The organism is Xanthomonas sp. DAR 35659 (assembly GCF_041242975.1).
Lineage (GTDB): Bacteria > Pseudomonadota > Gammaproteobacteria > Xanthomonadales > Xanthomonadaceae > Xanthomonas_A > Xanthomonas_A medicagonis.
Window position 1 is genome coordinate 3,056,821 of record NZ_CP162488.1, and the last position, 113,258, is coordinate 3,170,078.

Consider the following 113,258-nt stretch of genomic DNA (forward strand, 5'->3'; position numbering starts at 1 on the left):
TCCGCGCGCCGGATGCGCCCGAAGGCGGCACCGGCCTGGGCCTGGCGATCGTCGCCAGCATCGCCGCGCGCCATCACGCCAGCCTGCGCTACCAACGCTCGGCGCTGGGCGGGCTGCGGGTGGAAGTGGACATCCCGGCCAGCGCGGCGGCCCCGGCATGAGCGGGCAGCGCGCACTGCGCCTAGCCGCTGTCGCCCTGCTCGGCGCCACCGTGCTGTGCGGCTGCGTCAGCACCCCGCTGCCCGACCTGGCGCAGCCGTTGCCGCCGCAGTGGAGCGCGCTGCCGGCGGCGGCGCCGCGTCCGCCCGGCAGCACCTGGTGGCAGGACTTCCACGACCCGCAACTGGATGCGCTGATCGCGCAGGCGCTGCAGCAGGACCTGGACGTGGCGCAGGCGCTGGCGCGGTTGCGCGCGGCACGGCGCCTGGATCGCGTCGCCGACGCCAAGCTGAAGCCGCAACTGCACGCCCGCACCGAAGACCCGATCGATCCCGACGCCAGCGCCTCGTTCCTGGTCGCCGGCTTCGACGCGGAGTGGGAGCTGCCCTTGTTCGGCCGCGGCGAAGCGACCCGGCGCCTGGCCGACGGCGACCTGCGCACGGCGCAGGCCAACCTGGCGCAGGTGCGCACCGCCACCATCGCCGACGTGGCCCGCAACTGGGTCGAACTGCGCCACGCGCAGCAGGCCGAACGGCTGTTGCAAGACATCGCCCAGGCGCGCCAGCGGCAGGCCGACCTGAGCGCGTCGCTGGTCGGCCTGCGCCTGGCCGCGCCGGCCACCGCGGCGCAGGCGCAGGCCGCGCAGTGGCAGGCGCAGGCCGCGCTGGGCGAGCCGCGCAGCGCCGCGGCCGCCGCCGCGCAACGGCTGGCGGTGCTGCTGGCGCGCAGCGCGCCGGACCCGGCCTGGAGCGCCGCCGCGGCGCCGGCGGGGGCCGCGGCTCCGGAACTGCGCATCGGCGCGGTCGACGCGGTGCCCGCCAACCTGCTGCGGCGGCGCCCGGACATCGCCGCCCGCGAAGCCGAGGTGCTCAGCGCCGCCGGCGAACTGGGCATCGCCCGCGCCGACCGCTACCCCAGCATCGGCCTGGGCGGCGCCATTCGCTGGTCCACCAACCTGCTCTCGCACCGCCGCACCGCCACCCCGCACGCGATCGCCTCGCTGGGACCGCTGGTGGACATTCCGCTGTTCGACTGGGGCCTGCGCCAGGCCCAGGCGCAGGCCCGCGGCGAGTTGCTGCAGGCGGCGGCGCTGGCCTACCGCCAATGCGTGCTGCAGGCCGCCGCCGAAGTGCAGGACGCGCTGACCGCGCTGGAACAGCAGCGCCAGCGCGAACAGGCGCAACGGCAGGCCGTGCAGGCGCTGCAGCAGGCCACCGACGCGGCGCAGGCGCGGCGCCGGCTGGGCCTGGGCAACGACCTGGAGGTGGCCGCGCAGCAGGCCGCGCGCGACCAGGCCGCGCTGGACCTGCTGGACGCGCAGCGCCAGCGCGACCTGGACTACATCGCACTGCAGACCGCGCTGGGCAGCGCGGCGACCCAGGCCGACGGCCGCGATGCCGACGCCGCGGGCGCAGGGACCTGATGGTCGCGCTGGCCCGCCAGACCCTGCGCCACGAATGGCGCCGCTTCCTGCCGGTGGTGGTCTCGGTCGGCTTCGCCAGCCTGTTGCTGCTGCTGCAGACCGCGCTGGTGCTGGGCATCTTCGGCAGCGCCAGCGTCTACGTCTCCGGGTCGGCGGCCGACCTGTGGCTGGGCTATCCGGGCACGCAGAGCGTGGACCAGGGCCGTCCGATCGACCCGGATGCGACGACCGCCCTGTACCTGGATCCGCGCGTGCAGCAGGTCGAACCGTTCCTGTGGTTCGACGGCGACTGGCGCGGCCCCGACGACACCGGCGCGGTGTCGATCTATGTGTCCGGCATCGACACCCGCGCCGACGGGCTGATGTTCGCGCGGCTGCTGGACCCGGCGTTGCGCGCCGCGCTGCGCGAGCCGGACACGGTGGTGGTGGACCGCGCCGAACTGGACAAGCTCGGCGTCGGCATCGGCCGCAGCGCGCGCATCAACGGCCACCGGGTGCGGGTGATCGGCGTCGGCCGCGGCCTGCGCGCGCTGGGCGGGGTCAACGTGCTGGCCTCGCTGGAGACCGCGCGCGTGCTGAACACCGACGCCACGCATCCGGACTGGCCGACCTACATGGTCGCGCGGCTGCGCCCCGGCAGCGACGCCGCGGCGGTGGCGCGCAGCCTCGCCGGCCAGGGCGCGCCGGCGCGCATCGAGGCCTGGAGCGCGGCCGACTTCGCCCGCCGCAGCATCCTGTTCTGGATGTTCGACACCGGCGCCGGCTCCGGCGTGCTGTTCCTGGGCGGCATCGTGCTGCTGGTCGGCGTGGCGATCACCAGCCAGACCCTGCTGGCCACGGTGCTCGGCGCCGCCCGCGAGTACGCCACGCTCAACGCCCTGGGCGTGAGCATGCGCGCGCTGCGCTGGGTGGTGCTGGAACAGGCGGCCTGGGTCGGCGCGCTCGGCCTGCTCGGCGCCAGCGCGCTCGGCGCCACGCTGGTCGCGCTGGCGCGCGCACACGACGTGCCGGTGGCCTTCGACGGCAGCGGCTGGGCCGCGTGCGTGGTCGCGGTGATGCTGCTGACCCTGCTGTCGGCGCTGGCCGCGCTGCGCGGGCTGCGTCGCGCCGATCCGGCGCTGCTGCTGCGATGAACCAGGCCACGATCCCCGCCCCGCCGCCGCACGCGGCCACCCTGCTCGGCGGCGGCCTGTGCAAGAGCTTCGTCTCCGGCAAGCTGCGCACCGAGGTGTTGCGCGAGGTGGCGCTGCAGGTGTGGCCGGGCGAACTGACCCTGATTTCCGGGCCGTCGGGCTGCGGCAAGAGCACCCTGCTGTCGATCCTCAGCGGCCTGCAACGTGCCGACCGCGGGCGGGTGACGGCGCTGGGCGAGGACCTCGGCACGCTCGACGCGACCGCGCTGGAACGCTTCCGCCTGCGCCACACCGGTTTCATCTTCCAGGGCTTCAACCTGTTCCCCGCGCTGAACGCGCTGGACCAGGTGCGACTGCCGCTGCAGTACATGGGCCTGGCTGCGGCCGAGGTGCGCGCGCGCGCCGAGGCGGCGCTGGCCGAGGTCGGCATCGCCCATCGCCAGCGGCTGCGCCCGGCCGAACTGTCCGGCGGCGAGAAGCAGCGCGTGGCGATCGCGCGCGCTCTGGCCAAGCATCCGGCGCTGCTGTTCGCCGACGAGCCGACCAGCGCGCTGGACGCCGGCAACGGCCAGATCGTGATCGACCTGCTGCACCGCATCGCGCGCAGCCACAACACCCTGGTGCTGTGCGTCAGCCACGACCCGCGCCTGATCCGCCACGCCGACCGCGTGCTGTCGATGGAGGACGGCCGCATCCTCGACGACCGCCGCCTGGCGCCGCCGCCCTCGCCCCTTCCTCCCGATTCGTCCCGGATGTCCGCCCCATGAAAGCGTTCCTCGCCGCTCCGTTGCTGGGCCTGCTGCTGGTCGCCTGCGCGCCGCAACCGCAGCAGGCCGTGCCCGCGCCCGGCGCGACGCCCGCCTACCTGGCGGTGGCGCGCGGCCGCATCGACGTGGAAGGCGGGGTGCTGCGGTTGAGCCTGCCGATGGCGGCGACGCTGCAGCGGGTCGCGGTGCACGAAGGCGACACGGTGCGCCGCGGCGCTTTGCTGATCGAAGCCGACGACCGCGCCGCGGCGCTGGACCTGCAGGTCGCGCAGACCCGCGCGCAGGCCGCCACGGCGCACGTGGCGCAGCTGCAGCAACGCCTGGCGCATGCGCAGCAACGCCAGCGGCGGCTGGCCGAAGCGGCGCGGATCGGCGCCGGCGACGGCCAGAGCGCCGACGACGCCGGCGACGCCAGCCAGACCCTGGCCGACGCGCTGCAGACCGCGCGCAGCGACGCCGCGCTGGCCGCCGAACAGGTGCGCCAGGCGCAACTGCAGCGCGACCAGTACCGCCTGTACGCGCCGGCCGACGGCCGCGTGCTGCAGCTCTCGGCCGCGGCCGGCACCCGCAGCGACGGCGGCGCCACGCCGCTGCTGACCCTGCTGCCGGACGCGCCGCGCCTGGTCCGCGCCGAGCTCAACGAAAGCTATGCCGGCGCGATCGCGCCCGGCATGCGGGCCGAGGTGATCAGCGACGACGGCCGGCAGACCGCGCTGGGCAGCGCGGTGGTGCGCTGGCTGGCGCCGGCGTTCGGCCCGACCCAACTGCACGACGACGCCGGCGGCGCCGGCAACGATCGCAGCGTGGCCTGCGTGCTGGCGTTCCAGAAGCCGTCGGCGCTGCGCCTGGGCCAGCGCGTGCTGGTGCGCTTCGGGAATCCCGCCGCGGCGGCGCACTGACGAAAGGCTGCAGAAACGCGCCGCCGTCAGGCTGCGCGCGTGCCCTCCCCCCGCAGCGCCGCGCCGACATGATCCAATCCGCCGAATTCCACTTCGAGGGCGGCCGCCACGGCGTGCTGCTGATCCACGGCCTGACCGGCACCCCCAGCGAGATGCGCCTGCTCGGCAAGTCGCTGCACCGCGAGGGTTTCAGCGTGCACGGCGTGCAACTGGCCGGGCATTGCGGCGACGAGGACGACCTGATCGCCACCGGCTGGCGCGACTGGGCGGCCAGCGTCGAACAGGCCGCGGCGCGGATGCGCCCGCAGGTGGACCGGTTGTTCGTGGCCGGGCTGTCGATGGGCGCGTTGCTGGCGCTGCAGTTGGCCGAGGAACACCCGGACTGGGTGGACGGCGTCGGCGTGCTCGGCGCCACCTTCCGCTACGACGGCTGGAACATCCCGCGCCGCGCGCGCCTGGCGTTCCTGCTGCCGTGGTTCAAGCGCCTGGGCATCGGCCGCCGCCGCATGTTCCTGGAGGAGCCGCCGTACGGCCTGCGCGACGAGCGCATCCGCGCCCAGGTCAGCGGGGCCATGCTCGGCGGCGACAGCAGCGCCGCCGGCCTGCCCGGCAATCCCTGGCATGCGCTGGCCGAGATGCACCTGCTGTCGCGGCGGGTGCGCCGCAACCTGGCCAAGGTCACCGCGCCGTGCCTGGTCGCGCACGCCGCCGAGGACGACATCGCGCATCTGCGCAACGCGAAGCTGGTGCTGGCCGGCGTGTCCGGGCCGACCGAACTGCTGTTGCTGCACGACAGCTACCACATGATCACCCTGGACCGCGAACGCCGCGTGCTCGGCGCGCGGCTGGCGCAGTTCTTCGCCGCGCAGGCCGCGGCGCCGCGCCAGGCCGCATGATGGCGATGCAGGCGCCGGTGGTCGGCATGTGGCTGGCGACGGTGGCGATGGACACGGTCGGCCAGTTGGCCTTCAAGCACGTCGCCAGCGATCCGCTGGCCAGCGGCGCGGCGCGCTGGCGGCGCATGGCGCGGCAACCGTGGCTGTGGCTGGGCATGGGCTGCTACGCGTTCGAGTTCCTGGCCTGGACCGCGTTCCTGTCGCTGGTGCCGCTGGGCCGCGGCGTGTTGCTGGGCTCGATCAACATCGTGGCGATCATGCTCGCCGGACGCTGGCTGTTCGGCGAGCGGCTGGGGCGCCTGCAGGTGGCCGGGATCTGCCTGGTCAGCGCCGGCGTGGCCGTGGTCGGGCTCGGCACATGAGCGGCACCTCGCTGCGGCGCTACGCCATCGGCTTCGGCCTGCTGCTGGGCTTCGACACGCTGGCCCAGTTCGGCTTCAAGCTGGGCGGCGCGCAGGCGTTCCCGCCGCAGGCCGACTGGGCCTGGGTGTTGCGCCTGCTCGCCAGCCCGTGGCTGTACGCCGCGCTGCTAGGCTACGTCGGCGCCTTCTTCACCTGGATGAAGCTGCTCGAGCACGCGCCGATCGGGCCGGCCTTCGCCGCCTCGCACCTGGAGGTGGTCAGCGTGCTGCTGCTGTCGGCGTGGTGGTTCGGCGAACCGATCGGCGCGCTGCAGGCGCTCGGCGCGGCGCTGATCGTGGCCGGCATCGTCTGCCTGGCGCTGGGCGAACGCGCCGCCGCGACCGATGCGCACTGAGATCCCGCCCACCGCCGGCCTGCCGTTGCGCTGGCGCGACCTGTGGCCGGCGCGCGCGCCGCAGCGCCTGGCCGCGCAACTCGGCCTGCCCGGCGCGCTGCTGACCTGCTCGGGCACCGCCGCGCTGGTCATCGCGCTGCGCACCCTGGCCGCGAGCTGCCGGCGCCGCCAGGTGGTGGTGGCCGCGTACACGTGTCCACTGGTGGCGCTGGCGGTGGCCCATTGCGGCCTGCACCTGGTGCTGTGCGATCTGCTGCCCGATTCGCTCGACCCGGACCCGGCGCAACTGGCGCAGCGCTGCGGCAACGACACCCTGGCGATCATCGCCACCCATCTCGGCGGCCGCCTCAGCGATCTGGCGCCGCTGCGCCAGGCCGCCGCGGCCTGCGGCGCGATGCTGATCGAGGACGCCGCGCAGGCGTTGGGCGGCGTGCATGCCGACGGCACCCCGGCCGGCCTGGGCGGCGACATCGGCTTCTGCAGCCTCGCCGTCGGCAAGGGCCCGACCCTGTACGAAGGCGGCCTGCTGCTGTCGCGGCATGCGCCGCTGCGGCACAGCCTGGCCGACACCGCCGCGCGCCTGGCCCTGCCGGACTGGCGCTGGGAACTGCGCCGCAGCGTGCAGTTGCTGGGCTATGCCGCGCTGTACCGGCCGCGCGCGCTGCGCTGGGCCTACGGCGCGCCGCTGCGCCGCGCGTTGCGCCGCGGCGATCGCCTCGGCGCCGCCGGCGACCACTTCGACCGGGAGATTCCGCAACACGCGGTCGGCGCCTGGCGCGAAGCCGTCGGCGTGCGCGCCAGCGCGCGCTGGCCGGCGTTCCTGGCGCAGCTGCGCGACCAGGGCCGGCGCCGCAGCGCGCGCCTGTCCACCCTTCCCGGCCTGACGGTGATCGCCGACACCCCGGGCGCGCAGGGAAGCTGGCCGATCCTGATGGTGTTGCTGCCCGACGCCGCCACCCGCGAACGCGCCCTGGCCGCGCTGTGGCCGCGCGGGCTGGGCGTGGCGGTGCCGTTCGTGCATGCACTGCCCGACTATGCCTATCTGCGCGGCATCGTCGATCCGGCGCCGATGCCCAACGCGCGCGACTTCGCCGAGCGCTGCCTGAGCATCAGCAACAGCCCGTGGCTGGACGAGGACGGATTCGAGGCGATCGTCGCGGTGCTGCGGCAGGTGTGTGCGGAGCGGATCGGCGAGGCCGACCATCACCAAGCACGCATCGCTGCCGCAGCCCACATTCCCTTGTAGGAGCGGCTTCAGCCGCGACAGGATCCATCGGTAACGCCCGTCGCGGCTGAAGCCGCTCCTACACGGGCCACGCTAGCCCGCCGTCCCCGCCTCGGCCAGCGCCTGCAGCAGGCGCAGGTTCAGCGCGTGCTGCTGCGCCTGCCACGTAGGCAACGCCTGCGGCGAGGGCGGCGGCTGCGCATCCAGCGCGGCCAGCCGCCGCTTCCACCACTGCGGATACCGGACCAGCGACACCTCGCCGGTGATGTCGCTGCCGATCAATTGCCCATGCAGGAGCGCGATCGCGGCGAGCAGGTGCGGCACCCGCAGTTCGCCCTGGTCCCAGTTGGTGCGCGCGTCCTGCGGATCCAGCACGTCCTTGTCCAGCGACAGATAGGTCGGCATCGGCGTGGCATGCAACTGTTGCAGGAACGCGTCGATCAGCTCCCTGCCCGACGCGAAGCCGCGCACCGCGGCGCCCAGGCCGATGCGCCGCGCCCAGCCGACGTCCACGCCGCTGCACCAGTAGCGCAGCTTGCCGCGGTACAGCGGGCGCAGATGGTTTTCCCAGGCGTGCGCGGCGCCGACGTCGCCGGAGGTGATGCCGACCACCTCCACCCGCGCCACCTGCGGCAACGCGGCCACCCGCCACACCCACGAACCGCAATGCACGGCGAACGGGAACCGCATGTTGTCCGGGTGATTGTCGAACACCACCACCCGCAGCGGCGCCTGCGCGCGTCGCGCCGCGCGCGCGATCAGCGGCAGGCTCAGATGATGGAAGTCGCCGCTGCCCAGCAGCACGGTGCCGTGCCGCGCCGGCAGCGCGGCATCCAGCGTCGCGCCGAAGCGCCGCAACCGGCGCAGCGAACAGGCGAAGCGCAGCCCGTCATGCCAGTCCTGCAGCGGCAGGCGCAGCGCGCCCGGCACCGCGCCCAGCGATCCGTCCAGGTCCAGCGCGACCGGCGCGCTCATGGCGCGGACTCCGCCGCGTCGGTATCCGGGTCGGCGCTGCCGACGTCGTCGCTCTCGAACAGCGGGCGCAGCCGGCGCAACGCGAGCCGCAGCAGCGGATTGCGCAGGTACACCGCGTGCCAGGTGTAGGTGAAGCTGGCGCCGAGTTGCGCCTTCACTTCCGGATCGGTCCAGCCGGCGACATAGGCGCGCAGGCCGTGGCGGCAGGCGTACTCCAGATTGTGCATCCAGCTCAGCGCGTACAGGTTGTGCTCGCGCGCGTCGGGATAGTGCAGGCCGATGTACTTGTCCACCAGCCGCCCCTCGTGCACGTAGCACAGGTTCCAGCCGATCAGCCGGCCCTGGTGGCGATAGGTGAAGACCAGCCCGCCGGACGCGGCGTCGGTCAGCAGCGCATCGAAGAACGCGGCGGTCAGCAGGTCGAAATGCACCTCGCTCTGCGCGTAGACCTCCAGGTACAGCGCATAGCACTGCGCGCGCAGCGCCGGGTCGGCGAAGGCGGCGCCGGTCGGCAGCACGTCGATCTCCAGGTCGGCGCGCGAGCGCAGCTTGCGGCGGATGTTGCGACGGCGCCCGCGCGACAGCCGCGCCAGGTACTCGTCGGTGGAGGCGAAATCGATCGGCACCCAGGCCAGCGCCTGTCCGCGCAGCAGCACGTAGCCGCTGCGCGCGCAGGCCTCCAGGAACACCTGCGCCCAGGCGTTGTCGGTGGCATCCAGCAGCGGCGAGGCCTGCGGGATGTCCTTGACGATCAGCAGCGAGCGCGTCCGTCCGAGCTGCGCGCGCCACTGCGCCGGCAACCGCGCCGGATCGGCGGCGCGCGGCAGCCAGGCGTACTCGCTGACCGTGCTGCCGACGAAGCTGGTGCGCGGCCGCAGCAGGCGCCGCCACAGCCGCGGCAACGGCCAGCGCCCGACGCGCGCGCGCAGCGCCGGATCGGCAGTGGTCAGCAGGTCGAAGTCGGCTTCGAACGCCGGCACGCCATGCTCCAGCGTGCGCGCCACGAAGGCCTGCGGGGGATGCTCGAGGAACCGCTGCTGCAGGGCGCGCGGTTCGAGCTGGCTCACGAAAGGCATCTGCAAGATTGGCCGGCTAGCGTGGAGGATGGACGCCGCAGCCGTGGGCCGCGGCACGCTTCCACCGCCGGCACGCGCCGCACGGTGGCCTTTCATTTCGCGGAGGACCGCCATGACCCCGTCTATCGAAACCCAGATCCACAGCATCGTCGCCAAGCACGCCGAGATCGACCTGGCCGGCCTCAACGCCGAGACCAGACTCCAGGACCTGGGCGTGGATTCGCTCGAGGCGATCGAGATCCTGTTCGACATCGAGGAACACTTCGACATCACCTTCCCGCAGCGCGATCCGAACCTGGACGACGGCTCGCTGGGCAAGCTCGCCGAAGCGGTACGGCAGGCGCTGGCCGCCAAGGCCGCCGCCGCGCCGCTGGCCGCGGCGCACTGAGCGGCGATGGGCCGCCCGGCGCCGGAGCATCGCGTCGTCGTCACCGGGATGGGCGCGGTCAGCGCGCTCGGCCTGGGTGCCGATGCCCTGTGGCGCGGCATGCGCGAGGGCCGCAGCGGCATCGCCGCGCTGGCCTCGCCCGATCCGCAGTCCACGCTGAAGATGCGCGTCGCCGCCAGCGTGCCCGGCTTCGCGCCGCAGGCGGCGCAGTTGGGCGGCATCGCGCCCGGCCAGCTGGATCGCATGACCCAGATGGCCCTGGTCGCGGCGCACGAAGCCGTGGCCCAGGCCGGCCTGGCGCCGCACGCCGCGGGCGCGCGCGGCGCGGTGGTGCTCGGCACCGGCGTCGGCGCCGAACTCAGCCGCGACGAGCAGTCGCGGCGGCTGTACCGCGAGCAGGCCGAGCGCCTGCACCCGCTGACCATCGTGCGCAGCATGAACAACGCCGCGGTCAGCCAGATCAGCCTCGTCTTCGGCCTGCGCGGCCCGGCCTTCACCGTGTCCAGCGCCTGCGCCTCGGCCAACCATGCGCTGGCGCAGGCGGCGCTGCTGATCCGCCACGGCCTGGCCGACGTCGCCATCGCCGGCGGCAGCGAAGCCTGCCTGAGCCTGCCGCTGATCCGCGCCTGGGAAGCCATGCGCGTGGTCAGCGACGACACCTGCCGGCCGTTCTGCGCGCAGCGCAGCGGCCTGGTGCTGGGCGAAGGCGCCGGCGTGTTCGTGCTGGAAAGCGCGGCGCATGCCGCGGCGCGCGGCGCCGCGCCGCTGGCGGAACTGGCCGGCTTCGGCCTCAATGCGGATGCCCACGACATCGTCGCGCCCAGCGCCGAGGGCGCCGCCGCGGCGATGCGCCTGGCCCTGCACGACGCCGGCCTGGAGCCGCGACAGATCGACTACATCAACGCCCACGGCACCGGCACGCTGGCCAACGACCGCACCGAAACGCAGGCGATCCATCAGGTGTTCGGCGTCCATGCCGAGGCGCTGGCGGTGAGTTCGACCAAGGCCGTGCACGGCCACGCGCTCGGCGCCGCCGGCGCGCTGGAACTGGTCGCGGCGATCGGCGCGCTGCGCGAGCAGATCGTGCCGCCCACCGCCAACTTCCTCGATGCCGATCCGGACTGCGACCTGGATTACGTGCCGCACCAGGCACGCGCCCGCCCGGTGCGGGCGGTGCTGAGCAATTCGTTCGCCTTCGGCGGACTCAACGCGGTGCTGGCGCTGCGCGCGGCGGGCTGATCCGCCCGCCGCGGCAAGAAACGGGAGGCAACGCGGCGCCAACGCGCTGTCTCCCGCCATTTCACGCCACCCGCTTGGCGCGGGTCAGCAACTGGTCCAGCAGCGACAGCCCCAGGTCGATCTCGTCGTGGCTGATGTGCAGCGACGGCGCCAGCGTGATCACGTTCTTGTAGTAGCCGCCCACGTCCAGCACCAGGCCGATGCGCTTGCCGTTGTGGCGCAGCTCGCCTTCCAGCCCCATGTCGACCATCGTGTCGAGCAGCTTGCGGTTCGGGGTGAAGCCGTCCGCCTGGCAGATCTCCGCGCGCAGCGCCAGGCCTAGGCCGTCGACGTCGCCGATTTCCGGGTGGCGCGTCTGCAGATCGCGCAAGCCATCGAGGAAATGCGCGCCCTTGGCCATCACCATCGACTCGTAGTCGGTCTCGGCCAGCATGCGCATGGTTTCCAGACCGACCGCCGTGCCCAGCGGATTGGAAGCGAAGGTGGAATGGGTCGAACCCGGCGGGAACACGGTCGGGTTGATCAGTTCCTCGCGCGCCCAGATGCCGGCCAGCGGATTGAGGCCGTTGGTCAGCGCCTTGCCGAACACCAGCACGTCCGGGGTCACCCCGAAATGCTCGATCGCCCACAGCTTGCCGGTGCGGAAGAAGCCCATCTGGATTTCGTCGACCACCAGCAGGATGCCGTACTTGTCCAGCACCCGCTTCAGGCCGGTGAAGAAGTTCGGCGGCGGGATCACGTAGCCGCCGGTGCCCTGGATCGGCTCGACATAGAACGCCGCGTACTCGCACTGCCCGGCCTTGGGATCCCACACGCCGTTGTACTCGGTCTCGAACAGGCGCTCGAACTTGGCCACGCATTGCTCGCCGTACTCCTCCTTTGACATGCCCTTGGGGCCGCGGAAGTGGTACGGGAATTCGATGAACTGGGCGCGGTCGAAATGGCCGAAGCGGCGCCGGTAGCGGTACGACGAAGTGATCGCCGAAGCGCCCAGGGTACGTCCGTGATAGCCGCCCTCGAACGCGAACACCAGGCTCTTGCCGGCGCTGGCGTTGCGCACCAGCTTCAGCGAGTCTTCCACCGACTGCGCGCCGCCGACGTTGAAGTGCACGCGGCCCTTGCGGCCCCACTTGCGTTCGGCGTCCTGGGCGATGGTCTTGGCCAGCTCGATCTTGGTCGGATGCAGGTACTGGCTGGCGACCTGCGGCAGGCTGTCGATCTGCCGCTTCAACGCGCCGTTCAAGCGCGGATTGGCGTAGCCGAAATTGACCGCCGAGTACCACATCTGCAGATCCAGGTACGGCACGTCCTCGGTGTCGTAGAGGTAGCTGCCATCGCAGTGGGCGAAGATCCGCGGCGGTTCGCTGTAGTGCACGGTATCGCCGAAGGAGCAGTATTCGGCTTCGTCGGCCAGCAACTGCGCGTCGCCGAGCGCGGCGTGGTAGGCCGGACCGCCGCGCAGCAGCGCATCCGGATCCGGCGCCGCCAGCGCCAGGCTGTCGTCGAGCGTGGCGAGATCGCCGTGGAGCGGCGCGAGCGCCGTGGGGAACTGAACAGTCCGGTTCATGAGGTCAGGCTCGTTGGGGAACGGGAAGAGGCAGGCGCGCGGCAACCGCTGCCGGCGCGGCGAGGTCGTGCAGCAATGCGATGGCGTCGTCGAAGCCGCCGATCGCGCGGTGGGCGATGCCGTTGGCGCGGCAATGGCGCAACAGGCCGTCCTTGGCGAAGACCAGGTCGGCCTCGCCGGCCACGCAGAAATCGGAGTGGCCGTCGCCGATCAGCAAGGTGGCGTGCGCCGCCGGCGGCCGCGCCATCACCGCGCACTTGCAGGTGCCGCTGGGGCAGTCCGGGCGCGCGTGCGGCGACGCCATGCGCCATGCGCCAGCGTCGGTGCGCAGCAGGCGATTGGCGACGATCGGCAACTGGTGCAGGCCGTGCCGCGCCAGGATCCGCGCGATCGGATAGTCCAGGCCGTCGCTGACGATGCTCAGCGGCATGCCGAGATCGCGCGCCAGGTCCACGAAGCGCACGAACGCCGGATCGATGCGGACCTCGTCGAGCACGCGATGCAGCGCGTCCACGTCGCCGTCGAGCAGCGCCACCTGGCCGCTCATGCAGGCGCGCGCGCCGATGCGGCCGGCGACCCAATCGTCTTCCAGCGCACGCCAGCCCGGGCGGCCGAGGCGTTCAAGCAAGGTGTCGGTGACATCCTGCAACGACACGGTGCCGTCGAAATCGCAAAGAATCTTCCACTGGACGCGCAAGGCAGCTCTCCGGCTCATTCGGGCAGAGCCTAGGCGGGCTGTCTTTCGTGCTCCTTTCCTGTTGTCGGCCGCGCGCCGGGACGCGCGCGTGCTCTGTCGCCGGCGCGTCGGGCACCTGCAGGCGGGCGCGCGGCGCCGCACCACGGTTCACAATCGGCGGCCGATCAGGCACGCTAGCGGCACCAGGCCCGGATGGCGAAACTGGTAGACGCATCGGACTTAAAATCCGCCGGGGGCGACCCCATGCCGGTTCGATTCCGGCTCCGGGCACCACCTTCTCGCAGTTCCCTTTGCGCAAGCGGCACGCATGCTGGCCAGCGTGGCTTCATCGCTGCGCCAAGACAGCGCTGCCATTGGAATTTTGATGGCGCGCCACGCCTGAAAGCTCTGGACACGTGAGCTTCCTGCGCGCGTCATCGTCCGGCGCGCCGGCGCGTAACCGGGGCCGGAAAGAGCCCCGGCGACGCCGCCACGACGGCGCCGGGGATGCCATTCGGCAACGGTGAACCTGAAGTCCTGCGGCGCTCAGATCGCGCGCGAATACCGCGCCGGTTGGGCCGGCTGGCGCAGATACCGGTCGAAGCACATCGCGATCAGGCGCAGCAGCGGGCGCCCGCGCGCGGTGGCCTGGATCGTGCCGTCGCGATACTCGGCCAGGCCGTCGGCGCACAGCGGCGCCAGCGCCTGCAGTTCGTCGCGGAAGTAGCTGGCGAAGTCGATGCCGTGCCGCTGCGCCAGCGCGGCGACGTCGGCGCGGCCCTGGCACATCAACTGCTGGATCAGGTCAGCGCGCAGCGCATCGTCGGCGCTGAGCTGCAGGCCGCGCAGCACCGGGCTGTCGCCCGCGTCCACCGCCGCTTCCCACGCCGGCAGTTCGCGCTGGTTCTGGCTGTAGCTGTCGCCGATGCGGCTGATCGCGCTGACGCCCAGACCGAGCAGGTCGGTCTCGGCGTGGGTGGTATAGCCCATGAAATTGCGGTGCAGGCCACCCTGGCGCTGCGCCCGCGCCAGGTCCTCGTGCGGCAGCGCGAAATGGTCCATGCCGATGTACTGGTAGCCGGCCGCCGACAACTTGCGCACCGCCAGCCCCAGCAGCGCGAGCTTCTGCTCGGCGTCTGGCAGGTCGGCATCGGCGATGCGCCGCTGCGCCTTGAACAGCTGCGGCATGTGCGCATAGCCGTACACCGCCAGGCGATCGGGGCGCGCCGCGATCACCGTGTCCAGGGTGCGCTCGAAGCCGGCCAGGGTCTGCCTGGGCAGGCCATAGATCAGGTCGACGTTGACCGAGCGCATGCCCTGCACGCGGCAGGCGCGCAGGATGTCGAGCGTCTCCTGCACCCCTTGGGTGCGATTGATCGCCTGCTGCACCAGCGGATCGAAGTCCTGGATGCCCAGGCTGGCGCGATTGAAGCCCAGCGCGGCCAGCGCGGCGATGTCCTGCGGCGTGACCGTGCGCGGATCCAGTTCGATGGAGATGTCGCGGTCCGGCGCCTCGCTGAAACGAAACAGCGCGCGCAGGCCCTGCAGCAGTTCGCCCAGCAGTTCCGGCGCCAGGAAGTTCGGCGTGCCGCCGCCCAGGTGCAGTTGCACCACTTCGCGTTCGGTGTCCAGGCACGCGGCCATCATCGCCGCCTCGCGCAGCACGCGCTGCACGTAGGCGCGGCCCTTGCCGGCGTCGCGGGTGATGACCCGGTTGCAGCCGCAGTAGAAGCAGGGATTGCGGCAGAACGGCACGTGCACGTACAGCGACAGCGGCCGCGCCGGATCGCTGGCCTGCACCGCCGCGAACAGCTGCGCGGGCCCGAAACCGGCCTGAAAATGCGGCGCGGTCGGATACGAGGTGTAGCGGGGCCCGGGACGGTCGTAGCGGCGCAGCAGCTCGGCGTCGAAGGTCCAGGTCGCGGCGGGATCGGGGGCGATGAGGATGTCCATGGCCACAGCATGCGCGGCCCGGCGCTGGGCCGCCTTGACTTGGATCAATCCGCGCGCAGCGGCATGGCCGGCTCGAACGGCTGCCAGCTCATCTGGTGGCGGCGCCAGAAGGTGTCGGCGATGCGCGCGGCGATATCGTCGGCCAGCACCCGCATCGGCGCGTTGTCCAGCTCGGCGGTGGTGGCGCGGAACAGTTCCAGCCAGCGCTGGAACAGGGCCGCGCTGAGTTCGCGCATGGCCACGTGCTTGGGCATCGGCGCGCCGCGGAAGCGCCGGGTGCCGCGCAGCATCGCCGACCAGAAGTCGCCCAGCTGCAGCAGGTGCGCGTCCCAGTCCTCGATGTGCGCGGCGAACACCGCGGCCAGCTCGGCATCGGCGCGCACGCGGCGGTAGAACGCCTGCACCAGCGCGGTCACGTCGTCCTCGCTGCACAGCTCGGGTCCGGGCAACGGCAAGGCATCGATGGGGTCGTGCATGGCGGGATTCCTGCGCAATGCATCCAGTATCCGTGTCGGTCGCGGCGCGGCCTTGATCAAGATCAATGTGGCCACGCGCCGCGCTGCCTAGTCTGCATCGGCGGCATGCGCCTGCGCCGCCGTCGACGGGGGATCGGCGGCGCGGCCGCGGGCGGGCGCGCCGGCCCGCGCGCGGCACCACCCCGGCGCATGCCGCCCTTCTTCCCTTCCGCAACGGAGTTCGCCCGCCATGACCCCCAGCGACGATCCCCTGCTCGACCCGCTACTCGATCCGGCCGCGCCGCGCCCGCTGGTGCAGCGGCTGGGCGTGATCCTGTGGCCCAGTTTCCTCGTCGCCGGCGCGATGAGCGTGCTGTTCTTCGCCGTGGTCGATCCGCTGGCGCTGCGCGACATCAGCTTCCCGGGTCGCCAGCTCAGCCGCGGGCTCGGCTACACGGTGGGCTTCTTCATGTTCTGGCTGGCGACGCTGGCGTCCAGCGGCCTGACCGGCTTCCTGTCGCGACCGGCCCCGCGCGCGGTCGGCGACGACGACGCCGACGAGCCGCTGCCGTGAGCCGCGCGCCCGGGCTGCGCGTCATTCCCTCGCGCCTGGTCGGCGCATCGGCCAGCGGCGACGCGGGTGCCGCGCTGCCGCGCAGCGGCTACACCCGCCTGCGCCGCAACGTGCTGTGGGCGCTGTTCGCCGCGTTCTACCTGCTGCCCTGGCTGCAATGGGACGGTCGCCAGGCGCTGCTGCTGGACCTGCCGGCGCGGCGCCTGCAGGTGTTCGGCTGGACCCTGTGGCCGCACGACGTCGGCTGGCTGCTGCTGGCGCTGCTCGCCGCGGCCGCGGCGCTGGCGGTGACGACCACGCTGGCGGGACGGGTCTGGTGCGGCTTCGCCTGCCCGCAGACGGTCTGGAGCCACGCCTTCGGCTGGCTGGAACGGCGCTTCGCGGCCTGGCCGGCGGCCGCGCGCCACGTGGCGTGGGCGACGCTGGCGCTGTGGACCGGGATCAGCTTCGTCGGCTATTTCGCGCCGATCGGCGACCTGGTGACGCGGCTGCGGCCCTTCGCCTGGAGCGGCTGGGAGACGTTCTGGGTGCTGTTCTACGCCCTGGCCACCTGGGGCAACGCCGGCTTCCTGCGCAGCCAGACCTGCCGCTACCTGTGCCCCTACGCGCGGCTGCAGCCACTGCTGTGCGACCGCCAGACGCCGCTGATCGGCTACGACGCGATGCGCGGCGAGCCGCGCGGCGCGCGCGCCTGCGGCCAGGGCAGCGTGGACCAGCGCGGCCGGCGCCTGCTCAACGCCGTCACCGCCCGCGACTACGCCTTGCGCGCCAGCATCGCCCAACTCGCCCGCCAGGGCGGCAGCCGCGGCGATGCCCTCGCCGCCTACGCCGGCACCCTGCCCAAGTTCAGCGCCGACCAGCTCGGCGACTGCGTGAACTGCGACGCCTGCCTGCACGCCTGCCCGGCCGGCATCGACCCGCGCAACGGTGCGCACTACGCGTGCACGGCCTGCGGCGCCTGCGTCGATGCCTGCGATCGCAGCATGGACCGCTACGGCTTCGCCCACGGCCTGCTGCGCCGCGTCGGCGCCAACGCCATCGATCGGCAACCGCGGCGCAGGTGGTGGCGGCGGCCGCGGCTGTTGAGCGGCGCCACCGCGCTGCTGGCGGCGCTGCTGGCCTGGTGGGCGCTGGCCTGAGCCGGCACGAACCCGTCACGTCATCGGGCGCGCGCGCCGCCATCTGGCAGCGGACATTTTTTTGCAAGAAAGGGCTAGCGCGCCTCCCGGGAGGCATGTAGAATGCGCGGCTCCCAAGCGGGAATAGCTCAGTTGGTAGAGCGCAACCTTGCCAAGGTTGAGGTCGCGAGTTCGAGTCTCGTTTCCCGCTCCAAATTGCTTCACCCACGTCCTCGACGCGAGTGGAAACCAGAAAAAAGGAGCTTCGGCTCCTTTTTTCGTTTCTGCGTTACTGCATCGCCGCTCTGCACCGCACCCGGCAGTGCCCGCGAACGATTTCCGGCATGACAGGGACGCGAGCTCCCTGCCCCATCCTTCCAGGCAGTGATGATGCGGCTCGACGGAGCGCACGCATCATGTCCTGGCGCACGGAGCACGGTGTTGCTGCCGGCGCCGGAATCAACGCCCGCAGCGAAAGCGCGCAAACGCTCAATCGTGGTGGCGCTGCCACCGCGGCACGCAGGCAAAAGCCACCAAGCGCTTTCGGGAGTCACTACAGAAACGGGCGCCGTCCGCCTTGCTGGCTGGCAAACGGTCGCTCGCCGCATCCGTCACCAACACCGCACCCTGCACGATCGGGAAAAGCCACGCATCGGCGACAGCTCCTTACTTCAGCGGATTCTCCGGCTCCTTGCCCTGCAGCGCCTTGTCCTGCCGGCAGGTCTTCAACGGCTGCGCATGGGCGGAGACGATGGCCGTCACTTCCTGCGTCTCGGCGCGCGCGCTCACTTTGAGGCAGGCGCAACCATAGCCGGCACTGCCCGCGCCGGTGGCTACCCAACGCGTCTTGGGAAACATCGGCCATTCCCCCTCGGCCTGGTGCCCGCCCTGCTGGCCGATCGTCCACTCGCCGTCCTTGTCCACCAGCGTGGCGTTGCCGGGCGAAGGGTTATCGAACCAGCCGCAGCGCGTGGCGGTGTCCGGCGGCGTTGCCGCCCGCGCCGCGCCGCACAGGCCGGTCGCCACGGCCAGGACCGCGACGACGACACTCGCGCGACGCGCGACGGCAGACAAGGAATTGACCATGGCATCGGGATCCGGTGAGTAGGTGCGCATCATCGCAAAATGCGTGGGCGATGCGCGCCAGGTACCTAGTGCGCGCCGGTCCAGCGGCTGCTCCCTTCTCCCCTCGGGACCATGCCCCCCTTTTCGGGGGAAGGTGCCCCGCAGGGTTGGATGAGGGGACGGGCGCAGCCTCGCGCACCCAAGCTACGCGAGTCGCTTTCGCGCCGGACCCTCACCCCAACCCCTCTCCCGATGGGAGAGGGGCTAGCGCTGGGCATCCACATGCGGCGCGCCGTCCAGCGCCGTGCAGCGCCATCCGGCACGACGATGTGCCGATGGCCGCTTTCATCCACCGCGACGGATTACTTGCCCTTCCCCTGCTCCTCGTAATCGGTCAGGTAGTGCTCCGGATTGCTCTGCGCCGACAGGTCGGCGCTGTAGCTCACCCAGGTCGGCTTCGGCGCGCCCGGCACGTACAGTTCGCCTGCGGCCTCGCTGACGATCAGCAGCACATAGGGGCGACCGTTGAGTTGCACGGTGTAGCGGGTGTCCTTGTCGGTGGTGCGGGTGCTGGCGAGCATGATCTTGCCGTCGATGGCGTTGTCCACGTCGATCACCTGGATCAGCGCCTGCTCGCGCTCGCGCGGGCCGTAGCGCAGCGTCGACACCTTGACGCCATCGGCCGAGGCATAGGCCTTGACCTGCTTGGCCACCTCCGCGCGCGCCGGTTCGGCATGCGCGACGACGGCGGCACCGGCCAGCGGCAACGCGCTCAGCAGGAGGACGAGGGAATGGCGGCGCAAACGGGACAGCAGGTGCATTGGTCGGGTCCTTGATGGGAAACTAGATGGAATCGCCGGACCGATCGCATCGGCCCGTACTGGAATAGACGAAGCAGACCTCCGCTTCCCCCATGGCAGCGGATCGAGGAGAAAGCGCGTGACAGGACGCACCCTGCTTTGCCGCCGCGGCGGCCCCCTTGCGCAACCGGCACCGACACGGCGACGTGGCGACGCGCACGCCCCGCGTCCGGCATGCGGCGCATGGCATCGTTGCGAGGAGCAGCGCCATGGCCAATGAACTGGACCGCTGGTTCGCCCAGCACATCCTCGTCCACGAATCGGGGCTGGTCGCGTACCTGATGCGCTGCTGGCCGCATCCGCAGGAGATCCACGACCTGCGCCAGGAGGTCTACACGCGCGTCTACGAGGCGGCGCGGCGCGCGCTGCCGGACGCGCCGCAGGCCTTCCTGTTCACCACCGCGCGCAATCTGATGGCCGACAAGGTGCGGCGCAGCCGGATCGTGTCGATCGAGGCGGTGGGGAATCCGGACGACTTGAACGTCTTGATAGACGAACGCTCGCCGGAGCGCTGGCTCGGCGGCCGCCAGGTGCTGGCGCGGCTGGCCCACGCGCTGGACCGGCTGCCGGACCGTTGCCGCGAGGTGATCTGGTTGCGCCGGGTGGAGGAACTTTCGCAGAAAGAGGTGGCGGTGCGGCTGGGGATCAGCGAGAAGACGGTCGAGAAGCACATGGCCAAGGGCGTGCGTCTGCTCGCCGATTATTTCCATGGCGCGGTGGTGAACGCCGCGCCGATGTCCGTGGTGATGCAGGAACCGCAAGATGGAAAGCTGGGCGATTGAAGCGCTGGCCGCGCAGTGGCTGACACGGCGCGAGAGCGGGTCCTGGAGCGAGGCCGATCAGGCCGAGCTCGATGCGTGGCTGGACGCGTCCACCGCGCACCGGGTGGCGTTCCTGCGCCTGGACGTGGCCTGGAGCGAGGCGGCACGCCTGCGCGCGCTGGGCGCCGGCATCCCCGCAGGACAACCGGCGCCGCGCGGCCTGAGCACCGGACTGACGGTGACGCCGGGGCCGTCGATGCCATCGCCGCAGCACCCACCGGCCACGCCGCAACACGCGCCGCCGCCGCGGCGTTCCAGCGCATTGCGCCGCGGCTGGCTGGCGGCCGCGCTCGGCGCCGCGGCCAGCGTCGCGGTCGCCGCCGGCCTGTACACGGTGCTGATGCCCTCGGCCCCCGCGGCCCAGGCCTTCCGCACCGACATCGGCGAGTTGCGCACGGTCGCCCTTGCCGACGGCTCGCAGGCCACGCTGAGCAGCGACAGCCTGATCGAGACGCGCGTCGGCGCGCGCACGCGCGAGGTGGTGTTGCAGCGTGGCGAGGCGTTCTTCGCGGTCCACAAGGACCCGGCGCGGCCGTTCGTGGTGCACGGCGGCGCGCGCCGCGTGGTCGCCGTCGGGACCCGCTTCGCGGTGCGCCAGGACCACGACACGCTGCGCGTGGTGGTCACCGAGGGCATGGTGCGGATGGAGGATCCCGATGCCGCGCAGCGCCCGGCCACGACGCTGCTGCCCGCCGGCAGCATCGCCACGACCGGCCCGCAGGGCGCGCGCGTCCACCGCGGCAGCATCGCCGAGGCGGAGCGGCAACTGGACTGGCGCGAGGGCTATCTGAGTTTCGACGATGTGGCGCTGCCGCAGGCGGTGGCCGAGATCAACCGCTACAACCGGCGGCCGCTGGTGCTGGCCGATGCGGCCCTGCATCCGCTGCGGATCAGCGGCAGCATCCGCTGGAACGATCCGGAGGGCTTCGCGCGCCTGCTGGAACGGGAGTATCCGGTGCGCATGGAGACGCATGCCGAAGCCGTGATCCTGCATCGGCGCTGAGCCGCCGCGGCCACGCCGCACGCCGTGTCCGTCCCTGCCCGTTCCGTCGCGTCACCAGGAGACCCGTATGCCGCAGCGGTCGATCCACCGGAAGCTGACCTGGGGCGCGCTGCTCGCCACCGCGGCGGCCGCGGCGATCGCGCAACCGGCCGGCCTCGACATCCCCGCCGGGCCGTTGGCGCCGGCGCTGAACGCGTTGGCGCGGCAGGCCGGGTTGCAGTTGCTGTATCGGCCCGAACTGGTCCGCGACCTGTCCACGGCGGGCGTGCGCGACGCCAGCGATCCGCTGCGCGCGCTGGACGCGCTGTTGCAGGGCACCGGCCTGGAAGCCCAGCGCGAGGGCAAGGACATCGTGCTGCGGCGGTTAGCGGCGGCGCCCGCGCCCGTCGTGCCGGCGACGCCGCCGCTTGTACCGCCCGCCGCCGCGGCGCCAGCGCAACTGGCGACGCTGCAAGTGACCGGCTCGCGGATCCCGCGCGCGCAGTCGGAAGGCGCGGCGCCGGTGACGGTGATAGACGCCGCGCAGATCCGCACCAGCGGTTTCACCCGGCTGCCGGACGTGCTGCGCGCGCTGACCCAGAACGTCGGCGAGACCCAGAGCCAGCAATCGGCCAGCGGCGCCGACTACACGCCGGGCGCTGAGCAGGTGAACCTGCGCGGGCTCGGCCCCAACCACACCCTGGTGCTGATCAACGGCCGCCGCGTGGCCGACTTCCCGCTGCCGTTCAACGGCCGCAGCAACTTCGTCGATATCGCCAGCGTGCCGCTGGGCATGGTCGAGCGCATCGAGGTGCTGACCGGCAGCGCGTCGGCGGTGTACGGGTCCGACGCGATCGCCGGGGTGATCAACATCCTGCTCAAGCGCGATGCCGACGGCACCAGCGTGGACGCCCGCTACGGGCAGAGCAGCCGCGGCGATGCGCGTTCGCTGCGGGCCAGCCTCACCCACGGCTTTTCCGGCGACGCGCTGTCCGGCCTGGTCGCCGTCGAGGCGAACCTGCAGCAACCGCTGTGGGGCTATCAGCGCGACCGCCAGGACTCCAGCGACGACGCCCCCAGCGCACGCGCGGCCGCGCCGCGCCGCGTGTTCCTGCGCACCGACGGCGACGACGTCTATCTCGACCCGGGCGCGGCCACCTGCGCGCCGTTGGCGGCCCTCAACGGGCACGACACCGGCTACAGCGCGCGGGAGGGTGCCGGCGCGGCCGGCCAGCCCGGCTACTACTGCGGCAGCCGCCGCGCCATCGCCTATGGCACCCTGCTGCACCGCCGGCGCAGCCTGGATGCGTATGCCACGCTGCACCGCGCGCTGGGCGATCGCGCCGAATGGTTCGCCGACGTGCAGGTGGGGCTGCAGGACGTCGCGCTGATGGACAGCGTGCAGAACTGGTCGTACATGCGCGCGGACGGCAACGAGGAAGGCTATTTCTACAACCAGCGCACCGCGCAGGTGGAGTCCTGGCGCAGGCAGTTCGCGCCGGAGGAGATGGGCGGCCTGGAGGCCAACATGATCCGCAACCGGCAGCAGCGCCTCGGCGTGAGCACCGGCATCGACGGCACGCTCGGCACCGGCGACTGGGCGTACGAGGCCGCACTGAGCCATTCCCAGGCGACGCTGCGCACCACCTGGCCGCAGATCGTCGCCGCGCGCGCCAACGCGTGGTTCCTGGGCGAGCAACACGGGGTGGACCCGAACTCCGGCTATCCGCGCTTCGATGCCGATCCGGCGCGCCTGTACACCGCGCTGACCCCGGCCGAGTACGCCGCCATCGCGGCGCGCACCACCTACCGCCCGCGTTCGCGCAGCGACGCGGCCACGCTGACCCTGCGCAACCCCGCACTGTTCGGTCTGCGCGGAGGCGACGCCGGCATCGCGCTCACCGCCGAGGCCGGCGAGCAGGCCTATGCGCTGCATCCGGACCCCTTGGCGACCCAGTCCTACTACTACAGCTGGCGCGACGCCGACGGCGCCGGCCAGCGCCGACGCTGGGCACTGGCGGCGGAACTGCGCCTGCCGCTGCTGGAACAGCTCACCGTCGACGGCGCGGCGCGCTACGACCGCTACGCCTATTCCGGCCGGCAGGTCGGCCGCCTCACCTGGAGCACGGGCCTGGAGTGGCGCCCGAGCGAGCACCTGTTGCTGCGCGCCTCGCAAGGCCTGGCGTTCCGCGCCCCGGACCTGCACTACCTGTACGCGGGCGAAGGCATCGACGAAGACCAGGTCACGGATTATTTCCGCTGCCAGACCGAAGACGCCGCGGCCAGCGCAGCAACGTGCCGCTTCGACAACGAACCGCTGCTGCGCCGCCGCCGTGGCAATCTGGCGCTGAAGCCGGAGACCAGCCGCTCCTGGACCGCCGGCGCGGTCTGGTCGCCGCTGGCGGGCCTGGATCTCACCGTGGACTATTTCTCCATCGACCTGCGCAATCAGGTGCAGGATCTCAGCGCCGATCGCGCCCTGCGCGACGAGGCCGACTGCCGTCTCGGCCGCCGTCCGCTGGACGCGGCCGCCTGCCAGCAGAGCATCGCGCGGGTAGTGCGCACCCCCGAGGGTCGGCTCTATGCGGTGGCGCTGGCGCCGATGAATCTGGCCCGCACCAGCACCAGTGGCGTGGACGCGCAACTGCACGCGCAATCGGACACCCGCATCGGCAGCTTCGAGGCCGCGCTCGGTTACACCTGGGTGCGCCAGTACCGCGTCCAGCTCTACGCCGGCGAACCGATGCGCGACGCGTTCGCGCCCAACAGCGGCGACGACATGCCGCGCACCAAGGCCAACGCCCGCCTGACCTGGTCGCACCAGGCCTGGTCGGCGACCCTGCACGCGCAACGGCTGGGGCGTCTCCCCAGTTGGGCCTCCACCGCCGGCACCTACGACGCGGCCAGCGGCCTGCGGCCGTGGATCGGCGCCAGCTATCGCTTCAATGCCAACCTGGCGTACCGGATCGACGCGCGCAGCGAAGTGGCGCTGGCCGCCACCAACCTGTTCGATGCGATGCCGCCGCGCGATCCCAGCGCCACCGTGTATCCGTACTACGACGTGTCCTGGTTCGACACTGTCGGCCGGCAGGTGTTCGTGCAGTACACCCGGCGCTTGGGCACGGCGTCGCGCTAGACGCTGCGCGGGGCCTGGCGCAGGCGGCATGTGGTGGTGGATAGCCACTGCAGGCCACCCGATCGACACCCACGCACGCCGTCCTGGCCCCCCGGGCACACGGCGCGCAGGGCGCATACATCGCGGGGCAGCGGCGCCCCCCGCGCCTGCTCAGGCCAGACGCATCCGCTGCCCGTTCGGCTCCTCGCGCATCGCCTGCGCCTGCTCCACCACCTTGGCCACGCGCTCGGGATCCGACGGAAACAGCAGCTCGACGCGGTCGCACGGGAACCCCAGCACCGTCACGCCGCGCGCCGTGAGCCGCAGGCACAGCCGGTCCGCGTGCAGCACCGCCTCCTCCAGCAGGCCGGTGCCGCCCTGCGCCTGATCCTTGCGCTCCAGGTACAGGCCCTCGATCGCCGCCTCCTCGTCGTCATGGAAGCCGCAGACCAGATGCAACCGATCCTCGGGATCGTGCGCCGAACGGAAGCCGGTGCTGATCCAGATCTCCCAATCGGTGGTCCCGGCATCCAGGAAGTCGCACTGGTACTGCAGCGGCGTGGCCGCGGCGGAGGAAGAAACGGGATCCAAGACAGTCGCTCGCCATCGAAAACGCCATGATAGCGGCCCGCCCGCCTGCTCCGGCGGATGCGGGCCGCGCCCGCAATGGCGCATGCCGGCGTCCGCCGCCCGGTAGGGAAAGCCGCGGCTGGCTCGTCTATCTACCGACGTTCCCGCTGGAGCCGCCGCCGCGCCGCCTCGGCTCCCGCACCACTTTTTTCCCGGAGCATCCGCTGCATGCAAACCCTGATCCAGCGCGGCATGGCCGCCCTACGCCAGGACGACTTCGCAGGCCTGTACCGGCTGTGGTCCGGCTCGACCGTCTTCGGCCACCTGCAGGAGCACGACCTCCATCGCCTGATGCAGCGCTGCGACGAACGCATCCAGGCCGCGCCCACCGATGCCTGGCCCTGGCTGCTGCAATGCATGCTCTACCTGGACCGCAGCGAGCACTTCGACCGCGACCGCGCGCGGGCGCTGCGCCGTGTCGCCGAGTGGGCCAATCACGCGATCGGCCTGGACCCGGACAACGCCGCCGCGCACCGCCTGCTCGGCAGCGCGCACTACTGGCTGGACGAACCGGACGCGGCGATCCCCGCCTACCGCGCATCGCACGCGCTGCAGCCGCAGGTGGACCTGCAGGTTCGCCTGTTCGAGATGGAAGCGCTGCCGGCCGGCCAGTCGCCGCAGCAGCTGCAACTGGATTTCCGCGACAGCGACGCCTGCGGCTACTACGGCGCCGGCGTCTCCATCGGCAAATGGAAGCACGCGCGGATGGATCCGGCCGACGCCGGCTACATCGATGCGATGCAGTTCGCACTCTACGAGCACTGCACCACGCTGTTCCGGCAGGCCCTGGAACGGGGCGATGCCGCCACCTGCAACACCGACACGCACACCTTCGCGATGTGCTGCAACAACCTGGGCACCCTGTACATGGACCGGGGCCTGCACGCGCAGGCCCAGGCCATCCTCGAAGAGGGACTGCGCCACAGCCAGTTCCAGTTCCTGCACCAGAACCTGCGCCAGGCCTACCGCAACCAGGGCATGCGGGCCGAAGCGGCGGAACTGTCGCTGACCCTGATGATGGACTACGACCTGGACACCGCGCTGTTCCTGGATTGCGCGCAGACGGCGTGCAGCCACCTCAACCGCGTCGGCCGCTACGCCGATGTGCTGGAGATCGCCGATGCGGCGCAGGAGGAGTTCGAGGCGCTCGGCGCGACCGCCCAGGCCGATCCGGAGCTGCTGCGGATGTACGCGCTGGTGCAGGCGCACCACCGCCTCACCGCGGCGCGGGCACTGGGCCGGCTGCAGCCGGAGCAGGTCGACATCGCCCTGGCGCAGGCGGCGGCGCAGGCCAACCCGCACGACCTGGACACGCTGTTCGTGCAGGCCAGCGCACTCGGCGAGGCGCAGGCGTACGCCGCCGCGGTCGAGGCCTACGCCGCCCTGATCGCGCAGGCCGCGCAGCAGCGGGATCTGCAGGCGCTCCAGCGCGCACGGCACGGCCGCGGCTATCTGCTGCTGTACTATCTGCCGGACGCCAAGGCGGCGTTGCAGGATTTCCTCGCCGTGCAACGCGACGGCACCGACGACTTCTACACGCACTACTACCAGGCCAACTGCCATTACGTGCTCAAGGACTACCGCAGCGCGCTGTCGGCCTGCGACGCGGCACGCGCGCTGCTCGACGAGGCCTTGCTGCAGGCGGACTCCGGCTCGGCCGCGCAGCTGTACATGATGGAAGCCAATTGCCACATGAACCTCGGCGCCTATCCCGCGTCGGTCGCCGCCTTCGAGCGCTCGCTGGCGCTGCACGACCGAGAGGACGTCCGCGAGACCTACGAACTGGCCCGGCAACTGGCGGCCAAGCCGAAGAAGGGCCTGTTCGGACGACTGTTCTCGTGAGCGCGCGCGCATGAGCCGCATTCGGCCCGCTGCCTGCGCCGCTGTGCGTTCCGCGGTGGCGCCGTTCGCCCCCTGTGGCGCCGCGCGACCGCGCGCGTCCTGATTCGACGGCAAGATGCTGCGCCGTCTGCTCCTCGGCCTGAGTCTGCTGCTCGGTGGCTGTACAGCGTCGGCGCCGGCACCGGCGCCGCTGGAGCAGCAGGTCTACGTCTGGCAGCGGCAGTGGAGCGGCGCGCACGCCGCCGTGCTGGCGCAGACCCGCACGGATTTCTCGGCGCTGCGCGTGCTGGCGCTGCAGGCGCACCCGCGCGCCGGCTGGGGCCGCGCCGCCCCGGATCTGCGGCAGCTCGCCGCCGATGGCCGCCCGGTGATCGCGGTGGTGCGGCTGGATGGGCAATTGCCGGCGCTGGACACGGCGCGGATCGACACCGAGGTCCTGCACCTGGTCCGCGACTGGCGCGGTGCCGGCGTCGCACTGCGCGGCGTGGAGATCGACCACGACTGCGGCACCGCACGCCTGCCCGCCTATGCGCGGTTGCTGCGGCAGTTGCGCCGTGCGCTGCCGGCGGAACTGGCGCTGAGCATCACTGCCCTGCCGGCCTGGCTGGACAGCCCGGTGCTGCCCACGCTGTTGCGCACGGTCGATAGCTCCGTGCTGCAGGTGCACGCGGTGAGTGCGCCCGCCACCGGCCTGTTCGACCCGGCACAGGCGCGGCGCTGGGTCGACCGCTATGCCGGGCGCAGCGACAGGCCATTCTGGCTGGCCCTGCCGGCCTACGGCGTGGCCGTGGTCGAGAGTGCGGATGCCACGCCGCTGATCGAAAGCGAAGCGCCGCTGCCGGTCGCCGGCGCGCGCCGCGAACTGCGCGTGTCGCCGCAGCAAGTGGCCGCCTTCCTGGGCGAGCTGCGCACGCGCCGCCCGCCGCACCTGGCCGGCGTGGTCTGGTTCCGCCTGCCGCTGCCGGGCGATCGCCGCGCCTGGCCGCTGGCGACCCTGCAAGCGGTGGTGCACGGCCGGCCACTGCAGGCGGCGTTGCAGGTGCAGGCCAGCGGCAACGGCGCGCTGTACGACCTGACCCTGGTCAACCGCGGCAACGCCGCGGCCCCGCCGCCACGCCGCATCGTCCTGCGCGGCGGCGACTGCGAGGCCGGCGACGCGCTCGGCGACTACCGCTTGCAACTTTCGGCGCCGGCGCCGAGCTTCGTCCGCGCGCCGCACTCCCCGCCCCTGGCCGCCGGAGAACGCCGTGCGCTAGGCTGGATCCGTTGCCGCACCCTGCCTACAGGTTCCTTCGATGTCCTGCCCTGAGTTCCGGCGCGCGAGCGTGTTCGCCGCCGTGTTGGTCCTGCTGCCGCTGGGCGGCGCCCGCGCCTGCGGCCCGGATTTTCCGTACCGCCTGCTCGACGACCGCGCCGGCGCGCTGGCGACCTTGCCGGAAGGCAGCTTCGCCCAGGAGGCGCAGCGCCTCGGCGCGCCGATCGCCGGCCTCGGCCGTGCCAGCGACGCGACGCTGCGGCGCTACTGGGACGCCGGCACGCAGTTCCCGCAACAGCGCGTCGATGTCGAACGCACGCAACTGGGCGCCGCGCGCGCCGCCCGCATCGAGCAGTTGCGGGCGCTGCACGACGCGCAGCGCGCCGAGCGCGACGGCGCCGACCTGCCGCCGGAACTGCGCCTGTACACCGCCGGCGCGGTGGCGTTCGCGCAGGGCGAGTATCCGCTGGCGGCGGACTACTTCCGCCAGGTGCTGGCCCTGCCCGCGGCGCAGCGCCGCGCGCGCAGCACCTGGGCCGCCTATTCGCTGGGACGCAGCCTGGCGCTGGCCGCCGACGGCGCGCTCGCCGGCGACGCCGCGGCGCAGCGGCAGGCGTACCGGCAGCAGGCGCGCGAGGCATGGCAGCAGACGCGCGCTTTGCGCATCGCCGGATTCGACGATCCGCTGGAACTGGGCATCGCCAGCCTCGGCGAGGAAGCGCGCCTGCTGCTGGGCACGGGCGACTGGACCGGCGCGATCGACCTGTATGCCATCCAGGCGGCGCAGGGCTCGGACACCGGCATGAGTTCGCTGAAACAGTTGGCCGCCCAGCTCGCCAGCCTTGGCGATGCGCAACTGGCGCCGCTTTTGCGGCAGCAGGCGGTGCGCCGGCTGCTGATCGCCAAGCTGCTCAGCAACACCACCGCCTTCGACACCGATGACGCCGCCGGCAACACCCTCACTTCGGCGCGCTTCCTGCGCCTGCTGCACGACGCCGGTATCGACCCGGTCGAGGACGCCGACCGCCTGGCGGCGCTGGCCTATCGCCAGGGCGACTACGCCGGCGCCGGGCGCCTGCTCGCGCACGCCGGCGACAGCGGCCTGGCCTGGTGGCTGCGCGCCAAGATGGCGGTGCGCGACGGCGATGCCGCGCGCGCCGGGCAGGCTTATGCGCAGGCGGCGCGGCGCTTCCCTCGGGACGAGGAATGGGGCATGCGCCACGACGACGACGACGAACACGAGGCCTTCAAGCCGCAGTGCCGCATCGAAGGCGAAGCGGCGATCCTGGCCTTGCAGCGCGGCAGCTACCTGGAAGCGTTCGCGCAGCTGTACCGCAGTGGCGAGGTGTACTGGGAAGACGCCGCCGCCGTCGCCGAGCGCGTGCTCACGGTGCAGGAACTGCAGGACTACGTGGATCGCAACGTCCCGGCCGCGCCGCCGACCGCCGCCGGCGTGACGCTGGAGTACTGGGAGCGGCCGCCGGCATTGAAGCTGCGCGAACTGCTGGCGCGCCGGCTGATGCGCGCCGGCCGCTACGACGATGCATTGCCTTACTTCGCCCAGGCCGAACTGCGCGAAGCGGCGCGACGCTACGGCGACGCACGGCGCGACGCCGCCTCGGCCTGGACCGGCATCGGCCGTGCCGAGGCCAACTATCGCGCCGCGCTGATCGCACGCCGCAACGGCATGGAAGTGCTGGGCTACGAACTGGGGCCGGACAATCGCGTCTACGCCGGCAACTACGGCGAAAGGACGCCGCATGCGCAACTGCGCCCCGGCGGCCTGATCTCCGCCGCCGAAGCGCAACGCTGGGATGCCACCGCCGCACAGCCCTATCAGCGCTATCACTACCGCTGGATCGCCGCCGCCCTGGCCGACCGCGCCGCCGACGACCTGCCCACGCGCAGTCAGGCCTACGCCGCGGTCCTGTGCCTGTCCACCGATTGGATGATCAATCTCGACCCGGCGCAGGCGCGCCGTTCCTACCAGCGCTACATCGCGCACGGCGCGCTCAATCCGCTGACAGGCCAAGCCTATCCGTTCGGCGTGGGCGCCTGCGAGACGCCGAATTTCGAAGGCGCGCGGCGGCGCCTGTGGAGCGACCGCTGGCAGGCACTACGCAACGCCGTGCACACGCACCGTCTCGCCCTGGGCGCGGCGTGCCTGGCGCTGCTGGCTGCGACGATCTGGTACGTGCGTCGGCGCAAGCGACGCAACGGCGACGCCGCCGCGCCGCAGGCCTGAGGCGCACGCCGCGTCCTGAACGCACTCCGGTGCGCGGCAGAAGACGCTGCGCCGCATCGGCGGCCCCATCGCCGCCTTGAGCGTGGCGCGTGGCGCGCCGCGGTAGGGATCGCCCACGGTCGCTCGTCTTTTCAACAGACCTTCTTCCGCGAGCCGGACCCGTGTTCAGCGCACGCGGCGCCGGCCGCCTCGTCGTTCTGGACCGACCGTTCTCCCGATGCAGCATCCCACTACGCGCGACAAGGACGTCACCGCCCGCGGCCAGCGCCGCGCGCACGCGCGTCCGCCTCACGCGTGCGCAGGCGCCGCCTGCGCGCCGCGCTCAATTCCAGCAGCCCCAGGCGATGCAGGCCAGCACCATCGACCCCAGGCAGCACAGGCGCACGCTGCGACGGCGACTGCACAACGCATGCAGCGCCTGCAGCAGCAACAGCGCGCCCAGAATGCACAGGCCGACCAGGCGCCCGTTGCCGCTGTCCTGAAAGCCAGCCGAGGAAACGTCCGGATCGGTGCCGTCCACCCAGGCGTACGGGCTACCGGAAACGGCATACAGCAGCAGCATGCCGATCGCGTAGGCGCTCCAGGCCAGCGCTTGCGCGGCGATCGCCACGGCGCGACGCGACAGTCTCATTGCCCGCCCTCACTCGCACTCGAACGCGACACCGGCCACGCCGGCGGCGGCGGCCTTGGCATCGCGCAGCGTCGTGGACCGGCAGCGCGCGACGTCATCGGGAACCCGCTGCGACAGCACGACATGGCCTTGCGGGCCGTAGGTGCACGCCAGATAGATCCCGCGCGGATCGGGGGTTTCGAATTCCCAGACGGACACGCCCGAGTCGACGGGACGCTGGCTGTCCGCATTGCGCTCCATCAGCACCGCTTCTTCCCGCGGAGGACCGGAGTACACGCCAGCCGAGTAGAGCTTCAACACGTCGGCGGCCAGTTCCAGTTGCGCGCCGGCCGGCAGCGCCGGACTGCGCAAGGCAGCGGACTCCACGGACAGCCCTCCCGGACACCGCAATGCCTTCGCGGCCGCGACGGGCGCCGCCGGCTCCGCGGCGGCGGCGGGCAGGCACATGCCGGCGATCCACAGCGACAGCGCCCAACGCACCATCGCACCACATGCCACTGCCGTCATTGCCTGCTCCTTCGTCGCGTCCTTGTGCCTGCCGACAAGGACGCGCGTCCGCGTCGGCTGTTCCCGTGCGCGCATGCCGCAGAACAGGCATCGCGCGGCGTCGGTTGGCGCATACGGTGCACGCGCGACAGCGAAAGGTCAACGCGGCGCAACGCAATGCCGGCCGTGCGCGCGACACGCTGACGGCGCCTTCGGCTTCCCGATCCATTCCACCCGCAGAGCAGACCACGACGATGCAAAACACCACCCACGATTACAGCCAGTACAGCCCGAAGTGGCAGTTCCGCTTCAACTTCTACGACACCCATGGCGAGCCCAAGTCGCCGACCTTCAAGGAGGCGATGAAAGCGCTGCCGTTCCAGGAGAAACTGCGCCTCAACATGAACTGGTTCGCCTTCTTCTTCGGCTTCATCTACATGTTCGTGCTCGGCCTGTGGCGCAAGGCGCTGGTGCTGCTCGGCATCGGGCTGGGTTTGGGCATCGTGACCTTCTTCCTTCCGGAAGCGGCCGGCCGCGCCTTCGGCCTCGCCTACTCGCTGCTGGTCGGCATGACCGCCAACTACGCTTATTATCTGGACAAGGTGAAGGGCAGCACCAGTTGGAACCCGTTCGAAGGCATCCGCTGGTAACCGGCCCTCGCGCCAGCGCCTTGCATGCGCATCGATCCGCCGCCAACGGCGGCGGATCCCCATCCTCCCCTCGCCACCCAGGCCCGCGCCCAGGCAGCCCTTCCTCCGCCCGCGCGCACTCGTTCGTCGCGCAGGCATCGCCACGAAGGAGTCGCCTGATGTCGTCCACCGTTCCACCACCGCCGTTCCCGCGTCGCGCCGGCCGCCTCGCACCGCTCGCCGCCGCCCTGGCCGTCCTCGCCAGCACCGGCCCGCGCCCCGCGCACGCGCAAGCCGATCCCACCACCCTGCCCACGCTGCTGGTCAGCGAACGCAGCGCGCCCGTCGCGCGCGGCAACACCGCCACCAAGACCGACACCAGCCTGCTGGAAACGCCGCAATCGCTGTCGGTGATCGACGACGCGCGCATGCAAACCCAGGGCGCACTGAATCTCAAGGACGCGCTGAGCTACACGCCCGGCGTGATCCCCACCCGCTACGGCACCGACTCGCGCTACGACTGGATCTCGCTGCGCGGCTTCGACGCCTACGCGCCCGGCTTCTATCTGGATGGGATGGCGCTGCGCAACAACGGCAACTGGGGCATCTGGCCGATCGAGCGCTACGGCGCCGAGCGCATCGAGGTGCTGCGCGGACCGGCCTCGGTGCTGTACGGGCAGAGCGGCCCGGGTGGGCTGGTCAACGCGATCAGCAAGCGCCCCACCGCCGCGCCGCTGCGCGAGGTGCAACTGCAGTTCGGCGATCACCAGCGTCGGCAACTGGCCGGCGACCTGTCCGGGCCGCTGAACGCGGACGGCACCGTGCTGTACCGGCTCACCGCGCTGGCGCGCGACGCCGAACTGCCGGCCGGCGGCATGCGCGACGACCGCCGCTTCCTGGCCCCGGCACTGACCTGGGCGCCCAGCGACGCCACCCGCCTCACCCTGCTCTCGCAGTTCGGCCGCACGCGCGCCGGCGTGTACCTGCGTATGCGCCCGGCGGTGGGGTCGCTGGTGCCGACCGCGATCGGCACCTACCTGCCCAGCCGCCTGTTCGAGAGCGATCCGCACTACAACCGCTTCGACCTGGACACGGCGATGGTCGCCGCGCTGTTCGAACACCGCGTCAACGACAACCTCAGCATTCGCCAGAACGCGCGCTACGGCCGGCTCAAGGTCGACTACCGCAGCGTGCAGGGCCGCGGCTTCGTGATCGCCGATCCCGCCGACCCGCTGGATCCGGCCAATTTCGCGAAACTGCGGCGCACCGCCTCGGACAGCAGGGAAACGGTGCAGGCGCTGAACCTGGACAACCAGGTCGAGCTGCGCCTGCACGCCGGCAGCGTGCAGCATACGTTGCTAGCCGGACTGGACTACCAACGCACGCGCATCGACCAGGTCAGCCACAGCGGCGGCACCACCACGCCGCTGGACATTCGCCACCCGGTCTACGGCGATCCGGTGCAGATGCCCGCGCCCTGGTACGACGGCATCGCCACGCTGAGCCAGACCGGGCTGTACGTGCAGGACCAGATCCGCTGGCGCGAGCGTTGGCTGCTCACCGTCGGCGCGCGCTACGACCGTGCCGAAAGCCGCGTGGACAACCGCCTGGACGGCAGCCGCGGCAGCATCGTCGAACGCAAGGCGAGCAAGCGCGCCGGCCTGACCTACGTGGCCGAGAACGGCTGGGCGCCGTATCTGAGCTACAGCGAATCGTTCGTGCCGACCGCGATGCGCGACCCGCGCAGCGGCCGCGCGTTCCGCGCGGAAACCGGCCGCCAGTACGAAGCCGGCCTGCGCTTCCAGCCCGACGGCGGCACGCAGACGTACAGCGCCGCCGTGTTCGATCTGCGCCGGCGCAATTACCTGACCTACGATCCGGACTTCATCCCGCGCCAGACCGGCGAAACCCTGGTACGCGGCCTGGAACTGGAGACGTCGCTGCAGCCACTGCCGCACTTGCACGTCGTCGGCTCCTACACCTACACCCCGACGGTCGAAGTCACCGCCAGCAGCAATCCGCGCGAACTGGGCAAGCCGCTGTCGGCGGTGTCACGCCACGCCGCCGCGTTGTGGGCGGACTACCGCTTCGACAACGGCATCCGCGTCGGCCTCGGCGCCCGTTACACCGGCGCCAACCGCGGCGACCTGGATGCCGCACGCGCCGAGGTGCCGGCGTTCACCGTGTTCGATGCGCTGCTCGGCTACGACCTCGATCGCTGGAACCTGGCCTTGAACGTGCACAACCTCGGCGACAGGACCTACCTCAGCAACTGCGACGCCTACGACAACTGCTACTACGGCGAGCAGCGGCGCGTGACGGCCACGGCCACCTATCGCTGGTGAAGCGGCGCGGGCGCGATGGCGATGCGTGCCGTGCGTCCACGGCATGCGCCGCGAGGCCAACGCCGCGCTGCGCATACCACCCTGCGGCGCCGGACGTCTTGTTTGGCGCCACGGGCTCCATGGATGCCCACGCCGACGCAATGGCGGTGCCGGCACGCACGTACCACGATTGCGGAACACCGCGGCGAATTCCGGAACGGAAAAGGGCCGCGAAAAGCGGCCCAAGTCGTTGTTTCTAGATGGAGGCCTGGGTCGGAATTGAACCGGCGTACGCGGATTTGCAGTCCGCTGCATAACCACTCTGCCACCAGGCCGGTGGACTGACGTCTTGCCGCGGCGCCTGAGGGCGCCCGACAAAAACAAAGCCCCGCTGCCGGGGCCTGGCGACGGACGTGGACGATGCCTGACGGCTCCTATCCAACACATTGATTCAAAAGGTCTTTTTGAACCAGCCCGACGCATGACGGACTGCATTGTGTACCAAGCCCCGCGGCTTGGCAAGCCTGCTCCGCGCATGTGCATGCGCGCGTGCGCGGCGCGATGCGGGCGCGGCACCTGCGCTGAACCAGCGGCGCGACTGGAATGCCGACCACAGCGCGGCAGCGGCGGCGGTAGACAAGCGCCGCAGCGCGCGAGTCCGCACGCTCGTGCGCTCTAGCATGCCTCCACACACACGAAACGAGACATCGCCATGAACCGATGGACACGCTGGAGCGCGGTCGCCCTGTGCCTGGCCGCGAGCGCGAGCGCCACCGCCGCCGCGCAGACCTGCGCGCTGCGCGCGCAGACCGTGGACCTGCCGCTGGCCTCCAAGGCCACGCCGAAATTCGCTTACCAGGTGCGCGTGCAGCTCGGCAGCGATGCCGACGGCGACAGCGGCGGCAGCCAGGTGCTGGAGGTGGATACCGGCTCCACCGGCGTGGTGGTGCCGCTGAGCGACGCGCTACGCAGCGCCTGGGACGCCTCGACCACGCCCGGCCACATCTTCTACTCCAGCGACAGCAAGTATCACCCGGGCAAGTACGTGGACGTGCCGATGCGGCTCGGCGTCTCCCCCGATGGCACGACCGCGGCGGCGCGCGTCGACCACATCACCGTGCTCGCCGCGCAGTGCACCTGCGATGTCGCCGGCGTCGCGCGGCAGCCCAAGCCGCTGGCGCAGGTGCCGGCCACGTGCGCTGGCTACAACGGCAGCCCCGCGCTGAGCAGCAGTACGCAGGTGCTGCGCAACTGCGCCACGATCTCCTCCAGCTTCGGCATGATGGGCGTGGGCTACGATCGCGGCGTCGACCCCGCGCGCAATCCCTTCCTCAACATCGCACCGATGCGCGCGAAGGCCATGAGCCCCGGCTACATCTTCGGCGCCAAGCGCATCACTCTGGGCGTCAGCGCGGATGCGCTGAAGCACTTCGCCCTGGTCCCGTTGCAGCGCGGTCCGTCCAGCGCCGGCGTGCCGGGCGACTGGCAGGCGCCCACCGCCTGCGCCAGCTTCCCGGACAGCGGCAGCGACTACCGTGTCTGCGGCAAGCTGCTGCCGGACACCGGCGTGTCCTACATGATGCTCAACCCGGTGGTGCCGCCGCAGGTCCCCGCCGCCTTGCAGCAGACCGTGGCGGACGCCACCGACCCGCCGCGGACCTCGCGCGTCGTGCCCGACAAGACCCAGCTTCGGCTCGACGTCGTGGACGCCGGCGGACGCGCGGTGTTCGGTTACGGCTTCGCGGTCGGCGACGGCCAGCCGGCAACGCCGGACAGCGTGCAGTGGCGCGGACCGCTGCAGGCGCCGCCGGCGCACATCAACAGCGGCCGGCACCTGCTCGCCGCGGGCGACTATGCCTACGACGCGGACTGCGGCCGCGCGGGGTTCCACGCCACCGCGAAACAACACTGAGCGGTGCGCCCGTCCCGCGTGGACGGGCCGCGCCATCGTGCTGCTGACGATCCCACGCCCCCATCCACGCGATGCGGCGCGGATGGGCGGCCCCGCGTACCTTCCGCTACAACGCCGAATACGATGCCCGGCGCAACGATCCGCGCAACGATCGCGCCTTCAACGGGGAGCCGCGAACGGATCGCGCGCCCACCCACTGGCTTCCCATCACTCCAAGGCGAGCGTTTCGCCATCCCGTGGCTGGCCTTGCGCCGCAATCGTCAGCAATAATCGATCCAAGGACGACGGACACGGAACAAAAGGATGCATCTACAGCTCGGCACCTCCGGCGACGCAGGCCATGCGCAGCCATCGCAACCACTGCGCGAACACCTGAGTTCAGTCAGGACGTTGCGCCACGGCCATGCGCGCCCGAATCCGCCGCAGCGCAAAACGCGCAGCCACGACGACGGCATCGCCTCCGCGCGCGATGTCGCGCCGGGCCACCGCCGTCGACAGTGCCGTCCATGAGCGCGCTGTCCGGGTTCGAGGCCCTGTCGCGTGAGACCGGCATCGCGCTGCCGCCATTGCTGCACGCGCTGCTCGCCAGCGGCAACACCACCTATTTCCCGCAGTGGTTCGATGCGTGGAAGGACCCCGAGCAGCCACGCGTGGTGCCCTTCCTCAGTTGGTGGGACTACGAGTGGATCGATGCCGAAGAAAGCGCACACGGGATCGCCAGGTGGCTGCACCCCGAAGCACAGGAAGGCCGCCGCTTCCTGCCGTTCGCCCAATCCGGCGCCGGCGATCTCTACTGTCTGGTGCCCGACGACGCCGGCAACGTCGGGGTCGCCCTGGCATGGCACGACAACGACCGCTGCAAGATCGGGCACCGCACGTTCGACGATTTCGTGTATGCGCGGTATCTGGAGACGCTGGGCGATGCCAGTCACCTGACCGACGACTACGGCGACCTGACCGCCGCGGCGATCGCCGCCGACATCCGCAGCGTGAGCGGCTTGATGGACCCGCAGCGCGGCGAACGGCTGCGCCAGTTGTGCCAACGCCCGCTGGTACTGCACGATCTGCGTCGCGGCCCCAGAGCCTGCGTCGAGCAGGTTCCCGCCTTCATCTCGCAGCAGGAACTGGAAGGGTATCTCGCGGAACTCGCCGAAGCGCTGCCGCCTTTCACCATCACGATGCGCTATGAGATGGCGGCACGCGACCATGGCAGCGCCGCATCGCCTCCACCGCCACCGCCGCCACCGCCACCGCCCGATTGGCTCGAACTGGCGAAACAGCCAGGCACCAAGATGCAGGCGATCCGCGCCTACCAGCAGGAATGCGCCTGCACGCTGGCGGAGGCGAAACAGGCGATCGACGACTTCCTCGCCTCGGCGCGGGAGAACCGACTACCCTGATGCTTCAGCACGTAGCGCGCGCGCCCGGCGACGCTCCCTGCCAAGGCCTTGGCACCCCGCCACACTTTCCGGCGCAAGCTGCTCGATGGCCGGTGTCATCTGTTGCGTGCTCAACTCAAGCGCAACAAACCCGAAGCGTCCGATGGCTGACTGAGGCAGGACGCTCTCTGGCCGATCAGCAAGGCCCTATCGGGCAAGATGCGGGCGCATCTGCAGTCCCAAGGCATGGATGGCATCCCGATGAGTCGCAGATCGTGACGAGCCATCGGCCATCGATTGCCACAGGCTAGCAAATGGCCTCACAGGTCATCGTTTGACCTGGCAGAAGTCTCCGACCTCGATGAAAGGCAGACTGGAGCACTTCGCCTGCGCCGCAATGCACTCGCCGCGGCGACGGCAAGACACTCATTCGCACTCGAAATGAATGTCGATCGGATGATGGTTGCGGTCCTCGCGCGTTCTTGCCATGCAGGACCGGATGTCGTCGCTGGCGCGCTTGTAGACTTGCACCGCGCCAGCGGCACCGTATTCGCACACCAGATAGATTCCGTAAGGATCCTTGCGGTCGAATTTCCAGAAGGCCACCGAGACCCCGGATGATGCCTGCTCCTCGCCACTGTCGGAGATCAGCGAGGCCAAATCGCGCGGGTGCCCCGAAAAGACCGCCATGGAGAAGAATGGCAGCGACGTGGCGCCCTTGAGAATGACCTGGGTCCCTTCGGGTACATCCTGGGCATGCAGTACGGTCTCTGAAACGGTGAGCGATGTCGGGCAGTCCAGGGTGTCCTTGGCCAACGCCACGTCGCAGAGGAACAGCCCAGCCAGCGACAATGCCGCCATCACCGTGGCGGAAAAATGCTTGAATGACACGCGAATGCTCCTGGATGTCACTGGGTTTATTGTTTGGAGTGCAACGGTGGCAACAGGTGCACGAGCGCAATAGGCTGCGCGACGCCATCCGGGTGGCACTGGCGAAGGCGCTCGGTCTCCGCAAGCGCCTCGGCCTGCTCCCAGGTCACCCGGATCAATGCATACCGATGACGCGACACCGACTGGGTCGGCCCGGTATCGATCGCGCTGTACCCCGAAAGGCAGTCCGAGGCGGCCCTGGCCAGCCGTGCCGCGCTCAGGGTGCGGTAGAAGCCCGCGACGACGGCCTGCACCTGCGGCGGCGCGGGCTCTTCGGAAAACACCCGATCACGGGCATCCCACGTCAGTTGGCGAGCGGACACGGTATCCGCCGCATCGTCATAGGGAGAAAAAAACAGCGAGACGTAGACAGGCGCGTGGCGTTTGGGGAGCGCGACCCAGGACACATAGGGCCCCTGCGGTTCTGCCTTGGACCACGCCACCTTCAACTCTCCAGACACCGCCGCCAACAGGACATGGTGACGCTTCGGATGCTCGAATCCCGCGGTCTGCGTCACGAGCAGCGCGTGGGCACCTGTCTGCTCGCCCCGCCCCAGCGGCACCACATCGGCAGACACGGCGACCTGATCCTCCTCCTCGCCTGTCATCCATACACGCGGCAGAGCAGCCCCAAAAAAAGCGATGGGGTCAGCGGTGTACGCTCGGGCATCGGCTCCCCAAGCCGGCGCGCTCGGCGCGTTCCACATCAACCTGACTGCAGGCTTGTCACTGCCGCCCTTTGCGCTTCTTCCCGCTGTTTCTCCTTCCGATGGTCTTGCGAGCAGGCGCACTTCAAAAGGGCATGCGGCACCGTCACATGGAATCAGGGAGAGCTCGTAGGTCAGCAGGCGCCGACCGTCGGGCGCAACATCTGCGGGAAGAGATTCGAGCACTTGCCGGACCGGCGCGTCGGCCATGACGTGGTCAGCCGGCGCCGAAATCCGTTCCGCGTCGGCGACATGCCCCACACCGACCACATCATCGGCGGCGAAAGCGGGACTGGCGGCGTGCAGGCCGCACATCATCGCGGCCGCGGCAAAGGCGACCGCTTGTGCGATGCGAAGCACTTGCGCTAGCAGCACGTGGAGCACTCCTGGTTCATCCGCGGCTCGGCGCGATGCCTGAGCCAGCAGGGATGCAAGTTGTCCTTCGGCCAGCCCCATGGTGCCTCTTCCCTATGTCTTCCGATGCCAAGCCGTTCCACTGGGCGATCCCCTGCCGAGGAATCGGCCCCATCGGCATGACGACTCCATCCAGATTTCGGGAGAGTGAAGGTTACCCAGACCGGATCGAGGCTGAAGTTCGCCAGGCCCCGCACCTCGATCTCGCGCGCGACGTCGACACGACGGCCATCGCCCGGGAACCCGATCGTATCGCCGAGCTCATGGTGCCTGGCTGAGGGATGAAATGACATTCCATGAAGATGGATTTTCAAGGCATGAACTTGCTTTTCCGATGGAGGAGCGGCTGTAAAACCCAATGATTGCGACATCGGACTCTTCTGATTTCCATTTGGAAGACGAACGAGAGGCCGGCTTCCCCACCCGCAACAGTCGACATGGGGCCGTCATCTAGTGCCCCTTCCAATCAAGCGCCGGATCGTGAAAACCACCGCACCTTTCTCGACACAGATGTCGTCCCGACCGACGAGGACATCGAGACCAGTACGTATCTCGTCAGCCGCCCTTGGGTGGAGCACATGCTTGCGTAGTGCCGGCGCATAGTCATCCGGGTGAGCGTTGCTGCATTCAACCCACACGCCCTTGAAGAGAGCAGTCAGGGCCGGGACCGCCTGCCCGCCGCCTCACGCCGAGCTCGCCACCAGCACCGACGCCAGCCCGCTCCGGTCAAGGGTGTAGTCCCTGCCGACTGTCCTGGTCCGCCGCACGGCAGTAGCTGTCGACGCCATCGACATTTCGCCCGGGCCGCTGGGCACCAACCTGGCCGAGACATCAACAACAAGATCAGAGCCATCAAACGCACGACCCACGGCTACCGCGATGACACCTACGTCTTCCTGAAGATCAGGGCCGCTTCCCAGGACTTGGGTGGAACCAAGAAAAAAAGGCCCTTCATCTGCCGATGAAAGGCCTTTCGTTTCAAAACTGATTCAGGGCCGGAGTGTATTTCTCCCAGTCCTCCCTCAGCTCCCGGGCCACAGCCTGGCGAAGTCGAACGAGGTCAGCAGCAAGCGCTTGCCTGGGTCAGCGGGCGAAACCGGTCAAGGTGTGTAGCCCCACGCCGCGATGATGGATTGCAACATCGCTTGATTCGTCGGGTTCGTGGTCACGCCCGGACATGTCATCAGATAGGTCCGGCGTGCCGCGGCCGTGGCCGGCGGGTTGAAAGCCGGGCTCCATACCTGGATGGCGTGGAAGACCGCGATCGGCGCTGTACATTGGGGACTCGGAGCACCTGCGCCAGTCACGCTGGCCATGCAAAGAAAGACCGAGCAAGGATCGGGCGCCTGGGCGCGAGCAGGAGTGCTCAAGCCAAGGCCTAAAGCCGCAGCCAGCGCGAGAGTAGCGGAAACGGTGCGTAGCTTCATGATGAATACCTCCATGGTAGTGGTTGAAACGACGTGCTTGTCTTTGGGCGACTTGTGATCAGCGTGGCTCCGCGGGACAACGCCGGCGCCGCTTGCCATCTATGACGTCAGCTGGATTAGGCAATGCGTGATTCTCGGCATGGCGGGCAGCTTTAGTCGGTTCGTGGAAGCGGACGGCGCGGCCCAAGGGATGCGGTGCAGTTGTATCAAGTCTTCCGCTCGAAGGTGGGTATAGCGCTCCAGCATCTGCATAGCAGCCATGAGTGCTCCACAATACGGCCCGCGCCGCATTACTTTACCGAAACTATAGCTGACCACAACTTCAGAAAACCTTCCGGGGGCGAAACCGGGCAGGCCAGCGATTCAAATATTTGATTTTATTAAATATTTTCGATTCTCCCGCCTTGCCGCAGCAACTGCCGTGGCGGACACCGGTCACCGTGAACGAAGGCAGGCGCTCGGTCGCCGGTGCATTTGCAATGCCCAGCGTGACGCCCGGACACGCACCCCATGCCATCTGATGATGTCAGCGACATGCGAGGCAAGCATTGATCTTCGAGGTTGCGGCGCAACTCCCGCTGCGGGACATGGCCGGCTCGCACAGCATGCATTCGCGAGCGACCACCGCGCTGTCCGGAGGCGAGTGCTTCCACCCCACCACCCCCATCCCGGGGTTGCGTGCTTTCCCCTGACGGCTCTGGCCCGGCTCTCGGATCAGGGGCTACGCCACGCGTTCCTTGCGCGATCTGCCAGGGTGCCGGTCAGCCCGGTCAGCGGTAGCGTCGAGTGTCGGACTTGCACAACGAACGCCTTGCGGCAGACAGGGAATCGCCGCAGCGGGGGTCAGACTCTCCCACCCTACTGCCACATCGCTCACCGGCAAAGCGGCAGGCGGTGACCGCACAGTCCGGACTTAGGCACGATGCCGCCGGTCATCCCGATCCAACCCCAGCAACGCCCGCAACCGGCACAGCCACATTCCTTGGCCTGAGTTTGGCCTCAAGAACGTCAATTACCCATGGGTTTGCGTGGCGTTTGCTGAAACGCAAAAAGGAGCCGAAGCTCCTTTTTGTGTACGGCCTACAGACGTCACTGCAGGTCTGTAGATCACTATTTGGAGCGGGAAACGAGACTCGAACTCGCGACCTCAACCTTGGCAAGGTTGCGCTCTACCAACTGAGCTATTCCCGCTTGAGGCCGCGAATTCTACCGGGTACGCGCAGGCTGTCAACCGTTGCCTTCGATTTTCTTCGCGTTCTTTTCCGCCACCGCCGCGCGCTCGTCGGCGCGCAGGCTGGGCCAGGCCGCATGCAGGTACTGGATGCCCGACAACAGGGTCAGGATCGACGCGATCGCCAGGGTCCAGTCGCCCACGTGGAAGATGAACGCACCCATCCACACGCTCTCCGGCGGCGCGCCGTCGGGCATCACCGAGTACAGCAGGCACAGCAGCGCCACCATCTGCGCGGTGGTCTTGATCTTGCCGATCATCGCCACCCGCACCTTGGCGCGCTGGCCGATCTCGGCCATCCATTCGCGCAGCGCCGACACCGCGATCTCGCGGCCGACGATCACCGCCGCCCAGAACGCCATCCACGGCGTCGGGTGGCCCTGCACGATCAGGAACAGCGCCACCGCCACCATCAGCTTGTCCGCCACCGGATCCAGGAACGCGCCGAACGCGGAGTACTGGTGATAGCGCCGCGCCACCCAGCCGTCCAGCCAGTCGGTGAAGGCGGCCAAGCCGAAGATCGCCGCCGAGGCGAAGTTGGTCCAGGTGTACGGCAGATAGAACACCAGCACCAGCACGGGGATCATCAGGATCCGCAGCAGCGTGAGCCAGGTGGGGATGGTCAACTTCATTGCGCTGCTCTACTCGCCTGCCGAATCGGGTACCGGCAGTCCGTGCAGGTTAGCGTAGATTCGCGCGGCCAGTGCGTCGTTGATGCCCTCCACGCGCGCGATCTCCGCTTCGCCGGCGGCTTTCAGCCCGGCCAACCCGCCGAAATGCTTCAACAGGCTGGCGCGGCGGCGCGGGCCGATGCCGGGAATGTCCTCCAGCTTGCTGGTCATGCGCGCCTTCTGGCGCCGTCCGCGGTGGCCGGTGATGGCGAAACGGTGCGCCTCGTCACGCACCTGCTGAATGAACTGCAGCGCCGGCGAAGCCGCGCCGGGACGCAGTTCGCGCCCGTCCGGCATCACCAGCGTCTCGTGGCCGGCGCGGCGTTCGGCGCCCTTGGCCACGCCGATCACCAGGATGCCCTCCACGCCCAGGTCGGCGAGCGCGGCGTTGGCCTGCGCCAACTGCCCGGCGCCGCCGTCGATCAGCAGCACGTCGGGCAGCACCACGTCGGCCTTGTCGCCTTCGGCGGCGCGGCGGAAGCGGCGTTCGATCGCCTGCCGCATCGCCGCGTAGTCGTCGCCCGGCTCGATGCCGCTGATGTTGTAGCGCCGGTACTGGCTGCGCACCGGGCCGCTGGCGTCGAACACCACGCAAGAAGCCACAGTGGCCTCGCCCATGGTGTGGCTGATGTCGAAACATTCGGCGCGCTTGACCGGCTCGGCCAGCCCCAGCATCTCGCGCAGCGCTTCGCTGCGCGCATGCTGCGCGTTGCGGCTGGTCAACTCGTTGGCCAGCGTGGCCTGCGCGTTGCGGCTGGCCAGTTCCAGGTAACCGGCGCGCTCGCCGCGCACGTTCCATTTCAACTGCACCTTGCGCTCGGCGGCCGAGGCCAGCGCCGCCTCGATCAGCTCGGCGTCGGGGATCTCGCGGTCCAGCAGCACCTCGCGCGGCGGCGGCTGCTCGGCGTAGTACTGCGACACGAAGGCGCCCAGCACTTCGGCGGCGCTGTCCTCGCCGTTGGTCTTGGGGAAGAACGCGCGGGTACCGAGATTGCGGCCGTCGCGGAACGCCAGCAGCAGCACGCAGGCGTTGGCGCCCTGCATCGCGCAGGCCAGCACGTCCAGGTCGGCGGCGCGGCCGTCCACGTACTGTCGGCTCTGCATGCTGCGCAGCGAGCCAAGCAGGTCGCGCAGGCGCGCGGCGCGTTCGAACTCCAGTTGTTCGCTGGCCGCCTGCATCGCCTGCACCAGCTCCTCGCCGAGCTGGTCGCTGCGCCCGTCCAGGAACATCGTCGCGCGGCGCACCGATTCGGCGTAGTCGTCGGCCGCCACCAGCGCCACGCACGGCGCGCTGCAGCGGCCGATCTGGTACTGCAGGCACGGCCGCGAGCGGTTGCGGAACACGCTGTCCTCGCAACTGCGCAGCTTGAACAGCTTGTGCATCAGGTTCAGCGTCTCGCGTACCGCGGTCACGCCCGGATACGGACCGAAGTAGCGACCGGGTACCGCGCGCGGGCCGCGGTGCAGCGCGATGCGCGGCCACTCCTCGCGGGTCAGCAGCACGAACGGATAGCTCTTGTCGTCGCGCAGCGACACGTTGTAGCGCGGCGCCAGCGACTTGATCAGCTGGTTTTCCAGCAGCAGCGCCTCGCCCTCGCTGCGGGTCACGGTCACGTCCATGCGCGCGACCTGGGCCAGCATCGCCATGGTCCGCGCGTTCTTCGGCGAGGCGCTGAAATAGCTGGACACGCGCTTGCGCAGCGCGCCGGCCTTGCCGACGTACAGCAAGGTATCGTCGGCCGCGTACATGCGGTAGACGCCGGGTGCGGTGCTGAGGTTGGCGGCGAAGGCCTTGCCGTCGAACGCGGGGTGCGGGGTCGCGGTCATTCGTTGATCGGCACGTCGCTCAGTTCGCCGCTGGCGATGTCGTAGCGCAACACCGCGTGGGCGTCGGTCTCGGCGATCCATACCGCGCCGGCGCTCACCGCCAGCCCGGCCGGGCCGTGCAGGCGCCGCGGCAGGACCGTGGTCGACAGGTCGCCGCCACCCAGGCGCAGGCTGCGCAGGCTGCCGTTGCCGCTGTCGGCGATCCACAGCAGCGGCGCGTCCGGACTCAGCGCGATCGCCTGCGGGAACTGCAGCCGCGCGCGACTGCGCGGGCCGTCCTCGTTGCCGAAATCCCACGGGCCCTGCCCGCCGAGCAGGGTCTGCACCAGGTCGCCGCGCAGTTGCAGCGAGCGCACCGCCGAGCCCAGCGCATCGCACACGTACAGCGCCTGCTGCACCGCGGCCAGGCTGCACGGCTGCGCGAACGCGGCCAGGTGGCCGCTGCCGTCGCGTAGCTCCAGCACGCCCGCACCGGCACGCCAGCGCAGGCTGCGCGTACCCAGTTCGTAGCTCCAGATGCGGTTGTCGCCAGCCATCGCGATATGCACCTGGTTGTCGGCCACCACCACGTCCTGCGGGTGGTTCAACGGCGCCTGTTGCGGCAGTTGCACCGGCCCCTCGACCGGCTCGCCGGCGCGGCCGTTGCCGCACAGGGTATCGACGTGGCCGTTGAGCAGGTTGATCCGGCGCAGCGCGTGGTTGCCGGTGTCGGCGACGTACAGCACGCCGCGCTCCAGTGCCAGGCCGCGCGGGCGGTGGAAGGCGGCTTCGCCGACGCCGCCATCGATGAAATCGGCGGTGCCCAGCCCGAACTGACGCAGCACGCGGCCGCCGGTGGTGCATTCGAGGATCCGGTGATGGCCGCTGTCGGCGACGTACAGGCGATCCTCGGCCACGGCCAGGCCGACCGGGAAGCGCAGGGTCAGGCGCGGCTCGGGCTGGGTCTCGCGCGGCTGGCGCAGTTCCTCGTCCGGCGGCAACGTTTGCCCGGCGCACAGCGCGGCGAGCGCCCGGTCCAGATCGGCGCCGCCGGTGCCGACCAGCCGCTCGCGTTCCTGGCCGCCGGCGTCGATCAGCAGCAGCGTCGGCCAGGCCTGCACACCGAAACGCTGCCAGGCGGCCCAGTCGGCGTCGAGCAGGATCGGGGCCGACACGCCCTGGCTGCGCAGCAGCTTCAGCGCCCGCTGCGGTTCGCGCTCGCAGTCGAAGCGCGGCACCTGCACCACGATCAATTGCAGGCGTCCGGGATTGCGTGCCTGCCACTGGCCGAGTTCGGCCAGGCGCTGCGCGCACCACGCCGAGGCGGCGTTGACGAAGGCTAGCACCAGCGCCCGGCCCTGCTGCTCGCGCAGCGTGGACGGCGCCGCGTTGAGCCAGAGACCGGACTGCGGCAGTTCCAGGGCGGCGATCGAGTTCATCGCTCGATTATGCCGGAGCCGCCGTCTAGGGAGAGTCGCGTCACGCTGCGCGCCGCGGCCTCGTCCACGAGGGCCCAGACCTCCTCGAATTGCGCGCTGCCGCCGGTGTAGGGATCGGGGATCTCGCGACGGCCCTCCATCCCGGCCCAGGGCAGCCACAGCGCGATCCGTTCGCGCGCGGCATCCGGCGCGCGCTGGCGCACATCGCGCAGGTTGGCCGCGTCGGCGCACAGGATCCAGTCGAACCCGGCGAAGTCGGCATCGCGCAGTTGCCGCGCGCGCAGCCCGGCGATGTCTACGCCATGGCCGCGGGCGCAGGCGATGGCGCGCCGGTCCGGCGGCTCGCCGCGATGCCAGCCGCCGGTGCCGGCCGAATCCACCTGCACCTGGCCAGCCAGCGGCGAGCGCTCCAGATGATGGCGCAGCGCGCCCTCGGCCATCGGCGAGCGGCAGATGTTGCCCAGGCAGACGAGCAGCAGCTTCATGCCAGGCTGCGCAGGTGCGCCTCGGCGCGGGCCAGGTCCTCGGGGGTGTCGACCCCGGGCGGGAACGGCGCCGGCGACAGCGCCACGGCGATGCGGAAGCCGGCTTCCAGCACCCGCAGTTGCTCCAGCGCCTCCACCTGTTCCAGACCGCCCGGCGGCATCGCCGCGAAGCGGCGCAGGAAGCCGGCGCGGTAGGCGTAGATGCCGATATGGCGCAGCCACGGCCCCGGCGGCAGGTGCGTGCGCGAGGCGGCGAAGGCGTCGCGATGCCACGGGATCGGCGCGCGGCTGAAGTACAGCGCATCCCCATTGGCGGCACGCACCAGCTTGACCACGTTCGGATCGAACAGGCTCTCGGCCGACTCCACCGGCGTGCCCAGCGTGGCCATGTCCGCGCCGCTGGCGGCCAGCGCCTGCGCCACCGCGACGATGCCCGCCGCCGGCGCGAACGGCTCGTCGCCCTGCAGGTTGACCACCAGGGTGGCGTCGTCCCAGCCGGCGATGTCGGCGCATTCGGCCAGGCGGTCGGTGCCCGAGGCGTGCGCCGTCGAAGTCAGCGCGACATGCACGCCGTCCAGGTCGGCCACCGCCGCGGCGATGCGCGGATCGTCCGCGGCCACCCAGACCTGCTGCGCGCCGGCGGCGAGCGCGCGGCGCGCCACGTGCCGCACCAACGGTTCGCCGCCGAGCGCGCGCAAGGGCTTGCCGGGCAGGCGCGAAGCGGCATAACGCGCCGGCACGGCGACCACGAAGGGGGGCGGCGCGCTCATGCGGCGCCCGCGCCCGGGGTCATGGCTGAACGCTGGAACTCAGGAAACCGAAACATGCGTTGATCTTTCCTCATCACTTATTGAGAATAGTTCGTATTCGCTAACGCAACGGCAGCCAGCCATCCGCCGATGGCGCGCGCTGCCCACCACGTGGCGCGCCGCCGTTCCCTCCCATTCTATAGATCCCGCCCGATGAACCTTCCCGTCCGTTCCGCCCGGCTCGCCGCACCGCCGGTTTGTGTCCCCGTCCATCGCCGCGCGCTGTGCCTGGCGCTCGCCGCCCTGCTGGCGCCGTTGGCCGCCAGCGCGGCCGACGCGGATGCGAGCACCGCCGACGCGGCCACGACCGGCGACGCCGCGCCGACGCTGCTGGACAAGCTGCAAGTGGTCGCGCAGCGCAGCGACGGCTATACCCCGCCGGCCAGCGCCACCGGCACCGGCCTGGTGTTGAGCCCCCTGCAGACGCCGCAGTCGGTGAGCACGATCGGCCGCGAGCAGATGGACGATTTCGGCCTGGGCAACGCCAACGCGGTGCTGGCCCTGGCGACCGGCGTCAACGTGGAGAAGATCGAGACCGACCGCACCTACTACAACGCGCGCGGCTTCGACATCACCAATTTCCAGGTCGACGGGCTGGGCCTGCCGTTCACCAACGGTGGCGCCGAGGGCGACCTGGACACGGCGATGTACGAGCGCGTGGAGGTGCTGCGCGGCGCCAACGGCCTGCTGTCCTCGACAGGCAACCCGTCGGCGACGGTCAACTTCGTGCGCAAGCGCCCGACCCAGGAACTGCAGGGCAGCGTCGGCGTCACCGCCGGCAGCTGGGACACGCGGCGCGTGGACGCCGACCTGGCCGGCAAGCTCAATCGCAGCGGCAGCGTGCGCGGGCGCATCGTCGCAGCCGGCCAGGACGGCGACAGCTACCTGGACCGCTATTCGCTGAAGAAGCGCAGCGTCTACGGCATCGTCGAAGCCGATCTGAGCGACAGCACCTTGCTCAGCGTCGGCGCCAGCTACCAGAAGAACGAACCCCACGGCGGCATGTGGGGCGCCCTGCCCCTGTACTACAGCGACGGCAGCGCCACCGACTACGCGCGCTCGACCAGCACCTCGGCCGACTGGTCGTACTGGAACAGCACCGACAAGCGCGCCTTCGTGGAACTGCAGCAGGCGCTGGGCGGCGGCTGGCAGCTCAAGGCCGCACTGAACTACCGCAAGCTGGAGTCGGACGGCAACCTGTTCTACGCCTACGGCACGCCGGACCGCGCCACCGGGCTGGGGCTGTACTCCTATCCCTCGCGTTACTTCAGCCACGAGACCCAGAAGTACGCCGACCTCTACGCCAGCGGCCCGTTCGTCCTGGGCGGACGCGAGCACGAACTTGTGGCCGGCGTGAAGTGGGCCGGCATCGACGTCTCGCAGGTCTCCACCTACCCCGATTCCCGCGACACCAGCGCCTGGTTCGCGCTGCCCAGCCTGGAGAACTGGACCGGCGACATCGCCTTGCCGGCGTTCACCACCGCGCCGACCGGCGCGGAGTTCGACATGATCCGCCGCAGCGCCTACGCCACCGCGCGCTGGAACCTGAGCGACGCGCTGAAGCTGATCACCGGCGTCAACCACACCCGGATCGAGAGCCGCGGCCAGAACTACGGCGTGCAGCACGCCTACGACGACAGCGAGACCACCCCGTTCGTCGGTGCGGTCTACACCTTCGATCCGAACTACGCGCTGTACGCCAGCTATGCGGAGATCTTCAATCCGCAGACCGAACTGGACCGCAACCTGCGGGTGCTGGACCCGATCACCGGCAGCAACGCCGAACTGGGCATCAAGGGCCAGTGGCTGCAGCAGCGGGTCAACGCCTCGTTCGCGCTGTTCCGCGCCAAGCAGGACAACACCGCCGAAGCCGACACCTACGTCGGCACGCTGCAGACCTACAAGCCGGTGGACGCGACCTCCACCGGCTACGAGTTCGACCTCGCCGGCCGGCTCGGCGACCACTGGCAGCTCAACGCCGGCTACACCCAGCTGAGCCTCAAGGACGATGCCGGCCGCAACGTGCGCACCTATGTGCCGCGCCGCACCTTCAAGCTCGCCACCACTTACACCGTCCCGCAGTGGGAAGCGCTGAAACTGGGCGCGACGCTGACCTGGCAAGGCGATATCTACCGCGATCAGCAAGCGCTGGATACCAGCGGCAACGAGATCTTCACCCGCCAGAACAGCTATGCGCTGCTCGGGCTGATGGCGCACTACGACTTCACCCCGCAGCTCAGCGCCACGCTCAACGTCTACAACGTCACCGACCGCAAGTACATCAACAGCCTGTACTGGGCGCAGGGCTACTACGGCGCACCCCGTAACACCGCCCTGTCGCTGACCTACAGGTTCTAGCGCAAGCGCCCTGGGGGACCGCGCCGCGGCAAGGCATCGCCGCGGCGCGTGGCGCGTGGCGCGGTCGCGCACGAGCACGATTGCGACACGTGCGCCGGCCGATGGCCGCCGCCTGTTCGCGCAGCGGCCGGACCCCGCCAACGGCGCAGGCGACATCGGCGCGGCCGTGCGCCGCGCGGCTCCATCGCAGGACGCGATATGCCACCGTCCCGCCTGCGCGCCGCCGGGTGCGCGGCTAGGTGTGATCTCTCAGCAGGTTGTTCATCCGGGCCGATCTGGACGATGGGGTTACTAGACCAACCCAGCAGCAGGAGCCCCGAATGAACGTGCATCTGCCAGGCGGGCGAAGTCAGTGCTCGTCATTCTCTCGGACCACGCGTTTACCTTTCGACGGCTGCAGCGGTCGTCAGCACGATAGGCAGGGCAATGAACTCCGTTGGATAGATCGGCGCCAAGCCAATATCGACGTAGAGCCGGCCCTGCGCCTGTGCCTCCGCCGGATTGTTGGAGGCGTTGCAGATCACATTGAACGCTTCGCTCGGGTTTGATCCGACCAATGCGCCCTCCCGCCATAGCGAGGTCAGGAATGCGTTGATCTCGCGGCTGACTGCTGCCCACAGCATCGAGTCACTTTTCTCGAACACCGTCCATTGATGGCTGATTTTCAGGCTTTGCTCGATATGGATGAACAGACGGCGGACAAGAACATACGTCCAGTCGCTTTCCAACGAGAGCGTGCGCGCGCCATACACGACGTAGGCGTCGAGGAATTTTCGCAGCGCATTGATGCCATTTGGATTGAGTTCGTTTTGCTCGGCATCGCCCACTCTCGTCTCCAGATCGACAACCGTCCGCATCGCGCCATTATGGATGCCTGCCGGAGATGTCCACACGCCGTTCTCGGCATCGCTGCGGACATAGCAGGCCAATACAGGACCTGAGGGCGGCATCGGCACCTTGCCGTTGTCGAAGGGACTGCGAATCCAGACCCACGGGTAGTACAGGGCGCCGTAGCTGGAGTTCAGCGGCTCGGCATGTGGGGTGCCGACCTTGAATGCCAGCACATTCTGTATGTCCAGCCCGTAGGGCGGGTCGACCACATGGAACGTGATGGCCTGCTGCTCGCATTGCAGCAACGTCTGTCGCGCCCTCTGGCGCTGCTGTGCGATATCGCTATTGCCGGCGCTGTCGGCCATGCCGACCGTATCCGGGGTGGCCAGTAGGCCGATGCCCTGTATCTCCTTCAGCGTCTCCAGACCCGCCTGGAACGCCAACGTTCCATCATGGCCGCCGGCCAACGGGCTTGGCGGTGCGCCGACGCTGGTTGCGCGCCCGCTGGCCGGCACCCCGACACGGACGAACATCGACTGACTGTTGATGCGCTGTTGTGATTCCGGACCAAGATCCGCCAACTCAGTGAAGCTTTCCAGGATGTAATAAAGACAGTCGCCGAGCGTGACCTGCGCCAGTTGGTTGTGGTTCGCGTAGGCGCCAAGCAACTGTCTAGACAATCGCGCGGTCGCATTCGCGCCGGTCTCGTGGACGCGCGATGCGGGCAGAAGCACCTGCAAGTTCAATCGCAGCGGCTGCGCCGCGTCACCGGCAACGGAGTGACCGCCGCCGCTGTCGGTCAAATAGACGCATAGGCTGTTACCCCAGTCGCCGTTGCTGGCCGCCATCAACGTCGCACCAGCCAGTTCAAGCGTGGCGGGCGTACCGCCGCTGTCCTGCAGACGCACGACATGACATCGCTCGCCGCCTTCCTGGAAGAACGCATGCACGGCCCACGCGTTGAATGCTTGCCAGGCCAGGTGACCGAATTCACGGACGTAGGCAGCCCAACTCTCGATCAGGGTCGGGGTGTTGAACGCCCCACGTTCGGCCACCCCAACGAAGGCCGGGACGGAGGTCTCGGCGTGCAGGATGGTGCGCGAGGTCGGAATTTCAACGATCGAGACGCCGGGGTACGGAAAGTTCTTCACGATCGGGCTCCTTGGCTGAAGGAAGGCGCTGGTGCGCCACATGTAGTTTCGACCATGCGCGCGATGCCATTGCCGGGGAGCCATTCGGCGCTATCGTTGAGCCTGGCGCTGCGGGGTGCGTCCGAGAGGCTAGATCGTTTCGGTAGGGAATGCGAATCCTGCATCCGTTCCCTCTTCGCGATGCGGTGGGCACGATCGCTGCGAGTGCCCCACCCCGCGCACCAACGGCAACGCCGAGCGACTGGTGCAGCCCCCTGCGCGAATGGGCCTACGCGGGGTCCGACATCACCTCCCAACAGCGCGCCGACGCCTTCCCCGCCCGGGTCCATCACGACAACTGGCAGCGTGCTCACGCCAGCCTCGGATACTACCGCCCATCTCACGTGTCCCAATGAACAACGTACTGGGTTTACACGGCTAGTCGCCAGCCTCGCCCGCGCGACCGCGCAGCTTGTCCAGCCGGTCCAGCAGGCCGATCCAGAACGCCGCCGGCAGTTCGGCCACCAGCGGCACGCTGAAGCACCAGTCGTTGACGAAGGCGGCGCACTTGACTGCATCCTTCTCGGTCATCAGGACCGGCAGCTCGCTGCCGAACGAGAGGTCCGCGGCGCGATAGCGGTGATGGTCCGGAAACGCATGCGGCACCACGCCGATGCCCTGCGCGCGCAGCATGTCGAAGAAGCGCTGCGGATGGGCGATGCCGGCGACGGCGTGCACGCGCTGCCCGGCGAAGCTGCGCAGCGGCCGCGTGCGGCCGCCCCGCAGCGGCTGCGCGCTGTCGATGCGCAGGCGCATCGCCCACTCGCCGAAGCCGGCCTGGACCTCGCCGGCGTCGCTGGCCTGGCCCAGGTTGATGACCCGGAAATCGCATTCGCGGCCGCGCTCGACCGGCTCGCGCAGCGGCCCGGCCGGCAGCAGGCGGCCGTTGCCGTAGCGGCGATGGCCGTCGACCACCTCGATCTCGACGTCGCGCTGCAGGCGGTAATGCTGCAGGCCGTCGTCGCAGACCACGATGTCGCAACCGGCCTGCAGCAGCGCGCGCGCGGCGGCGACGCGGTCGCGGTCGACCCGCACCGGCACGCCGGTCTTGTGCGCGATCAGCACCGGCTCGTCGCCGCCCAGTTCCGGCGTGGTGCCCGGCTCGATCCAGCGCGCGACCTTGTCCTGGCTGCGGCCGTAGCCGCGCGAGGCGACGCCGGGGGTCCAGCCGGCCTCCTGCAGCTTGCGCACCAAGGCGATGGTCAGGGGGGTCTTGCCGGTGCCGCCGGCGGTGAGGTTGCCGACCACCACCACCGGCACCGCGACGCTGTGGCGCTTGCGCCAACCGCGTCGGTACAGCGCGCGGCGCAGGCCGATCGCCGCCGCGTACAGCGGGGTCAGCAGCCGCGCATGCAGCGGCGGCGTGCCATGGCCGTACCAGTAGCCAGGCGTGTGCGGGCCGCGACTCATCCGCCCTGCCTTTCGCGGAACTGCATGCTGTGCAGATGCGCGTACAGGCCGCCCTGCGCGAGCAGCGCCTGGTGGGTGCCGCGCTCGACGATGCGGCCGTTGTCCATCACCAGCACCTGGTCGGCGTGTTCGATGGTGGACAGGCGGTGCGCGATGACCAGGGTGGTGCGCTCGGGCATCAGCCGCTGCAGCGCGTCCTGCACCAGGCGCTCGGATTCGTTGTCCAGCGCCGCGGTGGCCTCGTCGAGGATCAGGATCGGCGCATCCTTGAGCATCGCCCGGGCGATCGCCAGGCGCTGGCGCTGGCCGCCCGAGAGACGTCCGCCCTTGGCCCCGACCTGCGCCTGCAGGCCGTCCGGCAGGTGCTCGACGAACTCCATCGCGTTGGCGTCGGCGATCGCCTGGCGCAGTCGCGCCGCGTCGGCCTCGCGCATCTCGCCGTAGGCCACGTTCTCGGCGATGGTGCCGTCGAACAGCATCACCTGCTGGCCGACCAGGGCGATCTGCCGGCGCAGGTCGTCCAGGCGATAGTCCTGCAACGGCTGGCCATCGAGCAGGATCTGCCCGGATTGCGGGTCGTAGAAGCGCGGGATCAGCTTGACCAGGCTCGACTTGCCGCTGCCGGAGCGGCCGACGATGGCGGTGACGGTGCCGGGTTCGGCGACGAAGCTGACCTCGGCCAGCGCCGGCCGCGCCTGCCCCGGGTAGGCGGCGGTGACCTCACGGAACTCGATCCGGCCCTGCGCGCGCTCGATGCGGCGGGTGCCGCTGTCCTGTTCCTCGGGCGCATCCAGCACCACGAACAGCCGCTGCGCCGAGGCCACGCCCCGCTGCAGCATGTTCTGCACATTGGTGAGGTTCTTCAGCGCCGGGATGATCGCCATCATCGCGGTCATCAGCGAGACGAACTCGCCGGCGGTCAGGCGTCCGGCCAGGGCCTCGTGGCCGGCCATCAGCAGCAGCACGGCCAGGCCGATCGCACCCAGCAGCTGCACCGCCGCCGAGGAGATGCCGCGGGTGGATTCGACCTTCATCGCCAGACGCAGATTGGTGTCGGCCAACTGCCGGTAGCGCTCCATCTCGCTGGCGCGCGCGCCGTACACCTTGACCTCCTGGTTGCCGGACAACGCCTGCTCGGCGGTCTGCATCAAATCCGCGTTGCTCTCCTGGATACGGTGGCTGACCCGCCGGTAGCGCTTGGCGACGCGATCCATGACCCACGACAGCGGCGGCGCCACCAACAGGATGGTCACGGTCACGCTCCAGCTATACCAGAGCATCACCGCCAGCGCGCCGACGATCTGCAGCGTCTGCTGCACCATCACCTTCATCGCATCGACCGCGGCCTGCGCCACCTGGTCGCTGTCCGACCCCAGCCGCACCAGCATCGAGGCCACCGGCTCGGCATCGAAACGGCTGCCCGGCAGGCGCAAGTACTTGTCCAGCACGTTGACCCGGAAATCGCGGGCGATGCTGCGCGCCGCGCGGCCCATCGACATGTCGGTGATGTAGCCGGCGATACCGCGCAGCACGAACAGGCCCACGATCTGCAGCGGCAGCCACATCGCCACCTCGCGGTTGCGGGCGATGAAGGTCTCGTCGGTGATCGGCTTCATCAGCGCCAGGAAGCCGGAACCGGCCAGCGCCTCCAGCAGCGCGCCGACCGCGGCGATCAGCAGCAGGCCGCGATAGCCGCCGGCATAGGACAACAAACGGCGATAGGTCCGCCAGGGCGAATCCTGGACGGGCACGTCGGTGGGTACGTTCACTTGGAGCTTCCGTCCCTGTTGACTTCGGGAGCAGTGGCGATGGCGATGCGGCGGAACCCGAGCTGGCCCAGCGCGTCCTGCGCGGTGACCACCGCCTGGTAGGGCGTGCGCGCGTCGGCGCGCAGCAGCACCGGCTGCTCGCGGTCGTCGCCGGCGACCTGCGCGATGCTGCGCTTGACCGATTCCACGTCGGTACGCAGCACTTCCTGATCGTTGACGAAATAGCGCCCGTCGGCGTTCACCAGCACGCTCAGCGCGCGCGGCGGCGACGGGGTGTGCTGGTCGCTGGCGTTGGGCAACTGCAGTTGCAAGGTGGAGCGCGCATCGAACGTGGTGGTCACGACGAAGAAGATGATCAGCACCAGGATGACGTCGATCAAGGGCACCAGGTCGATATGGGGCTCGTCCTGGCCGCGGTCGTCGCGGATCCGCATCGGCTCAGCCCTTGGCCGGCGCGGTGGCGCCCGCCGCCGCGGCCGCGCGCGACGGCACCTGCGTCCCGGGACGGCCGTGGCCGTCGAGGACATCGCTCAGGGCGGTGGCTTCCTGCTCCATCTCGATGACGTAGCCGGCGATGCGGCCCTTGAAGTAGCGATGGAAGACCAAGGCCGGCACCGCGATGATCATGCCGGTGGCGGTGCACACCAGCGCCTTGCCGATGCCGCCAGCGAGCTGGTTCACGTCGCCGACGCCGTGGTCGAGGATGCCCAGGAACATCTGGATCATGCCGACCACGGTGCCGAGCAGGCCGAGCAGCGGGCCGGCCGAGGCCACCGTGCCCAACGCGTTCAGGAACCGCTCCATGCGGTGCACCACGTGGCGACCGGTATCCTCGATGCGCTCGCGGACGATCTCGCGCGGCCGGTTGCGCACGTCCAGCCCGGCGGCGAGCAACGCACCCAGCGGCGAGTTGTGCCGCAGCGATTCGATGTGGGTCTGGTCCAGCTTGCCGCGCGTGGCCCAGTTGCGCACTTCCTGGCCCAGCCCCGGCGGCAACACCTCGCTACGGCGCAGGCTCCAGAACCGCTCCAGGATGATCGCCAGCGCGACCACGCCCAACAGCAGCAACGGCACCATCGGCCAGCCACCGGCCTTGACCAGTTCCCACACGTCGCAACCCTCCGGCACGCTCGGCCGTTCGTTCACTGGCCGATAGGATAGCAGCCGCCCGCGCCCGCTCCGCGGCGTCCCACAGGCGCGCGCGCCAGGGCCGCCGTTCGCGCAGCTGCAGGCCGGCCTGCCCCAGCCAGACCCGCAGCGCGCCGCCATGCGGGGTGGTCGCGACCTCGGCCCCCGCCGCCTGCCAGCGCGCCACCACCGCCGGCCGCGGATGGCCGAAGCGGTTGCCCTCGCCCGCCGAGATCAAGACCAGCCGCGCACCGGTGGCGGCGACGAAGGCGGCCTGCGAGGAATGCGCGCTGCCGTGGTGCGGCGCCAGCACCACCTCGGCGCGCAGGTCCTGCGGCGCCTGGCGCAGCAGCCGGTCCTCGATGACGTCGCCGACGTCGCCGGTGAGCAGCATCGCGCCATGTGCGCTCTCCACCCGCAGCACGCAACTGGACTCGTTGTCGAGGTAGGGGAATCCGCGCGCCGGATGCAGGAAGCGGAACCGCACCCCGTCCCATTCCCAGCCCGCGCCCGCCTCGCATGGCCGGTCCACCCGCAACGGCGCGCCGGCCGGCGCCTGCGCCAGGCCGATCGGCAGCGCCGCGCGGACCGCCTCGAAGCCGCCGGCGTGGTCGTTGTCGCCGTGGCTGATCACCGCCCGGTCCAGGCGTGCCACGCCGAGCGCGTGCAGCGCCGGCACCACCGCGCGCTCGCCGGCGTCGTAGCCGTCCTTGATCGCCGGCCCGGCATCGAACAGCACCTGGTGCCGCGCAGTGCGCACCAGGACCGACAGGCCCTGGCCGACGTCGATCATCACCAGCTCCACCTCGCCCGCCGCCGGGCGCTCCAACGGCGGCCAGAACAACGGCAGCCACAGCAGCGCCGCCAGCGGCTTGCCCGGCACCGCGCGCGGCAGCAGCAGCCAGAACGCGCCCAGCATGGCCAGCGGCAACGCCCAGTCGCGCGCCTCCGGCAGCCACCACAGCGCGAAACGGCTCTCGCCCAAGGTCGCGAACAGCGGCCAGGACAGGTCGAAGCAGGCAGCCGCCGCGCGCCACGCCCAGGTCCCGGCCCCCGCGTGCAGCGCCTCCAGCGCCGTGCCCAGCAGCGCCAGCGGCACCACCACCAGGCTCCACCAGGGAATGGCCAGCAGATTGGCGAGCGGCCCGGCCGCCGACGCCTGCCCGAACAGCATCGTGCTCAGCGGCAGCAAGCCCAGCGTCGCCACGCCCTGCGCCGTCAGGAACTCGCGCAGTTTTCCGCGCCAGCCGCTGCCGGCGACCGGCATGCACCAGGCCAGCCAGGCCACGCCGAGGAAACTCAGCCAGAAGCCCGGCGCGAGCACCGCCAACGGATCGAAGGCCAGCATGGCGATCGCTGCAAGCGCCAAGGCATCCACCACCCGGACAGGACGCCGCCATAGCCGCGCGACCACCACCACCGCGATCATCAGCAGGGTGCGCACGGTCGGCAGGGCCATTCCCGACAGCACCGTGTAGCCACCGGCGCCGAGCACCGCCAGTACTGCCGCCGCCTGGCGGCGCGGCCATCGCCGCCCGAGACGCGGCCAGCATCGCCACAGACCACCGCCGAGCAGCGCGAAGGCACCGGCGACCAAGCCGACGTGGAAGCCGGAGATCGCGATCAGGTGGGTCAGCCCGGCGGCACGCAGGATGCGCCAGTCGCGGTCGTCCAGCATGCGCGTGTCGCCGAGCGCCAGCGCCTGCACGTAGCGCGCCGACACGCTCGGTACCGCCGCCGCGATCCGCGCCGATAGCCGTTCGCGCCAGGCGTCGACGCCCTGTCCCGCCGCCAGTTCAATGGCGTCGGCCGGCGCGGTCACGTAGCCGCTGGCGCTGATCCGCTGCGCCAGTGCATACGCTTCGGCATCGAACCCGCCCGGATTGCTGAGCCCGCGCGGCGCGCGCAGGCGCAGGCTCAGGCGCCAGCGCGCGCCGGCATGCAGCGCCGTGCGCGGACCAGGCGCCTGCGCGCCGAAATCGTCGTACCAGGCCAGTTGCAGCAGGCGCCCGCGCAGCGGTGCCGGCTGCGCGGCATCGGCATCCACCCGGAACAGGAAGCGGGTGCGCCGCACCTCGGCCTGCGGCAGTTCCACCACCTGCCCGCTCACGGTCGCCACGCGCTTCTCCCACTCGGCGGGCAATTGGCGCGCGAGTACCATGCCGGCGACCAGGCCGAGCCACCCGCAGCCCACGGCGAACGCGCCCAGCCAGCGCCAGCGCGGCAGGCCGAGATACACCGCGAAGCCACCGAGCAGCAGCGCCAACGACAATGGCCAGGGCGCCAGCCGCGGCAGCCACAGTGCCGCCAGCACGCCGGCGGCGAGGCTGGCGGCCACGGCGATGCCGAACGGGGCGACCGCGCTGACGCCCGTCGGCGCGGACGTCGATGCGGACGCTGACGCCACGGCCGCATGACCATCGGCGGATCCGGAACACTGCTGCATGCGATCGCCGCTCCTTGGCATGGGGGGCACCGGTGCGACGCGACCTATCCGCGCTCAGTTGCAGGCAGCGCGCCTGGCGCGACGACGTCACTGACACCGTATCGCCAGCCTCGCGTACCGACGGTCCGCGCGCTATCGGTCAAGCCCCGCGCCGCGGGTAGGAATTCGCCGCTGTCGCCGAACTGATGCAAGGCGAGCGACATTCGGCCTCGGCAACCGCTTCATGACTACTCCACCCCACCCGGGCGGCTTCGCTGCACGTTCATCGGCCCGCGACTACGGTGCGGTGTTTGGTCGCAAAGGAAATCCGCGCATGCGCAAGGGCACCGCACTGGTGGTCGGGGTCACCGGCATCTCCGGCTACAACCTGGCGAACGTGCTCGTCGCCGATGGCTGGACCGTGTACGGCCTGGCACGCCGGCCGCTTGCGCAGGAGGGCGTGATTCCGGTCGCGGCCGACCTGCTCGACCGCCAGGCGACCGTGGCCGCATTGCGCAGGCTGCCGATCACCCACGTGTTCTTCTGCACCTGGACGCGGCGCGACACCGAGAAGGAAAACGTCGCCGCCAACGGCGCGATGCTGCGCCACCTGCGCGAGGGTCTGGACGGCGCGGCGCTGCAGCACATGGCGCTGGTCACCGGCACCAAACACTATCTGGGCTCGTTCGAGCACTACGGCACCGGCAAGGCGGAGACGCCATTCCGCGAAAGCGAGCCGCGCCAGCCGGGCGAGAATTTCTACTACACGCTGGAAGACCTGCTGTTCGACGCCGCCGCGCGCCACGGCTTCGGCTGGAGCGTGCATCGCTCGCACACCATGATCGGCCAGGCCAACGGCAGCAATGCGATGAACATGGGCGTGACCCTGGCGGTGTATGCGACGCTGTGCAAGCACATTGGGCAGCCGTTCGTGTTCCCAGGCTCGCGCGCGCAGTGGGACAGCCTCACCGACCTCACCGACGCCGGCCTGCTCGGCCGCCAGCTGGCCTGGGCCGCGACCAGTCCGGCCGCGCGCAACCAGGCCTTCAACACCGTCAACGGCGACGTGTTCCGCTGGCGCTGGATGTGGGCCGAGATCGCCGCGTTCTTCGGCCTGGAGGCGGCGCCGTATCCGGATGCGCCGATGCCGCTGCAACCGCGCCTGCAGCACACCGCGCCGGCGCTGTGGCGCGAGATCGCCGAGCGCCATGGGCTGGTGCAGGCGGACGTGGACCAGTTGGCGTCTTGGTGGCATACCGACGCCGACCTCGGCCGCGAGATCGAGTGCGTGAACGACATGACCAAGAGTCGCGACCTCGGTTTCCTCGGCTACTACGACAGCCGCGCCTCGTTCCTGGAACTGTTCGCGCGGCTGCGCGCGCAGCGGGTGATTCCCTGACGGTCGCAGAGTCGCAGCATCGGCTGTTTAGCTGCTGCCGCTGCGAGAGCGGCGGCGCGGGATTGCCGAATTGATGGGATTTTAGGGTCTTCGTCCGGTGGGTCTGGGAGCGACTTCGGTCGCGACGAGCGAAGCATTGGAGGTGCCGCGACCGAACCGCGTCGGGACTGAAGTCTCTCCCACAGTCCGCCGCTCTCGCTGTGGGAGCGACTCCGCGTGGCTTCGGCCCATCGGCCACCGGTTGTTCCATGACCGGACAAACTCCGGCTCCGTTCGTCGCGGCTGAAGCCGCTTGTGTCTTATTAGGCTCTATCGTTATAGGTGAGAGCGGAGTGCGGCAGGCCGTTTAGCCGCAGTGCCAAACGAGCACGAGTAGGAGTCAGTGCCGCCGCACTCCGTTTCTCCTGCCTGACAAGCCCGAACAGTTGCCCGAGCCACGAACTCGAACTCCACAAGCGTGGGCATTGGCAGGAGCGCTCTCGTCCTTGAGTCTACTGCGGAGAACGTCTATGCGGCGCTTTGTCGGGATCGATGTTGCCAAGGCCGAACTGGTCATTCATGTTCTGCCGGACCACGTGGCCTGGACCCAGCCCAACACGCTGCAAGGACGGCGTGAGTTGGTCCAGCGTCTGTCCACGATGGCTTGTGAGCGGATCGTGTTGGAAGCCAGTGGCGGCTATGAGACGGCGGTGCTGCGGGCTCTGCGCCAGGCCGACCTGCCGGCGGTGCGCATGTCTGCCAAGCGCCCGCGTGCGTTGGCCAACGCCCTAGGCCTGCATGCCAAGACCGACGCCCTGGACGCGCGGCTGCTGGCCATCGCGGCTGAGCACATCCCGACCACGCCTACGACCGTGCTGCCAGAGCACCTGCAGCAGCTACGCGAACTGCTCGACCTGCGCACCACCGTGGTCGGCCAGCGCGATGCCCATCGGCGCCGCCTGGATCACATCACCAGTCCCGACGTGCGCCACCAGTGCGAGTTGGTCATCGCCCTGCTGAATCAACAGATCCGGGCCCTGGATCGGCAGGTCGAGCAACAGACCAGAACATGTTCGACCCTGCCCAAGGTCCCAGGGGTCGGAGCGATCCTGCGCGCCACCCTGGCCGCACGGCTGCCGGAACTGGGAACGCTGCCGCCGCGCAAGCTCGCCGCCCTGGTCGGGCTGGCCCCGTTCAATCGCGACAGCGGCGGCTGGAACGGTCAACGCCGCATCACAGGCGGGCGCGCTGACGTGCGACGGGTCCTGTACATGGCCACATGGGCCTCCATCCGCGCAGGGTCGCCCCTGGCCAACACCTACGCGCGCCTGAAGGCTGCAGGCAAACCGTCCAAGGTCGCCATCGTCGCTTGCATGCACAAGTTCCTGCGCTGGCTCAATGCCATCGCACGCGATCAGACCTCCTACGCGCCCCCGGTCATCGCTGCTGCATGACAGTTAACTCCTACAGGGGGCGGCTGGGTGCACTGTAGGAGCGGCTTCAGCCGCGACCGATCGCCGGGGCCATCATGGTTCCGGGATGCATTGGTCGCGGCTGGGGGCCGCGGCCATCCGGGCACGCGTCCCACGCCGGCACGCACGCCGCTACACGTCGGCCGGCGCCAGTTCGCGCAGCCGGCCCTGGTGCAGTTCCAGCACGCGGTCCAGCTTGCGCGCCAGGCCGCGGTCGTGGGTGACCAGGGCCAGGCTGGTGCCGTGCGCGCGATTGAGCTCGAGCATCAGCGCGAACACGTTGGCCGCGGTCTTGTCGTCGAGGTTGCCGGTGGGCTCGTCGCCGAGCACGCAGGCCGGACGATTGACCAGCGCGCGCGCCACCGCCGCACGCTGGCGTTCGCCGCCGGACAGCTCGCCCGGCTTGTGTTCCAGGCGATGGCCCAGCCCAACCGACTCCAGCAAGGCGCGCGCGCGCGCCTCGGCGTCCTTGACCACCGCGCCGCCCAGCAGCACCGGCATCATCACGTTCTCCAGCGCGGTGAACTCCGGCAGCAGGTGATGGAACTGGTAGACGAAGCCGAGCGAGCGATTGCGCAACCGCCCGCGCGCCGCATCCGACAACGCCGACATGCGCTGCCCGGCCACGTAGACCTCGCCCGCGGTCGGCACGTCGAGCCCGCCGAGCAGGTGCAGCAGCGTGCTCTTGCCGGCGCCGGAGGCGCCGACGATGGCCACGGTTTCGCCCGGCGCCACGCTCAGGTCCAGCCCGTCGAACACGGGCGTGCGCATCTTGCCTTCGGCGTAGGTCTTGCCCAGGCCTTCGGCCCGAATCGCCGCGTCCGCGTGCTGTTGCTTCTGCATTCCCGATTCCCGATTCCCGATTCCCACTTCCCGGCCCTCATTCATAACGCAGCGCCTCCGCCGGTTGCGTGCGCGCCGCGCGCCAGGCCGGATACAGCGTGGCCAGGAAACTCATCAGCAACGCGACGATGGTGATGACGACCACGTCGTGCGGCTGCATGTCGGTGGGCAGGCCGGTGATGTAGTACACGTCTTCCGGCAGCAGCTTGATGTTGAACAGCGCCTCGATGCCGGCCAGGATCCGCTCCAGGTTCAAGGTGAGCACGATGCCGCCGATCACGCCGGCGACGGTGCCGATCACGCCGATCAGCGTGCCCTGCACCATGAACACCTGCATCACCCCGCCCGGGCTCAAGCCCAACGTGCGCAGGATGGCGATGTCGGCCTGCTTGTCGGTGACCAGCATCACCTGCGAAGACACCAGGTTGAAGGCGCCCATCGCGATGATCAGCGACAGCAGGATGCCCATCACCGTCTTCTCCATCTTCAGCGACTGGTAGAGGTTGGCGTTCTCGCGGGTCCAGTCGCTGACCATGTACGGGCCATGCAGGTTCAGCGCCAGGTCGCGCGCCACGTCCCAGGCCAGGTCCATGTTGTGCAGCTTCAGGCGCACGCCGGTGACGCCGTCGCCCATGCGCAGTACGCGTTGCATGTCCGGCATGCTGGTCACCGCCAGGCCGCGGTCGATCTCGTTGTAGCCGGCCTCGAAGATGCCGCTGACGGTGAAACGCTTGTAGCGCGGCACCATGCCCATCGGGCTGGCCTGCGGCTCGCCGAGCATCACCACGACCTTGTCGCCCACGCCCACGCCCAGCCACAGCGCCAGTTCCTGGCCGAGCAGGATGTTGTAGGAACCCGGGGTGAGGCTGTCGATCGAGCCCTGCTTCATCTTCTGCGCCAGCACCGAGACCTTGGCTTCCTCGTTGGGCAGGATGCCGCGCACGATCGCCGGCTGGTTGCGCTGGCCGGTGAGCAGCGCTTCCTCCTCGACGTAGGGCGCGGCGCCGGCGACGCGCGGATCGCGGGTGGCCACGTCCACCGCGTGCTGCCAGTTCTCCATCGGCGCGCCCTGCGCGCTGACCGTGGCGTGCGCCGCCATCTGCAGCAGGCGGTCGCGGATTTCCTTCTGGAAGCCGCTCATCACCGCCAGGGTGGTGATCAGCACGGTCACGCCCAGGGCGATGCCGAGGATCGAGGCCATCGAGATGAAGGAGATGAAGTTGTTGCGGCGCTTGGCGCGCAGGTAGCGCAGGCCGATCGCCACGGGTAAGGGTTTGAACATGCGCAGCCACCGTCCTGAGGAGCGCTATGGTGCCATTTGCGGCGGCGCAGACGAAGCGGCGCGGGCCTGAGCGGCCAGACGCAGTTCACGTCGTGCCGGCGGCGGCAACGTGTCCGGCCACCATGCCAGGCGCGCCGTGCGGCCCTGCGCATCGCGCCAGCGCACGAACGCCAGCGGCCCGCGCCAGTGCACCTGCAGATCCTGCAGCGGCTGCCCGTCCAGGCTCGCCGCCACGGCGCCCTGCGGTGGCAGCAGCAGCACGCGCGGCGCGCGGCGCGCTTCGCGCCGCAGCAGCAGCGCCGCGTACAGCGCGGCCAGCGCCGCGACCGGCCAGGCCCAGGGGCGCGGCATGTCCGAGCCCAGCACCGACAGCGGCGCCAGCAGGCTCAGCAGCGCCAGCGCCGCCAGCAGCCAGCGCGAGGGACGCCACTCAAGTCGGCATGGCGCGGATGGAGGCGATGAGATCGGCGGCGGGTGCATCGGGACAGGCCTCGTAGCCCATGAACCAGCGCCACAACTTATCGTCCTCGCAGTCGAGCAGGTATAGGAAAACCCCGCGCTCGGCCTCGGAGGCCTGCGCCCAGCGCCGGTCCAGGTAGCGGCCGAACAACTGGTCCAGTTCGCGCATGCCGCGCCGGCAGCGCCAGCGCAGCTTCTTCAGTTCGGTGGCTTCGTCCAGCATCGCATCGCACCCTGCTTCGTGGACGGACGCCGCGCCGGCGGCCGTCGAAAACGCGCGCGGCACCGAACCCGAAAGCCGGTGCCGCGCAGTCGGACGGGCACGCCGTCCGTCGTGGAACGCTCGCCGATCAGGCGCGGCGCGCCATCATCAGCTTCTTGATCTCGGCGATCGCCAGCGCCGGGTTCAGCCCCTTCGGGCAGGTCCGCGCGCAGTTCATGATGGTGTGGCAGCGGTACAGCTTGAACGGATCCTCCAGGTCGTCCAGGCGCGCACCGGTGTCCTCGTCGCGCGAGTCGATGATCCAGCGGTAGGCCTGCAGCAGGATCGCCGGGCCCAGGTAGCGCTCGCCGTTCCACCAGTAGCTCGGGCAGCTGGTCGAGCAGCAGGCGCACAGGATGCACTCGTACAGGCCGTCGAGCTTCTTGCGGTCCTCCGGCGACTGCAGCCGCTCGCGGTCCGGCGGCGGCGGGGTCTGGGTGCGGATCCACGGCTTGATCGAGGCGTACTGCGCGTAGAAGTGGGTCAGATCCGGCACCAGATCCTTGATCACGCTCATGTGCGGCAGCGGATAGATCGGCACTTCCTTCTTGCCGCAGTCGCTGATCGCCTTGGTGCAGGCCAGCGTGTTGGTGCCGTCGATGTTCATCGCGCACGACCCGCAGATGCCTTCGCGGCACGAGCGGCGGAAGGTCAGAGTCGGATCGATTTCGTTCTTGATCTTGATCAGCGCGTCCAGGACCATCGGGCCGCAGCTGTCGAGATCGATCTCGTAGGTGTCGGTGCGCGGATTGCTGTCGTCGTCCGGATTCCACCGGTAGACCTTGAAGGTCCGCACGTTCTTCGCGCCCTTGGCGGGAAAGTGCTTGCCCTTGCCGATCTTGGAATTCTTGGGGAGGGTGAACTCTGCCATGGCTTTAAAATCCGGGAATGGGGATTGGGGAATGGGGAATGGGAAGCAGGAGCGAAGAGCGTATGCGCTGGTTTCGATTCCCGATTCCCTACTCCCGTTTCCCGGCTGTGGTCAGTAGACGCGCGGCTTCGGCGGCACCACGTCCACGTCCTTGCTGAGCGTGTACATGTGCACCGGGCGGTAGTCGAAGCTGCACTGGCCCTTGTCGTCGACGGTGACCAGCGTGTGCTTCTGCCAGTTGACGTCGTCGCGGTCGGGGAAATCCTCGTGGGCGTGCGCGCCGCGGCTTTCCTTGCGCTGCTCGGCCGAGTTGATCGTCGCCACCGCGTTGAGCAGCAGGTTGTTCAGCTCGTAGGTCTCGATCAGGTCCGAATTCCACACCAGCGAACGGTCGGAGACCTTCACGTCCTGGAAGCTGGCGAAGATCTCCGCCATCTTGTCCACGCCTTCCTTCAGCGTCTTGCTGGTGCGGAACACCGCCGCGTCCGACTGCATGGTGCGCTGCATCTTGTCGCGGATCACCGAGGTCGGCGTGCCGCCATTGGAGTTGCGCAGCTTGTCCAGCAGACCCAGCGCCTTGTCGCAGGCGTCGCCTGGCAGGGTCTTGTGCGGGGCGCCGGTCTTGATCGTCTGGGCACAGCGGTTGGCCACCGCGCGGCCGAACACCACCAGATCCAGCAGCGAGTTGGACCCCAGGCGGTTGGCGCCGTGCACCGACACGCAGGCGGCCTCGCCGATCGCGTACAGGCCGGGCACCACCGCATCGGGGTTGTCGCCGTCCTTGCGCACCACTTCGCCGTGGTAGTTGGTGGGGATGCCGCCCATGTTGTAGTGCACGGTCGGGATCACCGGGATCGGCTGCTTGGCCACATCGACGCCGGCGAAGATGTGCGCGCTCTCGGCGATGCCGGGCAGCTTCTCGTTGATCACTTCCGGGCCGAGGTGGGTCAGGTCGAGCAGGATGTGGTCCTTGTGCTCGCCGACGCCGCGGCCTTCGCGGATCTCGATGGTCATCGAGCGCGACACCACGTCGCGCGAGGCCAGATCCTTGTAATGCGGTGCGTAGCGCTCCATGAAGCGCTCGCCGTTGCTGTTGCGCAGGATGCCGCCTTCGCCGCGCACGCCCTCGGTGATCAGGCAGCCGGCGCCGTAGATGCCGGTGGGGTGGAACTGCACGAACTCCATGTCCTGCATCGGCAGGCCGGCGCGCATCACCAGGCCGCCGCCGTCGCCGGTGCAGGTATGCGCGGAGGTGGCGCTGAAGTAGGCGCGGCCGTAGCCGCCGGTGGCCAGCACCACGCCGTGGGCGCGGAACAGGTGCAGCGAGCCTTCGGCCATGTCCAGCGCGAGCACGCCGCGGCACACGCCTTCCTCGTCGAAGATCAGGTCGAGCGCGAAGTACTCGATCATGAAGCGTGCGTTGTGCGCCAGCGACTGCTGGTACAGCGTGTGCAGCATGGCGTGGCCGGTACGGTCGGCGGCGGCGCAGGTGCGCTGCGCGGACGGGCCTTCGCCGTACTTGGTGGTCATGCCGCCGAACGGACGCTGGTAGATCTTGCCGTCCTCGGTGCGGCTGAACGGCACGCCGTAGTGCTCCAGCTCGATGATCGCGGGAATGGCCTCGCGGCACATGTACTCGATCGCGTCCTGGTCGCCCAGCCAGTCCGAGCCCTTGATGGTGTCGTAGAAGTGGTAGCGCCAGTCGTCCTCGCCCATGTTGCCGAGCGCGGCGGAGATGCCGCCCTGCGCGGCCACGGTGTGCGAACGGGTCGGGAAGACCTTGGTCAGGCAGACCGTCTGCAGGCCCTTCTGGGCCAGGCCGAAGGTCGCGCGCAGGCCGGCGCCGCCGGCGCCGACCACGACCATGTCGTACTTGTGTTCGGTGATCTTGTAAGCGGACATCTAATTTGAATTCCTGTTCCGGGCGCCGATCAGGCGCTGCCCAGCGCGATGCGGGCGACCGCGAATACACCGACGATCGCACCGAGCACGGCGACGAACTTCACCGTGGTCTGCAGCGCCAGGGCCAGCAACGAGTTGTGCACGTAGTCTTCGAGGATCACCTGCAGGCCGATCTGCGCATGCCAGAACATCGCGATCAGGAAGCCGACCAGCAGCACCGCGTTCCACGGCTTGGCCACGGCCTCGGTGGCGGTGACGTAGTCGGCGCCGAGCAGGCTCAGCACGAACACCAGGAACCAGATGGTCAGGCCGACCAAGGCGGTGGCGGTGAGCCGCTGCAGCACGAAGTGCTCGGTGCCGGACTTGGCGGCGCCGAGGCCGCGCACATTCTTCAATGGGGTGCGGTAGCGGTTCATGCGGCGGCTCCGGTCAGGACGTAGGCCCAGATCAGCGCGACGATGATCAGGCTGCCGATCACCGACAGCCAGCTGCTGCGCACGAAGGCGGGAATGCTGAAGCCGTGGCCGAAGTCCTGCACGATGTGGCGCAGGCCATTGCACAGGTGGTAGGCGAAGGCCCAGCTCCAGGCGAACAGGAACAGTTGGCCGTACCAGGCGCCGGCCATGTCGCGGAAGCAGTTCCAGGAGGCCGGGCCGAGCATCAGCACCAGCAGCGCGGCCGCAATGATCAGGGCACCGACCGACAGGATGATGCCGGTGGCTCGATGCAGGATCGAGGTGGCCATCTGGATCTGCCAGCGATAGACCTGCAGATGAGGGGACAGGGGACGTTCGCGCGTAGCCATTCGCTGGGCTCGTTGTCTCGGCTGGGCGGCGTGCTTAAGGCCGCGTTGGCTCAAAGCTGCTCAGAAATCGATGCAGCGTCCGTTTTTCTCCCAGTCGCCGTAGCGCGTCGGCTCGAGGCCGCCGCGTCCGCCGATCTCCCGCGGCGCAGGCTCGGTCTGCGGAGGGGTGTCCTCGGCGGGCCGCTGCGTTTCGGGATCGGACTCGGGTGTGGGGGTTGGTTGGCCTATCATGCGGGTCTCACAACTCGTCAATTTTAGTCCTCCCCTCTCGTGCCTGACAACCTGAATCTGGAATCCGGCGGTTTTTCCGCCCTGCCACACCTGCAATACGTCGCCCTGCGCGGCCCGGATGCAGTGGCCTTCGCCCATGCCCAGTTCGCCAACGACGTGCAGGCGCTGGCGCTGGGCCAGTGGCAGTGGAACGCCTGGCTGACCGCCAAGGGCCGGGTGATCGCGGTGTTCGCGCTGCTGCGCCAGGCCGACGATGCGCTACTGATGCTGCTGCCCGATGGCGATGCCGCCGACCTGGCGGCGGCGCTGGGCCGCTTCGTGTTCCGGCGCAAGCTGCGCGTCACCGTCGAGGACACGCTGCAGGCGTCCGGGCGGTTGAGCCTACCGGACCAGGCCCGGGGCGCGGCGTCGGCGCACGATGAGGCCGGCGTGATCGAACTGGACATGAGTGGCGACGGGCTGCCGCGCACGCTGCGCCTGGCGGCGGCGTCGGACCCGCCCGCCGCCGACCCGGCGCTGGCGGCGGCCTGGCGCGAGGCCGACCTGCGCCTGGGCCTGGCCCGGCTGGAGCCGGCGCAGCGCGAGCAATGGACGCCGCAGCAACTGGGCCTGGACCGGCTGCATGCCTTCAGCGTCAAGAAGGGCTGCTATCCCGGCCAGGAAATCGTCGCCCGCACCCATTTCCTGGGCAAGGCCAAGCGCGCGGTGCAACTGCTGGACCTGGACGGCACCGCCGCGGCCGGCGCGCCGGTCCTGCGCGAGGACCAGCCGTTCGGCAGCGTGGTCAGCGTCGCCGGGCGCCTGGCGCTGGCGGTGCTGCCACTGGAAGACACGCCGCCGAGCGGCCTGAGCATCGACGGCCACGCCGCGCACTGGCAGCCACTGGCCGACGGCCTGGCGCGCTGAGCGCGCCTGCGCCTCGCCTCACCGCGATTGCGATTCCCGAATCCCGATTACCGGCTCTCCAGCCGCTCGCCGCTCTCCGCATCGAAGAAATGCAGTGCGTCGCCGCGCACCGCCACCCGCAGCCGCTCGCCCAGGCCAGGCAGCGCGCGCGGCGCCACCCGCATCACCAACGGCTGCCCGGCATGGCTGAGATTGACGAAGATCTCGTTGCCGACCGGCTCGATCACCTCGATGGTGGCCTCGAACCCGCCCTGCCCGTCCTCGCTGGGCTGCAGGTGCTCCGGACGCACGCCGACCGCGATCTGCCGGCCCAGCCACTGCGGCACGACGTGGGCGCCATGCAACGGTACGCGCGCGCCGCCGGCCAATTGCAGTTGCAGGCCGCCGTCCTCGACCAGTTGTCCCTGCAGCACGTTCATCGCCGGGCTGCCGAGGAAGCCGGCCACGAACAGATTGGCCGGACGGTCGTACAACGCCATCGGCGTGTCGATCTGCTGGATCCGCCCGTCCTTGAGCACCACGATGCGTTGGCCCAGGGTCATCGCCTCGACCTGGTCGTGGGTGACGTAGATCATGGTGGTACCGAGCTTGCGGTGCAGTTGCGCGATCTCGGTGCGCACCGAATGGCGCAGCTTGGCATCCAGGTTGGACAGCGGCTCGTCGAGCAGGAACACCGCCGGCTCGCGCACCAGCGCGCGGCCCAGCGCCACGCGCTGGCGCTGGCCGCCGGACATCGCCCGCGGCAGCTTGTCCAGCATCGGGGTCAGGCCCAGCGTCTCGGCGGCGGCGGCGACGCGGCTGGCGATGACCTCCTTGCTCTCGCCGCGCAGCTTCAGCCCGAACGCCAGGTTCTCGGCCACGGTCATGTGCGGGTACAGCGCGTAGCTCTGGAACACCATCGCGATGTCGCGGTCCTTCGGCGCCACGTCGTTGACCACGCGCTCGCCGATGCGCAGCTCGCCGCCGCTGATCTCCTCCAGGCCGGCGATCATCCGCAGCAGCGTGGACTTGCCGCAGCCCGAGGGCCCGACCAGCACCATCAGCTCGCCATCGGCCACTTCGAAGCTGGCCCCGTGCACGGCGACCTGGCCGTTGTCGTAGACCTTGCGGATGTTGTCCAGTTGTACTTTCGCCATGGTGCGGTATCCGATTTCCGGCAGGAGAGACGGGCTGCCGCCGGTCCCTCCCGATGGCAGTGCATACGAATGCGGTTCGCATCGTGCCAGCGACACAGGCAACAATGGGAGCGCAATGCGGTATTCTGCCATGTAACCGTTTTCACGGGGCAACATCGACGCCTGGGAGGGCGCTGCGATCCGCCGGCCACCGCCGCCCACGGCGCGCGTGGAGCACCGGACTGATGCTTGAGGCATCGGACAGGTATGCTCAGAGGTCTGGCCGTCGTATTCATCTCCGGCTCGTACGGTCCCGCTAGGCGGTCACACCGCTTCGCCCCGCATGCGCCGCAGGACGGATACCGACAGGCCCGGCCCCGCAGCTCCACAACGCCACGTCACTACTAGCCCCCAGGTGATCGACGAAATGTCACCCGAAACCGAAAACCGGTCGATGCACGATACGTTCCTGCTGTTTGGCGCCACCGGCGATCTGGCCCAGCGCTACCTGTTCCCGTCCCTGCTGCGCATGCTCGACGACGGCTTCCTGCCGGAGAACTTCCGCATCCGCGCGCTGGCGCTGTCGCCGCACGACACCGCCAAGTTCCACGAGATCCTCAAGCCGCGCCTGCAGGCGGCGATGCCGCAGGTCAGCGAGGCGGTGATCCAGTCGCTGCTGGACCGCACCGACTACCGTTCGGTGGACCTGCGCAACGCCGAGTCGGTGGCCGAGGCGGTGCGCGAGCTGACCTCGCGCCGCTGCGTGAGCTACCTGGCGATCCCGCCGGGGCTGTACATCAGCACTTGCCAGGGCCTGGCCTTGGGCGGAGCGCTGGCCGCGCCGCACCGGCTGATGCTGGAGAAGCCGATCGGCCACGATTCGGAGAGCGCGCGCGAGATCGTGCAGGCCATCGGCGCGCTGATCGACGAGGACCGCGTGTTCCGCCTGGACCATTACCTGGGCAAGGCCGCGGTGCAGAACCTGATCGCGCTGCGCTTCGGCAACACCCTGCTGGAAGCGGTGTGGAACCGCAACTACATCGAGTCGGTGGAGATCCTGGTCGCCGAGAGCGAGGGCGTGGACGGGCGCGACGCCTACTACGCCCGCTCCGGCGCGCTGCGCGACATGGTCCAGAGCCACATCCTGCAGCTGCTGTGCCTGGTGGCGATGGAACCGCCGGCCTCGCTGGAGGCCGACCGCATCCGCGACGAGAAGGTCAAGGTGCTGCGCGCGCTGCGGCCGCTGAGCGCCGAGCACGCCGCGCGCGACAGCGTGCGCGGGCGCTACACCGCCGGCAGCATCAACGGCCAGCCGGCGCAGGCCTACCAGCCGCCGGAAGGCAGCGACGTGGAGACCTTCGTCGGCGTCACCGCCTACATCGACAACTGGCGCTGGGCCGGGGTGCCGTTCCGGCTGTGCACCGGCAAGCGCCTGGCCGAACGCACCACGCGCATCGTGGTCACGCTCAAGCCGGTCACCCACTGGCTGTTCGAGCGCCCCGACGCGCGGCACGTGGCGCCGAACCGGCTGACCTTCCAACTGCAGCCGCAGGAGAACATCGAACTGGGCCTGATGAGCAGCCTGGCCGGCCCGGAATGGGGCGCGCTGGAGCTGCAGCCGCTGGAACTGGAGCTGTCGGTCCCGACCGGCCTGCACCGCCGCATCGCCTACGAACGGCTGATGCTCGATGCGCTCAACGGCAACCACGCGCTGTTCGTGCGCGACGACGAGGTGCGCGCGGCCTGGGCCTGGATCGACAGCGTCAGCGATGCCTGGGCGCAGGCGCAACTGCCGCTGCAGCCCTACCCTGCCGGCAGTTGGGGGCCGAAGGACGCCGAACGCTACGTGTCCGCCGACGACGCCAGCGCCGTGCACCGGGACGCGCCATGAGCGCGCCGCTGCGCCCGGTGCTGGTCGCCGACATCGGCGGCACCAACGCACGCTTCGCGCTCGCCGACCTCGGCGCGTCCACGCCGCTGCTCGACGACAGCACGCAGACCTTCGCGGTGGTGGACTTCCCGTCGCTGGGCGACGCGGCCCGCTACTACCTGCAGCAGACCGGGGTGGAAGCGCGCAGCGGCGTGTTCGCCGTGGCCGGGCGCGTGGACGGCGACGAGGCGCGGATCACCAACCATCCGTGGGTGATCTCGCGCTCGCGCACCCGCGCCATGCTCGGCTTCGACGACCTGCACCTGATCAACGACTTCGCCGCGCAGGCGATGGCGATCAGCCTGCTGCAGCCGCAGGACGTGGTCCAGGTCGGCGGCGCCGCGTGGCAGCCGGCGCCGGTCGCGCTGCCGCGCAACTACGCGGTGATCGGCCCGGGCACCGGCCTGGGCGTGGGCGGCCTGCTGATCCGCGGCGGCCGCTGCTATCCACTGGAGACCGAGGGCGGCCATGTCAGCTTCCCGCCGGGCACGCCGGAGGAAATCCGCATTCTTGAACTGCTGTCGCAGCAGTTCGGTCGCGTCTCCAACGAACGCCTGATCTGCGGCCCCGGCCTGGTCAACATCCACCGCGCGCTGAGCGAGATCGCCGGCGACGATCCCGGCCCGCTGCAGCCGGAGGACATCACCGCCCGCGCCGCGCAGGGCGACTACCGCGCGATGCGCACCATCGACGTGTTCTGCGCGGTGTTCGGCGCCATCGCCGGCGATCTGGTGCTGGTCCAGGGCGCCTGGGACGGCGTGTTCCTGACCGGCGGGCTGGTGCCGAAGATGCTCGATGCGATCCAGCATTCCGGCTTCCGCCAGCGCTTCGAGCACAAGGGCCGGTTTTCGTCGATCATGGCGCGGGTGCCGTCGCTGGCGGTGGTCCACCCGCGCCCCGGCCTGCTCGGCGCCGCCGCCTACGCGGTGGATGCCGAGCGCGAATCTCCAGGAGTCGTCGCATGAGCCCCACGTTGTCCGATCGCATCACCCTGGTCCGTTACGACGATCCCGACGAATGGATCGACGCAGCCGCGGCCGAGATCGGCGCGGCGTTGCGCACGGAGATCCAGCAGCGCGGCGCAGCGCGCCTGCTGCTGTCCGGCGGTACCACCCCGGCGCCGGTGTACCAGGCGCTGGCCGAACTGCCGCTGGATTGGTCGAAGCTGGAGGTGGGCCTGGTCGACGAGCGCTGGCTGTCGCCGCAGGACAGCGATAGCAACGCCTATCTGGTCCGGCAGAGCTTCCTGGAGCGCGCCGAGGGCGCGCGTTTCGAGCCGCTGGTGCGGGTCGGCAAGCCGCTGCAGGACTGCGTGCATGCGGCCAACGTGCACGCGCAACACGCGCCGGCCGCATGCATGGCGGTGCTGGGCATGGGCGGCGACGGCCACACCGCGTCGCTGTTCCCCGGCGCCACCGACCTGGGCAAGGCGCTGGCCAATCCGCTGCCCTACGCCGCGCTCGACGCCACCGGCTGCCCCGGCGCCAACACCTGGCCGCTGCGCATCACCCTGACGCCGGCCGGCCTGGCGCCGATCGGCCAGCGCATGCTGCTGCTGCGCGGCAAGCAGAAGCTCGAGGTGCTCGAACGCGCGCTGGCCGGCAATGATGCCCACGAGTACCCGATCCGCGTCGCATTCGACACGCCCGGTGCGCGCTTGCGCGTGCATTGGTGCGAGTGAGGCCGGGAGTGGGGAGTCGGGATTGGGGATTCGCAACGGCCGCGCGCTGACGCATTCCCGCTCTTCCGATTCCCCATTCTCCATTCCCGATTCCCCCTTCATAGCCCCTTCCGCCAATGAGCCTGCATCCGACCCTCCACGCGATCACCGAACGCATCCGCGAGCGCAGCGCGCCGTCGCGGCGCGCCTACCTGGCCGGCATCGACGCCGCATTGCGCGACGGCCCGTTCCGCGCCCGCCTGAGCTGCGGCAACCTGGCGCACGGCTTCGCCGCCTGCGGCCCGACCGACAAGAGCCGGCTGGAAGGCGGGATCACCCCCAACCTGGGCATCGTCACCGCCTATAACGACATGCTCTCGGCGCACCAGCCGTTCGAACACTATCCGGAGATGATCCGCAGCACCGCGCGCGCGCTCGGCGCCACCGCGCAGGTCGCCGGCGGCGTGCCGGCGATGTGCGACGGCGTGACCCAGGGCCGCCCGGGCATGGAACTGTCGCTGTTCTCGCGCGACGTGATCGCCCAGGCCACCGCGATCGGCCTCAGCCACGACATGTTCGACAGCACGATCTACCTGGGCGTGTGCGACAAGATCGTGCCCGGCCTGCTGATCGGCGCGCTGGCCTTCGGCCACCTGCCGGCGGTGTTCGTGCCGGCCGGGCCGATGACCCCGGGCATCCCCAACAAGCAGAAGGCCGAGGTGCGCGAGCGCTATGCCGCCGGCCAGGCCACGCGCGAGGAACTGCTGGCCGCCGAGTCGGCCTCCTACCACGCGCCCGGCACCTGCACCTTCTACGGCACCGCCAACTCCAACCAGGTGCTGCTGGAAGCGATGGGCGTGCAACTGCCCGGCGCCTCCTTCGTCAATCCGGGCACGCCGCTGCGCGATGCGCTGACCCAGGAAGCCACCGAGCGCGCGCTGCGCATCACCGCGCTGGGCAGCGACTTCCGTCCGCTCGGCCGGCTGATCGACGAACGCGCGATCGTCAACGCCGCGGTCGCGCTGATGGCCACCGGCGGTTCCACCAACCACACCATCCACTGGGTGGCGGTGGCGCGCGCGGCCGGCATCGTGCTGACCTGGGACGACCTGGACGCGCTGTCGCAGCTGGTGCCGCTGCTGACCCGCGTATATCCCAACGGCGAAGCCGACGTGAACCATTTCGCCGCGGCCGGCGGCATCGGCTTCGTGTTCCGCGAACTGATGGACGCCGGGCTGATGCACGACGACCTGCCCACCATCGTGCCCGGCGGCATGCGCGCCTACGGCGACGAGCCGTGCGTGCAGAACGGCGCGCTGGCCTACGTGCCGAGCCCGGCCAAGAGCGCCGACGAGACCGTGGTGCGCCCGGCCTCCAACCCGTTCGAGGCGCAGGGCGGGCTGCGCCTGCTGCGCGGCAACCTCGGCAAGTCGCTGATCAAGCTGTCGGCGGTGAAGCCGCAGTTCCGCACCATCGAGGCGCCGGCGGTGGTCATCGACGCGCCGCAGGCCCTCAACAAGTTGCATGCCGCCGGCGTGCTGCCGCAGGACTTCGTGGTGGTGCTGCGCTACCAGGGGCCGCGCGCCAACGGCATGCCGGAACTGCATTCGCTGGCGCCGCTGCTGGGCCTGCTGCAGAACCAGGGCCGGCGCGTGGCGCTGGTCACCGACGGGCGCCTGTCCGGCGCCTCGGGCAAGTTCCCGGCGGCGATCCACGTGACCCCGGAAGCGGCGCGCGGCGGCCCGATCGCGCGCGTGCGCGAAGGCGACATCGTGCGCCTGGATGGCGAGGCCGGCACCCTGGAAGTGCTGGTGGAGGCCGCCGAATGGGCGGCGCGCGCGCTGGCGCCGAACACCTCCCCGGCCGCGCACGACATCGGCCGCAACCTGTTCGCGATCAATCGCCGCGTGGTCGGCCCCGCCGACCAGGGCGCGATGTCGATCTCCTGCGGCCCGCCGGCCGCCGACGGCGACGTGTGGGACTACGACGCCGAGTACGACCTGGGCCGCAGCGCCGAGGCCGCGGCCGCGCCGCACGAGGAAAAGGACGCATAACCCGACCGCGGCGCGACGGCGCGGAGTGCGCCCTCGCCTCGCCCCGCGCTGGCCGATTGCGGCCAGCGCCCTGCCATCATCGCGAACCCGAGACCGTCATGACGATTGCCGAACACCAGACCACCGCCGAAACCCTGCTGCGCGCCGCCGGCATCCTGCCGGTGGTGACCGTCCACAGCCTGGACGAGGCGCGCCGCGTCTCCGCCGCCCTGCTCGACGGCGGTCTGCCCGCGATCGAGCTGACCTTGCGCACGCCGGTGGCGATGGAGGCGCTGGCGATGCTCAAGCGCGAACTGCCGGACATCAAGATCGGCGCCGGCACCGTGCTCACCGAGACCCAGCTGCAGCAGTCCATCGACGCCGGCGCCGACTTCATCGTCACCCCCGGCACGCCGCCGGCGCTGGCCGACGCGCTGGCGCGGGCGCCGCTGCCGGTGGTGCCGGGCGCCGCCACCCCGACCGAATTGCTGGCGCTGATGGCGCGCGGCTTCCGCGTGTGCAAGCTGTTCCCGGCCACCGCGGTCGGCGGCCTGGCGATGCTCAAGGGCCTGGCCGGTCCGCTGGCCGACCTCAAGCTGTGCCCCACCGGCGGCATCGGCGAGAGCACCGCCGCCGAGTACCTGGCGCAGCCGAACGTGGTCTGCATCGGCGGCTCGTGGATGGTGCCCAAGGACTGGCTGGCCAACGGCGAGTGGGACAAGGTGCGCGAGAGCGCGGCGAAGGCGGCGGCGATTGTGGCGGCGGCGCGGAGCGCCTAGCTGGGAATGGGGAATGGGGAATCGTTAAAGCCAGAACCCCGGCTCTCATAACCCAAAACTCCAGAAACAAAAAAGCGCCGGCATGCCGGCGCTTTTTCTTTTGCTGTTGCGATTCCCGATTCCCCATTCCCGATTCCCAGCCTCAACGCACCTCGATCTGCACATCCGCGGGCAAACTGCGAATCCGCAACTCGCCGCCTTCCCACTGCGCCGCTTCGCCGTTGATCTGGGTGCGGCCCGGTTCGCCCGGGTACGGCCAGGGCAATACCAAGCCGCCCGTGGGCACGCGCAGGCCGTCGGGGATGTGCAGCAGCAGGCGGTTCTTCTGCCGCCGCAGCTGATAGCTGAGCGGTCCCTGCGGGGTGCGCAACTGCTCGATCGCCACGCCCTTGCCGTCCAGCCACGTCGCCGGCACGCCGGCCGCCAGGACCAGGCTGTCGTCCACGTCTCGCGCGTAGGCGAACATGTCCAGCACCGAGCGCACGAAGTCCGAGGCCACCCAGGCGTGCGGCAGGTCGCCGACGAAGAACGGCTTGCGCGGCGTGCGCGAGACCACTTCGGCCCACTGGTTCCACGGCTGCGGCGCGCGGTCCTTGAAGAAGAACGCGGTCGCGTCCCAGGCGCGCTCGCGCCAGCCCAGCCGCACGAACGCGGCGACGTTGCGCCACTCGTAGGGGGTGTAGTCCTTCCACTCGCGCTTGCCGTCGCGGCGGCTGGCGAACTCGCCCCAGTAACGCTCGAAGGTGTTGTTCAGCAGCTGCGTCGGCAGCCGTCCCTGCTCGCCGCCGGGGGCCAGCGCGATGGTGGTGGAGGTGGGGTCGAAATCGCCCAGTTCCGCCGAGCCCGGCAGGAAGTCGATGTGGTGCTGCGCGGTGGCGCTCTGCAGCGAGGCGTACAGGTCCTGGCGGAACTCGTCGCGGGCGGCGGCGAAACGCGCCGCATCGTCGACCCGGCCCAGCTCGGCGGCGATCGCCACCGCGTCCTTGTAGCCGCGCAGCGCCCAGAAGTTGTCCCAGTACGAATGCATCGGCTTGGCCGAATAGCCTTCGTGGCTGATCGACACCGGCATCATCCCGTAAAACGCCGGATTGCGCGCCCGGTTCTCCTCGGTGCGCTCGCTGGCGCGCAACTGCTCCATGTACTCGTAGGCGGCCAGCACGTGCGGCCACATCTGTTCCAGGAACGCGCGATCGCCGCTGTAGCGGTAGTAGTCGGCGACGCCGAAGATCAGCTCGCCATGGCTGTCGTTCTCCGGCACCGGGTCGCTGCCGCGGTCGTCCACGCAGCACGGCACCATGCCGTTGGCGAACTGGTACGGCGCATACCACTCCAGGTACTCGCGCGCCACGTCGGCGCGGCCCAGGCGCAGCAGGCCTTCGGAGATCATCGCGCCGTCGCGGATCCAGCTGCGCGAGTACGAGCGCGTGCCCGGCTGCAGGCGCGGCCCGATCCGCGAGATCAGCATGTGCGCCAGCGCAGTGCGCAGGGTGTCGGCCACGGCCTTGCCCTCGGCCGGCACGTGCAGTTGCACGCGGTCCAGCTTGTCGCGCCACTGCGCGGCGACCTGCTGCTGGGCGGCTGCCGCGTCGAAGCCGGGCGGCAGCGCCTGCGTGCCGGTCTGCGGGATCAGCAGCGCCACCTCGCGCACTTCGCCCGGGGCCAGCCGCCCGCGGTACAGCAGCGCGCCGGAGGCCAGGCCATCGGGATCCTGCGCCTGCTGCGGCAGGCCGCTGCTGTCGGGGCCCAGCCGCTCGATGTCGATGCCGGCGTCGAATGCGGTGGCGTAGCTCGCGTCCGGCTTCTGCACCGCGAACACGCGCGGCTGGCCGTTGACCTGCACCTGGCCGCCGGCGAAGGCCAGCGAGCGGATCGGACTGACGCCGCCGACGGTGTTGAGGAACTGGCTGGGCGGATTCACCTGGAACGGCCGCACCGCCAGCGCCAGGGTGTAGTCGTGCGGCTGCTTGCTCGGATTGCTGAGCCGGTAGCGCGCCACCAGTTGCGCCTGCTCCGGGGTGCCCTGGACGAAGGCGGTGACGCGCAGGCCGGCGTTGTCGTGGCGCCAGTCCACGCTGGGGATCGGCAGGTAATCGTCCTGCAGGCTCTGCGTGGTGGTCACGTCGGCCCAGCTCAGGCGCTTGCCGTCCAGCAGCAGGAACGGCTCGATGCTGAAACCGCCCTTGCCCACCTCGATCGCGCCGTCCTCGCCGACCAGGCCCTGCTCGCGGCCGCCGTCCAGGCCGACGATGGTCCAGTACGGCTGCTCGCCGCTGAACCCGCGCGGGAACCAGCCGTGGGTCGACTCGGCGGCCACCGACTTGATGAAGTCGTTCGGGGTCGCGGCGAAGGCCAGCGGCTGCAGTGCGATGTCGGCGATCCCATAGCGGAAACTGGGGCCGTCCTCCAGGTCGATGCGCACGTAGCGCGCCTCGGTCTCGGGCATCGGCAGCCAGTCGGTGCCGCCGTTGCCGGCGGTGACCCGGCGCAGTTCGCGCCAGCTACGGCCGTCGGCCGAGCCCTGCAGCGTGTAGCGCGAGGCATGCACGCCCGGCGCCCACTGCACCTTGGCGCCGCCGAATTCGCGCACCTTGCCCAGGTCCAGCATGATGGTCTGGCGCTTGGCGTTGCCGCTGTACCACACCGTCTCCGGCTTGCCGTCGGCGATGCGCTGCTCCAGCGCCGGCGCGGTGTCGGCGCTGACCTTGGCGGTCAGCGGCGAGGTGTCCTGCGGCGGCAGCGGGGTCAGGGTCAACTGGTCGAAGCACACCGAGCCCTTGCCGCCGACCTGGTTGTAGATGGTGAACTCGACCTGCGCGCTGCGCTTGAGTTCCTTGTCCGGACTCGGCCCCCAGGCCTTGTCGATCTGCCGCTTCTTGTAGCTGACCGTGCTCCATTGCTTGGGGAAGTCGTAGCGCGGGCGGTTGACCCACCACACGTTGTCGCCGCTGGCGTCGGCCAGCTTGAACTGCAGGTCGTTGCTCGGCGAATCGCCGCGCAGTTGGAACGAGAGCTGGTAGTTGTCCGGATACTCGATCGGGATCGCGCGGCGGATCCCGGCGTAGCCGGAGACGCCGTTGAAGTCGTAGTCCAGGCAGATCGCCTTGGCGCGCCCGCCGCTGGCGGCCTGCACCAGCCGGGTCGAGGCGGTGACCTGGTTGGAGACGACGATCTGCCAGTTGTCCAGGTTGTTGAAGCCGTCCAGCGCCACCGGCGCGGTCGGCGGCGCGGCGCTGGCGTGTGCCGCCGCCAGGCCCAGCAAGGCCATCGCCCACCACCTGCTCGTCGTCGCCGCTGCTTCCGTCATAGACCGTGTGCTCCGTTGTGTCGTTGGCGTTGGTTGCAGGAGCGGCGCGTCCGACACTGTGCCGGGAAAGCGTCGCGGCTGAAGCCGCTCCTACAGGGGCATTCCTGTTGGCCTGCTGCTGGGCGCAAGTGGTGCGCGATACTGCGTGTTGCTGCGGCCGTCCGTGGCACCACATCCCCTCACATGAACGTCCGGCCCGGCCATCCATGGATGGGCGTTCGGCGCAACGCGCGCCAGTGGCGCTCCATGATCGGCAAAACCGCCGCCATCCATGGCGCAACACTCCTACACCAGAACGTCCGGCCCGGCCATCCATGGCCGGGCGTTCGGCGCAACGCGCGCCAGTGGCGCGCAAGCGTTGCGCCTCACCCCTTGACGCTGCCCAGCAACAGCCCCTGGATGTAGTAGCGCTGCAAGGCCAGGAACAGCGCCAGCACCGGGATCACCGTGACCACCGCGCCGGCCATCATCATCTCCACGTCCATGATGTGCTCGCGCGACAGCGCCGCCAGCGCCACCGGCAAGGTGTAGTGCTCCTGGTCGGTCAGCACGATCAACGGCCACATGAAGTCGTTCCAGGCAGCCATGAAGGTGAAGATGGTCAGCGTCACCAGCACCGGCTTAAGCATCGGCAGCACGATCTGGAAGAAGATGCGCAGCTCACCGGCGCCGTCGATGCGGGCGGCCTCCAGCAGTTCGTCCGGGATCGAGCGCGCGTACTGCCGCACCAGGAAGATGCCGAACACCGTGGCCAGCGCCGGCACCACCACCCCGCCGAAGTTGTTGACCAGGTGCAGCTGCTTCATCAGCAGGAACAGCGGCAGCATCGCCACCTGCGCCGGGATCACCAGCGCCGCCAGCAGGATCTGGAAGATCCGCTCCTTGCCGACGAAGCGCAGCTTGGCGAAGGCGTAGCCGGCCATGGTGTTGACCAGCAGCGAGCCGAAGGTGATCGCGCACGACACCAGCAGGCTGTTGGCGAAGTTGCGCGCCATGCCGGTGCGCGAGAACAGCTCGCCGTAGTTGGCCAGGGTCGGGCCGGTGGGCAGCAGCGGCGGCGGGAAGCGGCTGGCCTGCCCGGCCGGCATGAACGACACCGACACCATCCACAGCAGCGGCGCCAGGCTGATCAGCGCCAACACCAGCAGCCCGCCGTTGACCAGCACCGCGTTCCAGCGCGAGGCGCCGATTTCGCGGCTCATACCAGGTCCTTCTTGCGGCCGAAGCGCAACATCACGGAGGTCACTCCCAGGATGATCAGGAACAACAGGAACGCCACCGCCGACGCGCGGCCGAGGTTCCACCACTTGAAGCCTTCCTCGAACATGAAGTACAGCACGCTGACCGTGCTCTGCAGCGGATCGCCGCGGGTCATCACGTAGGGTTCGGCGAACAGCTGGAAGTAGCCGGACACGGTGATCACGCCGACCACCAACAGCACCGGCCCCAGCATCGGCAGGGTGATGTGCAGGAACTGCCGCCATTTCGACGCGCCGTCGATGCGCGCGGCCTCGTACAGGTCCTGCGGGATGCCCTGCAGGCCGGCGAGGAAGATCACCATGTTGTAGCCGAAGTTCTTCCACACCGCGAACAGCATGATGGTCGGCATCGCCCAGTGCGGGTCGCCGAGCCAGTCGATCGGGCCGATGCCCAGGTGCGCCAGACCATAGTTGACCAGGCCGTAGCTGGTGTGGAACAGGTAGCGCCAGATCACCGCCACCGCCACCAGCGTGGTCACCACCGGCGCGAACAGCGCGGTGCGGAACAGCGCCTTGAACCGCGCCATCGGCGCGTTGAGCAGCAGCGCCGAGCCCAGCGAGGCGCCGATCGACAGCGGCACGCCGACGATCACGAAGTACGTAGTGTTCCACAACGACTTCCAGAACATCTGGGTCTGCAGCAACTCGATGTAGTTGCCGAAGCCGACGAAGCGCAGATGGTTGCTGTCGGCCAGCGCGTACAGATCGAAGTCGGTGACGCTCAGCGCCAGCGCCGACAGCACCGGCAGGCCGAAGAACACGCCGATCACGATCAGCGCCGGACCGGCGAACAGCCAGCCGGCCAGGGACCCGCGCTTCATGGCGCCGCTCCCGCGGCCGGTGCCGCCTGCGGATGCTGCTGCTGGTAGATCCAGCGCCGCTTCTCCAGGATCTCGTCCACACGCTTGTCCAGGTCCTGCACCGCCTTCTCCTGGGATTCGCCGCCGCGCACCACGCGCTCGGTGACCAGCCGCATTTCCTGCACGATGCGCTCCCATTCCAACACCTTCGGCGCCGGCTTGACCCGCTCCAACTGGTCGCGAAACGCATGCGCCAGCGGGTCGTTGGCCAGCGACGGATAGTTCCAGGTGCTGCGCCGCGGCGGCATGTCGCCGATCAGCGCATGGAAGCGCGCCTGGGTCTGCGGCCGCGACAGGAACTCGATCAGCTTCCACGCCGCCTCTTTCTGCTGCGACTTGCGGAAGATCACCAGGCTGGTGCCGCCAGCGATGCCGGCGCCCGGACCGTCCGGGCCGGGTAGCGGCATCGTGCCCCACTGCCCTTTCAGCGCCGCCGGCTCCAGCTTGCGGAATTCGCGGATGTTCCAGGGCCCGGAGATGTAGAACGCATAGAACCCGTTGAAGAACTCGTCCCAGACATTGGAGATCTGGGTCTCGGACATCTTCGGCGCCCAGCCCTGTTCGAACATGTTGGCGTAGAACCCCAACGCCTTGCGGAAACCGGGGCTGCGGAAATTGCCGTAGTTGTCGTGGTCGCGCAGCAGCGGATCGTCGAGCTGCAGGCCCAACGAGAGCTGTTGTTCGAATTCGTTGATCGGCATCAGGATCGCGTAGCGCTTGGGCCCGACGTGCCGCTTCACCGCGGCCATCGCCTGTTCCCACTCGGCCCAGGTCTGCGGCAGCTTGGTCACGCCGGCCTCGCGCAGCATGTCCTTGCGGTAGAACAGCAGGCGCGTGTCCACGTACCACGGCACCCCGTACAACTGGCCGTCGATGACGCTGGTGTCCCAGATGCCCGGGAAGTAGTCCTTGGGATCAACCACCTTGGAGCGGTCGACGTAGGGCTGCAGCGGCTGCAGCGTATCCAGCGCGGCGAACTCGGGGATCCAGGTGTTGCCGAGCTGGCACACGTCCGGCAACCCGTCGGCGGCGAAAGCCGTCAGCAGCTTTTCGTGCGCGGCGGTCCACGGGATGTTCTGGATGTCCACGTGGATGCCGGGATTCTCCTTCTCGAACTCCGGGATCAGCTCGGCCACGACCTCGGCCTCGCGCCCCATCGCCCAGAACCGCACCACCTCGCCCTGCGGCTCGCGCGCGCAGCCGCCTACGGCCAGCAGCAGCAGGCCCAGCGCCATCCAACGGCGGATCGACGATGCGCTCATTCGGGGTTCTGCGGCTGGCGCTGCGCGGGATTGGGCTGCGCCTCGGCGGACGCGGCGCGCGATTCGGCGATGCCCAGCGCGCGCGCCGTCGCCGCCTGCTCGTCCTTCTTCGGCAGGGGCTGCGCCTCGCCTTCCGGGGTCAGCCAGCCGCCGCTGAAGCCGGCGCGCTCCAGCCCGGTGCGCAGGTACTTGTTCTTCTTCATCACGTTCCAGACGAACTCGTTGCGGTAGTTGGCGATCATGGTGACGATCGCGCCCTGGTCGATGCCGATGTAGTCGCCGGCCACCCAGCCGCGGTTGGGGACCATGCGGCCGGTCTTGAGCGGAATATCGTAGTTGAAGCTGGGATTGAACGAATCCAGGAAGCCGTAGCTGGAGTAGATGTAGTCGCCGAAGCGCTTGTGCATCTCCTGCGTGGCCGGGATCACCACTTCCGGGGCGAACACGATCGAGGACACCGCCGCGGTCGGCGCGATGGTGCCGTCGTCGAAGGCCTCGAACAGGCCGGCGCCGCGGGTGCGGTAGTGGAAGAACTGACGCTGCTCGCCGCGGTATTCCTGGGTGGTGTTCTGCGGACCGTCGCTGGCGGTCAGGCCCCACACGTTCTCGCCATACTCCTTCCACTTCATCGGGTTGTCGATGGCGTACTCGCGCTGAGCGAGCGTGGCGCGGCGGCTGTTGAGGAAGTAGTCGATGCCGTGCTCGCGCATGTACTGGTCCTGGATGTCGCGGAAGTCGATCCAGACGTGGTTGTACTGATGCGCGAACAGCGGTCCGAACGCCAGGTATTCCTGGCCGTAGTACACGCCCCAGTCCTTGTTGTAGGTGCGGGTCCATTCCAGCCACGCATCCGGCTCGACCGCATGGGTCGGCGAACCCAGCGCCAGCAGGTAGACCATCATGCCCTCGTTGTAGCCCATCCAGTCGTGCTGGATGAAGCCGCGCTCGGGGTACCAGCCCATCGTGATCAGCGGCGTGCGCTGCTGCATCCACTTCCAGTCCACGCGGCGGTACAGCGTGTCGGCGATCTGGCGGATCTCCTTCTCGTCGGCGGTGTCGCCTTCGTAGTAGGACTGCGCGAACAGCACGCCCATCATCAGCAGCGCGGTGTCCACGGTCGACAGTTCCACCCACTGGTCGTAGCGCAGACCCTTCTGCATGTCCAGGAAGTGGTAGTAGAACCCCTTGTAGCCGGCGCGGCCGGTGCGCTGCGGGCCGACCGGCACATCGCGCAGGAAGCGCAGCGTGGTCAGGGTGCGCTGCACCGCCTGCTCGCGGCTGATCCAGCCGTTCTCATAGCCGATCGGATACACGGTGAGCGCGAAGCCGATCGAGGCAATGCTGGCGAACGGGCGCGACGGGTAGCGGTCCACCGCCATGCCGTTCTGTTCGTTGGTGGTATCCCAGAAGAACTGGAAGGTGCGCCGTTCGATGTCGTCGAACAGCGGCGGCAATTCGGGTTTGAGCAGCTTCGGCGGCAGTTCGGCTTCCACCAGGATCACCTTCACCGGCTTCTTCTCGGCGACGACCGGTTCATCGGTCTTCTTGCACGACGTCAACAACACGCCGACCGCGACCGTCAGCATCAGCGAAAAACGTACGAAAGCGCGCTGCCTCATCGTGCCACCCCCCGTGTAATCGTTTACATCCACGCGTGAAACTATATCCCACTCTGCAAGCGCCGCGGCTCCGATCACGCGGAGCCGCGGCGGCCGGGCTTACCAGTTCAAGCCGAACGACAGCTTGAACGTCCGCATCGGCGACGCCAGCACGCCATTGGGCGTGCCGTAGGCCGTGTTCGGGTCATCGAAGGTACCGGTCGCGGTGTTGTAGTCCGCATAGTTGGTCCAGTTGAACAGGTTGATGATGTCGGCGCGCACGTTGAACTTGATGCCGGCGCCGGTATCCCATTCCTTGTTCGCCGCCAGGCTGAATTCCTTGTAGCCCAACGTGGAATCCGGCTTGTACTGGATGATATAGCACTGGTCGTTGCCCGCCAGGCAGTTGGTGCCGTAGCGCGGGGTCTGGCTGGCCAGCGAGAGCTTGCCGGACAGGGTGATGGCATACGGCAGGTCGTAGATGCCGGTCACCACCAGGCGGTTCTTCGGAATGCCGCCCGCCTCGCGCCAGCCGTAACCGGCCATCGACTCCTGATCCAGCGCGTAGTGCTCGCCGTACTGGCGGTTCTCCTTGGCGTCGGAGAAGGTGTAGGCCACGGTCAGGCCCCAGCCCGACTCCTTGTCGTAGGGCTTGTCCAGCTTCAGCGCCAACTGGTTGTTGCGCGTCTTCAGGCCGTTGGTGCCCAGCACGATCGCGTTGTAGCCGTCGGGCGAGTCGGTCGGCACGCCGGAGGTGGTGCCCGGCAGGAAGAACGACCCGTCGGCGCGGCGGTTGCCGCGCAGGAACACGAAGCCATCCTCGCTGACGATCCGGCTCAGGGTCACGTCGGTGTACCAGTCGTTGCCCCAGAAATGCAGCATGTTGCGCATGCCCAGGCTGAACTGGTCGGAGTACGGCACCTTGATGTTGTTGTCGATCAGGTAGATCTCGCGACCGCCGCCGCCGGTGCTGCCTGCGCGCAGCGCGTCCAGGCCGGCCTGGGTGGCGTAGCTGTCGTTCCACTGCACACAGGGGCTACCCAGGCAGTCGGCGGGATTGCCTGTCTGATTGAAGTAGTAGCTATACGACTTGAAGCTGTTGTTGAGCTGCTCCAGCGCCAGGTAATCGAAGATGTTGCGGTCGTAGGCACGGCCTGCACCACCGTAGATTACGTGCGCCTGATCGCCAGCCAGGTCGTAGGAGAAGCCCAGGCGCGGCTGCCAGGCATCCTTGAACGCCTTGCGGTTGTTGCCGGTGCTGATGTAGTTGGCGATGTCGTAGTTGGCGTTGTTGAGGTTGCTCCAGTTCAACAGCGCGCCGGCGACCTCGGGCGGGGTCACGAAGTCCAGGAACGAGGGAGTCTTCTCGTAGTCGTAGCGCACGCCCAGGTTCAGGGTCAGGTGCTCGTTGACCTCCCAGTCGTCCTGCAGGTAGATGCCGTACTGCTTGTTCTTGGACACCACCGAACCGCCGCCGCCGGTGTCGCCCCAGCGCACCCGGTACGGCGTGTCGACGTCGGTCAGGATGTTGTAGTAGTACTGCGGATTGGCCGGATTGATCTGGGTCGAATCCAATTCGATGTCCTTGTACTTGAAGCCCATCTTGACCGTGTGGCTGCCGTGCCAGTCCATGCTGTTCAAGGTCAGGTCGTCCTGCAGCGTCCAGCCTTCCTGGCCCTTGTTCTGGAAGCTGCTGCCGGCGCCGGCGGTGAGGATGGTGGTCTCGTTGCCGGCCTGCGGCACGTACGACAGCACGTAGCCGCTGCCGTTGGTGAGCGGGTCCTGGGTCCAGTACGCGCTCTCGTAGCTCAGGTTCAGATCATTGAGGAACGCCGCGCCGGTGTACTGCCAGCGCAGGTTGGCGCGCTTTTCCTTCTGCCCGTTGGTGCTGCCGTGCTGGTAGGTGGTGGTCTGGCCGATGTCCGACAGTTCGTCTTCCTTGCGGTACTTACCGCTCAGCTCGAACAGGTTGTTGTCGCCGATGGTCCAGTCGATCTTGGCGAAGTACAGGTCTTCCTTGAACGGGGTGCTGTAGGTGGCGACCAGCGGCTGCAGCTGCGCCGGCAACTGGTCGACGCGGTCGGCGTAGATGCCGCCCGGGATCACCGTGTTCGGCGTGTTGTATTCCTTGGCCTCGTAGGCAACGAAGAAGTGCGCGCGGTCCTTGAGGATCGGGCCGCTGAAGGTGGCGCCGTACTGGGTCTCGGAGAAGTCGTCGCGCTCGCCGGCCTTGCGCTCCAGCGGGCTTTCGGCGCGCCAGTCGTCGTTGGTGGTATCCCAGAAGAAGCTGCCGTGGAAATCGTTGGTGCCGGACTTGGTCGAGGCGACGATCGCCGCGCTGCTGACCTGGTCGAACTCGGCCTTGTAGTTGGAGGTGATGACCTTGTACTCGCCGATCGCCGACTGCGGGAACGGATTGCCGCGGCTGGAATCCTGGCCGCTGACGCCGCCGGTCAGCACATAGTTCTTCTGGCTGATGCCGTCGATGTAGACGTTGGTGCCGTTGGCCGAGGTCGCGCCCGAACGCACCGTGGTGTTGCCCTTGGCGTCGCGCTGGAACTGCACGCTGGGCACGCTGTCGGCCAGCTCCAGGAAGTTGCGCGTGGCCTGCGGCAGCTTCTCGATCTGCACGTTGGAGATGTAGGTGGCGTTCTCGGAGGTGCGGGTCTCCACCAGCACCGGCGGCGCGGTGACCTGGACCGCGTCGAGCGTGGTGGCGCCCTCGCCGTTGGCGCCGGCGGCCGGCGCGCCGCCGCCGAGATTCAGCGTGGCGGTCTGGCCGACCTGCACGGTGACGGTCTGGCTGGTGGTCTGGCCGTTGGCGGTCAGGTCGATGCGGTAGGAACCCGGCGGCAGGCCGCCGACCGCGTAGCTGCCGTTGCTGACCGGCACGGTGCGGGTCAGGCCGGTGGCCAGGTTGGTGGCGGTGACCTGCGCCTGCGCGGCGGCATCGGCCGCGACCTGGCCGCGGATGGTGGCGGCGGTGCTCTGCGCGAACGCCGGCGCGGCGCCCAGCAGCAGGCAGCTGGCCAGCGCGGCGCTGAGCAGCTTGCGGGCCGGCTTGGCCGTCGTGTGGGTAAGGTGATTCATGAAACCCTCCAGGTTGGTTCTTGGTGTTGTAGTGATTGCGTACACAAGGGAGAAAAGTGCAACAAGTGATTGCGACGAATGGACAGCGACAAACAGGCGCGGCGCGCTGGCCGCGGGGTTTCCTCCTGATTACTCCTTGCTCACGTTGCGGCTCGAATCGCGCACGACCAGCAGCGGCGTCAGCGTCTGCCGCAGCCCCGCGTCGTTGCCGGGTTGATCGATCAGCTGCAGCAGGCGCCGCATCGCCTGCTCGCCGAGGCCGGCGATACTCACCTGCATGGTGGTGAGGGATGGGTGAACGAAACGCGCCAGCGGAATGTCGTCGAAGCCGGCCAGGGCGACGTCGTCGGGCACGCGCACGCCGGCCTGGGCGAAGGCGTACAGGCAGCCGAGCGCGGTCATGTCGTTGGCGGCGAACACCGCGTCCGGCAGCACGCCGGCCTGCAGCATCGCCTGCCCCGCGCGATGGCCCGAGGCCTCGTCGAACTCGCCCGGAAACTCCAGGCCTTCGGCCACGCCCGGATGCGCGGCGATGACGTCGCGGAATCCGCGCAGGCGCTCGCGCGCATCGAAGTTGAGATCCGGGCCGCCGACGAAGGCGATGCGGCGGTGGCCCATCGCCAGCAGATGCTCGGTCATCGCCACCGCGCCGGCATGGTCGTCGATGCTCAGCACCGGATAGCCGCCGTCGGGCAGATGGGTGTTGATCAGCACCGTCGGCAAGGCCTGCGGCAGGTTGTCGGTCAAGAAGCCCGGGCGCTCGGCGTAGGGCGACAGCACTAGCAGGCCGTCCACGCGCCCGCGCATCGCGCGCAGCGCGCGGCCCTGCTCTTCCGGGTCGCCGTGGTAGCTGGACACCAGCAGGTGCTGGCGGCGCGCGCGCGCGGCGCCGTCGATGCCGCGGATCAGTTCGGAGAAGAACTCGCCGTACAGGTCCGGCAGCACCACGCCGATGGTCTGGGTGTGGCGGCTGCTGAGGCTGCGCGCGGCCGCGTGCGGGCTGTAGCGCAAGCGCTCGGCCACCTCCAGCACCAGGGTGCGGACCGGCTCGGCGACGTTCTCGTGGCCGTTGAGCGCACGCGACACCGTGGCCACGGATACCCGGGCCTCGCGTGCGACATCCTTGATGGTGACCGCGCTCTTCGCCATCGTGCCGCCCTCCGCGGCAGAGACATTGAGAAACTGGCGCGGACTGTAATCGTTTTCAGCGCGAGGCAGAAGCCTTTTGTTATTTTTCCAATAAAAAACTTATGATTCAACGACTTGGATTATCACGAAATCGCCCGATTCATGATGCGTCGCAACATAATTCAAGGGCAAATTCCGCTCTGCACCCCAATTTCAATTGCCCGGACAGCGCAACCCGCGATCCGTCGTTCCGCCACATCCGCAGCCGCAAACCCGGCACGCGTCGCCCGGGGGCCAACGCGACCCGGCCACCGTCAGGCGCCGCCGGGCGGCGCCTCGGCGCGGATCGACAACGCATGGATATCGGTCTGCATCATCTCGCCGAGCGCGGCATAGACCGCCCGGTGCCGGGCCAGCGGCGCCATCCCGGCGAACGCGACGCTGACGATGCGGACATTGAAATGGCCGCGCCCGTCGCGCGCGCCGGCATGGCCGGCATGGCGGTGGCTGTCGTCCTCCACCTCCAGCGCCTGCGGCGCGAAGGCGGCCTGCAGCGCGGCGCGGATGCGCCCCACCCGGCCCGTCGCGGTGCCGTCCTGGACAGGCGCGCTCATGGCAAGGTCTTCCGGAACGGCCGTACCTCGACCCGCGCATACACGCCGGCGGCCACGTACGGGTCGGCCTCGGCCCAGTCACGCGCCTGCGTCAGCGACGCGAATTCGGCCACCACCAGGCTGCCGCTGAAGCCGGCCGGGCCCGGGTCCTCGGCGTCGATGGCCGGGCACGGACCGGCCAGCAGCAGGCGTCCGGCCTCCTGCAGCGCCACCAGCCGCGCCAGGTGCGCCGGCCGCGCCGCCGCGCGCCGCGGCAGCGCATCGGCGCCGTCGTATCCCTCGATCACATACCACATACCGCCACCCTGCCCTTCGTTGCGCACATGAACCCCGCGCAATTCTAGCGCCACGGCGCTGGACACCGACCCGGCAGGCGCATTACCCTTGGTTCCATTGCACGCGGCCGGATGCAGCGGCCCGTCGGTGATTGGCGCCCCAGCCCCTTCCGACGACCGATTCGCTGCCCGATACCCGCCCGCGCAGACGTCCTCCTCAAGCTGTCCCGTCGCCGCGACGCGTGCGGCGTACGCCTTGTGTCCTGTTGAAGTGGATCGCGTTGCGGCAACGACGCGACGTGAACCGCGGTAGGCAAGCGCCGAGCCGGACCGCCCCTGCCGGCCTTTCGCTACCGCAACACCTGATGTCCGACCGATGACCTCCGAACTCGCGCTCGCCGCGAACCCGCCAACCCAGCCGACCGCCCCACAGCAGCAGGAAATGCCGCTGGCGGTGGTGCATGGGCAGCCGGTGCTGCAGATCCCGCAGGACCTGTACATCCCGCCGGACGCGCTGGAAGTGATCCTGGATGCGTTCGAAGGCCCGCTGGACCTGCTGCTGTACCTGATCCGCCGGCAGAACCTGGACATCCTGGACATCCCCGTCGCCGAGATCACCCGGCAGTACGTGGACTACATCAACGTGATGCAGGAGCTGCGCTTCGAACTGGCGGCCGAGTACCTGGTGATGGCCGCGATCCTGGCCGAGATCAAGTCGCGCATGCTGCTGCCGCGGCCGCCGGCGGAAGACGGCGAGGAATCCGATCCGCGCGCCGAACTGGTCCGCCGCTTGCAGGAGTACGAACGCTTCAAGCAGGCCGCCGAGGACATCGACGCGCTGCCGCGGCAGGATCGCGACACCACCCCGGCGCACGCCCACGTGCCGGACCGCGCCGCGGTCAAGCTGCCGCCGCCGGTGGAGCTGAAGGAAATGCTGCTGGCGCTGTACGACGTGCTCAAGCGCGCCGAACTGTTCAGCGGCCACGCGATCAAGCGCGAGGCGCTGAGCGTGCGGCAGCGGATGGGCGATGTGCTGAGCCGGCTGGACGACGGCCGCTTCTACCGCTTCGAATCGCTGTTCAACGCCGAGGAAGGCAAGCTCGGCGTATTGGTCACCTTCCTGGCCCTGCTGGAGCTGGCCAAGGAGCAACTGCTGGACATCGTCCAGGAGCCGATGGAGCACGTCGTGCGCGACGGCGAACGCCTGCCGATGGCGCCGATCTACGTCAAGTCGCTGGCACTGGGCAACACCAACGCGCCGCTGCAGTTCAACAGCGAATTCGACGACAGCGACGCCGCCAACGACCCCACCTGAGTCCACCAAGACCCTCCCACGCATGGATCAAGCGCTGATCAACCGCATCGTCGAGGCCGCCCTGCTCGCCGCCAACCAACCGCTGCCGCTGGCCCAGCTGCACGGCCTGTTCCCCGAGGACGAGCCGGCCCCGCCGGGCAGCATCGAGCGCGCGCTGGAACAGTTGCGCGAGGCCTGCGCCGGCCGCGGCGTGGAACTGGTGGAAGTGGCCTCGGGCTTCCGCTACCAGGTCAGCAGCGAGGTCCACCCGTGGGTGGCGCGGCTGTGGACCGAGCGCAAGACCCGCTACACCCGCGCCACGCTGGAGACGCTGGCGCTGATCGCCTACCGCCAGCCGATCACCCGCGGCGAGATCGAGCAGGTGCGCGGCGTGGCGGTCAGCAGCAACATCATCCAGGCGCTGGAAGAACGCGAGTGGATCCGCGTGGTCGGCCACCGCGACGTGCCCGGCAAGCCGGCGCTGTTCGGCACCACCAAGGGCTTCCTGGACTACTTCGGGCTCAAGCGCCTGGACGAACTGCCGCCCTTGTCGGAACTGAAGGACATCGGCGAGCTGGAACCGCAACTGCAGTTGGACCGCGACACGCTGCCGGTCGGCGACATCGCCCAGGCCGGCGCGGACGGCGCGGATGCGGGTACCGCACCGACAGACGCCGACGCCGCCGAGGGCACCGGCCCCCTCGGCACCGCGACCGACGCCGAGGACGAACTCGCCGCAGCGAGCGACGCGGACACGGACGAAGCCGACCAGGCCGACGCCGACGCCGACGCCGCGCCAGAGACCACAGGCGACGCCACCGCGGCGCCCGGCGCCACCACCGACGCCACACGCGATGCGGACCCCGCCTCCCCGGCGGTTGTCGCATCTCCCGACACCGCCCCGACGGGCGAACCCGAAGCCGCGCCGGGAGAGCGCGCGGCGGATGCGAACGAAGCCGAAGACAACGCCGTCGCGACGACGACCGTGGCTGTTGACGATGCCGATTCCGAACCACAGGCCGACGCGATCCGCGCCGGCCGGAGCCAAGTGAATGAGTGACACCTCCCGCAAGCTGTCGTTGAACAAGCTCTCGCTCAAGCGCGATGCCGCCGAGCAGCCGAAACTGGAAGAACGCCTGCACAAGGTCCTGGCGCAGGCCGGGCTGGGCTCGCGCCGCGCGCTGGAGCAGCGCATCGCCGACGGCCTGGTCAAGGTCAACGGCGAGGTCGCGCAGACCGGCATGTCGGTCAAGAGCGGCGACAAGATCGAACTGGACGGCCGCAGCTTCGTCGCCAGCGCGCTGACCGAGCCGGCGCGCGTGCTGATCTACAACAAGCCCGAAGGCGAAGTGACCACGCGCGAGGATCCCGAAGGCCGCCCGACCATCTTCGAGGCGCTGCCGGCGCTGAAGGGCTCGCGCTGGATCGCGATCGGGCGCCTGGACATCAACACCACCGGCCTGCTGCTGCTCACCACCGACGGCGAACTGGCCAACGCGATGATGCACCCCTCCTACGAGATCGAGCGCGAGTACGTGGTGCGCGTGCGCGCCCCGGAAGGCGAGGAGAAGGTGCCGGACAGCATGATCGAGCGCCTGTCGCGCGGCGTGCTGCTGGAAGACGGCGGCGCCAAGTTCGACGAGATCGAGCGCATCGGCGGCACCGATTCGCACGATTGGTTCCGGGTGGTGGTCAAGGAAGGCCGCAACCGCGAAGTGCGCCGGCTGTGGGAATCGCAGGGCTGCCAGGTCAGCCGCCTCAAGCGCACCCGCTACGGCAAGATCGCGCTGCCGCGCGAACTGCTGCGCGGGCACTCGATCGAACTGGCGCAGGACAAGGTCGAGGCGCTGCGCGCCGAGCTGAAGCTGGAGGAAGGCACGCCGTCGGCGCTGACCCTGCAGCCGGTGATCGGCCAGCGCAAGGCGGCCAAGGCCACGGTGCAGGTCGGCCGCGGCGGCAACGCCTACGTCAACGGCCACAACACCGCCGACGAAGGCCGCGAGCTGCGCCGCTTCGACAATTTCCGCGAGGACCGCGGCCGCGGCCGCGGCGGCAAGAAGCCGCACGGCGGCCTGACCGTCAGCGGCGAAATGGCCGCCAAGCAGGCGCAGAAGCCGTTCAAGCAACGCACGCCGAAGGGTCCCAAGCCGCTGCCGGACGGCAACCCGGCCGCGTTCCGCACCTGGTACGTGCCCGATGGCGTCAGCACCGGCCCGACCGGCCACCGCAATGCCGGCCCGGCGGCGCGCGGCGGCGCCGGCCAGGGACAAGGCCGTCCCTACGGCAAGCCGCGTCCCGCCGGCGCCGGCGCGGGAGCTGGCCAGGGTGCCGGCCGTAGCCAGGGCCAGGGGCAAGGTCAGCGCAAGGCGCATCCGTACGGGCACCCGGGCAATGCGCCGAGCTTCCCGTCCGATCACGCCACGCCCGGGTTCAGCCCCTACGGCGCCGCGCCGCGCTCGGCGCGTCCGGCCGGCCCGCGCGCCGACGGGCAGAAGCGCGGCCCCGGCGGCCGTCCGGGCGGCAATCGTCCCGGCGGCGGGCGTCCGGGTGGCGGCGGCCGCCCCGGCGGCGGCGGCAATCGCGGCCCGCGCGGCGGCGGCTGAGTCCCCCGGCCGGTGCTCAGCACCGGCCATGCAGACACGAAGGGCGCCTGCGCAGATGGCGCCCTTTTTGCTGGGCGCCTCGACAGACATTGCAGGCAAGCGCTAGCGAGCCGATGCCGCCAGCGGCAACCGGAGCAGCGCTGCGGTCACCACGCGTCCCGCACCAGCGCCGACGGGGATGCGTCATCGTCAAATCCCGAACGGCTTGCGCCGGCGCGGGTCATCTCCGCGCTCTGGCACAAACCGTTGTTCCTGCCTTGCGCTTGCACGGCGCTCCTGCAAGCGTGACGCCGCCTGTTGGGACGATGACATGCCCTCCTAAGGCGAGCCTGCCCGGCATCCCTGGCTGTAAGCCACGGCGTAGGATTTCTCCATGCACCGCACCAATCCGTCGACCACGTCGGCATTGGGCGGCCAGTGCATCTTGAGCATTTGCCCATTCTGCATCGGCAACTCGACGAAGCCGTCGTGCAACGGCGGCAGGTCCGGCGCTGGCGGGACCGCGTCCAGGGCCTTCTTCGCCGCCGCCAGACCCTTTCCATCGTGGGCGAGGAAGGCAATCGTCGCGTCGACATAGGGATTCCATCCAGCAGGATCCTGTGCCGCGGGCTTCTTGGACGCCTGCATCAGTGCCATCGCGGCCGGATAGTCGCCGGCGAAGGCGCGCAACTGGCCCTCGTGCCAATACAGAAGGCCCGGGTCGTCGGGATGCGCCTGCCTGTAGTCGCGAATCAGATCGGCAGCGGCCGTTTCGCAGCCGGGACGCGCCGCGACGGCACGCCAACCACCGCCGCCATCGCTCACCTCCTGATCGAACTGGTGCTGATCCAGGGCCAGCAACCTGGTCCTGTCGACGTCGCAACCCTGCATGTGCTGCTCCGCTGCAGGCGCCTCGCGCACCGACAGCAGCAGGAGGACAACCGTCGCCAGCACAATCCTGCCCATCGCTCGTCCCTCCTGCCTGCCGCATGCGCCGGATATCCGTCGCGATCTTGCCACGGCAGAAGCCTGCCTGCGCACCAACGTTCCACCGGTCCCGGTCCTGCAGCCACGCATGGCGCTACGCTGTGCCGCGACGGCCCTGCACGGGGGCATGCCCCTGTCGCCGCTGCACGACCGCGGCGAAGCCGATATCCTAGACCGCCTCGGCTGCCCACTTCCGCGGCAGCCTCCACCGATCGGGATATCTCCATGTCACGGAAGATGCTGCTGCCGTTGTTGATCGCCACCGTGCTGAGCCTGGGCGCCTGCAAGAAGGTGCAGGAAAAGGTGCAGGAAGAAGTCGCCGCCGCGCAGAACCCCTACCCAAAGAGCTCGCCGCTGCACGAGCCCTTCGACCGCATGTTGCGCAAGCTGGTCAACGACCCGCGCTACATGGCGCTGCTCAAGCAGGGCGACAAGGCGAAGGCGCAGCAGGCCGGCTTCGAACTGGCGCAGAAGGGCATCGCCCGGCTCGATCACGCCACGCTGGAAAAGCGCCTGGAAATCCTCGCCGCGGTCAGCGAGAAGGTGGACGTGCCGCAGTGCGCGGTCCTGGCGCGCGGCGGCAATCCGAACGACGCGCAGGCGATGAGCGCGGCGATGCTGCAGGGCCTGGAAAGGCTGCCGCCGGCGCAGATCGACGCCTGGTTCGACATGTCGCTCAAGGCCACCAACGCGCAACTGAGCAACACGCCGCCGCAGCCGGTGGCGCCGGCCGACGTGCAGGCGGCGATGGGCAGCCTGGTCAAGGCATTGCCCGCCGACGAACAGCAGCGGTTGATGAAGGTGCTGCCGCAGATCGCCCAGGCCAACGACGACGATGCCTGCTGGGCCGCACGCACGCTGTACAAACAAGCCTTGGCGGCCAAGGAACCGGAGCGCGGCCAGTTGGCCTGGGTGTTCGCGCAGCAGTAAACGCACCAGGGCGGACGCAGCTGGCCTCTTGGCGGGGCCGGCTCGATTGCGGCACGGCGTGGAGCGCGACGTTGGCGAGTCGCGGAGACGTTCAACGCGAGCGCGGCACGCTCGGCGATTCGTAAAAAGCGAACCCAGGCGCACCACTACGCCTGGGTTCGCAATTCGCCGCTTGCTCCCTCGCGCGCAACGCGTCGCGAGGAAAGCCGTGGCGCCTTACTTGCGGCGTTCGATCACGAAGTTGCCGACGTTGACGCCCAGGTCCACGCCCTCGCCGGTGCCGGCCAGGGCCAGCGAGATATCGCCCTTGGTGACGACCTGCGCGGTGCTGGACTTCACCACGCCGGCGTGGGCCTCGGCGGCGGCATAGGTGCCGAACAGATCGTTGAGGCTGTAGGCGCCGCTGAAGGTGCCTCGGCCGCCGACGATCTTCGACTTGCCGACGGTCAGGCCACCGCCCTTGCTGCTGATCTTGACCGGAATCACCGCACCGTCGTTGCAGGTGATGGTGCCGGTGCCGCTGGCGGTCTTGTAGAACACCGACCAGCCCGACAGGTTGAACGACAGCTTGCAATCGATGTTGCCCGCGGCCTGGGCCTGCGGCGCGAGCGCGGCGGCGCCCAGCAGCGCCAACAGAGAGAGCGACTTAATCATGTGGGCATTTCCATGGATGGGAACGGCGCGAGCGTAGCAGCGCCGATGTGGCGGCCGTGACAACGCAACAGGGCGCCGGAGCGCCCGTTCAGCAGACATTTCCACTTGCGCCGCGGCTGCCCTGCGGCTCCCAGCGCAGCCTACTCGTGCAGGGTGAAGGCGTCGGCGTCGAGCATCGCCGGGAAGCGCGCGCGGTGCGCGGCCAGGGCCGCCGCCGAGATCGTGGTGGTGGCCACCTGCTCGCGCTCGCGGATCTCCAGTTGCGGCTGGCCGAGGAAGTCGATCACCGCGCTGTCGCCGGCGTAGTGCAGGCCGTTGCCGTCCTCGCCGACCCGGTTGACCGCGGCCACGTAGCACAGGTTCTCGATCGCCCGCGCGCGCAGCAGGGTGCGCCACGGATGCGCGCGCGCCGACGGCCAGTTGGCGACGAACAGCTGCAGGTCGAAATCCAGCTGGCCCGGGCGCTCGACGTCGTAGCGGTTGCGGCAGAACACCGGGAAACGCAGGTCGTAGCAGACCTGCGGATTGATCCGCCAGCCCTTCCACTCCACGCACAGCCGCGCGCGCCCGGCGGCGTAGCGCTGGTGCTCGTTGGCGTAGCGGAACAGGTGGCGCTTGTCGTAATGCTGCAGTCCACCGTCGGGCGTGGCCCACAGCAGGCGGTTGAAGACCTTGGTCCCGCCGTCGTCGTCGGCCACCCGCAACTGCACGCTGCCGGTCACCGCCGCGCCCAGCCGCGCCGCCTGCTCGCGGATCCAGGCCACGGTCGGCCCGTCCATGTCCTCGGCCCGGTCCAAGGCGTCGTTGGAGAACCCGCTGGTGAAGGTTTCCGGCAGGATCACCAGGTCGGTGGCGCCGGCCAGCGGCGCCAGCAGCTCGGCGTAGTGCGCGCGATTGCCGGCCGGATCGTGCCAGCGGGTGTCGCCTTGGATCAGGGAGATGCGCAGGTCGTTCATGGCGGGGAATGGGGAATGGGGAATGGGGAATGGGGAATGGGGAATGGGGAAAGGCTAAGCGCAACCGCCGCTTTTCACCATTCCCCATTCCCGTTTCCCCATTCCCGGCGGCCGCGCGCGCCTACAGCGCGCGCAGCCGCTCGATCGCCGCATCCAGCGTCGCCTCGTTCTTGGCGAAACACAGCCGTGCCAGGCGCTGGCCGGGCGGCGGGGTTTCGTAGAACGGGGACAGTGGGATCGCGGCCACGCCCTTTTCGATGGTCAGCCATTTCACGAACTCGGTGTCGGGCAGGTCGCTGACCGCCGAGTAATCGACCAACTGGAAATAGCCGCCCGGCACCGGCAGCGGGGTGAGCCGCGTACCGAGCAACTGTTCGCGGAAGCGGTCGCGCTTGGCCTGGTAGAACGCGCCCAGTTGCTCGTCGTGCTCGGGCTGCTCGCGGATCATCGCGGCGAAGGCGTGCTGGGCCGGGCCGAAGCTGGTGAAGGTGTTGTACTGATGCACCTTGCGGAACTCGGCGCTCAGCGCCGGCGGGGCGATCGCGTAGCCGATCTTCCAGCCGGTGCAGTGATAGGTCTTGCCGAAGCTGGACACGACGAAGGCGCGCTCGCGCAACTCCGGCCAGCGCAGTACCGACTCGTGGCGGCGGCCGTCGAACACGATGTGCTCGTAGACCTCGTCGGAGACCAGGAAGATGTCGCTGCCGCGCAGCAAGTCGGCCACCGCCCGCAGGTCGTCGGCGCCGAACATCGCCCCGGACGGGTTGTGCGGGCTGTTGAGCATCAGCAGCCGGGTACGCGGGGTGATCGCCGCGCGCACCCGCTCCCAGTCCACCGCGAAGGTCCGCGGATCCAGCGGCACGTGCACCGCGCGCGCGCCGGCCAGGTCGATCGCCGGCTCGTAGCTGTCGTAGGCCGGGTCCAGCACGATCACCTCCTCGCCCGGGCGCACCACCGCATGGATGGCGTTGAACAGCGCCTCGGTAGCGCCGCTGGTGACGGTGACCTCGGTGTCCGCGTCCACCTGCGCGCCGTAGCAGCGCAGCGCCTTCTCGGCGATCGCCTGGCGCAGCGCCGGCACCCCGGTCATCGGCGGATACTGGTTGTGGCCCTCGCGCATCGCCTGCGCCAGCGCATCGATCAGCCGCGGCGGCGCGGCGAAGTCGGGGAAGCCCTGCCCCAGGTTGACCGCGCCGTGTTCGGCGGCCAGTTGCGACATCACGGTGAAGATGGTGGTGCCCACCTTGGGCAGCTTGGTCTGCGGGTGCATGCGGCGGCGACGGCAACGGGAAAACGCCGAGTGTACGCAAAGCCGCTGGCCGGCGATGCCGCGGCGGCCTGCAAAACAGCGTTCCCCCTGGCGCCCGCGGCGGCGGCGCAGGCCGGCCGCCGCCGCGCCAGACCGTCGCATGCCGATACAATGCGCGGCTCCCGCCGCCACCGCCCACCGCCGCCGCGCCCATCCCGCCGCGGCTCTTTCGCCGATGACCGATCCGCTGCATTCCCCGCCGCCGCTGCTGGCCGCGCGCGGGCTTACCTTCGCCCGCGACGACGCCGCGGTGTTCGGTCCGCTGGACTTCCACCTGGACGCGGGCGAGGCGCTGCTGGTGCAGGGCGACAACGGCGCCGGCAAGACCACCCTGCTGCGGGTGCTGGTCGGGCTGCTGCGCGCCGAGGCCGGGCGCATCGAGATCGACGGGCACGCGGTGCGCCGCGGCGACCGCGCGCGCTACATGGCCTACCTGGGCCACCTGGGCGCGCTGAAGGCCGACCTGAGCACGCTGGAGAACCTGCACTATCTGTGCGGGCTGCAAGGGCGCCGCGCCAAGCAGATGCCGGGCAGCGCGCTGGCCATCGTCGGCCTGGCCGGCTACGAGGACACCCTGGTGCGGCACCTGTCGGCCGGGCAGAAGAAACGTCTGGCGCTGGCCCGGGTGTGGCTGTCGCCGGCGCCGCTGTGGCTGCTCGACGAGCCCTACGCCAACCTCGACCTGGACGGCATCACCCTGGTCAACCGGATGATCGCCGCGCACCTGCGCAGCGGCGGCGCGGCGCTGGTCACCACCCACGGCGCCTACGCGGCGCCGCCGGTGCGCACCCGCATGTTGAACCTGAGCGGAGTCGCCGCATGAGCCTGGCCGCCCCCGTTCCGTCCCTGTGGCAGGCCACCCGTGCGTTGCTGGTGCGCGATCTGCGCCTGCTGTGGCGGCGCCGCGGCGACGCCTTGCAGCCGGCGCTGTTCGCGCTGCTGATCGTGGCCCTGTTCGCGCTGGCGCTGGGCAACCAGCCACGCCTGCTCGGCGAGGTCGCCAGCGCCGCGCTGTGGCTGGCGGCGCTGCTGGCCGGACTGCTGGCATTGGACAGCCTGTTCCGCGGCGACGCCGAGGATGGCTCGCTGGAACAGTGGCTGCTGGCGCCGGTGCCGCTGGCCTGGCTGGTGCTGGTGCGGGTGCTGCTGCACTGGCTGACCACCGCGCTGCCGCTGATCCTGGCCACGCCGCTGCTCGGCGAATTGCTGCACCTGCCGCATGACCGCATGCCGGTGCTGCTGGCATCGTTGGCGCTGGGCACGCCGCTGCTGAGCCTGATCGGGGCGGTGGTGGCGGCGCTGACGGTGAGCATGAAGCGCGCCGGGATCCTGGTCGCGCTGCTGGCGCTGCCGCTGTACGTGCCGGTGCTGGTGTTCGGCGCCGGCAGCGTGGCGGCCGCGGCGCAGGGCCTGGATCCGGGCGGTGGCCTGCTGCTGCTAGCGGCCGGGCTGGTGCTGGGCCTGGTGCTGGCGCCGCTGGCGGCGGCGGCGGCGATCCGCATCTCGTTGAGCTGAGCGCATTTGGCGCAGCGTCAACGCGGCGCGGGCCGTACCATCGCACCATCCTGCGCTATCGTCGCACCGTTGTCGCCGCACCCGTCGCACGCCCTCGCCCGCTAGAATCGACCGCATGTCCTCCGTCGTCCGCTGGTTCCACCAACTCGGCTCGCCTCCCGCCTTCGACCGCTTCGCCGCGCGCTGGACGCCGTGGTGCTATCTGGCCGCGTTGCTGCTGGGCGGACTGGGCATCTGGCAGGCGCTGTTCGTGGTGCCGGCCGACCGCCTGCAGAGCGACGCCTTCCGCATCCTCTACATCCACGTGCCGAGCGCCTGGATGAGCCTGTTCGTGTTCGGGCTGATGGCGCTGTACGCGGCGATCGCGCTGGTGTGGCGGATCAAGCTGTGCGAGGTGCTGGCGATGGCCTGCGCGCCGATCGGCGCCGCCTTCACCGCGATCACCCTGGCCACCGGCAGCATCTGGGGCAAGCCGATGTGGGGCGCGTGGTGGGACTGGGACCCGCGCCTGACCACCGAACTGATCCTGCTGTTCCTGTACATCGGGGTGATGGGCCTGTACCTGGCGATCGAGGACCGCCGCAACGCGGCGCGCGCGGCCGGGCTGCTGGCCATCGTCGGCGTGGTGCTGCTGCCGGTGATCCGTTACTCGGTGGTGTGGTGGAACTCGCTGCACCAGGGCCAGACCATCCAGTTGTTCGGCAAGTCGAGCATGGACCCGAGCATGATGCCGCCGTTGTGGCTGATGGTGGCCGCGACCAAGTTCTGGTTCGCCGGCTCGCTGCTGGCGCGCGCGCGCGCCGACAACCTGCGCCGCGAAGCCGGCAAGGACTGGGTGACGAAACTGGCGGAGGCGCGCGCATGAACTACCTGCCCTACGTGGTCGGCGCCTATGCCGTGTTCGCCGGCGTGCTGCTGGCCGACTTCGTACTGGCGCGGCTGAAGGTGCGCAGCGCCCTGCGCGCGGCGCGACTGCGCGCACAGCGCCGGCAGCAACCCAAGGCCGACCCGGCCACGCTGGACCTGAGCCGATGAACCCGCAACGCAAGCGCCGGCTGCTGTTGGTGATGGTGCTGGTGGCGGCCGCGGGCCTGACCACCACCCTGATGGCAATGGCCCTGCAGCGCAACACCGCCTACCTGTACACCCCGGCCGAGGTGCTGGCCGGCAAGACCGGCGACCACGCGCGCTTCCGCCTCGGCGGCATGGTCGAGAAGGGCTCGTTCCAGCGTCCGCCCGGCTCGCTGCAGGCGCGCTTCCGGGTCACCGATGGCGATGCGCAACTGACCGTCAGCTACGACCGGATCCTGCCCGACCTGTTCCGCGAGGGCCAGGCGGTGGTGGCCACCGGCAGCATGCGCGATGGCGTGTTCGTGGCCGAGGACGTGCTGGCCAAGCACGACGAGACCTACATGCCCAAGGAACTGGAAGACAAGATGGGCAGCGCGCATCGCAAGCATGCGGTGGAGACCATGCAGTGAGGGCGTTGGCGGGCCGGGGCTCGGGACCCGCGCGCCGGGCCCCGGACAAGCGGCGGCGAGACGCCTGCGGCCCGGCGGCGTTCCCGGGCATCGGCGCTGGAGTCGTCCGTCCTCGCGTTGCTCGGCGCCTGCCGCAGTGCGCGATCGGGCCACAGCCGTCGCAGCATCGGTCTTGCGCGTACCGCGTCCCCCGTCCCGAGTCCCGGCTGCATGCTTCCTGAGCTTGGCCAGGTCCTGCTGATCCTCGCCCTGCTCGCCGCGTTGCTGCAGGCGGTGGTGCCGCTGGCCGGGGCGCAGCGCGGCGACGCGCGCTGGATGGCGGTGGCGCGGCCGGCCGCGTTCGCGCAGCTGGCGCTGGTCGCCGGCGCCTTCGCGCTGCTGACCCACGCCTTCCTGGTACAGGACTTCTCGGTGGCCTACGTCGCCGAGAACTCCAACTCGCTGCTGCCGCTGGTGTACCGCTATTCGGCGGTGTGGGGCGCGCACGAGGGGTCGTTGTTGCTGTGGACGCTGATCCTGGCCTTGTGGACCGGCGCGGTCGCGCTGTGCTCGCGGCGCCTGCCGGCGCCGGTGATGGCGCGGGTGCTCGGCACGCTGGCGCTGGTCAGCCTGGGGTTCCTCGCCTTCCTGCTGTTCACCTCCAACCCGTTCGCGCGGCTGCTGCCGGCGCCGCTGGAAGGACGCGACCTCAATCCGCTGCTGCAGGACCCGGGGCTGGTGATCCATCCGCCGCTGCTGTACGCCGGCTACGTCGGCTTCGCGGTGCCGTTCGCGTTCGCCATCGCCGCGCTGCTCGACGGCCAAGTCGATGCGCGCTGGCTGCGCTGGACGCGGCCGTGGACCAACGTGGCCTGGGGCTTCCTGACCATCGGCATCGCGCTGGGCAGTTGGTGGGCGTACTACGAACTGGGCTGGGGCGGCTGGTGGTTCTGGGACCCGGTCGAGAACGCCAGCTTCATGCCGTGGCTGGCCGGCGCGGCGCTGCTGCATTCGCAGGCGGTGACCGAAAAGCGCGGCAGCTTCGGCGCCTGGACCCTGCTGCTGGCGATCGCCGCGTTCTCGCTGTCGCTGCTGGGCACGTTCCTGGTGCGTTCCGGCGTACTGACCAGCGTGCACTCCTTCGCCGCCGATCCCGGCCGCGGCCTGTTCATCCTGGTGTTCCTGAGCCTGGTCTGCGGCGGCGCACTGCTGCTGTACGCGCTGCGCGGCGGCCGCCTCGCCGCGACCGCCGGCGACGCGCGCCAGCGCTTCGCCGCGTCCTCGCGCGAGACCCTGCTGCTGGCCAACAACCTGCTGCTCACCTGCGCCTGCGCGATGGTGCTGCTGGGCACGCTGTATCCGCTGCTGGCCGACGCGCTCGGGCTGGGCAAGCTGTCGGTCGGCCCGCCCTACTTCGGCACCCTGTTCGTCATCCTGATGGCGCCGCTGGTGGCGCTGCTGCCGTTCGGACCGCTGACCCGCTGGCAGCGCGAGCAGCCGTCGCGGCCGCTGGCGCTGCTGGCGCCGTGGGCGGGGCTGGCGCTGCTGGCCGGCGTGCTCGGTTTCTTCCTGGCGCCGCAGGGGCCGTGGAAGACCGCCGCCGGCGTCGCCGGCGCGGCCTGGGTGCTGCTCGGCACCGCGCGCTTCGTGTGGAGCCGGTTGCAGCTCAAGGGCAGCCGCTTCACCGCCGAGATGCTGGGCATGACCCTGGCCCACGCCGGCATCGCGGTGTTCCTGACCGGCGCCCTGCTGGTCGAAGCGCTGGACCAGCAACGCGAAGTGGCGCTGGCCCCGGGGCAGAGCCTGCAGATGGGCCGCTATCGCTTCGCGTTCGACAGCATCGATCAGATCCGCGGCCCCAACTACGTCTCCGACCGCGCGCACGTGCAGGTGCTGCGCGACGATCGCCCGCTGGCGCTGCTGCATCCGGAAAAACGCGCCTACGCCAGCGGCGGCCAGAGCCTGAGCGAAGCCGGCATCCATCCCGGGCTGTTCGGCGACGTCTACATCGCGCTGGGCGAACCGCTGGGCGGCAACGCCTGGGCGATGCGCCTGCATGTCAAACCGTTCGTGCGCTGGATCTGGCTGGGCGCCGCGCTGATGGCGCTGGGCGGCTTCGTCACCGCCGCCGACCGGCGCTTCCGTCGTTCCCCGGAGAAATCCTGATGTCCGCCCCCGCTCCCCGTCGCCTGCCGCTTGCCGCCATCGTGCTGGGCGCCCTGTTCTTCCTCGGCCTGCTGGCGCTGATGTTCTACGCGGTGCAGCGTTCCGGGGTGGCCGATCGCGATGCGCTGCCGTCGGCGCTGATCGGCAAGCCGGCGCCGGCGTTCGACCTGCCGGTGCTGCACGACGGCTCGATCCGCGTGCGCAGCGCCGAACTGCGCGGCGCACCGTACGTGCTGAACGTGTGGGGCAGCTGGTGCGCCACCTGCCGCGAGGAACATCCGGTGCTGACCCGCTTCGCCCTGACCAAGCGCGTGCGGGTGATCGGCTACGACTGGAAGGACACCCGCGCCGACGCCTTGCGCTGGCTGGAGCAGTTGGGCAATCCGTTCTTCGTGGTGCTGTTCGACCCGGACGGGCGCACCGCGATCGACTGGGGCGTGGCCGCCGCGCCGGAAACCTTCCTGGTCGATGCGCACGGCGTGGTGCGCTGGAAGCATTCGGGCGCGCTGACCGACCAGATCATCCAGGACGAACTGCTGCCGGCGCTGCTCAAGGCCGAACGCGACGCGCCGTCGTCCAAGCAGGGCCGGGCGGCGCCGTGAGCTGGCGCGGGCTGGCGCTGCTGGTGCTGCTCGCATGCGCCGCGCACGCGGGCGCGCAGCAGGCTTCCGATCCGACGCCGCTGGCGTATCGCTCGGCGGCCGAGGAAGCGCGCTTCCACGCGTTGACCGCCGAGCTGCGCTGCGTGCAATGCCAGAACCAGTCGCTGGCCGATTCGCATGCGCAGATCGCGCTGGACCTGCGCCGCGAAGTGCTGCACCTGATGCAGCAGGGACAGTCGGACGCGCAGATCAAGCGCTTCCTGGTCGATCGCTACGGCGAATTCGTGCTGTACCGCCCGCAGGTGGAATCGCGCACCTGGCTACTGTGGTTCGGCCCGCTGGCGCTGCTCGGCGCCGGTGCGCTGCTGCTGGCCTGGGTGGTGCGCCGCCGCGCGCCGGCCGCCGATGTGCCGCCGCAGGACGAACAGGAATGGTGACGCGATGCTGAGCTGGGGCATGCATGCCGCCGCCGCGGTGCTGGCCGCGCTGGTCTTCGCCGCGGTGCTGTGGCCGTTGCGGCGCGGCCGTGGCGGTACCGCGCTGCTGGCCGTCGCGGTGCTGGCGCTGGGCGTGGCGGCGGCGGCGCTGTACGCGCTGGTCGGCACGCCGCGCGCGCTGCAGGCGCAGAACCGCGAGGCGCCGCGCAACCTGGAAGACGGCGTGGCGCAACTGCAGGCGGCGTTGGCCAAGGATCCCAACCGCGCCGACGGCTGGGCGCTGCTGGCGCGCTCGCAGATGTCGTTGGGTCGTCCCACCGAGGCGGCCGCCGCGTTCGCGCGCGCGGTGCAGTTGGCACCGGACGAACCGCAATGGCTGGTGCAGGCGGCCGAAGCGCGCGCGCTGGCCGATCCGCAGCGCCGCTTCGACGACCAGGCCATCGCCTGGTTGCGGCACGCCTTGCAGGTGGCGCCGGCGAGCGAGCGCGCGGCCTGGTTCCTGGGCATCGCGCAACGCCAACGCGGCCAGAACGCCGACGCCGCCGCGACCTGGGAAGCCTTGCTGCCGCGCGTGGATGCCGCCACCGCGGCCGCACTGCGCCCGCAGATCGACGCCGCCCGCGCCGATGCCGGCTTGCCGGCGCTGCCGCCGGCTGCGCCGGTCGCGGCTGCCGCTGCCGCGCCCACGGGTGGCACCGGCTCGCCGTCGGCGGCGCAGCCCGCCGATGCCACTGCGGCGACGGTGACCGTCGCGGTGTCGCTGGATCCCGCGTTCGCCGCGCGCGTGCGCCTGCGCGGCGACGCCAGCGTATTCGTGATCGCGCGCGTGCCGGGTGGGCCGCCGATGCCGGTCGCGGTGCAGAAACACCCGCTGCAATCGCTGCCGCTGCGGGTGACCCTGAGCGATGCCGACAGCCCGATGCCGACGCAGAAGTTGTCGCAACTCAAGCAGGTGCAACTCCTGGCGCGGCTGTCCAGCAGCGGCAACGCGATGCGCCAGGAAGGCGACCTGGAATCGGCCCCGGTGACGGTGACACTGCCGGCGACCGCACCAGTGAACCTGGTGATCGGCAAGCCCTAACGCCGCACGCCCGTGTAGGAGCGGCTTCAGCCGCGACAGATGACTTCCGCAATCACGGTGCTCCCGACGCCGATGTCGCGGCTGAAGCCGCTCCTACAAAAGCAGGACCACGGCGTGCGCACGCCGCGTGCGCCGCCGCGCGGCTAGAATCGGCGGATGACCGAATTCATTCCTCCCGGCAGCCGCTTCCTCGCCCTGCCCTCGCCGTTCCCGATGAAACGCGGCGGCCACCTGCATGGCGCACGGGTCGCCTACGAGACCTGGGGCACGCTGGCGGCCGAACGCGACAACGCGATCCTGATCGTCACCGGGCTGTCGCCCGACGCGCATGCCGCGGCCAACGCCGACGACCCCACGCCTGGTTGGTGGAACGCCATGCTCGGCCCCGGCAAGCCGATCGACACGCAGCGCTGGTTCGTGGTCTGCGTGAACTCGCTGGGCAGTTGCAAGGGTTCCACCGGCCCCGCCTCGCCGCATCCGGACGACGGCCAGCCGTATCGCCTGCGCTTCCCGGAACTCTCGGTCGAGGACGGCGCCGACGCCGCCGCGCAGGTGGTGCGGGCGCTGGGCATCGCGCAACTGGCCTGCGTGATCGGCAACTCGATGGGCGGCATGACCGCGCTGGCGTTGCTGCACCGGCATCCTGGCCTGGCGCGCAGCCACATCAACATTTCCGGCAGCGCGCAGGCCCTGCCGTTCTCGATCGCGATCCGTTCGCTGCAGCGCGAAGCGATCCGCCTGGACCCGAACTGGAACGGCGGCGACTACGACGAGGCGACCTACCCCGAGTCCGGCATGCGCATGGCGCGCAAGCTGGGCGTCATCACCTACCGCTCGGCGCTGGAATGGGATGGCCGCTTCGGCCGCGTGCGGCTGGATTCGGACCAGGCCGACGACGATCCGTTCGGCCTGGAATTCCAGGTCGAAAGCTACCTCGAAGGCCACGCGCGGCGCTTCGTGCGCCGCTTCGATCCGAACTGCTACCTGTACCTGAGCCGCTCGATGGACTGGTTCGACCTGGCCGAATACGCCGGCGGCGACGTGCTCGCCGGCATCGCCACGATCCGCGTCGACCGCGCGCTGGCGATCGGCGCCAATACCGACATCCTGTTCCCGGTGCAGCAGCAGGAACAGATCGCCGACGGCCTGCGCGCCGGCGGCGCGCAGGCGCACTTCATCGGCCTGGACTCGCCGCAGGGGCACGACGCGTTCCTGGTGGATTTCCCGCGGTTCGGACCGGCGGTGCGGGAGTTTCTGGACGCGTTGTAGTGGCCAGAGCGCCTTGCCGACCATCGTTGGAAGTGGAGGATTCCACCCTCCACTGGCCGCGACGGAAGGGAGCCTCCAGCGAACGATGGAAGGCCCCCTGTAGGAGCGGCTTCAGCCGCGACAGATAGCATCCGCGATCATGGTGCCGCTGGCACCGATGTCGCGGCTGAAGCCGCTCCTACAAAGACGACGACGAGCCTCTCTCGCAGTAGCGGAGCGGGTACTTCGCGACGCCCTGAAGCCGCTGCCATCACAAGGGCTTTCGGGCGCTGCTGATCGCGCACGACTTCGCCTCCTAACGCGGCACGAATGGCCAGCGGACATCGCCAGCCATCGCGCGGTCGCAGCCTGCCGCCAGCCTGTTGTGGGAGGGACCTAGGTCACGACCGCAGGCCACCTCGGACAGCCGCCGCGGCCCTCGGTCGTGGCGACACTACGGCTCGACCCGAAGCCGCCCCTCCTGCAACCGATAGCGCACATGCACCACGCCGTCGGGCAGCGTGTCGTGGCTGATCAGCAACAGGCTGCGCTGGCCCATTGCCTGCGCCAGATCGCGCAGCAGGGCCTGCGCGGTATCCACGTCCAGGCCTTCGGTGGGTTCGTCCAGCACCAGCAGCGGGGCCTGGCGCAGCAGCGCGCGGGCCAGCGCCAGGCGCCGCGCCTGGCCGGCGGACATGGTCGCGCCGTTCTCGCCCAACCACGCGTCCAGCCCGCCGACTTCGTGCAGCCAGCCATCCAAGCGCACGTCGGCGAGCGCGCGCTGCAGCGTGGCGTCGTCGGCCTCGGGCGCACCCAGGCGCAGGTTGTCGCGCACGCTGCCGGCGAACACCGGCGCGCCCTGCGGCAGCCAGGCGATACGCCGGTGCCACTGCGCCTGGGCCAGTTCGCGCAGGTCCACGCCGGCGAAACGGATGCTGCCCTGCTGCGGATCCCACAGCCGCAGCAGCAACGCCGACAGGGTGGTCTTGCCGCTACCGCTGTCGCCGCCGATGGCCACCCGCTCGCCCGGCGCGATACGCAGGTCGACGCCGTCGAGCACGCGCCGCGCTTCGCCCGGCCAGGCGAAGACCACGCCGTCGAAACGCACTTCGCCGGCGTCAGGCACCGGCTGCGGCCGGGCAACGTCGGCCACGGGCGCGTCCTGCCCGGCGATCGCCTGCAAGCGCTGCGCGGCGACTCGGCCGGACTGCAGCGCCTGCCAAGCCAGTCCGGCGCCGGCCCACACTTCGAGCAGGGCCACGGTCAGGAAGATCAGCCCGGCCGCCTGCGCGGCGCCGATCAGGTCGGCGCGCGCCGCGCCCAGCGCCAGCCACAGCATCGCCAGCAGGCCGAGCGCGGCGCACAGTGCGTGCAGCGCGTTGCCGCCGATCAGGCGTTGCCGCTGCTGCCGATCCTGCGCGCGCAGGTCCTGCGCGCTGGCGTCCACGCGTGCGATCCAGGCGGCCTGCGCGTCGAGCGCGGCCAGATCGGCGGCGCCTTCCAGGCCTTCATACGCCAGCGTACGCAGCGTCTCGCGCTGCTGCGCGCGGCGCTGCTCGCGACGCCGGCCGTCGCGCGCGACCACCCAGGGCACGCCGGCGCCGACAGCCAACGCCAACCCGGCCAGCACGAGTGCCGCCGGCCAATAGATCGCCGCCGCCGAAGCGACGCCGGCGACGCCGATGCCGAGCAGCGCTGCCAGCGGTCCCAGCGCGCGCACCACCAGTCCGTCGACCTCGCCGATGTCGGACATCAGCCGCGCCAGCAATTCGCCGGTGCGGCTGGCGCCGAGCCTGGCCGGCGCCAGCGGCAGCGCGCGGCGGAAGAACCACACGCGCAGGTCGCGGGCGATGCGCAAGGTGGCGTCGTGGCCGACCAGCTTCTCGCCGTAGCGCGAGGCAATGCGCGCGAAGGTCAGCGCGCGGATGCCGGCCGACGGCGAGAAGAAGTTGAAGCCGCTGCCCATGCCGACCGCGCCGGCCAGCGCCGCGGCGGTCAGGAAGCCGCCGGACAGGCCGAGCAGGCCGACGCCGGCCAGCATCGTGCACAGCAGCAGCAACGCGGTCAGCAGCAGGCGGCCATGATGGCGACGGAACACCCCGCGCAGGTCGTCGCGCACCGGCCCGCTCATGGCGCCACTCCCGCCGCGTCGCCGGCCAGCGCGCGCGCCGGCAGGCGCAGCACGCTGTCGGCCCAGCGCATCGCCGCCTCGCTATGGGTGGCGACGATCACGCTGCGGCCCTGACTGAAGGCGGCCAGCGTGCGCAGCAGTTCGGCTTCCGTGTCCGGATCGAGGAAGGCGGTCGGTTCGTCGAGCAGCAACAGTTCCGGCTCGCGCAGCAGCAACCGCGCCAGGCCGATGCGCCGCGCTTCGCCGCCGGACAGACCGAAACCGCGTTCGCCGACCACGGTCTCCAGGCCCAACGGCAGGCGCGCGGCGAAGCGCATCACCTGCGCGGCCTCGGCCGCGGCCTGCAGCCGCGCGGCGCTGGCCTGCGGATCGGCCAGGCGCAGGTTGTCGGCGATGCTGCCGTGGAACAGGTAGGGCCGCTGCCCGGCATAGCCCACGCGCAGCCCGGGGCGGAGCTGCAGGCTGCCGGCACGTGGCGCCAGCCAGCCGGTCAGCGCTTCCAGCAAGGTGCTCTTGCCGCTGCCGCTGGGACCGACCAGGGCCAGGCGCTGGCCGGGCCGCAATTCGAATGACAGATCGCGCACTGCATCGCATCGCGCGCCTTGCGGCCGCAACACCAGGCCGGTGGCACGCACCAGCGCTTGTGCTGGCGCTGGCTCGACCGCGGGCGCGAAAGCCGACGCCGCGGCGGGCATCGCCGCGTCCGTAGGCTCCGTCGCTGGCGCGTCCGCCTGCGGCGAAGGCGAAACCTCGCCGGCATGGGGCAACGGCGCAGGCAATGCCGCTCCCGTCGCCTCGGGCAGCGCGTCGAGCAGGCGCTCGACCTCGGCCGCCGCCGCCAGCGCATTGGCGCGGTCGTGGTAATGCGCGGCCAGGCGCCGCAGCGGCGCATAGAACTCCGGCGCCAGCAGCAGGCAGAACACCCCCACGCCCAGCGTCGGCACCGCCGCGTGCAGCGAAATCATGCCCAGGTAGCTCAGGCCCAGGTACATCGCCACGATGGCGACGCTGACCGAGGCGAAGAACTCGAGCACGGTCGAGGACAGGAAGGCGATCCGCAACACCTTCAAGGTGCGTTCGCGCACGCCCTCGGCGGCATCGGCGATGCCCTGCAGTTCGTCCTCGCCGCGGCCGTACAGGCGCAGCAGGCCCAGTCCCTTGAGCCGGTCGGCGAAATGCCCGCCCATCCGCGCCAGCGCGCGCAGCTGGCGGCGTCCGGCGGCCTCGGCGCCCCACCCCACCAGCATCATGAAGATCGGCACCAGCGGCGCGGTGCACAGCAGCAGCAGGCCCACCACCCAGTCGCTCCACCCCACCGCGAGCAGGATCAGCAGCGGCACCACGCTCACTTCCAGCCGCGCCGGCTGGTAGCCGGCGTAGTAGCCGTCCAGCGCGTCGCCGTGCGCCAGCAGCAGTTCGCCCAGCTCGCCGTTGCGCTGCCCGCGCAGCCACAGCGGACCGCGTTGCAGCAGGTGCCGGTACACACGGCGGCGCAGTTCGAACTTGGCGGCATCGGCGACGTCGCCGGCGGCGCGCTGCACGCAGGCGCCGAGCAGCGCGCGCAGCGCCAGCATCAGCGCCAGCAGGCCAACGGCGGGCAGCGTCTGCGCCAACGCGCGGCGCTCCACCAGCAGCGCCTGCAGCAACCAGGCGATAGCCCCGGCCTGCACGATCAGCAGCGCGCCGGACAGGCTGATCGCCAGCGCCGCCAGCCGCTGTCGCCCGCGCGCCGCGGCGGCCAGCGCGGCCAGCCAGCGCAGGCGCGAGCGTCGCGGGTGCGGCGATTCGGCGGGCGACTCAGGCGATGCGGTGGACGGCGCGGCGGGATCGGTCAAAACGGGCTCGGCACGGCGAACGGGCCGCCATTGTAAGTCGGCATCCCGGTCGGAACCGCCGCGTGCCGCCACGATGCCGGCGCGGGCCGCGGCGAACATTGATTTGGATCAAGGCCGGCGCGGCGGGGAAAGCGGAACATCGCCCTCAACCTACCGCCACCCGGCCCCACAGATGCGCATTTTCCACGAGGTAGCACAGCCATGATCGACACCACTGTCGTAGAGCTGTCGCGGCTGCAGTTCGCCATGACCGCGATGTACCACTTCCTGTTCGTTCCCCTCACGCTCGGCCTGTCCTTCATGATCGCGATCATGGAGAGCGTGTACGTCATGACCCGCAAGGAGGTCTGGCGGCGCATGGCGTTGTTCTGGGGCGTGCTGTTCGGCATCAACTTCGCCATGGGCGTCGCCACCGGCATCGTGATGGAATTCCAGTTCGGCATGAACTGGTCCTACTACAGCCATTACGTCGGCGACATCTTCGGCGCGCCGCTGGCGATCGAAGGGCTGATGGCGTTCTTCCTGGAAGCGACCTTCATCGGCCTGTTCTTCTTCGGCTGGAACAAGCTCTCCCCGGTCAAGCACCTGATGGTGACCTGGCTGATGGCGCTGGGCACCAACCTGTCGGCGGTGTGGATCCTGATCGCCAACGGCTGGATGCAGAACCCCACCGGCGCGGTGTTCAACCCGGACACCATGCGCATGGAAGTCGTGGACTTCATGGCGGTGGTGTTCAACCCGGTGGCGCAGGCCAAGTTCGTGCACACGGTCAGCGCCGGCTACGTGACCGGCGCGGTGTTCGTGATGTCGATCAGCGCGCTGTTCCTGCTACGCGGCAAGCACCGCGACCTGGCCCGCCGCTCGTTCGCGGTGGCCGCCGCGTTCGGCCTGGCCTCCTCGCTGTCGGTGGTGGTGCTGGGCGACGAGAGCGGTTACGCCGCCAACGAACACCAGAAGATGAAGCTGGCCGCGATCGAGGCGATGTGGGAGACCGAGCAGGCCCCGGCCGACTTCACCGCCTTCGGCATCCCCAACCAGACCACCGGCAAGAACGACTACGCGATCAAGGTGCCGTACCTGATGGGCCTGATCGCCACGCGCTCGCTGAACACGCCGATCCCCGGCATCCTGGAACTGGTCAAGCGCGCCGAACACCGCATCCGCGGCGGCCAGATCGCCTACGGCGCGCTGGAGCGGCTCAAGGCCAACCGCAACGACGTGGAGGCGCGCGAGGTCTTCGACCGCCACTGGCAGGATCTGGGCCACGGCCTGCTGCTCAAGCGTTATCGCGACGACATCCTCAACGCCACCCCGGAAGAGATCTCCAAGGCTGCGCTGGACACCGTGCCGCGCGTGCTGCCGCTGTTCTGGACGTTCCGGGTCATGGCTGGGCTGGGCTTCTACCTGATCGCCTTCTTCGCCGCCGCGATGTGGTTCTCGTGCAAGCACAACTTCGAGCACAAGCGCTGGTTCCTGAAGCTGGCGGTGTGGACCCTGCCGGCGCCGTGGATCGCGATCGAATGCGGTTGGTTCGTCGCCGAGTACGGCCGCCAGCCGTGGGCGGTGGAAGGCGTGCTGCCGACGTTCTACGCCGCCTCCGGCCTGGCCCTGCACGACATCCTGATCACCCTGGCCGGCTTCGTGGCGATCTACACCGTGCTGCTGGTCATCGAGATCAAGCTGATGCTCAAGGCGATCCGCAAGGGTCCCGACGACCTGCCGGCGCTGCTGCAGCCGACCCCGCGCCCCGCCGCGCCCCTTGCCGCCAACGCGGCCGCCGGCCAACTCTGATCCCGGCAGGAGAATGACGATGGACTTCATTGCATTGGACTACACCACGCTGCGCGTGATCTGGTGGCTGCTGCTGGGCATCCTGCTGATCGGCTTCGCGGTCATGGACGGATTCGACCTGGGCGTCGGCGCGCTGCTGCCGTTCGTGGCCAAGAACGACGCCGAGCGCCGGCTGGTGGTCAACACCATCGGCCCGGTCTGGGAAGGCAACCAGGTCTGGCTGGTGCTCGGTGGCGGCGCCATCTTCGCCGCCTGGCCGCCGCTGTACGCGGTCAGCTTCTCCGGCTTCTACCTGGCCATGTTCGTGATCCTGTTCGCGCTGATCCTGCGCCCGGTCGGGTTCAAGTTCCGCGGCAAGCTGCCCAGCCAGCGCTGGCGCAACGGCTGGGACTGGGCGCTGTTCATCGGCGGCTTCATCCCGGCGCTGATCATGGGCGTGGCGGTGGGCAACGTGCTGCTGGGCGTGCCGTTCCACT

100 protein-coding genes, 4 tRNA genes and 1 pseudogene (2 of these 105 only partly in view) are annotated in these 113,258 nt (G+C 70.0%); 53 read left to right on the forward strand and 52 right to left on the reverse strand.

Annotation, left to right across the window (positions count from 1 at the left end; all coding sequences use genetic code 11):
- From AB3X07_RS12875 to AB3X07_RS12915, 9 genes are all read left to right on the forward strand, one after another.
- Window positions 1-161, forward strand: partial view of a sensor histidine kinase gene (locus tag AB3X07_RS12875; RefSeq protein WP_369938998.1) — the 3' end only. Its footprint begins 1,267 nt before the window's first position; the window shows 161 of its 1,428 coding nt (coding positions 1,268-1,428); its start codon lies off the left edge, out of view; its stop codon occupies window positions 159-161.
- The gene (locus AB3X07_RS12880) at window positions 158-1,582 is read left to right on the forward strand and encodes a TolC family protein (RefSeq protein ID WP_369938999.1); all 1,425 of its coding nucleotides are present in this window, start codon (window positions 158-160) and stop codon (window positions 1,580-1,582) included. Before AB3X07_RS12875 ends, AB3X07_RS12880 begins: the two co-directional genes overlap by 4 nt.
- Window positions 1,582-2,715: an ABC transporter permease gene (locus tag AB3X07_RS12885; RefSeq protein ID WP_369939000.1), complete on the forward strand. Its 1,134-nt coding sequence runs from the start codon at window positions 1,582-1,584 to the stop codon at window positions 2,713-2,715. The genes AB3X07_RS12880 and AB3X07_RS12885 overlap by 1 nt, the downstream gene beginning before the upstream one ends.
- A complete protein-coding gene (locus tag AB3X07_RS12890) occupies window positions 2,712-3,482 on the forward strand; it encodes an ABC transporter ATP-binding protein (RefSeq protein ID WP_369939001.1) in 771 nt (256 codons plus the stop codon). Before AB3X07_RS12885 ends, AB3X07_RS12890 begins: the two co-directional genes overlap by 4 nt.
- A complete protein-coding gene (locus tag AB3X07_RS12895; protein WP_369939002.1) occupies window positions 3,479-4,381 on the forward strand; it encodes an HlyD family secretion protein in 903 nt (300 codons plus the stop codon). The genes AB3X07_RS12890 and AB3X07_RS12895 overlap by 4 nt, the downstream gene beginning before the upstream one ends.
- 68 nt (window positions 4,382-4,449) lie before the next feature.
- On the forward strand, window positions 4,450-5,277 hold the full coding sequence (locus AB3X07_RS12900; protein ID WP_369939003.1) for an alpha/beta hydrolase: 828 nt from the start codon (window positions 4,450-4,452) through the stop codon (window positions 5,275-5,277).
- A complete protein-coding gene (locus tag AB3X07_RS12905; protein WP_369944752.1) occupies window positions 5,277-5,639 on the forward strand; it encodes an EamA family transporter in 363 nt (120 codons plus the stop codon). The genes AB3X07_RS12900 and AB3X07_RS12905 overlap by 1 nt, the downstream gene beginning before the upstream one ends.
- Window positions 5,636-6,034 (forward strand): DMT family transporter, encoded by a 399-nt coding sequence (locus tag AB3X07_RS12910; RefSeq protein WP_369939004.1) that lies wholly within the window; start codon window positions 5,636-5,638, stop codon window positions 6,032-6,034. The genes AB3X07_RS12905 and AB3X07_RS12910 overlap by 4 nt, the downstream gene beginning before the upstream one ends.
- Window positions 6,024-7,280: a DegT/DnrJ/EryC1/StrS family aminotransferase gene (locus tag AB3X07_RS12915; protein WP_369939005.1), complete on the forward strand. Its 1,257-nt coding sequence runs from the start codon at window positions 6,024-6,026 to the stop codon at window positions 7,278-7,280. The genes AB3X07_RS12910 and AB3X07_RS12915 overlap by 11 nt, the downstream gene beginning before the upstream one ends.
- Before the next feature lie 72 nt (window positions 7,281-7,352).
- Here AB3X07_RS12915 and AB3X07_RS12920 read toward each other — a convergent pair whose 3' ends face one another.
- Together AB3X07_RS12920 and AB3X07_RS12925 are read right to left on the reverse strand one after the other, a co-directional pair.
- The gene (locus AB3X07_RS12920) at window positions 7,353-8,234 is read right to left on the reverse strand and encodes an arginase family protein (protein ID WP_369939006.1); all 882 of its coding nucleotides are present in this window, start codon (window positions 8,232-8,234) and stop codon (window positions 7,353-7,355) included.
- Window positions 8,231-9,310, reverse strand: coding sequence for a GNAT family N-acetyltransferase (locus tag AB3X07_RS12925; protein WP_369944753.1), 1,080 nt, complete (start codon window positions 9,308-9,310; stop codon window positions 8,231-8,233). Before AB3X07_RS12925 ends, AB3X07_RS12920 begins: the two co-directional genes overlap by 4 nt.
- Window positions 9,311-9,422: 112 nt before the next feature.
- Between AB3X07_RS12925 and AB3X07_RS12930 the strand changes: the two genes are divergently transcribed.
- Entirely contained in the window at window positions 9,423-9,698 is a 276-nt protein-coding gene (locus AB3X07_RS12930) for an acyl carrier protein (protein WP_369939007.1), read from the forward strand.
- A gap of 6 nt (window positions 9,699-9,704) precedes the next feature.
- On the forward strand, window positions 9,705-10,937 hold the full coding sequence (locus AB3X07_RS12935) for a beta-ketoacyl-[acyl-carrier-protein] synthase family protein (protein WP_369939008.1): 1,233 nt from the start codon (window positions 9,705-9,707) through the stop codon (window positions 10,935-10,937).
- A 61-nt stretch (window positions 10,938-10,998) separates the two neighbouring features.
- Here the strand turns inward: AB3X07_RS12935 and AB3X07_RS12940 are convergent, their stop codons facing one another.
- Both AB3X07_RS12940 and AB3X07_RS12945 read right to left on the reverse strand, forming a co-directional pair.
- Complete coding sequence (locus AB3X07_RS12940; protein WP_369939009.1) at window positions 10,999-12,504, reverse strand: aspartate aminotransferase family protein; 1,506 nt, start codon at window positions 12,502-12,504, stop codon at window positions 10,999-11,001.
- A gap of 4 nt (window positions 12,505-12,508) precedes the next feature.
- Window positions 12,509-13,219, reverse strand: a complete 711-nt coding sequence (locus AB3X07_RS12945; RefSeq protein WP_369939010.1) for an MtnX-like HAD-IB family phosphatase — start codon at window positions 13,217-13,219, stop codon at window positions 12,509-12,511.
- Window positions 13,220-13,387: 168 nt separating this feature from the next.
- Between AB3X07_RS12945 and AB3X07_RS12950 the strand changes: the two genes are divergently transcribed.
- A tRNA-Leu gene (locus AB3X07_RS12950) sits at window positions 13,388-13,474 on the forward strand.
- Window positions 13,475-13,726: 252 nt separating this feature from the next.
- Here the strand turns inward: AB3X07_RS12950 and hemN are convergent.
- Window positions 13,727-15,133 carry an oxygen-independent coproporphyrinogen III oxidase gene (gene hemN, locus AB3X07_RS12955; RefSeq protein ID WP_369939011.1) on the reverse strand — a complete coding sequence of 469 codons (1,407 nt, stop codon included), beginning with the start codon at window positions 15,131-15,133 and terminating at the stop codon, window positions 13,727-13,729.
- Between the two features lie 44 nt (window positions 15,134-15,177).
- Complete coding sequence (locus AB3X07_RS12960; RefSeq protein WP_369939012.1) at window positions 15,178-15,609, reverse strand: group III truncated hemoglobin; 432 nt, start codon at window positions 15,607-15,609, stop codon at window positions 15,178-15,180.
- A 229-nt stretch (window positions 15,610-15,838) separates the two neighbouring features.
- Between AB3X07_RS12960 and AB3X07_RS12965 the strand changes: the two genes are divergently transcribed.
- The 3 genes from AB3X07_RS12965 to AB3X07_RS12975 all read left to right on the forward strand — a co-directional run bounded on the left by AB3X07_RS12965 (window position 15,839) and on the right by AB3X07_RS12975 (window position 17,494).
- On the forward strand, window positions 15,839-16,162 hold the full coding sequence (locus tag AB3X07_RS12965; protein ID WP_369939013.1) for a hypothetical protein: 324 nt from the start codon (window positions 15,839-15,841) through the stop codon (window positions 16,160-16,162).
- A 74-nt stretch (window positions 16,163-16,236) separates the two neighbouring features.
- Window positions 16,237-17,301, forward strand: a complete 1,065-nt coding sequence (locus AB3X07_RS12970) for a 4Fe-4S dicluster domain-containing protein (protein WP_369944754.1) — start codon at window positions 16,237-16,239, stop codon at window positions 17,299-17,301.
- Between the two features lie 117 nt (window positions 17,302-17,418).
- Window positions 17,419-17,494 (forward strand) — tRNA-Gly (locus AB3X07_RS12975).
- A gap of 452 nt (window positions 17,495-17,946) precedes the next feature.
- Here the strand turns inward: AB3X07_RS12975 and AB3X07_RS12980 are convergent.
- Window positions 17,947-18,399 (reverse strand): DUF4087 domain-containing protein, encoded by a 453-nt coding sequence (locus AB3X07_RS12980; protein ID WP_369939014.1) that lies wholly within the window; start codon window positions 18,397-18,399, stop codon window positions 17,947-17,949.
- A 308-nt stretch (window positions 18,400-18,707) separates the two neighbouring features.
- Entirely contained in the window at window positions 18,708-19,166 is a 459-nt protein-coding gene (locus AB3X07_RS12985) for a hypothetical protein (protein ID WP_369939015.1), read from the reverse strand.
- Between the two features lie 248 nt (window positions 19,167-19,414).
- Here AB3X07_RS12985 and AB3X07_RS12990 point away from each other — a divergent pair, with 248 nt between their 5' ends.
- From AB3X07_RS12990 to AB3X07_RS13000, 3 genes are all read left to right on the forward strand, one after another.
- Window positions 19,415-19,987 carry an RNA polymerase sigma factor gene (locus AB3X07_RS12990; RefSeq protein ID WP_369944755.1) on the forward strand — a complete coding sequence of 191 codons (573 nt, stop codon included), beginning with the start codon at window positions 19,415-19,417 and terminating at the stop codon, window positions 19,985-19,987.
- A complete protein-coding gene (locus tag AB3X07_RS12995) occupies window positions 19,968-21,029 on the forward strand; it encodes a FecR family protein (protein WP_369939016.1) in 1,062 nt (353 codons plus the stop codon). Before AB3X07_RS12990 ends, AB3X07_RS12995 begins: the two co-directional genes overlap by 20 nt.
- 67 nt (window positions 21,030-21,096) lie before the next feature.
- Window positions 21,097-24,144: a TonB-dependent receptor domain-containing protein gene (locus AB3X07_RS13000; RefSeq protein WP_369939017.1), complete on the forward strand. Its 3,048-nt coding sequence runs from the start codon at window positions 21,097-21,099 to the stop codon at window positions 24,142-24,144.
- A 150-nt stretch (window positions 24,145-24,294) separates the two neighbouring features.
- Here the strand turns inward: AB3X07_RS13000 and AB3X07_RS13005 are convergent, their stop codons facing one another.
- Window positions 24,295-24,714 (reverse strand): hypothetical protein, encoded by a 420-nt coding sequence (locus AB3X07_RS13005; protein ID WP_369939018.1) that lies wholly within the window; start codon window positions 24,712-24,714, stop codon window positions 24,295-24,297.
- Window positions 24,715-24,921: 207 nt separating this feature from the next.
- Here AB3X07_RS13005 and AB3X07_RS13010 point away from each other — a divergent pair, with 207 nt between their 5' ends.
- The 3 genes from AB3X07_RS13010 (at window position 24,922) to AB3X07_RS13020 (ending at window position 30,095) form a co-directional block, all read left to right on the forward strand.
- A complete protein-coding gene (locus tag AB3X07_RS13010; RefSeq protein ID WP_369939019.1) occupies window positions 24,922-26,595 on the forward strand; it encodes a hypothetical protein in 1,674 nt (557 codons plus the stop codon).
- A 115-nt stretch (window positions 26,596-26,710) separates the two neighbouring features.
- Window positions 26,711-27,904, forward strand: a complete 1,194-nt coding sequence (locus tag AB3X07_RS13015; protein ID WP_369939020.1) for a DUF3142 domain-containing protein — start codon at window positions 26,711-26,713, stop codon at window positions 27,902-27,904.
- Window positions 27,891-30,095, forward strand: coding sequence for a hypothetical protein (locus tag AB3X07_RS13020; RefSeq protein WP_369939021.1), 2,205 nt, complete (start codon window positions 27,891-27,893; stop codon window positions 30,093-30,095). The genes AB3X07_RS13015 and AB3X07_RS13020 overlap by 14 nt, the downstream gene beginning before the upstream one ends.
- A gap of 322 nt (window positions 30,096-30,417) precedes the next feature.
- Here AB3X07_RS13020 and AB3X07_RS13025 read toward each other — a convergent pair whose 3' ends face one another.
- A complete protein-coding gene (locus AB3X07_RS13025) occupies window positions 30,418-30,726 on the reverse strand; it encodes a hypothetical protein (protein WP_369939022.1) in 309 nt (102 codons plus the stop codon).
- A 9-nt stretch (window positions 30,727-30,735) separates the two neighbouring features.
- The gene (locus tag AB3X07_RS13030; protein ID WP_369939023.1) at window positions 30,736-31,308 is read right to left on the reverse strand and encodes an STY0301 family protein; all 573 of its coding nucleotides are present in this window, start codon (window positions 31,306-31,308) and stop codon (window positions 30,736-30,738) included.
- Between the two features lie 158 nt (window positions 31,309-31,466).
- On the opposite strand from AB3X07_RS13030, the gene AB3X07_RS13035 reads away from it, so the two are divergent.
- On the forward strand, window positions 31,467-31,862 hold the full coding sequence (locus tag AB3X07_RS13035; protein WP_369939024.1) for a DUF2628 domain-containing protein: 396 nt from the start codon (window positions 31,467-31,469) through the stop codon (window positions 31,860-31,862).
- A 158-nt stretch (window positions 31,863-32,020) separates the two neighbouring features.
- Window positions 32,021-34,186: a TonB-dependent siderophore receptor gene (locus AB3X07_RS13040; protein ID WP_369939025.1), complete on the forward strand. Its 2,166-nt coding sequence runs from the start codon at window positions 32,021-32,023 to the stop codon at window positions 34,184-34,186.
- Window positions 34,187-34,426: 240 nt separating this feature from the next.
- Here AB3X07_RS13040 and AB3X07_RS13045 read toward each other — a convergent pair.
- Window positions 34,427-34,500, reverse strand: a tRNA-Cys gene (locus AB3X07_RS13045).
- Window positions 34,501-34,877: 377 nt separating this feature from the next.
- On the opposite strand from AB3X07_RS13045, the gene AB3X07_RS13050 reads away from it, so the two are divergent.
- From AB3X07_RS13050 to AB3X07_RS13065, 4 genes and pseudogenes are all read left to right on the forward strand, one after another.
- On the forward strand, window positions 34,878-36,077 hold the full coding sequence (locus tag AB3X07_RS13050; protein ID WP_369939026.1) for a hypothetical protein: 1,200 nt from the start codon (window positions 34,878-34,880) through the stop codon (window positions 36,075-36,077).
- A gap of 303 nt (window positions 36,078-36,380) precedes the next feature.
- A complete protein-coding gene (locus AB3X07_RS13055) occupies window positions 36,381-36,587 on the forward strand; it encodes a hypothetical protein (RefSeq protein WP_369939027.1) in 207 nt (68 codons plus the stop codon).
- Complete coding sequence (locus AB3X07_RS13060; RefSeq protein WP_369939028.1) at window positions 36,584-37,477, forward strand: SMI1/KNR4 family protein; 894 nt, start codon at window positions 36,584-36,586, stop codon at window positions 37,475-37,477. The genes AB3X07_RS13055 and AB3X07_RS13060 overlap by 4 nt, the downstream gene beginning before the upstream one ends.
- 36 nt (window positions 37,478-37,513) lie before the next feature.
- Window positions 37,514-37,717: pseudogene (locus AB3X07_RS13065) on the forward strand (TraI domain-containing protein); the annotation flags it as partial.
- A 165-nt stretch (window positions 37,718-37,882) separates the two neighbouring features.
- On the opposite strand, the gene AB3X07_RS13070 reads toward AB3X07_RS13065, so the two are convergent.
- Entirely contained in the window at window positions 37,883-38,347 is a 465-nt protein-coding gene (locus AB3X07_RS13070; protein WP_369939029.1) for an STY0301 family protein, read from the reverse strand.
- A gap of 26 nt (window positions 38,348-38,373) precedes the next feature.
- On the reverse strand, window positions 38,374-39,549 hold the full coding sequence (locus AB3X07_RS13075) for a hypothetical protein (protein WP_369939030.1): 1,176 nt from the start codon (window positions 39,547-39,549) through the stop codon (window positions 38,374-38,376).
- Window positions 39,550-39,563: 14 nt separating this feature from the next.
- Here AB3X07_RS13075 and AB3X07_RS13080 point away from each other — a divergent pair, with 14 nt between their 5' ends.
- Complete coding sequence (locus AB3X07_RS13080) at window positions 39,564-39,785, forward strand: hypothetical protein (protein ID WP_369939031.1); 222 nt, start codon at window positions 39,564-39,566, stop codon at window positions 39,783-39,785.
- Window positions 39,786-40,607: 822 nt separating this feature from the next.
- Here AB3X07_RS13080 and AB3X07_RS13085 read toward each other — a convergent pair.
- From AB3X07_RS13085 to kdsB, 7 genes are all read right to left on the reverse strand, one after another.
- Window positions 40,608-40,934: a hypothetical protein gene (locus tag AB3X07_RS13085; RefSeq protein WP_369939032.1), complete on the reverse strand. Its 327-nt coding sequence runs from the start codon at window positions 40,932-40,934 to the stop codon at window positions 40,608-40,610.
- A 1,115-nt stretch (window positions 40,935-42,049) separates the two neighbouring features.
- Window positions 42,050-42,125, reverse strand: a tRNA-Gly gene (locus AB3X07_RS13090).
- Window positions 42,126-42,161: 36 nt separating this feature from the next.
- Window positions 42,162-42,797: a CDP-diacylglycerol--glycerol-3-phosphate 3-phosphatidyltransferase gene (pgsA, locus tag AB3X07_RS13095; RefSeq protein ID WP_369939033.1), complete on the reverse strand. Its 636-nt coding sequence runs from the start codon at window positions 42,795-42,797 to the stop codon at window positions 42,162-42,164.
- 9 nt (window positions 42,798-42,806) lie between these two features.
- Complete coding sequence (gene uvrC, locus AB3X07_RS13100) at window positions 42,807-44,663, reverse strand: excinuclease ABC subunit UvrC (protein WP_369939034.1); 1,857 nt, start codon at window positions 44,661-44,663, stop codon at window positions 42,807-42,809.
- Complete coding sequence (locus tag AB3X07_RS13105) at window positions 44,660-46,081, reverse strand: hypothetical protein (protein ID WP_369939036.1); 1,422 nt, start codon at window positions 46,079-46,081, stop codon at window positions 44,660-44,662. Before AB3X07_RS13105 ends, uvrC begins: the two co-directional genes overlap by 4 nt.
- Window positions 46,078-46,566, reverse strand: a complete 489-nt coding sequence (locus tag AB3X07_RS13110) for a low molecular weight protein-tyrosine-phosphatase (RefSeq protein ID WP_369939037.1) — start codon at window positions 46,564-46,566, stop codon at window positions 46,078-46,080. Before AB3X07_RS13110 ends, AB3X07_RS13105 begins: the two co-directional genes overlap by 4 nt.
- A complete protein-coding gene (kdsB, locus tag AB3X07_RS13115; protein ID WP_369939038.1) occupies window positions 46,563-47,336 on the reverse strand; it encodes a 3-deoxy-manno-octulosonate cytidylyltransferase in 774 nt (257 codons plus the stop codon). The genes AB3X07_RS13110 and kdsB overlap by 4 nt, the downstream gene beginning before the upstream one ends.
- 192 nt (window positions 47,337-47,528) lie before the next feature.
- On the opposite strand from kdsB, the gene AB3X07_RS13120 reads away from it, so the two are divergent.
- Entirely contained in the window at window positions 47,529-49,733 is a 2,205-nt protein-coding gene (locus AB3X07_RS13120) for a TonB-dependent siderophore receptor (protein ID WP_369939039.1), read from the forward strand.
- A gap of 380 nt (window positions 49,734-50,113) precedes the next feature.
- On the opposite strand, the gene AB3X07_RS13125 is transcribed toward AB3X07_RS13120, so the two are convergent.
- From AB3X07_RS13125 to AB3X07_RS13150, 6 genes are all read right to left on the reverse strand, one after another.
- On the reverse strand, window positions 50,114-51,715 hold the full coding sequence (locus AB3X07_RS13125; protein WP_369939040.1) for a phage tail sheath family protein: 1,602 nt from the start codon (window positions 51,713-51,715) through the stop codon (window positions 50,114-50,116).
- 417 nt (window positions 51,716-52,132) lie between these two features.
- A complete protein-coding gene (lpxK, locus tag AB3X07_RS13130) occupies window positions 52,133-53,164 on the reverse strand; it encodes a tetraacyldisaccharide 4'-kinase (protein ID WP_369939041.1) in 1,032 nt (343 codons plus the stop codon).
- On the reverse strand, window positions 53,161-54,933 hold the full coding sequence (msbA, locus tag AB3X07_RS13135) for a lipid A export permease/ATP-binding protein MsbA (protein WP_369939042.1): 1,773 nt from the start codon (window positions 54,931-54,933) through the stop codon (window positions 53,161-53,163). Before msbA ends, lpxK begins: the two co-directional genes overlap by 4 nt.
- On the reverse strand, window positions 54,930-55,367 hold the full coding sequence (locus AB3X07_RS13140; RefSeq protein WP_369939043.1) for an ExbD/TolR family protein: 438 nt from the start codon (window positions 55,365-55,367) through the stop codon (window positions 54,930-54,932). The genes msbA and AB3X07_RS13140 overlap by 4 nt, the downstream gene beginning before the upstream one ends.
- Window positions 55,368-55,371: 4 nt before the next feature.
- Window positions 55,372-56,043 carry a MotA/TolQ/ExbB proton channel family protein gene (locus AB3X07_RS13145; RefSeq protein WP_369944756.1) on the reverse strand — a complete coding sequence of 224 codons (672 nt, stop codon included), beginning with the start codon at window positions 56,041-56,043 and terminating at the stop codon, window positions 55,372-55,374.
- Window positions 55,937-58,468, reverse strand: a complete 2,532-nt coding sequence (locus tag AB3X07_RS13150) for a DNA internalization-related competence protein ComEC/Rec2 (protein WP_369939044.1) — start codon at window positions 58,466-58,468, stop codon at window positions 55,937-55,939. The genes AB3X07_RS13145 and AB3X07_RS13150 overlap by 107 nt, the downstream gene beginning before the upstream one ends.
- Window positions 58,469-58,820: 352 nt before the next feature.
- Here AB3X07_RS13150 and AB3X07_RS13155 point away from each other — a divergent pair, with 352 nt between their 5' ends.
- Both AB3X07_RS13155 and AB3X07_RS13160 read left to right on the forward strand, forming a co-directional pair.
- Window positions 58,821-59,885 carry an SDR family oxidoreductase gene (locus AB3X07_RS13155; protein ID WP_369939045.1) on the forward strand — a complete coding sequence of 355 codons (1,065 nt, stop codon included), beginning with the start codon at window positions 58,821-58,823 and terminating at the stop codon, window positions 59,883-59,885.
- A gap of 509 nt (window positions 59,886-60,394) precedes the next feature.
- The gene (locus AB3X07_RS13160; protein WP_369939046.1) at window positions 60,395-61,318 is read left to right on the forward strand and encodes an IS110 family transposase; all 924 of its coding nucleotides are present in this window, start codon (window positions 60,395-60,397) and stop codon (window positions 61,316-61,318) included.
- A 150-nt stretch (window positions 61,319-61,468) separates the two neighbouring features.
- Here the strand turns inward: AB3X07_RS13160 and lolD are convergent, their stop codons facing one another.
- The 9 genes from lolD to AB3X07_RS13205 form a co-directional block, all read right to left on the reverse strand.
- A complete protein-coding gene (gene lolD / locus AB3X07_RS13165) occupies window positions 61,469-62,179 on the reverse strand; it encodes a lipoprotein-releasing ABC transporter ATP-binding protein LolD (RefSeq protein ID WP_369939047.1) in 711 nt (236 codons plus the stop codon).
- Window positions 62,180-62,216: 37 nt separating this feature from the next.
- Window positions 62,217-63,461: a lipoprotein-releasing ABC transporter permease subunit gene (locus AB3X07_RS13170; protein ID WP_369939048.1), complete on the reverse strand. Its 1,245-nt coding sequence runs from the start codon at window positions 63,459-63,461 to the stop codon at window positions 62,217-62,219.
- A 24-nt stretch (window positions 63,462-63,485) separates the two neighbouring features.
- Window positions 63,486-63,941, reverse strand: coding sequence for a hypothetical protein (locus AB3X07_RS13175; RefSeq protein WP_369939049.1), 456 nt, complete (start codon window positions 63,939-63,941; stop codon window positions 63,486-63,488).
- Complete coding sequence (locus AB3X07_RS13180; RefSeq protein ID WP_369944757.1) at window positions 63,892-64,140, reverse strand: succinate dehydrogenase assembly factor 2; 249 nt, start codon at window positions 64,138-64,140, stop codon at window positions 63,892-63,894. Before AB3X07_RS13180 ends, AB3X07_RS13175 begins: the two co-directional genes overlap by 50 nt.
- Window positions 64,141-64,270: 130 nt before the next feature.
- Entirely contained in the window at window positions 64,271-65,053 is a 783-nt protein-coding gene (locus AB3X07_RS13185; RefSeq protein ID WP_369939050.1) for a succinate dehydrogenase iron-sulfur subunit, read from the reverse strand.
- A gap of 111 nt (window positions 65,054-65,164) precedes the next feature.
- A complete protein-coding gene (gene sdhA / locus AB3X07_RS13190; RefSeq protein WP_369939051.1) occupies window positions 65,165-66,955 on the reverse strand; it encodes a succinate dehydrogenase flavoprotein subunit in 1,791 nt (596 codons plus the stop codon).
- A 29-nt stretch (window positions 66,956-66,984) separates the two neighbouring features.
- Window positions 66,985-67,371 (reverse strand): succinate dehydrogenase, hydrophobic membrane anchor protein, encoded by a 387-nt coding sequence (sdhD, locus tag AB3X07_RS13195; protein WP_369939052.1) that lies wholly within the window; start codon window positions 67,369-67,371, stop codon window positions 66,985-66,987.
- Window positions 67,368-67,760: a succinate dehydrogenase, cytochrome b556 subunit gene (sdhC, locus tag AB3X07_RS13200; protein ID WP_369939053.1), complete on the reverse strand. Its 393-nt coding sequence runs from the start codon at window positions 67,758-67,760 to the stop codon at window positions 67,368-67,370. The genes sdhD and sdhC overlap by 4 nt, the downstream gene beginning before the upstream one ends.
- A 60-nt stretch (window positions 67,761-67,820) precedes the next feature.
- Complete coding sequence (locus AB3X07_RS13205) at window positions 67,821-68,129, reverse strand: DUF1674 domain-containing protein (protein ID WP_369939054.1); 309 nt, start codon at window positions 68,127-68,129, stop codon at window positions 67,821-67,823.
- On the opposite strand from AB3X07_RS13205, the gene AB3X07_RS13210 reads away from it, so the two are divergent.
- Complete coding sequence (locus AB3X07_RS13210; protein WP_369939055.1) at window positions 68,031-68,897, forward strand: YgfZ/GcvT domain-containing protein; 867 nt, start codon at window positions 68,031-68,033, stop codon at window positions 68,895-68,897. The two genes, AB3X07_RS13205 and AB3X07_RS13210, sit on opposite strands and share 99 nt — an antisense overlap.
- 47 nt (window positions 68,898-68,944) lie before the next feature.
- Here AB3X07_RS13210 and AB3X07_RS13215 read toward each other — a convergent pair whose 3' ends face one another.
- Complete coding sequence (locus AB3X07_RS13215; RefSeq protein ID WP_369939056.1) at window positions 68,945-70,033, reverse strand: ABC transporter ATP-binding protein; 1,089 nt, start codon at window positions 70,031-70,033, stop codon at window positions 68,945-68,947.
- A 433-nt stretch (window positions 70,034-70,466) separates the two neighbouring features.
- On the opposite strand from AB3X07_RS13215, the gene zwf reads away from it, so the two are divergent.
- From zwf to AB3X07_RS13240, 5 genes are all read left to right on the forward strand, one after another.
- A complete protein-coding gene (gene zwf / locus AB3X07_RS13220; protein WP_369939057.1) occupies window positions 70,467-71,903 on the forward strand; it encodes a glucose-6-phosphate dehydrogenase in 1,437 nt (478 codons plus the stop codon).
- Window positions 71,900-72,907: a glucokinase gene (gene glk, locus AB3X07_RS13225; RefSeq protein ID WP_369939058.1), complete on the forward strand. Its 1,008-nt coding sequence runs from the start codon at window positions 71,900-71,902 to the stop codon at window positions 72,905-72,907. The genes zwf and glk overlap by 4 nt, the downstream gene beginning before the upstream one ends.
- Window positions 72,904-73,623, forward strand: coding sequence for a 6-phosphogluconolactonase (pgl, locus tag AB3X07_RS13230; RefSeq protein WP_369939059.1), 720 nt, complete (start codon window positions 72,904-72,906; stop codon window positions 73,621-73,623). The genes glk and pgl overlap by 4 nt, the downstream gene beginning before the upstream one ends.
- Window positions 73,624-73,739: 116 nt before the next feature.
- Window positions 73,740-75,656, forward strand: a complete 1,917-nt coding sequence (gene edd, locus AB3X07_RS13235) for a phosphogluconate dehydratase (protein WP_369939061.1) — start codon at window positions 73,740-73,742, stop codon at window positions 75,654-75,656.
- A gap of 98 nt (window positions 75,657-75,754) precedes the next feature.
- Window positions 75,755-76,414: a bifunctional 4-hydroxy-2-oxoglutarate aldolase/2-dehydro-3-deoxy-phosphogluconate aldolase gene (locus AB3X07_RS13240; RefSeq protein ID WP_369939063.1), complete on the forward strand. Its 660-nt coding sequence runs from the start codon at window positions 75,755-75,757 to the stop codon at window positions 76,412-76,414.
- A 142-nt stretch (window positions 76,415-76,556) separates the two neighbouring features.
- Here AB3X07_RS13240 and AB3X07_RS13245 read toward each other — a convergent pair whose 3' ends face one another.
- The 9 genes from AB3X07_RS13245 to AB3X07_RS13285 form a co-directional block, all read right to left on the reverse strand.
- Window positions 76,557-79,679: a discoidin domain-containing protein gene (locus AB3X07_RS13245; protein WP_369939064.1), complete on the reverse strand. Its 3,123-nt coding sequence runs from the start codon at window positions 79,677-79,679 to the stop codon at window positions 76,557-76,559.
- 404 nt (window positions 79,680-80,083) lie between these two features.
- The gene (locus AB3X07_RS13250; RefSeq protein WP_369939065.1) at window positions 80,084-80,920 is read right to left on the reverse strand and encodes a carbohydrate ABC transporter permease; all 837 of its coding nucleotides are present in this window, start codon (window positions 80,918-80,920) and stop codon (window positions 80,084-80,086) included.
- Window positions 80,917-81,798: a carbohydrate ABC transporter permease gene (locus tag AB3X07_RS13255; RefSeq protein ID WP_369939066.1), complete on the reverse strand. Its 882-nt coding sequence runs from the start codon at window positions 81,796-81,798 to the stop codon at window positions 80,917-80,919. Before AB3X07_RS13255 ends, AB3X07_RS13250 begins: the two co-directional genes overlap by 4 nt.
- Window positions 81,795-83,099 carry a sugar ABC transporter substrate-binding protein gene (locus AB3X07_RS13260; protein WP_369939067.1) on the reverse strand — a complete coding sequence of 435 codons (1,305 nt, stop codon included), beginning with the start codon at window positions 83,097-83,099 and terminating at the stop codon, window positions 81,795-81,797. The genes AB3X07_RS13255 and AB3X07_RS13260 overlap by 4 nt, the downstream gene beginning before the upstream one ends.
- Entirely contained in the window at window positions 83,096-84,718 is a 1,623-nt protein-coding gene (locus AB3X07_RS13265; protein ID WP_369939068.1) for a glucoamylase family protein, read from the reverse strand. Before AB3X07_RS13265 ends, AB3X07_RS13260 begins: the two co-directional genes overlap by 4 nt.
- 99 nt (window positions 84,719-84,817) lie before the next feature.
- On the reverse strand, window positions 84,818-87,787 hold the full coding sequence (locus tag AB3X07_RS13270; RefSeq protein ID WP_369939069.1) for a TonB-dependent receptor: 2,970 nt from the start codon (window positions 87,785-87,787) through the stop codon (window positions 84,818-84,820).
- A 129-nt stretch (window positions 87,788-87,916) separates the two neighbouring features.
- Window positions 87,917-88,936, reverse strand: a complete 1,020-nt coding sequence (locus tag AB3X07_RS13275; protein ID WP_369939070.1) for a LacI family DNA-binding transcriptional regulator — start codon at window positions 88,934-88,936, stop codon at window positions 87,917-87,919.
- A 293-nt stretch (window positions 88,937-89,229) separates the two neighbouring features.
- A complete protein-coding gene (locus AB3X07_RS13280; protein WP_369939071.1) occupies window positions 89,230-89,529 on the reverse strand; it encodes a BolA family protein in 300 nt (99 codons plus the stop codon).
- The gene (locus tag AB3X07_RS13285; protein ID WP_369939072.1) at window positions 89,526-89,825 is read right to left on the reverse strand and encodes a YciI family protein; all 300 of its coding nucleotides are present in this window, start codon (window positions 89,823-89,825) and stop codon (window positions 89,526-89,528) included. The genes AB3X07_RS13280 and AB3X07_RS13285 overlap by 4 nt, the downstream gene beginning before the upstream one ends.
- Before the next feature lie 355 nt (window positions 89,826-90,180).
- Here AB3X07_RS13285 and AB3X07_RS13290 point away from each other — a divergent pair, with 355 nt between their 5' ends.
- The 3 genes from AB3X07_RS13290 to AB3X07_RS13300 are packed head-to-tail and all read left to right on the forward strand — an operon-like array spanning window position 90,181 to window position 93,701.
- Window positions 90,181-91,119: a segregation and condensation protein A gene (locus tag AB3X07_RS13290; protein WP_369939073.1), complete on the forward strand. Its 939-nt coding sequence runs from the start codon at window positions 90,181-90,183 to the stop codon at window positions 91,117-91,119.
- A gap of 22 nt (window positions 91,120-91,141) precedes the next feature.
- On the forward strand, window positions 91,142-92,158 hold the full coding sequence (gene scpB, locus AB3X07_RS13295; protein WP_369939074.1) for an SMC-Scp complex subunit ScpB: 1,017 nt from the start codon (window positions 91,142-91,144) through the stop codon (window positions 92,156-92,158).
- On the forward strand, window positions 92,151-93,701 hold the full coding sequence (locus tag AB3X07_RS13300; protein ID WP_369939075.1) for a pseudouridine synthase: 1,551 nt from the start codon (window positions 92,151-92,153) through the stop codon (window positions 93,699-93,701). The genes scpB and AB3X07_RS13300 overlap by 8 nt, the downstream gene beginning before the upstream one ends.
- A gap of 318 nt (window positions 93,702-94,019) precedes the next feature.
- Here AB3X07_RS13300 and AB3X07_RS13305 read toward each other — a convergent pair whose 3' ends face one another.
- Entirely contained in the window at window positions 94,020-94,646 is a 627-nt protein-coding gene (locus tag AB3X07_RS13305) for a hypothetical protein (protein WP_369939076.1), read from the reverse strand.
- A 246-nt stretch (window positions 94,647-94,892) separates the two neighbouring features.
- On the opposite strand from AB3X07_RS13305, the gene AB3X07_RS13310 reads away from it, so the two are divergent.
- Entirely contained in the window at window positions 94,893-95,597 is a 705-nt protein-coding gene (locus tag AB3X07_RS13310) for a hypothetical protein (RefSeq protein WP_369939077.1), read from the forward strand.
- A gap of 216 nt (window positions 95,598-95,813) precedes the next feature.
- Here AB3X07_RS13310 and AB3X07_RS13315 read toward each other — a convergent pair whose 3' ends face one another.
- The 3 genes from AB3X07_RS13315 to AB3X07_RS13325 form a co-directional block, all read right to left on the reverse strand.
- Window positions 95,814-96,251: a hypothetical protein gene (locus AB3X07_RS13315; RefSeq protein ID WP_369939078.1), complete on the reverse strand. Its 438-nt coding sequence runs from the start codon at window positions 96,249-96,251 to the stop codon at window positions 95,814-95,816.
- Between the two features lie 140 nt (window positions 96,252-96,391).
- Window positions 96,392-97,207, reverse strand: coding sequence for an amidohydrolase (locus AB3X07_RS13320; protein WP_369939079.1), 816 nt, complete (start codon window positions 97,205-97,207; stop codon window positions 96,392-96,394).
- A gap of 121 nt (window positions 97,208-97,328) precedes the next feature.
- Entirely contained in the window at window positions 97,329-98,477 is a 1,149-nt protein-coding gene (locus AB3X07_RS13325; RefSeq protein ID WP_369939080.1) for a pyridoxal phosphate-dependent aminotransferase, read from the reverse strand.
- Between the two features lie 214 nt (window positions 98,478-98,691).
- On the opposite strand from AB3X07_RS13325, the gene ccmA reads away from it, so the two are divergent.
- The 10 genes from ccmA to metX all read left to right on the forward strand — a co-directional run bounded on the left by ccmA (window position 98,692) and on the right by metX (window position 107,046).
- Window positions 98,692-99,339, forward strand: coding sequence for a heme ABC exporter ATP-binding protein CcmA (gene ccmA / locus AB3X07_RS13330; RefSeq protein WP_369939081.1), 648 nt, complete (start codon window positions 98,692-98,694; stop codon window positions 99,337-99,339).
- Complete coding sequence (gene ccmB, locus AB3X07_RS13335) at window positions 99,336-100,031, forward strand: heme exporter protein CcmB (protein WP_369939082.1); 696 nt, start codon at window positions 99,336-99,338, stop codon at window positions 100,029-100,031. The genes ccmA and ccmB overlap by 4 nt, the downstream gene beginning before the upstream one ends.
- Before the next feature lie 115 nt (window positions 100,032-100,146).
- Complete coding sequence (gene ccmC / locus AB3X07_RS13340; protein WP_369939083.1) at window positions 100,147-100,896, forward strand: heme ABC transporter permease CcmC; 750 nt, start codon at window positions 100,147-100,149, stop codon at window positions 100,894-100,896.
- Complete coding sequence (gene ccmD, locus AB3X07_RS13345) at window positions 100,893-101,066, forward strand: heme exporter protein CcmD (protein WP_369939084.1); 174 nt, start codon at window positions 100,893-100,895, stop codon at window positions 101,064-101,066. Before ccmC ends, ccmD begins: the two co-directional genes overlap by 4 nt.
- The gene (gene ccmE, locus AB3X07_RS13350; protein ID WP_369939085.1) at window positions 101,063-101,512 is read left to right on the forward strand and encodes a cytochrome c maturation protein CcmE; all 450 of its coding nucleotides are present in this window, start codon (window positions 101,063-101,065) and stop codon (window positions 101,510-101,512) included. The genes ccmD and ccmE overlap by 4 nt, the downstream gene beginning before the upstream one ends.
- Window positions 101,513-101,722: 210 nt before the next feature.
- Window positions 101,723-103,657 (forward strand): heme lyase CcmF/NrfE family subunit, encoded by a 1,935-nt coding sequence (locus AB3X07_RS13355; protein WP_369939086.1) that lies wholly within the window; start codon window positions 101,723-101,725, stop codon window positions 103,655-103,657.
- A complete protein-coding gene (locus AB3X07_RS13360; RefSeq protein WP_369939087.1) occupies window positions 103,657-104,259 on the forward strand; it encodes a DsbE family thiol:disulfide interchange protein in 603 nt (200 codons plus the stop codon). Before AB3X07_RS13355 ends, AB3X07_RS13360 begins: the two co-directional genes overlap by 1 nt.
- Window positions 104,256-104,696, forward strand: a complete 441-nt coding sequence (locus tag AB3X07_RS13365) for a cytochrome c-type biogenesis protein (protein WP_369939088.1) — start codon at window positions 104,256-104,258, stop codon at window positions 104,694-104,696. The genes AB3X07_RS13360 and AB3X07_RS13365 overlap by 4 nt, the downstream gene beginning before the upstream one ends.
- Window positions 104,697-104,700: 4 nt before the next feature.
- The gene (locus AB3X07_RS13370) at window positions 104,701-105,777 is read left to right on the forward strand and encodes a tetratricopeptide repeat protein (RefSeq protein WP_369939089.1); all 1,077 of its coding nucleotides are present in this window, start codon (window positions 104,701-104,703) and stop codon (window positions 105,775-105,777) included.
- Between the two features lie 156 nt (window positions 105,778-105,933).
- A complete protein-coding gene (metX, locus tag AB3X07_RS13375) occupies window positions 105,934-107,046 on the forward strand; it encodes a homoserine O-acetyltransferase MetX (RefSeq protein WP_369939090.1) in 1,113 nt (370 codons plus the stop codon).
- Between the two features lie 433 nt (window positions 107,047-107,479).
- Here metX and cydC read toward each other — a convergent pair whose 3' ends face one another.
- Together cydC and cydD are read right to left on the reverse strand one after the other, a co-directional pair.
- Window positions 107,480-109,156, reverse strand: coding sequence for a thiol reductant ABC exporter subunit CydC (gene cydC, locus AB3X07_RS13380; protein WP_369939091.1), 1,677 nt, complete (start codon window positions 109,154-109,156; stop codon window positions 107,480-107,482).
- A complete protein-coding gene (gene cydD, locus AB3X07_RS13385; protein ID WP_369939092.1) occupies window positions 109,153-110,991 on the reverse strand; it encodes a thiol reductant ABC exporter subunit CydD in 1,839 nt (612 codons plus the stop codon). Before cydD ends, cydC begins: the two co-directional genes overlap by 4 nt.
- Window positions 110,992-111,192: 201 nt before the next feature.
- Here cydD and AB3X07_RS13390 point away from each other — a divergent pair, with 201 nt between their 5' ends.
- Both AB3X07_RS13390 and cydB read left to right on the forward strand, forming a co-directional pair.
- Window positions 111,193-112,782, forward strand: a complete 1,590-nt coding sequence (locus AB3X07_RS13390; protein ID WP_369939093.1) for a cytochrome ubiquinol oxidase subunit I — start codon at window positions 111,193-111,195, stop codon at window positions 112,780-112,782.
- 19 nt (window positions 112,783-112,801) lie between these two features.
- Window positions 112,802-113,258 carry the 5' portion of a cytochrome d ubiquinol oxidase subunit II gene (cydB, locus tag AB3X07_RS13395; RefSeq protein ID WP_369939094.1) on the forward strand. Its footprint extends 695 nt past the window's final position, so the window shows 457 of its 1,152 coding nt (coding positions 1-457); it begins with the start codon at window positions 112,802-112,804; the stop codon falls past the right edge of the window.

Coding starts and splice junctions, on each gene's coding strand:
- AB3X07_RS13170 (WP_369939048.1), bottom strand. CDS start 63,461: ATGTTCAAACCCTTACCCGTGGCGATCGGCCTGCGCTACCTGCGCGCC.
- AB3X07_RS12880 (WP_369938999.1), top strand. CDS start 158: ATGAGCGGGCAGCGCGCACTGCGCCTAGCCGCTGTCGCCCTGCTCGGC.
- AB3X07_RS13025 (WP_369939022.1), bottom strand. CDS start 30,726: ATGAGACTGTCGCGTCGCGCCGTGGCGATCGCCGCGCAAGCGCTGGCC.
- cydC (WP_369939091.1), bottom strand. CDS start 109,156: ATGAGCGGGCCGGTGCGCGACGACCTGCGCGGGGTGTTCCGTCGCCAT.
- ccmA (WP_369939081.1), top strand. CDS start 98,692: ATGACCGATCCGCTGCATTCCCCGCCGCCGCTGCTGGCCGCGCGCGGG.
- AB3X07_RS13245 (WP_369939064.1), bottom strand. CDS start 79,679: ATGGCCTTGCTGGGCCTGGCGGCGGCACACGCCAGCGCCGCGCCGCCG.
- AB3X07_RS13205 (WP_369939054.1), bottom strand. CDS start 68,129: ATGGGCGAAGGCCACTGCATCCGGGCCGCGCAGGGCGACGTATTGCAG.
- pgsA (WP_369939033.1), bottom strand. CDS start 42,797: ATGAAGTTGACCATCCCCACCTGGCTCACGCTGCTGCGGATCCTGATG.
- lolD (WP_369939047.1), bottom strand. CDS start 62,179: ATGCAGAAGCAACAGCACGCGGACGCGGCGATTCGGGCCGAAGGCCTG.
- AB3X07_RS12885 (WP_369939000.1), top strand. CDS start 1,582: ATGGTCGCGCTGGCCCGCCAGACCCTGCGCCACGAATGGCGCCGCTTC.
- AB3X07_RS13255 (WP_369939066.1), bottom strand. CDS start 81,798: ATGAAGCGCGGGTCCCTGGCCGGCTGGCTGTTCGCCGGTCCGGCGCTG.
- scpB (WP_369939074.1), top strand. CDS start 91,142: ATGGATCAAGCGCTGATCAACCGCATCGTCGAGGCCGCCCTGCTCGCC.
- hemN (WP_369939011.1), bottom strand. CDS start 15,133: ATGGACATCCTCATCGCCCCCGATCCCGCCGCGACCTGGACCTTCGAC.
- AB3X07_RS13060 (WP_369939028.1), top strand. CDS start 36,584: ATGAGCGCGCTGTCCGGGTTCGAGGCCCTGTCGCGTGAGACCGGCATC.
- AB3X07_RS13320 (WP_369939079.1), bottom strand. CDS start 97,207: ATGAACGACCTGCGCATCTCCCTGATCCAAGGCGACACCCGCTGGCAC.
- AB3X07_RS12905 (WP_369944752.1), top strand. CDS start 5,277: ATGGCGATGCAGGCGCCGGTGGTCGGCATGTGGCTGGCGACGGTGGCG.
- AB3X07_RS12890 (WP_369939001.1), top strand. CDS start 2,712: ATGAACCAGGCCACGATCCCCGCCCCGCCGCCGCACGCGGCCACCCTG.
- AB3X07_RS12925 (WP_369944753.1), bottom strand. CDS start 9,310: ATGCCTTTCGTGAGCCAGCTCGAACCGCGCGCCCTGCAGCAGCGGTTC.
- ccmE (WP_369939085.1), top strand. CDS start 101,063: ATGAACCCGCAACGCAAGCGCCGGCTGCTGTTGGTGATGGTGCTGGTG.
- AB3X07_RS13175 (WP_369939049.1), bottom strand. CDS start 63,941: ATGCACCCGCCGCCGATCTCATCGCCTCCATCCGCGCCATGCCGACTT.
- AB3X07_RS12920 (WP_369939006.1), bottom strand. CDS start 8,234: ATGAGCGCGCCGGTCGCGCTGGACCTGGACGGATCGCTGGGCGCGGTG.
- AB3X07_RS13285 (WP_369939072.1), bottom strand. CDS start 89,825: ATGTGGTATGTGATCGAGGGATACGACGGCGCCGATGCGCTGCCGCGG.
- AB3X07_RS12985 (WP_369939015.1), bottom strand. CDS start 19,166: ATGCACCTGCTGTCCCGTTTGCGCCGCCATTCCCTCGTCCTCCTGCTG.
- ccmC (WP_369939083.1), top strand. CDS start 100,147: ATGTCCTCCGTCGTCCGCTGGTTCCACCAACTCGGCTCGCCTCCCGCC.
- AB3X07_RS12960 (WP_369939012.1), bottom strand. CDS start 15,609: ATGCACGACCCCATCGATGCCTTGCCGTTGCCCGGACCCGAGCTGTGC.
- glk (WP_369939058.1), top strand. CDS start 71,900: ATGAGCGCGCCGCTGCGCCCGGTGCTGGTCGCCGACATCGGCGGCACC.
- sdhA (WP_369939051.1), bottom strand. CDS start 66,955: ATGTCCGCTTACAAGATCACCGAACACAAGTACGACATGGTCGTGGTC.
- AB3X07_RS12900 (WP_369939003.1), top strand. CDS start 4,450: ATGATCCAATCCGCCGAATTCCACTTCGAGGGCGGCCGCCACGGCGTG.
- AB3X07_RS13300 (WP_369939075.1), top strand. CDS start 92,151: ATGAGTGACACCTCCCGCAAGCTGTCGTTGAACAAGCTCTCGCTCAAG.
- AB3X07_RS12940 (WP_369939009.1), bottom strand. CDS start 12,504: ATGAACCGGACTGTTCAGTTCCCCACGGCGCTCGCGCCGCTCCACGGC.
- AB3X07_RS13280 (WP_369939071.1), bottom strand. CDS start 89,529: ATGAGCGCGCCTGTCCAGGACGGCACCGCGACGGGCCGGGTGGGGCGC.
- AB3X07_RS12980 (WP_369939014.1), bottom strand. CDS start 18,399: ATGATGCGCACCTACTCACCGGATCCCGATGCCATGGTCAATTCCTTG.
- AB3X07_RS13290 (WP_369939073.1), top strand. CDS start 90,181: ATGACCTCCGAACTCGCGCTCGCCGCGAACCCGCCAACCCAGCCGACC.
- AB3X07_RS13315 (WP_369939078.1), bottom strand. CDS start 96,251: ATGATTAAGTCGCTCTCTCTGTTGGCGCTGCTGGGCGCCGCCGCGCTC.
- AB3X07_RS13030 (WP_369939023.1), bottom strand. CDS start 31,308: ATGCGCGCACGGGAACAGCCGACGCGGACGCGCGTCCTTGTCGGCAGG.
- AB3X07_RS13250 (WP_369939065.1), bottom strand. CDS start 80,920: ATGAGCCGCGAAATCGGCGCCTCGCGCTGGAACGCGGTGCTGGTCAAC.
- AB3X07_RS13355 (WP_369939086.1), top strand. CDS start 101,723: ATGCTTCCTGAGCTTGGCCAGGTCCTGCTGATCCTCGCCCTGCTCGCC.
- AB3X07_RS12990 (WP_369944755.1), top strand. CDS start 19,415: ATGGCCAATGAACTGGACCGCTGGTTCGCCCAGCACATCCTCGTCCAC.
- AB3X07_RS13020 (WP_369939021.1), top strand. CDS start 27,891: ATGTCCTGCCCTGAGTTCCGGCGCGCGAGCGTGTTCGCCGCCGTGTTG.
- edd (WP_369939061.1), top strand. CDS start 73,740: ATGAGCCTGCATCCGACCCTCCACGCGATCACCGAACGCATCCGCGAG.
- AB3X07_RS13390 (WP_369939093.1), top strand. CDS start 111,193: ATGATCGACACCACTGTCGTAGAGCTGTCGCGGCTGCAGTTCGCCATG.
- AB3X07_RS13215 (WP_369939056.1), bottom strand. CDS start 70,033: ATGGCGAAAGTACAACTGGACAACATCCGCAAGGTCTACGACAACGGC.
- AB3X07_RS13055 (WP_369939027.1), top strand. CDS start 36,381: ATGCATCTACAGCTCGGCACCTCCGGCGACGCAGGCCATGCGCAGCCA.
- AB3X07_RS13155 (WP_369939045.1), top strand. CDS start 58,821: ATGCGCAAGGGCACCGCACTGGTGGTCGGGGTCACCGGCATCTCCGGC.
- AB3X07_RS13260 (WP_369939067.1), bottom strand. CDS start 83,099: ATGAGCGCATCGTCGATCCGCCGTTGGATGGCGCTGGGCCTGCTGCTG.
- AB3X07_RS13010 (WP_369939019.1), top strand. CDS start 24,922: ATGCAAACCCTGATCCAGCGCGGCATGGCCGCCCTACGCCAGGACGAC.
- AB3X07_RS13275 (WP_369939070.1), bottom strand. CDS start 88,936: ATGGCGAAGAGCGCGGTCACCATCAAGGATGTCGCACGCGAGGCCCGG.
- AB3X07_RS13035 (WP_369939024.1), top strand. CDS start 31,467: ATGCAAAACACCACCCACGATTACAGCCAGTACAGCCCGAAGTGGCAG.
- zwf (WP_369939057.1), top strand. CDS start 70,467: ATGCACGATACGTTCCTGCTGTTTGGCGCCACCGGCGATCTGGCCCAG.
- sdhD (WP_369939052.1), bottom strand. CDS start 67,371: ATGAACCGCTACCGCACCCCATTGAAGAATGTGCGCGGCCTCGGCGCC.
- AB3X07_RS13305 (WP_369939076.1), bottom strand. CDS start 94,646: ATGGGCAGGATTGTGCTGGCGACGGTTGTCCTCCTGCTGCTGTCGGTG.
- sdhC (WP_369939053.1), bottom strand. CDS start 67,760: ATGGCTACGCGCGAACGTCCCCTGTCCCCTCATCTGCAGGTCTATCGC.
- ccmD (WP_369939084.1), top strand. CDS start 100,893: ATGAACTACCTGCCCTACGTGGTCGGCGCCTATGCCGTGTTCGCCGGC.
- AB3X07_RS12895 (WP_369939002.1), top strand. CDS start 3,479: ATGAAAGCGTTCCTCGCCGCTCCGTTGCTGGGCCTGCTGCTGGTCGCC.
- AB3X07_RS13000 (WP_369939017.1), top strand. CDS start 21,097: ATGCCGCAGCGGTCGATCCACCGGAAGCTGACCTGGGGCGCGCTGCTC.
- AB3X07_RS13185 (WP_369939050.1), bottom strand. CDS start 65,053: ATGGCAGAGTTCACCCTCCCCAAGAATTCCAAGATCGGCAAGGGCAAG.
- lpxK (WP_369939041.1), bottom strand. CDS start 53,164: ATGAGTCGCGGCCCGCACACGCCTGGCTACTGGTACGGCCATGGCACG.
- ccmB (WP_369939082.1), top strand. CDS start 99,336: ATGAGCCTGGCCGCCCCCGTTCCGTCCCTGTGGCAGGCCACCCGTGCG.
- AB3X07_RS12965 (WP_369939013.1), top strand. CDS start 15,839: ATGACCCCCAGCGACGATCCCCTGCTCGACCCGCTACTCGATCCGGCC.
- AB3X07_RS13050 (WP_369939026.1), top strand. CDS start 34,878: ATGAACCGATGGACACGCTGGAGCGCGGTCGCCCTGTGCCTGGCCGCG.
- AB3X07_RS13360 (WP_369939087.1), top strand. CDS start 103,657: ATGTCCGCCCCCGCTCCCCGTCGCCTGCCGCTTGCCGCCATCGTGCTG.
- AB3X07_RS13240 (WP_369939063.1), top strand. CDS start 75,755: ATGACGATTGCCGAACACCAGACCACCGCCGAAACCCTGCTGCGCGCC.
- AB3X07_RS12995 (WP_369939016.1), top strand. CDS start 19,968: ATGGAAAGCTGGGCGATTGAAGCGCTGGCCGCGCAGTGGCTGACACGG.
- AB3X07_RS13085 (WP_369939032.1), bottom strand. CDS start 40,934: ATGAAGCTACGCACCGTTTCCGCTACTCTCGCGCTGGCTGCGGCTTTA.
- AB3X07_RS13080 (WP_369939031.1), top strand. CDS start 39,564: ATGTCTTCCGATGCCAAGCCGTTCCACTGGGCGATCCCCTGCCGAGGA.
- AB3X07_RS13310 (WP_369939077.1), top strand. CDS start 94,893: ATGTCACGGAAGATGCTGCTGCCGTTGTTGATCGCCACCGTGCTGAGC.
- AB3X07_RS13110 (WP_369939037.1), bottom strand. CDS start 46,566: ATGAAGCTGCTGCTCGTCTGCCTGGGCAACATCTGCCGCTCGCCGATG.
- AB3X07_RS13160 (WP_369939046.1), top strand. CDS start 60,395: ATGCGGCGCTTTGTCGGGATCGATGTTGCCAAGGCCGAACTGGTCATT.
- AB3X07_RS13040 (WP_369939025.1), top strand. CDS start 32,021: ATGTCGTCCACCGTTCCACCACCGCCGTTCCCGCGTCGCGCCGGCCGC.
- AB3X07_RS12915 (WP_369939005.1), top strand. CDS start 6,024: ATGCGCACTGAGATCCCGCCCACCGCCGGCCTGCCGTTGCGCTGGCGC.
- AB3X07_RS13140 (WP_369939043.1), bottom strand. CDS start 55,367: ATGCGGATCCGCGACGACCGCGGCCAGGACGAGCCCCATATCGACCTG.
- AB3X07_RS13075 (WP_369939030.1), bottom strand. CDS start 39,549: ATGGGGCTGGCCGAAGGACAACTTGCATCCCTGCTGGCTCAGGCATCG.
- AB3X07_RS12910 (WP_369939004.1), top strand. CDS start 5,636: ATGAGCGGCACCTCGCTGCGGCGCTACGCCATCGGCTTCGGCCTGCTG.
- AB3X07_RS13015 (WP_369939020.1), top strand. CDS start 26,711: ATGCTGCGCCGTCTGCTCCTCGGCCTGAGTCTGCTGCTCGGTGGCTGT.
- AB3X07_RS12945 (WP_369939010.1), bottom strand. CDS start 13,219: ATGAGCCGGAGAGCTGCCTTGCGCGTCCAGTGGAAGATTCTTTGCGAT.
- AB3X07_RS12935 (WP_369939008.1), top strand. CDS start 9,705: ATGGGCCGCCCGGCGCCGGAGCATCGCGTCGTCGTCACCGGGATGGGC.
- AB3X07_RS13120 (WP_369939039.1), top strand. CDS start 47,529: ATGAACCTTCCCGTCCGTTCCGCCCGGCTCGCCGCACCGCCGGTTTGT.
- pgl (WP_369939059.1), top strand. CDS start 72,904: ATGAGCCCCACGTTGTCCGATCGCATCACCCTGGTCCGTTACGACGAT.
- AB3X07_RS13265 (WP_369939068.1), bottom strand. CDS start 84,718: ATGAGGCAGCGCGCTTTCGTACGTTTTTCGCTGATGCTGACGGTCGCG.
- AB3X07_RS13325 (WP_369939080.1), bottom strand. CDS start 98,477: ATGCACCCGCAGACCAAGCTGCCCAAGGTGGGCACCACCATCTTCACC.
- metX (WP_369939090.1), top strand. CDS start 105,934: ATGACCGAATTCATTCCTCCCGGCAGCCGCTTCCTCGCCCTGCCCTCG.
- kdsB (WP_369939038.1), bottom strand. CDS start 47,336: ATGAGCGCGCCGCCCCCCTTCGTGGTCGCCGTGCCGGCGCGTTATGCC.
- AB3X07_RS13270 (WP_369939069.1), bottom strand. CDS start 87,787: ATGAATCACCTTACCCACACGACGGCCAAGCCGGCCCGCAAGCTGCTC.
- AB3X07_RS12930 (WP_369939007.1), top strand. CDS start 9,423: ATGACCCCGTCTATCGAAACCCAGATCCACAGCATCGTCGCCAAGCAC.
- AB3X07_RS13370 (WP_369939089.1), top strand. CDS start 104,701: ATGCTGAGCTGGGGCATGCATGCCGCCGCCGCGGTGCTGGCCGCGCTG.
- AB3X07_RS13105 (WP_369939036.1), bottom strand. CDS start 46,081: ATGAACTCGATCGCCGCCCTGGAACTGCCGCAGTCCGGTCTCTGGCTC.
- uvrC (WP_369939034.1), bottom strand. CDS start 44,663: ATGACCGCGACCCCGCACCCCGCGTTCGACGGCAAGGCCTTCGCCGCC.